The organism is Nostoc sp. (assembly GCF_036919675.1).
Classification (GTDB): domain Bacteria; phylum Cyanobacteriota; class Cyanobacteriia; order Cyanobacteriales; family Nostocaceae; genus Nostoc.
In genome coordinates, this window is record NZ_JBALCP010000096.1 from 1 (window position 1) to 115,343 (window position 115,343).

91 protein-coding genes, 1 tRNA gene, 6 pseudogenes and 1 riboswitch (1 of these 99 running past the window's edge) are annotated in these 115,343 nt (G+C 41.8%); of the genes and pseudogenes, 55 read left to right on the forward strand and 43 right to left on the reverse strand.

What is annotated here, in order from left to right; translation table 11 throughout:
• The first annotated feature begins 127 nt into the window (after positions 1 to 127).
• The 4 genes from V7K49_RS19920 to V7K49_RS34745 all read left to right on the forward strand — a co-directional run bounded on the left by V7K49_RS19920 (position 128) and on the right by V7K49_RS34745 (position 3,976).
• The gene (locus V7K49_RS19920; RefSeq protein WP_335207036.1) at positions 128 to 358 is read left to right on the forward strand and encodes a hypothetical protein; all 231 of its coding nucleotides are present in this window, start codon (positions 128 to 130) and stop codon (positions 356 to 358) included.
• Between the two features lie 28 nt (positions 359 to 386).
• Entirely contained in the window at positions 387 to 638 is a 252-nt protein-coding gene (locus V7K49_RS19925; protein WP_334872000.1) for a hypothetical protein, read from the forward strand.
• A 12-nt stretch (positions 639 to 650) separates the two neighbouring features.
• Positions 651 to 2,096 carry an ABC transporter substrate-binding protein gene (locus V7K49_RS19930; protein ID WP_335207037.1) on the forward strand — a complete coding sequence of 482 codons (1,446 nt, stop codon included), beginning with the start codon at positions 651 to 653 and terminating at the stop codon, positions 2,094 to 2,096.
• Positions 2,097 to 2,539: 443 nt separating this feature from the next.
• Positions 2,540 to 3,976: a histidine kinase dimerization/phospho-acceptor domain-containing protein gene (locus V7K49_RS34745; protein WP_442948681.1), complete on the forward strand. Its 1,437-nt coding sequence runs from the start codon at positions 2,540 to 2,542 to the stop codon at positions 3,974 to 3,976.
• A gap of 65 nt (positions 3,977 to 4,041) precedes the next feature.
• On the opposite strand, the gene V7K49_RS19945 is transcribed toward V7K49_RS34745, so the two are convergent.
• Genes V7K49_RS19945 through V7K49_RS19955 form a run of 3 tightly spaced genes read right to left on the reverse strand, consistent with a single transcriptional unit; the run spans position 4,042 to position 7,084 of the window.
• Positions 4,042 to 5,148 (reverse strand): AAA-like domain-containing protein, encoded by a 1,107-nt coding sequence (locus V7K49_RS19945; RefSeq protein WP_335207038.1) that lies wholly within the window; start codon positions 5,146 to 5,148, stop codon positions 4,042 to 4,044.
• Positions 5,109 to 5,636 carry an AAA-like domain-containing protein gene (locus tag V7K49_RS19950; protein ID WP_335207040.1) on the reverse strand — a complete coding sequence of 176 codons (528 nt, stop codon included), beginning with the start codon at positions 5,634 to 5,636 and terminating at the stop codon, positions 5,109 to 5,111. The genes V7K49_RS19945 and V7K49_RS19950 overlap by 40 nt, the downstream gene beginning before the upstream one ends.
• A 5-nt stretch (positions 5,637 to 5,641) precedes the next feature.
• Positions 5,642 to 7,084 carry an AAA-like domain-containing protein gene (locus tag V7K49_RS19955; RefSeq protein WP_335207042.1) on the reverse strand — a complete coding sequence of 481 codons (1,443 nt, stop codon included), beginning with the start codon at positions 7,082 to 7,084 and terminating at the stop codon, positions 5,642 to 5,644.
• Positions 7,085 to 7,532: 448 nt separating this feature from the next.
• Here V7K49_RS19955 and V7K49_RS19960 point away from each other — a divergent pair, with 448 nt between their 5' ends.
• Complete coding sequence (locus V7K49_RS19960; RefSeq protein WP_335207043.1) at positions 7,533 to 8,366, forward strand: class I SAM-dependent methyltransferase; 834 nt, start codon at positions 7,533 to 7,535, stop codon at positions 8,364 to 8,366.
• A gap of 459 nt (positions 8,367 to 8,825) precedes the next feature.
• Here V7K49_RS19960 and V7K49_RS19965 read toward each other — a convergent pair whose 3' ends face one another.
• The 5 genes from V7K49_RS19965 to V7K49_RS19985 form a co-directional block, all read right to left on the reverse strand.
• The gene (locus tag V7K49_RS19965; protein WP_335207044.1) at positions 8,826 to 10,328 is read right to left on the reverse strand and encodes an HlyD family efflux transporter periplasmic adaptor subunit; all 1,503 of its coding nucleotides are present in this window, start codon (positions 10,326 to 10,328) and stop codon (positions 8,826 to 8,828) included.
• 322 nt (positions 10,329 to 10,650) lie between these two features.
• Positions 10,651 to 13,593 carry a peptidase domain-containing ABC transporter gene (locus tag V7K49_RS19970; protein ID WP_442948682.1) on the reverse strand — a complete coding sequence of 981 codons (2,943 nt, stop codon included), beginning with the start codon at positions 13,591 to 13,593 and terminating at the stop codon, positions 10,651 to 10,653.
• Between the two features lie 80 nt (positions 13,594 to 13,673).
• Positions 13,674 to 14,468 (reverse strand): peptidylprolyl isomerase, encoded by a 795-nt coding sequence (locus tag V7K49_RS19975; protein WP_335207045.1) that lies wholly within the window; start codon positions 14,466 to 14,468, stop codon positions 13,674 to 13,676.
• 434 nt (positions 14,469 to 14,902) lie between these two features.
• Complete coding sequence (locus V7K49_RS19980) at positions 14,903 to 15,658, reverse strand: PPC domain-containing protein (protein WP_335207046.1); 756 nt, start codon at positions 15,656 to 15,658, stop codon at positions 14,903 to 14,905.
• Between the two features lie 391 nt (positions 15,659 to 16,049).
• Entirely contained in the window at positions 16,050 to 16,244 is a 195-nt protein-coding gene (locus V7K49_RS19985) for a hypothetical protein (protein WP_335207048.1), read from the reverse strand.
• Positions 16,245 to 16,808: 564 nt separating this feature from the next.
• Here V7K49_RS19985 and V7K49_RS19990 point away from each other — a divergent pair.
• Positions 16,809 to 16,967, forward strand: a complete 159-nt coding sequence (locus tag V7K49_RS19990) for a hypothetical protein (RefSeq protein WP_335207050.1) — start codon at positions 16,809 to 16,811, stop codon at positions 16,965 to 16,967.
• Here V7K49_RS19990 and V7K49_RS19995 read toward each other — a convergent pair.
• Positions 16,964 to 17,713 carry a cobalt-precorrin-6A reductase gene (locus tag V7K49_RS19995; protein WP_335207052.1) on the reverse strand — a complete coding sequence of 250 codons (750 nt, stop codon included), beginning with the start codon at positions 17,711 to 17,713 and terminating at the stop codon, positions 16,964 to 16,966. The genes V7K49_RS19990 and V7K49_RS19995 overlap by 4 nt on opposite strands.
• Positions 17,710 to 18,129: a DUF1636 family protein gene (locus tag V7K49_RS20000; protein WP_335207054.1), complete on the reverse strand. Its 420-nt coding sequence runs from the start codon at positions 18,127 to 18,129 to the stop codon at positions 17,710 to 17,712. Before V7K49_RS20000 ends, V7K49_RS19995 begins: the two co-directional genes overlap by 4 nt.
• A 22-nt stretch (positions 18,130 to 18,151) precedes the next feature.
• A riboswitch (cobalamin riboswitch) is annotated at positions 18,152 to 18,316 on the reverse strand.
• A gap of 155 nt (positions 18,317 to 18,471) precedes the next feature.
• Here V7K49_RS20000 and V7K49_RS20005 point away from each other — a divergent pair.
• The 5 genes from V7K49_RS20005 (at position 18,472) to V7K49_RS20025 (ending at position 22,576) form a co-directional block, all read left to right on the forward strand.
• Positions 18,472 to 18,545, forward strand: a tRNA-Val gene (locus tag V7K49_RS20005).
• A gap of 50 nt (positions 18,546 to 18,595) precedes the next feature.
• The gene (locus V7K49_RS20010) at positions 18,596 to 18,736 is read left to right on the forward strand and encodes a hypothetical protein (protein WP_335207056.1); all 141 of its coding nucleotides are present in this window, start codon (positions 18,596 to 18,598) and stop codon (positions 18,734 to 18,736) included.
• A gap of 133 nt (positions 18,737 to 18,869) precedes the next feature.
• Positions 18,870 to 19,268: an AlbA family DNA-binding domain-containing protein gene (locus tag V7K49_RS20015; protein ID WP_335207058.1), complete on the forward strand. Its 399-nt coding sequence runs from the start codon at positions 18,870 to 18,872 to the stop codon at positions 19,266 to 19,268.
• The gene (locus V7K49_RS20020) at positions 19,159 to 20,946 is read left to right on the forward strand and encodes an ATP-binding protein (protein WP_335207060.1); all 1,788 of its coding nucleotides are present in this window, start codon (positions 19,159 to 19,161) and stop codon (positions 20,944 to 20,946) included. Before V7K49_RS20015 ends, V7K49_RS20020 begins: the two co-directional genes overlap by 110 nt.
• 430 nt (positions 20,947 to 21,376) lie before the next feature.
• Entirely contained in the window at positions 21,377 to 22,576 is a 1,200-nt protein-coding gene (locus V7K49_RS20025; protein WP_335207061.1) for an acyl-CoA dehydrogenase family protein, read from the forward strand.
• Positions 22,577 to 22,681: 105 nt separating this feature from the next.
• On the opposite strand, the gene V7K49_RS20030 is transcribed toward V7K49_RS20025, so the two are convergent.
• From V7K49_RS20030 to ssuD, 5 genes are all read right to left on the reverse strand, one after another.
• Positions 22,682 to 23,713 carry an ABC transporter substrate-binding protein gene (locus V7K49_RS20030; RefSeq protein ID WP_335207063.1) on the reverse strand — a complete coding sequence of 344 codons (1,032 nt, stop codon included), beginning with the start codon at positions 23,711 to 23,713 and terminating at the stop codon, positions 22,682 to 22,684.
• Between the two features lie 223 nt (positions 23,714 to 23,936).
• Complete coding sequence (locus V7K49_RS20035; protein WP_335207064.1) at positions 23,937 to 24,884, reverse strand: D-2-hydroxyacid dehydrogenase; 948 nt, start codon at positions 24,882 to 24,884, stop codon at positions 23,937 to 23,939.
• Positions 24,885 to 25,260: 376 nt separating this feature from the next.
• Positions 25,261 to 26,031, reverse strand: a complete 771-nt coding sequence (locus V7K49_RS20040) for an ATP-binding cassette domain-containing protein (RefSeq protein ID WP_335207065.1) — start codon at positions 26,029 to 26,031, stop codon at positions 25,261 to 25,263.
• Between the two features lie 141 nt (positions 26,032 to 26,172).
• Entirely contained in the window at positions 26,173 to 27,000 is an 828-nt protein-coding gene (gene ssuC, locus V7K49_RS20045; protein WP_335207066.1) for an aliphatic sulfonate ABC transporter permease SsuC, read from the reverse strand.
• Between the two features lie 202 nt (positions 27,001 to 27,202).
• Positions 27,203 to 28,351: an FMNH2-dependent alkanesulfonate monooxygenase gene (gene ssuD, locus V7K49_RS20050; protein WP_335207155.1), complete on the reverse strand. Its 1,149-nt coding sequence runs from the start codon at positions 28,349 to 28,351 to the stop codon at positions 27,203 to 27,205.
• A 1,065-nt stretch (positions 28,352 to 29,416) separates the two neighbouring features.
• Here ssuD and V7K49_RS20055 point away from each other — a divergent pair.
• From V7K49_RS20055 to V7K49_RS20065, 3 genes are all read left to right on the forward strand, one after another.
• Positions 29,417 to 30,982, forward strand: coding sequence for a hypothetical protein (locus tag V7K49_RS20055; protein ID WP_335207067.1), 1,566 nt, complete (start codon positions 29,417 to 29,419; stop codon positions 30,980 to 30,982).
• Between the two features lie 215 nt (positions 30,983 to 31,197).
• A complete protein-coding gene (locus tag V7K49_RS20060) occupies positions 31,198 to 31,908 on the forward strand; it encodes a TVP38/TMEM64 family protein (protein WP_335066909.1) in 711 nt (236 codons plus the stop codon).
• Between the two features lie 107 nt (positions 31,909 to 32,015).
• Positions 32,016 to 33,032: a glycosyltransferase family 2 protein gene (locus V7K49_RS20065; protein ID WP_335066911.1), complete on the forward strand. Its 1,017-nt coding sequence runs from the start codon at positions 32,016 to 32,018 to the stop codon at positions 33,030 to 33,032.
• A gap of 33 nt (positions 33,033 to 33,065) precedes the next feature.
• Here the strand turns inward: V7K49_RS20065 and V7K49_RS20070 are convergent, their stop codons facing one another.
• On the reverse strand, positions 33,066 to 34,814 hold the full coding sequence (locus V7K49_RS20070; RefSeq protein WP_335207068.1) for an iron uptake porin: 1,749 nt from the start codon (positions 34,812 to 34,814) through the stop codon (positions 33,066 to 33,068).
• Positions 34,815 to 35,885: 1,071 nt separating this feature from the next.
• On the opposite strand from V7K49_RS20070, the gene V7K49_RS20075 reads away from it, so the two are divergent.
• The 3 genes from V7K49_RS20075 to V7K49_RS20085 are packed head-to-tail and all read left to right on the forward strand — an operon-like array spanning position 35,886 to position 39,032.
• Entirely contained in the window at positions 35,886 to 37,511 is a 1,626-nt protein-coding gene (locus V7K49_RS20075) for an FAD-binding protein (RefSeq protein WP_335207070.1), read from the forward strand.
• Positions 37,508 to 37,837: a ferredoxin family protein gene (locus V7K49_RS20080; protein ID WP_335075487.1), complete on the forward strand. Its 330-nt coding sequence runs from the start codon at positions 37,508 to 37,510 to the stop codon at positions 37,835 to 37,837. Before V7K49_RS20075 ends, V7K49_RS20080 begins: the two co-directional genes overlap by 4 nt.
• Positions 37,838 to 37,856: 19 nt before the next feature.
• The gene (locus V7K49_RS20085; RefSeq protein ID WP_335207072.1) at positions 37,857 to 39,032 is read left to right on the forward strand and encodes an ABC transporter substrate-binding protein; all 1,176 of its coding nucleotides are present in this window, start codon (positions 37,857 to 37,859) and stop codon (positions 39,030 to 39,032) included.
• Here V7K49_RS20085 and V7K49_RS20090 read toward each other — a convergent pair.
• Positions 38,992 to 39,363 carry a hypothetical protein gene (locus tag V7K49_RS20090; RefSeq protein WP_335207073.1) on the reverse strand — a complete coding sequence of 124 codons (372 nt, stop codon included), beginning with the start codon at positions 39,361 to 39,363 and terminating at the stop codon, positions 38,992 to 38,994. The genes V7K49_RS20085 and V7K49_RS20090 overlap by 41 nt on opposite strands.
• Positions 39,364 to 39,569: 206 nt before the next feature.
• Here V7K49_RS20090 and V7K49_RS20095 point away from each other — a divergent pair, with 206 nt between their 5' ends.
• The 7 genes and pseudogenes from V7K49_RS20095 to V7K49_RS20125 all read left to right on the forward strand — a co-directional run bounded on the left by V7K49_RS20095 (position 39,570) and on the right by V7K49_RS20125 (position 48,739).
• Positions 39,570 to 41,102: an amidohydrolase family protein gene (locus tag V7K49_RS20095; RefSeq protein ID WP_335207075.1), complete on the forward strand. Its 1,533-nt coding sequence runs from the start codon at positions 39,570 to 39,572 to the stop codon at positions 41,100 to 41,102.
• Between the two features lie 117 nt (positions 41,103 to 41,219).
• Positions 41,220 to 42,701 carry an amidohydrolase family protein gene (locus V7K49_RS20100; protein ID WP_335207077.1) on the forward strand — a complete coding sequence of 494 codons (1,482 nt, stop codon included), beginning with the start codon at positions 41,220 to 41,222 and terminating at the stop codon, positions 42,699 to 42,701.
• A gap of 194 nt (positions 42,702 to 42,895) precedes the next feature.
• Entirely contained in the window at positions 42,896 to 44,077 is a 1,182-nt protein-coding gene (locus tag V7K49_RS20105) for an acyl-CoA dehydrogenase family protein (RefSeq protein ID WP_335207078.1), read from the forward strand.
• A 154-nt stretch (positions 44,078 to 44,231) separates the two neighbouring features.
• Entirely contained in the window at positions 44,232 to 45,053 is an 822-nt protein-coding gene (locus V7K49_RS20110) for a class I SAM-dependent methyltransferase (protein WP_334867001.1), read from the forward strand.
• A 520-nt stretch (positions 45,054 to 45,573) separates the two neighbouring features.
• A pseudogene (locus V7K49_RS20115) lies at positions 45,574 to 46,673 on the forward strand (aliphatic sulfonate ABC transporter substrate-binding protein).
• Between the two features lie 1,023 nt (positions 46,674 to 47,696).
• Entirely contained in the window at positions 47,697 to 48,368 is a 672-nt protein-coding gene (locus tag V7K49_RS20120) for an ABC transporter substrate-binding protein (protein ID WP_335207080.1), read from the forward strand.
• The gene (locus V7K49_RS20125; protein ID WP_335207082.1) at positions 48,338 to 48,739 is read left to right on the forward strand and encodes a hypothetical protein; all 402 of its coding nucleotides are present in this window, start codon (positions 48,338 to 48,340) and stop codon (positions 48,737 to 48,739) included. The genes V7K49_RS20120 and V7K49_RS20125 overlap by 31 nt, the downstream gene beginning before the upstream one ends.
• Before the next feature lie 22 nt (positions 48,740 to 48,761).
• Here V7K49_RS20125 and V7K49_RS20130 read toward each other — a convergent pair.
• Positions 48,762 to 49,158: pseudogene (locus tag V7K49_RS20130) on the reverse strand (response regulator); the annotation flags it as partial.
• Between the two features lie 77 nt (positions 49,159 to 49,235).
• Here V7K49_RS20130 and V7K49_RS20135 point away from each other — a divergent pair.
• Positions 49,236 to 49,538 (forward strand): annotated as a pseudogene (locus V7K49_RS20135) (hypothetical protein); the annotation flags it as partial.
• Between the two features lie 733 nt (positions 49,539 to 50,271).
• Entirely contained in the window at positions 50,272 to 51,900 is a 1,629-nt protein-coding gene (locus tag V7K49_RS20140) for a Na/Pi cotransporter family protein (protein WP_335207086.1), read from the forward strand.
• A gap of 373 nt (positions 51,901 to 52,273) precedes the next feature.
• Here the strand turns inward: V7K49_RS20140 and V7K49_RS20145 are convergent, their stop codons facing one another.
• Positions 52,274 to 54,691, reverse strand: a complete 2,418-nt coding sequence (locus V7K49_RS20145) for an AAA family ATPase (RefSeq protein ID WP_335207088.1) — start codon at positions 54,689 to 54,691, stop codon at positions 52,274 to 52,276.
• Between the two features lie 354 nt (positions 54,692 to 55,045).
• Between V7K49_RS20145 and V7K49_RS20150 the strand changes: the two genes are divergently transcribed.
• Both V7K49_RS20150 and V7K49_RS20155 read left to right on the forward strand, forming a co-directional pair.
• Entirely contained in the window at positions 55,046 to 55,291 is a 246-nt protein-coding gene (locus tag V7K49_RS20150) for a hypothetical protein (protein WP_334867014.1), read from the forward strand.
• Positions 55,227 to 55,556, forward strand: coding sequence for a Uma2 family endonuclease (locus tag V7K49_RS20155; RefSeq protein ID WP_334867016.1), 330 nt, complete (start codon positions 55,227 to 55,229; stop codon positions 55,554 to 55,556). Before V7K49_RS20150 ends, V7K49_RS20155 begins: the two co-directional genes overlap by 65 nt.
• 34 nt (positions 55,557 to 55,590) lie before the next feature.
• Here V7K49_RS20155 and V7K49_RS20160 read toward each other — a convergent pair whose 3' ends face one another.
• From V7K49_RS20160 to V7K49_RS20195, 8 genes are all read right to left on the reverse strand, one after another.
• Entirely contained in the window at positions 55,591 to 56,628 is a 1,038-nt protein-coding gene (locus V7K49_RS20160; protein WP_334867017.1) for a PDDEXK nuclease domain-containing protein, read from the reverse strand.
• A gap of 244 nt (positions 56,629 to 56,872) precedes the next feature.
• A complete protein-coding gene (locus V7K49_RS20165) occupies positions 56,873 to 57,619 on the reverse strand; it encodes a creatininase family protein (protein WP_334867019.1) in 747 nt (248 codons plus the stop codon).
• A gap of 458 nt (positions 57,620 to 58,077) precedes the next feature.
• Entirely contained in the window at positions 58,078 to 58,350 is a 273-nt protein-coding gene (locus V7K49_RS20170) for a cupin domain-containing protein (RefSeq protein ID WP_335027363.1), read from the reverse strand.
• 22 nt (positions 58,351 to 58,372) lie between these two features.
• A complete protein-coding gene (locus V7K49_RS20175) occupies positions 58,373 to 58,732 on the reverse strand; it encodes a Mo-dependent nitrogenase C-terminal domain-containing protein (RefSeq protein ID WP_335207089.1) in 360 nt (119 codons plus the stop codon).
• Between the two features lie 640 nt (positions 58,733 to 59,372).
• Positions 59,373 to 60,836 (reverse strand): protein kinase domain-containing protein, encoded by a 1,464-nt coding sequence (locus tag V7K49_RS20180; protein WP_335207091.1) that lies wholly within the window; start codon positions 60,834 to 60,836, stop codon positions 59,373 to 59,375.
• A gap of 47 nt (positions 60,837 to 60,883) precedes the next feature.
• Positions 60,884 to 61,432 carry a GIY-YIG nuclease family protein gene (locus tag V7K49_RS20185; protein WP_335072323.1) on the reverse strand — a complete coding sequence of 183 codons (549 nt, stop codon included), beginning with the start codon at positions 61,430 to 61,432 and terminating at the stop codon, positions 60,884 to 60,886.
• 72 nt (positions 61,433 to 61,504) lie between these two features.
• Positions 61,505 to 61,834 (reverse strand): hypothetical protein, encoded by a 330-nt coding sequence (locus V7K49_RS20190; protein ID WP_334725905.1) that lies wholly within the window; start codon positions 61,832 to 61,834, stop codon positions 61,505 to 61,507.
• An 886-nt stretch (positions 61,835 to 62,720) separates the two neighbouring features.
• Positions 62,721 to 62,915, reverse strand: a complete 195-nt coding sequence (locus V7K49_RS20195) for a hypothetical protein (protein ID WP_335207092.1) — start codon at positions 62,913 to 62,915, stop codon at positions 62,721 to 62,723.
• A gap of 321 nt (positions 62,916 to 63,236) precedes the next feature.
• On the opposite strand from V7K49_RS20195, the gene V7K49_RS20200 reads away from it, so the two are divergent.
• A complete protein-coding gene (locus tag V7K49_RS20200) occupies positions 63,237 to 63,764 on the forward strand; it encodes a GNAT family N-acetyltransferase (RefSeq protein ID WP_335207094.1) in 528 nt (175 codons plus the stop codon).
• A 159-nt stretch (positions 63,765 to 63,923) separates the two neighbouring features.
• On the opposite strand, the gene V7K49_RS20205 is transcribed toward V7K49_RS20200, so the two are convergent.
• Positions 63,924 to 64,544, reverse strand: coding sequence for a class I SAM-dependent methyltransferase (locus V7K49_RS20205; RefSeq protein ID WP_335207157.1), 621 nt, complete (start codon positions 64,542 to 64,544; stop codon positions 63,924 to 63,926).
• Between the two features lie 164 nt (positions 64,545 to 64,708).
• Here V7K49_RS20205 and V7K49_RS20210 point away from each other — a divergent pair, with 164 nt between their 5' ends.
• From V7K49_RS20210 to V7K49_RS20250, 9 genes and pseudogenes are all read left to right on the forward strand, one after another.
• Positions 64,709 to 64,882, forward strand: a complete 174-nt coding sequence (locus tag V7K49_RS20210; protein WP_335207095.1) for a hypothetical protein — start codon at positions 64,709 to 64,711, stop codon at positions 64,880 to 64,882.
• A gap of 412 nt (positions 64,883 to 65,294) precedes the next feature.
• Positions 65,295 to 65,582 carry a Mo-dependent nitrogenase C-terminal domain-containing protein gene (locus tag V7K49_RS20215; RefSeq protein ID WP_334867034.1) on the forward strand — a complete coding sequence of 96 codons (288 nt, stop codon included), beginning with the start codon at positions 65,295 to 65,297 and terminating at the stop codon, positions 65,580 to 65,582.
• On the forward strand, positions 65,563 to 65,772 hold the full coding sequence (locus V7K49_RS20220; protein ID WP_335207097.1) for a hypothetical protein: 210 nt from the start codon (positions 65,563 to 65,565) through the stop codon (positions 65,770 to 65,772). The genes V7K49_RS20215 and V7K49_RS20220 overlap by 20 nt, the downstream gene beginning before the upstream one ends.
• A 2-nt stretch (positions 65,773 to 65,774) precedes the next feature.
• Entirely contained in the window at positions 65,775 to 66,449 is a 675-nt protein-coding gene (locus V7K49_RS20225) for a response regulator transcription factor (protein WP_335207099.1), read from the forward strand.
• A gap of 134 nt (positions 66,450 to 66,583) precedes the next feature.
• Positions 66,584 to 67,543, forward strand: a complete 960-nt coding sequence (locus tag V7K49_RS20230; RefSeq protein WP_335207101.1) for an inorganic phosphate transporter — start codon at positions 66,584 to 66,586, stop codon at positions 67,541 to 67,543.
• A 28-nt stretch (positions 67,544 to 67,571) separates the two neighbouring features.
• Positions 67,572 to 68,233, forward strand: a pseudogene (locus V7K49_RS20235) (DUF3641 domain-containing protein); the annotation flags it as partial.
• Positions 68,234 to 68,733: 500 nt separating this feature from the next.
• Entirely contained in the window at positions 68,734 to 72,210 is a 3,477-nt protein-coding gene (locus tag V7K49_RS20240; protein WP_335207102.1) for a helicase-related protein, read from the forward strand.
• A 276-nt stretch (positions 72,211 to 72,486) separates the two neighbouring features.
• The gene (locus V7K49_RS20245) at positions 72,487 to 73,494 is read left to right on the forward strand and encodes a zinc-dependent alcohol dehydrogenase family protein (RefSeq protein ID WP_335207103.1); all 1,008 of its coding nucleotides are present in this window, start codon (positions 72,487 to 72,489) and stop codon (positions 73,492 to 73,494) included.
• Between the two features lie 145 nt (positions 73,495 to 73,639).
• Positions 73,640 to 74,233 (forward strand): annotated as a pseudogene (locus V7K49_RS20250) (pentapeptide repeat-containing protein); the annotation flags it as partial.
• 167 nt (positions 74,234 to 74,400) lie between these two features.
• Here V7K49_RS20250 and V7K49_RS20255 read toward each other — a convergent pair.
• The 3 genes from V7K49_RS20255 to ilvN form a co-directional block, all read right to left on the reverse strand.
• Positions 74,401 to 75,246 (reverse strand): macro domain-containing protein, encoded by an 846-nt coding sequence (locus V7K49_RS20255; RefSeq protein WP_335207104.1) that lies wholly within the window; start codon positions 75,244 to 75,246, stop codon positions 74,401 to 74,403.
• A gap of 133 nt (positions 75,247 to 75,379) precedes the next feature.
• A complete protein-coding gene (locus V7K49_RS20260) occupies positions 75,380 to 76,795 on the reverse strand; it encodes a hypothetical protein (protein WP_335207105.1) in 1,416 nt (471 codons plus the stop codon).
• A 644-nt stretch (positions 76,796 to 77,439) separates the two neighbouring features.
• On the reverse strand, positions 77,440 to 77,958 hold the full coding sequence (gene ilvN, locus V7K49_RS20265) for an acetolactate synthase small subunit (RefSeq protein WP_298906950.1): 519 nt from the start codon (positions 77,956 to 77,958) through the stop codon (positions 77,440 to 77,442).
• A 344-nt stretch (positions 77,959 to 78,302) separates the two neighbouring features.
• On the opposite strand from ilvN, the gene V7K49_RS20270 reads away from it, so the two are divergent.
• Complete coding sequence (locus tag V7K49_RS20270) at positions 78,303 to 78,671, forward strand: BON domain-containing protein (RefSeq protein WP_334867055.1); 369 nt, start codon at positions 78,303 to 78,305, stop codon at positions 78,669 to 78,671.
• A 283-nt stretch (positions 78,672 to 78,954) separates the two neighbouring features.
• On the opposite strand, the gene V7K49_RS20275 is transcribed toward V7K49_RS20270, so the two are convergent.
• The 3 genes from V7K49_RS20275 to V7K49_RS20285 all read right to left on the reverse strand — a co-directional run bounded on the left by V7K49_RS20275 (position 78,955) and on the right by V7K49_RS20285 (position 82,825).
• Positions 78,955 to 79,887, reverse strand: coding sequence for an alpha/beta fold hydrolase (locus V7K49_RS20275; RefSeq protein WP_335207106.1), 933 nt, complete (start codon positions 79,885 to 79,887; stop codon positions 78,955 to 78,957).
• 163 nt (positions 79,888 to 80,050) lie between these two features.
• The gene (locus V7K49_RS20280) at positions 80,051 to 82,249 is read right to left on the reverse strand and encodes a CHASE2 domain-containing protein (protein ID WP_335207107.1); all 2,199 of its coding nucleotides are present in this window, start codon (positions 82,247 to 82,249) and stop codon (positions 80,051 to 80,053) included.
• Positions 82,250 to 82,540: 291 nt separating this feature from the next.
• Positions 82,541 to 82,825 (reverse strand): hypothetical protein, encoded by a 285-nt coding sequence (locus tag V7K49_RS20285; protein WP_334867062.1) that lies wholly within the window; start codon positions 82,823 to 82,825, stop codon positions 82,541 to 82,543.
• A gap of 684 nt (positions 82,826 to 83,509) precedes the next feature.
• On the opposite strand from V7K49_RS20285, the gene V7K49_RS20290 reads away from it, so the two are divergent.
• Positions 83,510 to 88,282, forward strand: a complete 4,773-nt coding sequence (locus V7K49_RS20290) for a PAS domain S-box protein (protein WP_335207108.1) — start codon at positions 83,510 to 83,512, stop codon at positions 88,280 to 88,282.
• 454 nt (positions 88,283 to 88,736) lie between these two features.
• Here V7K49_RS20290 and V7K49_RS20295 read toward each other — a convergent pair whose 3' ends face one another.
• Both V7K49_RS20295 and V7K49_RS20300 read right to left on the reverse strand, forming a co-directional pair.
• A complete protein-coding gene (locus tag V7K49_RS20295; protein ID WP_335072352.1) occupies positions 88,737 to 89,375 on the reverse strand; it encodes a histidine phosphatase family protein in 639 nt (212 codons plus the stop codon).
• Between the two features lie 148 nt (positions 89,376 to 89,523).
• Positions 89,524 to 89,700: a hypothetical protein gene (locus V7K49_RS20300; protein ID WP_335207109.1), complete on the reverse strand. Its 177-nt coding sequence runs from the start codon at positions 89,698 to 89,700 to the stop codon at positions 89,524 to 89,526.
• A 288-nt stretch (positions 89,701 to 89,988) separates the two neighbouring features.
• Between V7K49_RS20300 and V7K49_RS20305 the strand changes: the two genes are divergently transcribed.
• From V7K49_RS20305 to V7K49_RS20325, 5 genes are all read left to right on the forward strand, one after another.
• Positions 89,989 to 91,881, forward strand: coding sequence for a lipoxygenase family protein (locus tag V7K49_RS20305; protein ID WP_335207110.1), 1,893 nt, complete (start codon positions 89,989 to 89,991; stop codon positions 91,879 to 91,881).
• A gap of 71 nt (positions 91,882 to 91,952) precedes the next feature.
• Entirely contained in the window at positions 91,953 to 93,302 is a 1,350-nt protein-coding gene (locus V7K49_RS20310; RefSeq protein WP_335207111.1) for a cytochrome P450, read from the forward strand.
• A 194-nt stretch (positions 93,303 to 93,496) separates the two neighbouring features.
• The gene (locus tag V7K49_RS20315; RefSeq protein WP_334867076.1) at positions 93,497 to 94,081 is read left to right on the forward strand and encodes a hypothetical protein; all 585 of its coding nucleotides are present in this window, start codon (positions 93,497 to 93,499) and stop codon (positions 94,079 to 94,081) included.
• Between the two features lie 488 nt (positions 94,082 to 94,569).
• Positions 94,570 to 94,785, forward strand: coding sequence for a hypothetical protein (locus V7K49_RS20320; RefSeq protein WP_335207112.1), 216 nt, complete (start codon positions 94,570 to 94,572; stop codon positions 94,783 to 94,785).
• 402 nt (positions 94,786 to 95,187) lie between these two features.
• Positions 95,188 to 96,093, forward strand: coding sequence for an extracellular catalytic domain type 1 short-chain-length polyhydroxyalkanoate depolymerase (locus V7K49_RS20325; RefSeq protein WP_335207113.1), 906 nt, complete (start codon positions 95,188 to 95,190; stop codon positions 96,091 to 96,093).
• Between the two features lie 61 nt (positions 96,094 to 96,154).
• Here V7K49_RS20325 and V7K49_RS20330 read toward each other — a convergent pair.
• The 4 genes and pseudogenes from V7K49_RS20330 to V7K49_RS20345 form a co-directional block, all read right to left on the reverse strand.
• Positions 96,155 to 96,532, reverse strand: a pseudogene (locus tag V7K49_RS20330) (aliphatic sulfonate ABC transporter substrate-binding protein); the annotation flags it as partial.
• A gap of 236 nt (positions 96,533 to 96,768) precedes the next feature.
• A complete protein-coding gene (locus V7K49_RS20335; RefSeq protein ID WP_335207114.1) occupies positions 96,769 to 97,971 on the reverse strand; it encodes an acyl-CoA dehydrogenase family protein in 1,203 nt (400 codons plus the stop codon).
• Between the two features lie 243 nt (positions 97,972 to 98,214).
• On the reverse strand, positions 98,215 to 99,606 hold the full coding sequence (locus V7K49_RS20340; protein WP_335072364.1) for a malic enzyme-like NAD(P)-binding protein: 1,392 nt from the start codon (positions 99,604 to 99,606) through the stop codon (positions 98,215 to 98,217).
• Between the two features lie 260 nt (positions 99,607 to 99,866).
• Positions 99,867 to 100,025, reverse strand: a complete 159-nt coding sequence (locus V7K49_RS20345) for a hypothetical protein (protein ID WP_442942256.1) — start codon at positions 100,023 to 100,025, stop codon at positions 99,867 to 99,869.
• A gap of 382 nt (positions 100,026 to 100,407) precedes the next feature.
• On the opposite strand from V7K49_RS20345, the gene V7K49_RS20350 reads away from it, so the two are divergent.
• From V7K49_RS20350 to V7K49_RS20360, 3 genes are all read left to right on the forward strand, one after another.
• Positions 100,408 to 100,533, forward strand: coding sequence for a hypothetical protein (locus V7K49_RS20350; RefSeq protein ID WP_334867084.1), 126 nt, complete (start codon positions 100,408 to 100,410; stop codon positions 100,531 to 100,533).
• A 168-nt stretch (positions 100,534 to 100,701) separates the two neighbouring features.
• A complete protein-coding gene (locus V7K49_RS20355) occupies positions 100,702 to 101,727 on the forward strand; it encodes a helix-turn-helix transcriptional regulator (protein ID WP_335207115.1) in 1,026 nt (341 codons plus the stop codon).
• Positions 101,728 to 101,822: 95 nt separating this feature from the next.
• On the forward strand, positions 101,823 to 104,396 hold the full coding sequence (locus V7K49_RS20360; RefSeq protein ID WP_335207116.1) for a TonB-dependent siderophore receptor: 2,574 nt from the start codon (positions 101,823 to 101,825) through the stop codon (positions 104,394 to 104,396).
• A 418-nt stretch (positions 104,397 to 104,814) separates the two neighbouring features.
• On the opposite strand, the gene V7K49_RS20365 is transcribed toward V7K49_RS20360, so the two are convergent.
• Positions 104,815 to 105,519, reverse strand: coding sequence for a Uma2 family endonuclease (locus V7K49_RS20365; protein ID WP_335207117.1), 705 nt, complete (start codon positions 105,517 to 105,519; stop codon positions 104,815 to 104,817).
• Between the two features lie 347 nt (positions 105,520 to 105,866).
• Between V7K49_RS20365 and V7K49_RS20370 the strand changes: the two genes are divergently transcribed.
• The 7 genes from V7K49_RS20370 (at position 105,867) to V7K49_RS20400 (ending at position 113,213) form a co-directional block, all read left to right on the forward strand.
• Entirely contained in the window at positions 105,867 to 106,865 is a 999-nt protein-coding gene (locus V7K49_RS20370; protein WP_335207118.1) for a helix-turn-helix transcriptional regulator, read from the forward strand.
• Positions 106,866 to 107,013: 148 nt separating this feature from the next.
• The gene (locus V7K49_RS20375; RefSeq protein WP_335207119.1) at positions 107,014 to 108,861 is read left to right on the forward strand and encodes a TonB-dependent receptor domain-containing protein; all 1,848 of its coding nucleotides are present in this window, start codon (positions 107,014 to 107,016) and stop codon (positions 108,859 to 108,861) included.
• A gap of 56 nt (positions 108,862 to 108,917) precedes the next feature.
• The gene (locus V7K49_RS20380; protein WP_335207122.1) at positions 108,918 to 109,205 is read left to right on the forward strand and encodes a hypothetical protein; all 288 of its coding nucleotides are present in this window, start codon (positions 108,918 to 108,920) and stop codon (positions 109,203 to 109,205) included.
• Positions 109,206 to 109,214: 9 nt separating this feature from the next.
• Positions 109,215 to 109,610 (forward strand): AMIN domain-containing protein, encoded by a 396-nt coding sequence (locus V7K49_RS20385; RefSeq protein ID WP_335207159.1) that lies wholly within the window; start codon positions 109,215 to 109,217, stop codon positions 109,608 to 109,610.
• A gap of 39 nt (positions 109,611 to 109,649) precedes the next feature.
• Positions 109,650 to 111,548 carry a TonB-dependent siderophore receptor gene (locus V7K49_RS20390; protein WP_335207160.1) on the forward strand — a complete coding sequence of 633 codons (1,899 nt, stop codon included), beginning with the start codon at positions 109,650 to 109,652 and terminating at the stop codon, positions 111,546 to 111,548.
• 411 nt (positions 111,549 to 111,959) lie between these two features.
• Positions 111,960 to 112,199 carry a helix-turn-helix transcriptional regulator gene (locus tag V7K49_RS20395; RefSeq protein WP_335207161.1) on the forward strand — a complete coding sequence of 80 codons (240 nt, stop codon included), beginning with the start codon at positions 111,960 to 111,962 and terminating at the stop codon, positions 112,197 to 112,199.
• Between the two features lie 141 nt (positions 112,200 to 112,340).
• Positions 112,341 to 113,213 (forward strand): PepSY-associated TM helix domain-containing protein, encoded by an 873-nt coding sequence (locus V7K49_RS20400; RefSeq protein WP_335207162.1) that lies wholly within the window; start codon positions 112,341 to 112,343, stop codon positions 113,211 to 113,213.
• 175 nt (positions 113,214 to 113,388) lie between these two features.
• Here V7K49_RS20400 and psbA read toward each other — a convergent pair whose 3' ends face one another.
• Together psbA and V7K49_RS20410 are read right to left on the reverse strand one after the other, a co-directional pair.
• The gene (gene psbA, locus V7K49_RS20405; RefSeq protein WP_334873457.1) at positions 113,389 to 114,471 is read right to left on the reverse strand and encodes a photosystem II q(b) protein; all 1,083 of its coding nucleotides are present in this window, start codon (positions 114,469 to 114,471) and stop codon (positions 113,389 to 113,391) included.
• A gap of 343 nt (positions 114,472 to 114,814) precedes the next feature.
• A protein-coding gene (locus V7K49_RS20410) for an MBOAT family O-acyltransferase (protein WP_334873459.1) crosses the window boundary here: on the reverse strand, positions 114,815 to 115,343 show its final stretch. It continues 971 nt past the right edge of the window; the window shows 529 of its 1,500 coding nt (coding positions 972-1,500); its start codon lies beyond the right edge, outside the window; it ends in the stop codon at positions 114,815 to 114,817.

Consider the following 115,343-nt stretch of genomic DNA (forward strand, 5'->3'; position numbering starts at 1 on the left):
ATTAGCGAGCCCTATTATTGAGGGTATAAATTACAGAGCCAAGCAAGGTCAGTATCAAGTTGAGCGTTTTATGTTTAATTAGGTTGACTTACTTAATAACCGCAGCTTACTCAACCACGCTGTGGTGATGACACCCAACACCACTCTTTCAATTCCGGCGGCTGTGCGCCAAAATCCTGAGATTTATCGTCATCAGCTTGGCACCATACCGTTTCCCAACAAACCTAATGGCCAGCCAATGCGTTACTTAGTCGCAGTTAATGCCGCAATTTTGCTTGCTGAGTCTGAAAACCAGAAGACAGCCAAGCGAATTTTTCAGGTACTTAATTCAACCATCAACGATAGGAAACTAGATTAAAGCTGCTGGAGGTCGGTATCTACCAGTAATGACGCCAAACTGGAAAGACCCTTTTTGGACAAACCCAGCCGATCCACACATTTCAACTGCTGCTAAAACATTAATCGAAGGTTCAACGCGCCCATTTTATATTGTCCAAAACCCAGCCTATAGCCTAGTTTTGAAAGATAATGTCTGGGGTAAGGCTCTGAATCGAATTGTTGTAGAGCAAATTTCCCCAGAGCAAGCAGCCGATCAGGCGATCGCACGGATTAAGCAAATTTTTGACCAATGGCAGTGAGCTTTTACAAACATGACATTTAAAACAAAAGCCAATCAAATTGCTAAAAGCTTTCACAATCAGCCACAATATCGCCATTATCGCAAATATGTGTTGATCGTATTGACACTCAGCTTGATAATTATTGCTTGTACTAACATCTCTAAATTAAAACTATCTTCAGTGACCCATTCTCCTACTGACAACACAGGTTTAAAAATTTGGTGGGATAAAGGATTTACTGTCGATGAGGATGAAGCAATCGAGCAGTTGGTGAGCAACTGGGAAAAACAAACTGGTAATAAAGTCAAGCTTTCCTTCTATATCGGCGATGAGTTACCGCAGAAAGCGCGTAGGTTCATTCAGGTAGGTAATCCACCCGATATCATGATGAGTTCCGGCGCAGAGAGAGTGTTGAATCCGCATTTGGCTTGGGAAGGAAAACTGGCGGATGTAACGAATGTAATTGAGCCAGTCAAGAATCTTTATCCTGAGTATGCCCTACAAGCTGTTAATTATTATAATAATGCTGCAAAAAAGCGAAGCTACTATGCAGTTCCAATTAATCAGTCAACGGTTCACATTTTTTATTGGCGGGACTTGCTAGAGCAAATAGGTCGCAGTGAAAGAGATATCCCCAAAGATTGGGATGGTTTTTGGGAGTTTTGGAAACAAGTGCAGAATAATCTCCGGGCGAAACAGCAAAAACAGGATATTTATGGGTTAGGTTTTCCTTTCTCTACTGGAGCTTCTGATACCTATATCTTTTTTGAGCATATTTTAGAAGCATACGATGTGCAAATTCTCGACTCCAAGGGTAAACTCCTGATCGATGACCAAAAGGTCAGACAAAAAATTGTCAAGGCCTTAGACTGGTATGCCAAATTTTACCAACAAGGTTATGTGCCACCAGATGCACTCAATTGGTTAAATCCAGATAATAATCGCAGCTTGCTCAATCGTCTGGTAGTAATGACTCCTAACAACACACTCTCAATTCCTTGCTCTGTCCGCCAAGATCCCAACACCTATCGTCATAAGCTTGGCATCTTAAAATTTCCCAACAAACCGAACGGCAAGCCAATGCGTTATATACTCACACTTAGGCAAGCAGTTTTGTTTGCTGATTCCCAGCAACAGAAAAAAGCTTTGGATTTTCTTGCATATCTTATTCAATCAGAGGTGATAGATAAGTATCTTAAAGCTGCTGGAGGCTGTAATTTACCAATCATAAAGACACTTTGGCAAGACCCATTTTGGAAAGACCCAACTGACCCACACGTTTCAACTGCGGTTAAGACTGTGACAGAGGGCTCAACGCGGCTGTTTTCTTATCTGCAAAACCCAGCATACAGCGTAGTTTTAGAGGAGAATATCTGGGGAAAAGCTCTTAATCGAATAATTGAAGATAAAATTTCTCCAGAACAAGCAACTAATGAGGCAATTAAGCAGATAAAACAAATTTTTGCTCAATGGTAGTTAATAATTATTTATATTAACTAAAGAAGTAACCTGTCTGCATCAATAGGAAAAATATAAATATCTTTAAGCCAATTCGCAATGGTGCTCAAGGTCTCGCTAAGGCTGCATTCGCAAAGCAGACGCACCAGAAGAGAGCAATTAGGTTTTGTAACGGGGATTTTAATTAGGCATTCAATTCGTGCTGCTACAACAAGCAGCGTGAAGGTCAATATGAAATTTCAGCTAACGTCACCTATATTGAACAAATTCAGGCAGGAGATTCCTTTGCCCCCATTTTCTATGTCTCACCTATTACTCGCAAGCCATCAGTTACTTTTGCAACACCTCTACGTGATGCAGCTAAGGTACGCCAAGGTGTTCTCTTAGCTGATTTAAATTTAGACCGAATAGATCAGATTGTCCGAGAACGTACAGGCTTAGGTAATAGTGGCGAAACTTATTTGGTTGGTTCTTTAGTAACCAAAAATGCTTTTATTTCTAAAGAGAAAGATAAAACACCGGACTTTTCTAAAGAAGTTAGCAGCCAAAGTATTGATGCAGCAATGAGTGGAATTAGTGACCAAGGACTTTATCCAAACTATGCCGGAGTGCTAGTAATTGGGGTATATCACTGGCTCAATGACCAAGACCTTGCCTTAATAGTAGAAATGAACCAGGAAGAAGCCTTTGCCTCGGCTCGCCGATTGGCAGGGACGATTATGTTAGTGGGGTTCTTATCAATGGGATTTCTATTGATTGGAGTATCTTGGCTAACGCGGCAGTTAAAAATCTCTGGTGAACAGTTAGAGAATTATAGCCATAGATTGGAGATAAAAGCTAAAGAAGCCGAAACTGCCAACCGTGCCAAAAGCGAATTTCTTGCAAACATGAGTCACGAACTCCGTACTCCTCTTAATAGCATCCTTGGTTTTACTCAGTTAATGACCCGCGATTATTCTCTGAATTCTTCTCAGTTGGAACATTTAGAAATTATTAGTAGCAGTGGAGAGCATTTACTGACCTTGATTAATGATGTGTTCTCAATGTCTAAAATTGAGGCGGGTTTAACAACACTGAACAACAACAGCTTTGATTTGTACACTCTACTCGATTCACTTGAAGAGATGTTTCAAATAAAAGCGGAATCAAAAGGTTTACAGTTGATGTTTGAGCAAAGACCTGAAGTTCCTAAATATGTGTATACAGATGAAAGTAAATTGCGTCAAGTCTTAATTAACCTCCTTAGTAATGCTATTAAATTTACTCAAGAAGGCGGCGCTAGTTTGCGAGTTAGGATAAAGGAGGAAAGTAAACTACAGCAGCAAGAAGGGGCACAAGCAAGAAAAAATTCCCAGCCCTCATTCTTCTGGCTTCATAAAGCTTTTGCAGTCGGGGGGGTAGATTATATTACCAAACCTTTTAGTGAAGAAGAGGTTTTTGCCCGTGTAGAAAATAACTTGACTATCCGAAAGCTACAAAAGCAACTTACTGAGCAAAATGTACTCTTGCAACAGGAAATTAGCGATCGCCAAAAAGCAGAATCAGCACTGCGGTTAAGCCAATTTTATTTAGACAGATTTAAAGCTCCGATTTTTTTTGTGAATTTGAATGCCCAGCTTGTTTATGTAAATGAAGCAGCTTGCCATATTTTGGGTTATTCTCGCGAACAATTGCTGACTATGACTGTTCACGATATTGATCCAAATTTTCCCGCAGAAACTTGGCACTCACAATGGCAAGAACTTAGAGAAAAAGATTCTTCTAGCTTTGAATCTATTCATCGAACTCAAGATAGTCGAAATCTACATGTAAAAATAACTTTTAGTCATCTAGAGTTCAAAGATCAGCAATATTTATGTACTAGTGCCTACTATAGCAATCCAATACGCTTGGGTTAAAGCCAAAAACCAAAACCAGTGTAGGTTGAGAAGCTAATAAATGATTCAAGATTGCTATATCTTAACTATTTACTAATATTGCGTTTAGTCCATAGTTGATCTAGTAATTGCTTTGAGATCGCTGGGCAGTGCTTTTTATACTCGAAAGTCACCATCCCCAATCCTAAAACAACTATCAATGCCCAACCGAATGCGCCGATGAAAAATAATCTTTGAAATCTGGCTGCTTTTTGCTCTTGAAGCAGTCTAGCTTTAACTTCTTTAGTTCGTTCTGCTTCTAGCCATGTCTCAACTTGTCGCCGATCAAATTCTTGGCTAGCTGCTAAAAACTGATAATCCAAATCACTCAAGCTTTTGCCTTGTGACCAAGCTAGAGCTTCAAGTAAGGCTCTCCCGCGCAATAGTCGTGAATTATCACGGTGTTCTGAGGCTACCCAAGCACTCAATACTTGGGAGTAGGGTCGCAATTTTGCTAATTGTTTTTCTACCCAAGTTTGGTTGAAAACCTTTTCATAAATGCGGTTCTTTACTACTAGTTGTCCTTGCTGTTTGGTCACCAACCCCGACAACAGTAGTTCTATTTGCTCCTCTCCATCATCACACGCTATCTGAATCCCTTGTAAAACTTGCTGGTACAGTCCCAGCAAACCCCCAGCACGTTGCTCATTTCTTAGCAGGCGATCGCGGATTGTTTTTAAATGCTCTGGATCATCTTTCGCTTCCCATTTCTCTATAATATGCGTTTGCACTAGTTTTTCTAAAATTAACAATGGAAATTGGTAATAAAAATTTATAAGATGTTGATTAATAATTGGTAAATGGTTATCCAATTTATAACGCTCATCAACTTCTAGACATCTCTGCTCTTGAATATCCTTGCTTCCAGAGTTTCTTTCTTGTACCACTATCTGACAGAGCTTTTGAGTGAGAAATGGCTGACCATTTGTCCAAGCCAAAATTTCTTTGATAACTGCCATCGGATTAGTTACTTTATTTTTTAACCCTGCTGCTAATGGCTGAACTTCCGATAAGTTAAAGCCGTGCAGTTCAATAGATTTACCTATATTAAATGGGGTACAGTTGCGATCAGTAATCAAATCGGAAGGTGTTGCTACTCCGAATAGTGCCCAAGTTAAGCGGTTATATTCTGGATTTTCCGTTGATTGTAACATGAGCGAATTAGGGTAAAAAAATCAACTACAGGGAAATTTAGACCTAAAACACTATCAATTTCATCAATAAAAATAAATATTTTTTCAGTTTTGAGTTTAACTAACAAAATGTCTTCAACAAATTGGCTTAATCGCTGTAATGCAGATAAATCTTCTCGCTCAGACCACCAGACTTTTAAATTAACTTTGCTAAAGAGATTGAAGCTCCTTAATAAGTCAACCACTATGCCCTTATACCACTGAGCAGGCGTAATGTTGCCGTTGCCAATCCGAGTCATATCGATAGAAGCACAACTGTAGCCTGCTTGTTCTAATCGGTGCCTTGTTTGTAACCGCAAGCTAGACTTACCCATCTGTCGGGAACTAAATACATAACAAAATTCACCTTTAATTAGAGCATTATAAAGTTCAAAGTCAGCCTGCCGTTCTACATAGCTAGGAGCATCGACTTTGAGACTGCCGCCAATTTGATATTCGTACTTATTCATAACGTTTAGGTTAATTGCTCTCGGAAATAGAGCTGATATAACTCACAGCTAGACACTGCCTGATTTCCTTCAAGTTTTACTAAACCCATACTTTCTAATTTATAGGCAGCGATCGCTTCTAATTGCACACTTGTTGGAGAGGTAACTACCCGTTTGAGTGCTGTCGCTAGTTCCGGATGTTCTTGGAGATTTGCGAGATGATGCCGTAAATAGTTGCTGTAGATGCCGGCAATTGTGGGAGCCTCTTTTAGTAGCTGCTCTAGGGTTACTGCTTGATGTCCCAGGTTATAAAGAGCCAGACGAGCTAGATAGGGATGACCACCAATCATCGCTAGTAAAGGAGCCAGCTTTTGCAATCCTTTCTCACCTTTGGCCCAATCTAATCCATGACGCACTGCCAATTCCTGCATCTGCTCTAAACTAAACTCTGGTAACTTAATCGGTAGTCCTACATTGAAAGGGGATTGATTAATATCTAAGGGGATATAAGCTTCAGTGGCATGAACTACTACTATTCGGAGTTTTTGCCAGATTTCTAATTCGGAAGCATCTTCATACCAGGAGCGCAGTAGCGGGAGAAAGTCGCTGGAGATTTGTGGATACTCGAAAATCCGATTCACTTCATCCAAAGCTAAGACTACCGGAGCGTCGATTTTCTCTAGCAAATACTCCTGTAAATACAATGTGCAGCTAACTTTGCTGCCAATATCTTCATCCCAATAATCATCCAGTCTGATCTCTAGGTTCAACTGCCGACTGACGTTAGCACAAAACCATCGTAAGAATTTTTCCAAGCTAGTGAAAACTTGACTATCTGCTCTCTGTAAACCGATCTGTACGGTGTGTACCCCAGTCTGTTTAGCATGAGTAAGAATTCTGTGCATTAGGGATGTTTTTCCCATTTTGCTAGGGGCTTTGATTCTGATTAGGCTTCCAGGTTTATTGATTTCGGCATAGGTGCGTTCTTCAATTGGCGGACGCTTTATGTAAAAAAAGGAATTGAGCGGTACTGAGCCACCAGGATTTTCTAAGAAATCGGGATTAAAAACTGGGGTTTTTCTCTCGTCTTGCTTTTCTATCACTAAAGAAGACGCTGATATCCCATCTTTCGCTGTGATTGTTTGCTGAGACTGTTTCAAGACTACTGGCACACTTTGTAGTTTTTCTGACAAAACGCTACTTTGCGTAGGCAAAGTCCGCTGGAGGCATCGCCGTCTCAATACTGAGCGAAAATTACTTTTTGTTACCTCCTCCCCGAAAGCCTGTGAAAGTAACTTCCATAACTTAGAACCAACATCTTTTATATAATTTGCATCATAACCACAGCTTTCGGCGATATCTGGATAAGTTTTTCCTTCCCAAGCTTTACGAAATACTATTTCCTGAACATCACTTAAACCATGTTCCAGAAATGTGTCTAAAGTTACTAATGCTTCTTCTATATTCATTTGTAAAAAGCATAAAGTTTGTTTTAAATAAGACTTTAGCGGAATTTTTCATCCTTTTTTCCTTATTTACTTAAATTTAAACAGTTAACTTCATTTCCATCTGCCATTCTCAATGTCAAAAAATCAGCACTTAGAGGTTGTATATAAAATAAGTCTTAAGTAGGGTATATTACGGTCATTGACTGCGACCTGTTTTCAAACACCTGCTTTCTATTCCTACAACAGAAGAAAGCGATCGCAGAGTAACTTGAAATTTTGACATTTCCATCTGAACAAAATAACAGGTAACTTATACGTGGCATCATCTTCACGATTAACAGTCTACCAAGCAGCCTATGGATCTCATCCAAGTTGAGGCTAGACTATATTAGTATTTGCAGTTTATTTCTCGTTCCCAGGTTGGAGTCGAGAAACGCTAGCAACGAGTGTAAATAGGAGATGTTCATTTATGCCGAGATGGACTGCACAGGAAAAACAAGCGTATCGAACCGAGGTGATTCAACGCATTACCGCCGCGATGCCCTCAGTAATGCAGGAATATACCTCAATTAATTGGGCGGAGGAACTCAAAGGCTACCGTACCGACCATGAATATTACCCTGACTACATCCACGCTCCCATTCATGGGCTAACCGATGCCTACACCAACCCTCAATCGTGCTTAAGTTGGGATGCTGCTATGGATGCGATTATTCCCCTCAGCCACAATATTAGTTGCCAGCAGTTGCGCGAGAAAATGGCTGAATTAATTCCTGAAGACACTCAAATTGAGACGGTGCTAGAGCTTGGTGCAGGTACGGCTGATGGAGCGCTGGCCCTGGCACGGCGGTTTCCCCAGGCCACTTTTCACGTTACTGATGTTTCACCTTACATGCTCGTGATCAGTCAACACAAGTTTAATAAGGTTGGATTTAGTGAGCGGGCTTCGTTCGAGCAGGTGGACGCTCGTCACACTGGCTACCCTGACAACTCCTTTGATCTTGTCACGTCATCACTACTCTTCCACGAGACGCCTAAAGAGTGGACGCCTAAGATTCTTAAGGAGATGTACCGGATCACCAAACCCGGAGGTTGGGTACTATACGCTGACACCTATCGTGGTGAATACGGCTTGAGCGCTTCTTTTCCAGAACCGTGGTTGGATGACTTTATCCATTTCAACTTCGAGTACGAGTTTGCCAAAGCAGGTTTTACAGAACTCAAATACATTCCCTATGCCGTGGGTTTGTGGTATATGGTTGGCCGGAAGCTAGTAGTCTGTCAAGAAATAATTGACGAATAGATTTTCTGTAGAGACGGCGATTTATCGCGTCTCTCTAACCATCAAAATAGGTTTGACAGACCACTAGGGGACTGACAAAAAATTAATTATCTAAAATTATTTGTACATTTTTAGGGGCGCAAGGCCTTGCGCCCCTACGATGGATGTTTTTTTAACTGGAAGTCCCCAGAAACGTAAAAAATCAGCAATACCCCTCAGCGTGGGAGGAGCGTTGAAAACTGCTATAGACCTCTTGCATAAATCAAAAATAAGAACCCCACCCCGCCAAAGCTACGCTTTGTCTCCCCTCTTTGCTTGCTCTTATACCAATTCACTAAAATTATGAAACAGATGTAAACCCTGAAAGGCAAGTATCTCTAAGTTTTTTAATTGCGAATTGCGAATTGCGAATTGTGAATTGGTATTAGGGGGTGGGGTATTAGGGACTTTTGCAAGAGGTCTAATGAAATACGATTTTGTTCACCGGAGGGATTTTAAGCTTTCAGTCTTTTGCACTAAGAAATCAGTGAAGATACTCATAATGGTGCGGTGACGTAATTTCACATTAGCATTAATGGACATCCCTGATTGCAATGGAACTTGGCGCTGATTAATCAGTAACTTCTGCCCATGTAGGCGGACTTTTGCGGAAAAATGCCAGAAATTATAAACTTGGTCTGGAGGTAAAGCATCAGAGCCAATCTCAACTAGTTCGCCTTTGATATCGCCATACTCTTGGAAGGGAAAGGAATCAATTCTCACATCCACTTGTTGCCCTTCTTTAACAAAGCCGATGTCGCGGTTGGTGATGTATACCTTAGCAACCAAGTTATCACCAGGAACGAGTTTTAAAATTGGTTCACTGGAATTAACTACAAATCCTGCTGTTTTGGCTTTGAGTTCAAAGACAGTTCCATCTCCGGGTGCAGTAATTTTCTGATATTTCAGGGTTTGTTGGGCTTGAATTAACTTACTATCAATTTCACCAATCTGACCATTAATTTCATAGATGCGTTTCTGATTATCTACAATTACCTTGGTTAATTGGCTATCAATTTCGGCAATGTTTTTGTCATTATCTGTAATTTTGGCTAGTAAGTCTTCTTGAGACAGTGCCGCAGTATTGCGGAATTTTTCATTTGATTGGGCGATCGCTAATTGTAATCGCTGCTGTTCACTATTCAATCGGATCACTTCAGATTGTTTGGTGCTGACATCCTGTTGCTGTTTCAAGTATTGTACTTGGGAGATTGCCCCCTGCTGCGCTAGAGGTTCAAACTTGTGGAGAATTTGTTGATTTATTGTCAGCAACTCTTTTGCACTAGCTAACTGCGCTTGAGTCTGGAAAAATTGCTGTTGCGTCTGTCCCGTTTCTAAATTAGCTGTGGCTAAACGTGATTTTAATTCTATTTGGCGATTTTGCAAGCGTAATTGTTGCTCACTTGTGAGAGGATTTCCAGCAGTCGCACCATTTAACTGTGTTCGGTACAACTGGTTTTCGGCAATAATGGCTGCTCGGCTCTTGGTCAACAAGGCTAGTTCTGGTTTAATTTTCAACAGAGCAGTTTGCTGTGCCACTTCTTGTAGTGATATTTTCCCTTGAAGCTGACGGTGGTAAAAATCATTTTCTTGCTCTAGCGCCTGTTTGGCAAACAACTGAGCAGCCCGACTTTGTTTTAATGAAGTTAGCTCCGCCTCAGAAGCAGTTTTTTCTAGGCTAACGAGTGTTTCACCTTTTTTGACTCGCTGACCATCTTTGATTAGAATCTCCTTGACAACACCATTAATTGGAGCTTGAATTTCTTTCACTGCACCCTGTGGTTCTAGCTTGCCCGTAGTATGAATTGATTCTTCAATTTGGAACACCGAGGCCCAAATTACTGTGAAGGTGCTAACTCCAACAATAGTCCAGGCGATCGCTCGTGACCAAGTAGAAGTCTGTTGTAAAAGTACTGGTTGATCAAATTTATATTGAATATTCATAGGTCAAAGTGCTGTGTTCTATGTTCTAAGCCTGAGTTTCCAAGTTATAATCTCGACATTTCGAGTTCTGAGGTTGAGGTTTTGAGTTCAAAGGTCGAAGTTCCGAGTTCAAAGGTCGGAGTTCCGAGTAAAAAGGTCGAAGCACCGAGTTCAAAGGTTGAGGTTTTGAGTTCAAAGGTCGAAGTTCCGAGTTTAAAGGTCGAAGCACTGAGTTCAAAGGTTGAAGTTCCGAGTCAAAAGGTCGAAGTTCCGAGTCAAAAGGTCGAAGTTCCGAGTCAAAAGGTCAAAGCAATAATATTTCCTCCAAACTCCTGCCTCCTGCCTACACTTTTGCTTCTTGTTGCTGATATAAACAGTAGTAATAACCTTTGAGCGCCATCAATTGTTCATGAGTCCCCTGTTCTACCACAGCACCTTGATCCATCATCAGAATGACATCGGCATTGCGAATTGTGCTGAGGCGATGAGTAATGAAAAACACTGTTTTATCTTGGAAAGCTTTCGCTAAGTTACCGCAGACTTGGGCTTCAGCATTGTAGTCCAACGCACTAGTAGCTTCATCAAGGATCAGTAATTGCGGATTTTGCAGAACAGTACGAGCGATCGCCACTCGTTGGCGTTGTCCCCCAGACAGTCCCGAACCTCGTTCGCCTACACGAGTGTTATAGCCGCTGGGTAAAGACATAATAAAGTCGTGGGCAAATGCTACCTTGGCGGCGGTAATAATTTCCTCATCGCTAGCATCAGGATACCCCAAGGAAATATTTTCGCGGACTGTGCCATCGAATAGTAGGGTATCTTGTAACACCATACCAATTTGACGACGTAAGGAATAGAGTTCTACTTTACTGATATCGTAGCCATCAATCAAGATTTTGCCGGACTTGGGTTCGTAAAGTCTGGGTAATAATTTTAGCAGTGTGCTTTTACCGGAACCGCTTTGACCAACAATTCCGATAAAGGAGCCAGTAGGAAAATCTAAATTAATATTGGACAATTGCATCGGCCCATGTTCCGAGAAACTGAAGCTGAGATTTTCAAAGCGGACACTACCTTGAATACTGGGCATCAGGATATTTTGACAGTTGCCGATTTCTGTTTCTTGGGGAGTGTCTAAAATATCAGCAAGGCGTTGCAGAGATAGAGCGGTTTCTTGGAAGTTCTGCCAAAGTTGCATCAAGCGTAACAAGGGACTGGTGACATAACCAGCCAGGATGCGGAAAGCAATGAGTTGTCCCAAGGTGAGTTGCTGATTGAGGACGAGAAAAGCTCCCACCCACAGCACTAACATACTAGAAAACTTGTTGAGAAAACTGCTAACAGAACTGGCGGTAGTTTGGGTAGAGACTGTTTTGAAACCAGCGCTGATGTAACGAGTATAGCGTTCTTGCCATTGCCAACGCGATCGCATTTCTAAATTTTGCGCCTTGACTGTCTGCATTCCCCCCATCACTTCCACTAAATAAGATTGCGTCTCGGCATTGCATTCGGCTTTCTCTTGCAATTGTCGCCGCATCACAGGTGATACCATCAAGTTGAGCAAACCAAACAACGGTACTGTTGCCAAAGCAACTAAGGTCAATACGGGGCTGTAAATCGCCATCACCACAATATAAACTACAGAAAACACTGCATCCATCACCACAGTTAGAGCTGTACCAGTTAGAAAAGAGCGGATGTTTTCCAGTTCGTGAATTCGCGTAGCCAATTCTCCCACAGGACGGCGTTCAAAGTAAGATAATGGCAGACGCAATAGGTGATTAATCACCTCAGAACCAAGGGTAAGGTCAATCCGGTTGGTGGTATCTGTAAATAAATGAGTGCGGACACTGGTGAGTATTGCTTCGATTACCGCCACTACTAGCAAAAAGATGCCGAAAACTTCCAAGGGATCAGGACTGTTACCAACCAGCACTTTGTCAATAATCACCTGCGTGGCAAGAGGATTTACCAACCCAAACAGTTGGATAACAATGGAAGCAATCAGTACTTCAATTAAGACTTTGCGGTAGCGCCGCAGTGAGGGAACAAACCAACTCAAACTAAACCGCGCCTTGGGAGTATTTTTGGTGGTTTGTAGCAGCAGTACTTCTCCTTCAGCCCCCCAGTTTTCCGCAAAATCTCGTAATTTATACCGCAGTAGTCCCATCTCTGGAACGGCAATAAGTAACTCTTGATTGCTATTTTTGTAGATGATGGCAAAACTATCTTGCCAAGCAATCATGACTGGTAGTTGCAAGCGGCCGACTGCGGTGGCGGGAACTTTCACCATCTGTGTTGTCAACCCCATCAACTCGGCGGCGGCGGCGCAAAATTGCAGAGATATACTACCCTTGTGTTCGTGCTGCTTTATCAACACCCGTCGCAGTGTATCTCTGCGCCAGGAAATATTAAAGTATTGGCTTAACATCTGGAAGCAAGCTAGGGAAGCATCCAGCGGCCCTCTACCCCGGATATAAGGATACTTCTTTTGTTTACCCTTAGCTGCTGGTTCTTCTGTGAGAGCAATTTCTGAGGCGTAGGGAATCTCTGCGGGTAAGAATGTTTTTGATGTGGGAGCGAGATTTTCTCCAAGTATTGACTTGGGTAATCCTACCAGACGCATATTTGTATTAAATTTCAGCTTGGGGTTGAGTTCATCTAACTCTAAGCGACTCCCCACAGGGAACTCAGGATCAAAATTACTGCTGACTAACCACAAAAATTCTGAGTCCAACTGCTGGCGGAAGACTTTGCGTGCAGGGATTGTTCGGATGATAGCAACTTCAGTTGCAGTCTGGGCAAGCTTAATTAATTTCTTGCTCCCATCCGCGCGACGGCTGAGTTCTTCGGTGAGCAGTTCATACACTTCTAAAAGAGTAATCTTATTTTGCAACGCTTGGACAAAAGCCTCTTCCTGCTTGAGTAACGTTAAAAAACCAGCAATAGGTAGATTGAGGGTGATAACTTCAGTAGAAGCGATCGCAGTTTCAGATGCAATACCCCGCACATGACTTACCCAACCTAAAACCTCTCCTGGTGAGAGTAACTTCAGTGTCGCCGGATTTTGTGTTTGGGAATTGTAGCTTAATAAACGCGCTTGTCCTTGGTAAATAATGCTAATTTGATCGGGCATAGCTTCCCGTGCTACTATTACCTGACCAATCCGGTAGCGGAAGAATTGCACCTTGTTGAGCAAATTTTCTAAAACATTTGGTGGTAGATAATTAAAAGGAAACAAATCAGCAAGAAATTCTTGAATATCAACCGTTGTATTTGTCATCATCTTGCACCGGATTTTAATTTTTCTTCCTTGTTACTTTCTTCTCTGCGATCCGCTGCGCGATTGCAGTTCGTTCCTTCACCCTATGCAGCTTCTTGAACCTGTGCTGGTTTGGTGTTGATTCCCATCCAGATTTTTTCTTCTGGTGAGAGTTGATTTAATTGCTGTTTAAACCAAGTTTCAAAATTTTCTTGCAGCAATCGTTGACGCATAAAATCGTCCAACTGGGCACTAATAAACTTTTCCACACGGACAATCACCCATGATTCTCCAAAGGTTACGGGTGCTTGAACTATACCCACTTGACTTGTGCAAAGTAACTGAGCAAAATTGGGGGTGATAGTACCAAGTTCTACTGGGCCGATGATGCCATTTGTATCAGCTTCTGGGCCTTGAGAATATTCATGCGCTAGTTCAGCAAAGGATTGTTCTCCTTCTGTAATTCGGAAGAATAGCTCGTTGGCAGTTCCTCTGTTTTCAATCCGAATTAAAGAATAAATGACTTTATCAAAATTTCTTTTGTATTTGAGAAAGTAAGATTCTAGTTGATGTCCCCAAGTTACTTGCTTGAACTTTTCTACTCTGAGCTTTCGGGTTACAAAAAGTTCTAATTGTTCTTGAGTCAGACCGTAACGTAAGCACCAATCTTGGATTTTTTGCTTGGTTGTCAAATCCCATTGCTGATAAAATTGCTCTAGAGCATGAGATGTTTCTGCTTGTGTGCAGGTGATGGGTGCGATCGCAGATTCGATAATGGTCTGAGATAACAATTGCGGAATCAGGTTGTAACTAGCCAAGAAGGAAATAATTTCTGTAGGTAAAGGGGTGCTGCTGCTACGCCCGTCGTAGACATCCCCTATTTGTAAAGCTATCGTCATAATTGAATACTATTTTGTTGAAATATTTGATGAGTGCAGCTATAATTTTTGCAATGAAGCGGTATTCAGGTATCATTCTCTGCCGCTTACATGATTTGCATACCCTTGAAAGCATTGCCGTACAATTCTTTCAAGTACCACTCATCACTGCCGATGCCTAAACTTAAGTTTCAGTGGTGGTGAAGTGGTCAAAAGTGAAAGTGTAATTAGTCCTACTTTTGAATTGCTCGACTTGTAGGAAGTAATCACCAGATAGTTATTTGGTTAAAGCAAGATCAGTTTTAGTTAAGTCTGATGTAATTTTTTATCTAGAGTGGGGAATAAAAGCGGCAAAGTTCAGGTATGATTCTCTGCCGCTTGCATGATTTGCATACCCTTGAAAGCATTGCCGTACAATACTTTCAAGTACTAATCATCACTATCAATGCCTAAACTTAAGCAAAGGGGGTGGCGAAGCGGTCGAAAGTTGCAGTGTAAGCAGTACTGCCAGAGAATTGATTGACCTGCAAGAAGTAGTCACCAGACTGGGTAATGTTTGAAATCAACTCTGAGGTAGTACCAGCCCTAGCAGAGCGTGCAACTTCTTCTCCTGCATCGACGATGCGATTGTTGTTAGAGTCCCGAATCAGTCGGATGTCAGCATCAGCGCTAAGTCCAGTCAAGCTAATGTTGACACCTTCAAAGGTTCCCAAAGAGAAGCTGTAAACATCTGCGGTGTTAGTGTTACTGATGTAACCAAAGCGGGTGACATCAGTTGACAGGTTACCAAGTACAAATTCCTTTGGCAGAAGGTTGCTGTAATTAGATGTCGAAGTGGGTGCAGTCGCAGACAAGTCTAAATCATAAAAAACAGTACCCGAACTACCTGGAGCAAAGCGAGATACTTCCGCAAAATAAGTACCTGCGTTGGCTCTAACGTTAATCGCCTCATCTTGGTTGCTTGCCTTAGTGGAACTGCTAACAGCTCCACTAACTCGGTCAGTAGCGTCTAATATACCGTTACCGTTAACGTCACGAAACAGTCTCAGGTCGGCATCATCGGCAGCACTAATGTTGTTGAGAGATAAGTTGATGTTTTGGGTGCTGCCAATTGAGAACTTAAAGACATCTGTGGGTTCAACTGCATTTACATTGAAGGAATTGAAGGAACGAGGAGTGCTACCTAATGAACCAAGGTCTCGAGTAGTCATTTTTTTCTCCTTAAGATATTGATTGTGTTTTCGTCAAATTCAGGTTAATTGTGGTTTTTAAAGATGTAAATCTTTAATTTGAACTGACATTTACTTAACTGGAATAGCTGATGGTTTTATGCAAACAAGGGAAGAAAATTGTATTGCTTACATTCAAGCCTTAGCTATTTCGTTTTGTGCTTGTCGTGTTCAGAACCTGTTGTTTAACCATGAATCTAAATTAAACTGTTTTTTCAATAAGCACAGCATGAAAAAGACATTAATAGTTAGGTGTTTGAAAGGAAATTAAAAGTGTTTAGTCTGATTTAGTCAGAAGAAGTACTAATTAATACAAATAAAGCTCTGAGTTACCAGAGGTTTATTACGGTTAACTGGATGTTTCTAGTAGTCTTTAAGCGATCGCACAGTTATGAGTTATGAGTTTCCACTCCTCACTTGTTACACCTTTGTTGTTTAGAGACAAGTTGATGTTTCTGGTGCTGCCGATTGAGAACTGAAAGACATCTGTGGGTTCAAATACATTTAGATTGAAGCTATTGAAGGAACTAGCGGTGCTACCTAATGAACCAAGGCTTTGAAGACCCATTTTTTTCTCCTTAAGATATTGATTGTATTTTGGTCAAATTCTGGTTAATTGTGGTTTTTAAAGATGTAAATATTTAATTTGAACTAATACCATTTCTTTGTGAGGCTGCGCCAAATTTTCTTAGCTTCTTCTTTCTTTCTTTATGTCCTACCCTGCGAGAAGCCACTTTGTGTCTATGCGTTCAACTCTTGGAGACGCTGCGCGTAGCTTGCTTCTCCGTAGGAGTATGCGGTTCGTTCCTCATATATGGCGCATCTTCATACAGAATTGGAACTGACATTTACTTAACTGGAATGGCTGATGGTTTTATGCAAACAAGCGAATAAAATTGTATTGTTTGCATTCAAGTCTTAGCTGTTTAGTTTTGTACTTGCCGCGTTCACAACCTTTTGTTTAACCATAAATCTAAATTAAACTGTTTTTTCAAGAAGCGCAGTATGAAAAAGACATTAATAGTTAGGTGTTTGAAAGGAAATTAAAAGTGTTTAGTCTGATTTAGTCAGAAAAAGTCTTATAACTCATCGTTCACGTAATCCAGAATAAATTTAATGAAATAAGGGATGCGTGAACAAGCAGGCGAAAGCTTGCCTCAGGCGATCGCTTGATGCTACTTTGCCCAGAAACCATAGTCCCTTACAATCAGTGGTAGTTCCTGTACTTCCTATTGTCTTGTTGACCACTAAATTTTTGATGCGCGTGTGGGCTGCTGTACAGTATCTTTAATTATGAATTATTCGGTCAAATAGCCATGCCAAAGCACCATCAACATCAGTAACCTGCTCACCTGGCGGTATGGCTGGACGATTTACCATAACAACCTTCACGCCCAGTTCTCGTGCTGCAATAATCTTGGGCTTTGTTGCATCGCCACCGCTATTTTTACTCACTATGGTATCAATCTTGTGATGAATCAGGATTTGCTTTTCATTATTGAGGGTAAAGGGCCCGCGATCGCACAATATCATTCCCGGTGGCACTAAAGCATCATCGGTAGGAGGGTCAATCATCCGCATCAGAAACCAAATTTTCTCGCAGTGAGCAAAGGCGGCGAGTTCTTGCCTCCCGACTGTCAAAAATATGCGCTGTGCTTGGTTTTGCAGAGATGCGGCGGCGGCTTCAATGCTGTCAACTTCAATCCAGCGATCATCACTTCCTTTTTCCCAAGGCGGGCGGATTAACATTAGACGGGGTACTCCGACTTCGGTTGCAGCATCTGCCGCATTCAAGGAAATCTGAGTAGCAAAAGGATGGGTTGCATCAATTAATAAGTCGATTTGCATTACTCGCAGATAGCTAGCCAATCCAGCCACACCACCGAAGCCTCCAACCCGTAAATCACCCAACGGAACTGATGGTTCACGCGTGCGACCGGCTAGAGACGTGATTGCTTCTAACCCTTGGATAGTCGCCACTCTGGCAGCTAGTTCTGCGGCATCTCCCGTCCCACCCAGAATCAAAACGCGGATCATTGAGATAAAGGTGGAATCTTTGCCAAAATCCCCTTTTTCAGCGCTTCTGGACGCTCTGACCAAGGCAGTAAACCATCTGCTTTGACATAGTATTGACTAGCACATTCTAGTACCGCAGATGCACTACCATCGACGGCTAAATCACCAAATAAATATGTTAATTTGCCTTTGGCAGCAAAGGCAACTACACAGGAACGATTACAAGCACTCATGCATTCAACTTCCTGAATTGGGAATTCATCTCGTAAGTCCCAATCTTGTGCAAGCTGCTGAAGTTGGTGTAGAAGCTTTTGACCACCACTTTCACCTAAGCGTTTTCCATCTTGCCAAGCGCTAGCACAAGTTTTGCAAACAAATAAAGTATGGTCAGCAACACCCAAGGGACTAGTTGGAGAAATATTTACAGTAGTAGTCATCTGTACCTCGCAGATATGTGAAACTGATAAATCTATTTCGGCGGGCATCCTGACTCACTCAATTTGGGATTTTCGATTACATCTCAAATTGGTTTTACAGTTGCGGGACAGCGCCGGATTTACACCGAACTTTCCCCGTTACCTCTGGTAGCTGCTCCCCACCAGAACCGAATAACCTTATCGATCATACACTAGGGTCATCTAGGAAAAGGATATTACCAATGCTAGAAACCCGGTTTTTGCCACAGGTGCAAGATGTCAAATTATCCAGTTAGCCTGATTTGGGTCTTTATCTTGCCCTCTCACAGGAGTATATGCTATTATTGATAATTGTGTGGTTAAGGACGTATAGCTCAGTTGGTTAGAGCGCTACGTTGACATCGTAGAGGTCACTGGTTCGAATCCAGTTACGTCCATTTATTGTGTACAGTGACTAATTATTTGTCATCTGCGGCTTCAACCTAATATGCAAAACCAAGTTGTAGCTCGTTTTCGTCGCCGCAGTGATGCAGAAGCTCATTTACAAGTTTTACGCCGACTGATCCCAAATGTGAGTTTTACACTAATTTTCAATGTGGTGCTGGAACAGCAAGACCAAACTGCATAAAATACTACTTACAAAACTTAATACCTTCCTCAATTGTCGAAATGCCCCTTAGTAGCGATCGCCACTGTTAATATTGATTAACAGATTCTTCCAGAATTGGTGTGGGTATATTTTGGCAGTTTGAGGATTCACGATGGCAAGCCTATCGATACTGGACATCGAAGAACTAGCAGAGGGCTGTGACGTTGAGGCCAAACGGGCATCAGGTAGGGATGGACAAGGTGAACTACCTAAAAGTTTCTTTGAGTCTTATTCCGCAATGGCTAACACCTACGGTGGTGTTATTTTTTTAGGTATTGAAGAAAAACCTAAAGGGAAATTTAGTCTCACAGGTATTGCCGTTCCAGATCGCGTCCTCAAAACCCTTTGGGATGGGCTTAATAATCGCCAGCGAATCAGTATTAATTTGCTGACTGATATAAATGGTCGAAGTAATCGCACTACAAGACAAGCAAGTAATTCGCATTGCCGTTCCGCGAGCCAAGCGATCGCAGCGTCCAGTGTATGTAGGGCAAAATCCTTTAACAGGTAGTTATCGAAGGAACTACGAGGGAGATTACCTTTGTGATGAAGAAACTGTTAAACGGATGCTCGCAGAACAAGTGAAGGAAGTGCGGGATGCTCGGTTACTCGAAAACTACGGTTTTGATGATATTGACCCGAATACCCTTAAAGCATACCGAAATCAATTTAAAGCTACTAAACCCGATCATCCTTGGCTCGATCAAGATGATAAGGAATTTTTACAATCCATTGGGGGTTGGCTACGTGATCGCCAAACAGGCAAAGAAGGATTGACTGTAGCAGGTTTGTTGATGTTTGGTAAACTCCCTTCAATCCTTGAGGAAGTGCCTCACTATGTAGTGGATTATCAAGAACGTCCAGAGCCAAGAACAGAGGCTCGATGGGTTGATCGTGTCACTACAGATGGAACATGGTCAGGAAATGTTTATGATTTTTACCGTCGGGTAATCCAAAAACTTTTTTCAGACCTCAAAGTTCCCTTCAAGCTTAAAGGAGCAGAACGGGTGGATGATACACCCGTACATGAAGCCTTACGTGAAGCATTAATTAACACGATAATTCATGCTGACTATACTGGGCGAGTGCCAATACAAATTATTAAGCGCCCAGATATGTTTGTATTTCGGAACCCTGGCATCATGAGACTACCTCTAGAAGATGCGTTACAGGGTGGTACAAGTGATTGCCGCAATCGCAAGTTACAAAAAATGTTTCAGCTTGTGGGTATTGGAGAACAGGCTGGTTCAGGAATTCCTAAAATTTACCGTAACTGGAGTCAGCAACACTGGCGACTACCAGCTTTGCTAGAAGAAATAGAACCGGATCAAACACTACTGGCAATGCTCATGGTTAATCTACTGCCAGAGGAAACCCTTAGAGAACTTGACGAACGATTTGGTGTTGCATTCAGGGAATTATCAGATGATCAACGCCTTGCTCTAGTGACAGTAGCCCTTGAAGGCAAGGTGACTCATGCTCGACTCAAGTGTATGAGTGCTACTCATCCCCATGATTTAACAAAGGCTTTGTCTGCTCTTGTTAGGGATGGCTTCCTAGAATCTGGCGGTATTGCACGGGGAACTTTCTATTTTTTTCCCGGAGAGCCTCCTAACGCAGAATCTGACTTGGTAGCTCAAAACTATAAGTTTGTAGAAAAAATTAGTCCAGAAGATTTATTGTTAGGGATTATACCAAAGGAGATTTTTGATGATTTAGAGTCAAGCTCCGATGATTTAGAGTCAAGCTCCGATGATTTAGAGTCAAGCTCCGATGATTTAGAGTCAAGCTCCGATGATTTGCAGTCAAGCTCCGATGATTTAGAGTCAAGCTCCGATGATTTGCAGTCAAGCTCAAATGATTGGGAATCACTAAAAGTAATTGCAGCAATTGTCAGAAATAAACGCAAGGTATCAATAGATATTATGGAAGCAACAATTCTCAAGCTTTGCCAAGGAAGGTTTTTGAACCATAAACAACTTCAAGAGTTATTAAATCGTTCACATAACACATTACGCCTTGGCTACCTGAGCAAGATGCAAAAGAAAGGTCAACTGGAATTACGATACCCTGAGAAACCTACTCACCCCAATCAGGGATATCGCACCAAAAATATATTTGAGGAGAATGTTAGCCCACTATTATCTGGGGACTTTTGCAATTTGGAAAAGCTGTGGAGCGATCGCTAAATCCTCTGGTTGGCTTGCTCTTAGAAAGCTGTTTGTGTCATACTTACAAAACTTACCAAATACTAAATTCCGAGCGGCTTTAAGTAGTATACTTAAGATTCACCAGAAGGACTGAGTTTGAGGTCAGAAACTGAGGAAGAAAATAAAGCATAATTTAGGCTACAAATAGTTGCGATCGCTTAACTCTGATGGAAGCATCTCAAGTTTGCAAGAACATCAATTTTTCGCAAGATGGAGTCTCACCCGTCTTCAGAACTGGAGTTTACCCTCGGCTGCAAAGTTATATCCTTCAAAGGTGGGGGAAAATCTAGATGCATTCAAAGAGATGAAAAATTAGAGATTAAAATAATTCTTTCCCAGTCCCCAATCCCTTTTTATTGCAAAATATTTCTAATTTAGTAGTAGTAAAGTGAGTTTTGAAGGAGTATTTATGTCACAGTTGGAGCAAGTAGTGCCAGACACCTTTGTAGCCAAAGGCTTAGAAATCCCCAATATTTTCGACCGGGTTGAGGCTCTGGCCAAGGACTTTGCCACCCGTGCAGGAGTACACGACAAAGATGGTTCTTTTCCCTTCGAGAATTTTGCAGCTTTGCATGAGGCAGGATTACTCAGCCTCAGCATCCCCCGGGAATTAGGTGGTCAGGATTTGGGGCTACCAACTATCTGCCGAGTCATTGAAGGGATAGCGCGTGGTGATGCTTCGACCGCGCTAGTACTGACAATGCACTATCTGCAACATGCTCATGCGGGTCGTAGCCGTCGCTGGCATCCAGAAGTATATAAGCGGCTGTGTCGTGAATCGATTGAAGGCATTGCCCTGCTCAATGCGGCCCGTGTCGAACCTGAGTTAGGGACACCAGCTAGAGGCGGATTGCCTGCCACAATTGCCGAACGGACAACGGAGGGTTGGCGTTTAACAGGCCACAAGCAATACACCACGGGTAGTCCCATCCTCAGTTACTTTGTTGTTTGGGCCCGGACAACTGAAGATGAACCACAAGTTGGAAGTTTTCTGGTTCCGCGCGATCTGCCCGGTTTGCAAATTGTCGAAACCTGGGATCACTTGGGGATGAGAGCTACAGGCAGCCACGATCTCATTTTGGAGAATGTATTAATCCCCTCGGAGTATGCCTTGAATATCAGCCCCATATCTGCTGCACCATCGTTGTTTGATCCGCTGATTTCGACTTGGAGCAGTTTGACAGTGAGTGCCTTATATCTCGGTGTTGCTACTAGTGCGCGAGACTGGCTTGCTAAATATCTTTGGGAGCGATCGCCTTCTAATCTCAAAGAGCCACTGGCAACTCTGCCACGCTTCCAAACTGCTGTGGGTGAGATAGAAGCACTGCTGTTTGCTAACAATAGATTGATTTATAGCTTGGCTGAAGATATTGACAAGGACGAGTATCAGCCTAACGTAGGATTACAGGCACAAGCTGTTAAATATCTCACCACAACTAACTCGATTCGGGCTGTAGAGATTGCCTTAGAACTGATAGGTAATCCTGGTCTATCAAAAAGGAATCCTTTAGAGCGTCACTACCGTGACGTTCTATGTAGCCGTATCCATACACCGCAAAATGATGTTATTTGCCAATCATTAGGTAAGTCGGTGCTGAAAGTCAAGTGATTGGGGACTGGGGACGAATGGCACTTTTGTAAAGCCCAAAGGCTTGTGTCACCTCGTTCCCAGTCTTAAGACTGGGAATGTATTCCTGTGGGCTGCTGCCTCTGGTCAAATCCGGCACTTAGCGATCGCATCATTAAAAGTAGTGTCCCACAGAGGTTTCACACTAACCTTAGCTGGAAGGACGCCAGCTTCGGCAAAGGTGTCAGCTATCTCTTGCTGTGAGGCGATCGCTTCATCGGAGGTAGGGAGAACCTGAACATGGCGTTGTTTTTCTTCCTGCTTTGCTTGTTCTAGGACAATGCTTTCATCTATGCCGATGGCTGAAGCATAACTTTTTGCCCAAGTTTCCAAATTCGATTCGCGCCAAGCTTGCGACTTTTTAATCCTACAGAGGAAGTCAGCGATCGCAGCATTTTTGCCTGGATCTGCGATCGCACTGGGAGCGCCTACAATCATGAAGTTACCACTCAAAATATCCTTTGCAGACTTCAGTTCCCTGGCGCCATCCTTTTTAGCTTGGGGGATCGAATAACCGTAGGTAGCCCAGCCATCTAGATCACCTTTCCTGAAGGCAGAAAGTCCGTCGGGGATCGAGAGAGCGATCGCATCAATATCCTTCAAAGTCAGACCAACTTCCTTCAACATCTTGATTAAGAAGTAATGAGCTGTCGTAGCTTTGATGTAAGCAACTTTCTTACCTTTGAGGTCTGCGATCGTTTTAGCTGGAGAATTTTTTGGCACAAGCACAGTTTGTCCGATAGTTGGGCCTTTAGTGGCTGCAATAATCTTCACCGCATCCTGAGTTCCGATCGCAAAAATCGGTGGAGTCTCACTACACGATGCAATATCAATGGCATTGGCATTGATTGCCTGCACCATAAGATTACCTCCAGTAAACTCCGTGAACTGAGTTTTATAGGGAAAATTATCTAGTCCAGCTAACTTCAACTGGAGATCCCAACCACCCTTAAACTTAGCAATGTTGAGAGTCACCCCCGATAAATCAACTGTTGGTTTGGAGGAAGTTTGAGTGGAAGTGTTAGTACAACTAGTAGCTGTTGCAATCAGTGCTGTAGTAGTGCCTGTCATCGCACCAAGCCAGCGGAGTATCTGACGACGTTTATAGTGGGTAGTCACATGAACCTCGCATGACTGAATAGATTATTATAGAGATGTTGTAATTGCTAGTCTCTACTAAAGGATTTGTCCGATTCATTAATTGAATCGGTATTAAGGTAATGTGCAACTTAATATTTTGACCTCTCTCCTTTTTGGAGAGAGGGTTTGATTTTTCCCCCTTCCCTCATAGGGAAGGGGGCTGGGGGGTTAGGTTTGAGTAAAAGTTGCACACGGGCGTGTATTAGTATCCAGCTTGCTTATCTACTACATTCCGCAAGGGCTGACCAGCTTGGTAACGCTTCAGATTGTCGATAAATAGCGCTATTGAACGCTGTTTACTTTTTGGTGAATGAGCAGAAGTATGAGGTGTGATAAAGATGTTAGGAAGTGACCACAAAGGACTTTCTCGTGGTAGCGGTTCTGAGTTAACTGTGTCTAATGCTGCACCGGCAATCCAACCTTCTGTGAGCGCTTTTATTAATGCCGATTCATCGACTACGCCACCACGAGCAATATTAATTAGATAGGCATGTTTTGGGAGCGATCGCAATACCGATTCATCAATAAATGCTTTGGTTTCTGGAGTTAGTGGTGTCGCAATAACTACATAATCAACCCCTGGAAGAAGCGATCGCCATTCATCAGCACCCACTACTTTATCAAAATGTGGTAGCTCTTGGGGATGACGGCGACTGCCAATAATTCTTAAGCCAAAGGGTTTAGCACGGGCGGCGATTTCTTGACCAATACCACCAGCACCAATAATTAGCAAGGTTGCATCTGTCAACTCTTCGATAGCGAAACCTCTTTTCCAGTGACGTTCTGCCTGTAAAGCATATAATTCTGGCAGGTGTTTGGCATGAGCCAGTATATAAGTGATCACAAATTCTGCGATCGGAATCCCATGCACTCCGGCTGCATTTGTGAGGATAATATCTCTTGACAAATAAGTTGGTGTCAGGATGTGATTCACGCCTGCATTTGGTGCATGATGCCAACGCAGTGCAGGTGCTGCTGCTATTATTTTATGCAGCGTCGGACTTCTGGATAAAAACCAACTGAAATAAACTTCAGCATCGCTAGCATCCCCGTCTAAATTTCCTTCAGCATCTACCCTGACAACCTCTGTATCAGGTGGTAGATGAGGCTCAATATCAGCAACGAGTTCGAGCGGTAAAATCAATTTCATGGTAGAATACCTCTTTCCTATTTACAGGACTATTTCTAGAAATTCCTTCTGTTTAATGTAAGTACTTTTTGCTACTAATACAAATTTTGATAATTATTTGGAATTATAGATAAAATCCTTATAAACAAAAATGCTACCATAACATTTAACAGCCCCTTTCAACATTAGAATATAATCAACTATAACAATCATAAATCATTCGTAAAAATCTCTCTTTATTCTCTCTGTGTTCTCTGTGTCTCTATGGTTTGTTATAAAAAAATTATTTTTCACAAATTAGATAAAATTGCAATATTAATAATATTAATTCTCGAAGTAGCCTATTTTACCGTAGCTACCTCAAGCATTATATTAATTAACTAACGAAAGCTAAATCTCAACTACTCAACTGCAACAATTGGTTATTTGGCTGAGTACCTTCATGACTCATTACTCGCTGGAGAATTGCTTCTCTGATATTGACAAACATTTCGCTACTTCTATCTCGCGGGCGTGAAAGTCTCACAGGCAAATCCAGAGAAATTTGTCCTTCTTCAATCACTATCACTCGGTCTGCCAACGCCACAGCCTCTTCCACATCGTGAGTAACCAAAAACGCAGTAAATCTTCGCTCATGCCACAAGTTCTCAATCAAACTCTGCATCTCTTGGCGAGTTAGAGCATCCAATGCTCCCAAAGGTTCATCTAGCAACAACAAACGGGGCTGACTAACTAATGCTCTTGCCAATGACACCCGTTGCCGTTGTCCACCAGATAAGACATATGGCCACTCATCAGCCCTATCCTTGAGTCCGACTTTATCGAGTGCCCACAAAGCTTTTTCCCGCCAATTACCTTCCAAACCCAACCCCACGTTCTGAACAACGTGCTTCCACGGCACCAAGCGGGGGTCTTGAAACATCACTGTTACAAAGCGGCTGAGTCTATGCAGGGGTTCTCCATCTAGTAGTATTCCGCCTGAAGTCGCTTTATCTAATCCTGACACAAGACGCAATAAGGTACTCTTACCGCAACCACTACGTCCGACAATAGCTACAAACTCACCTGCTTTAACTTCTAAATTCAGCGAGTTTAAAACAGTTTTATTACCAAAAGCCTTCGTCAAATCCAAAATACTTAGTTGTGTACCTTGTATATTAGAACTCACTTGCAAAATCTCCTTTTTTATAACAATCGGGATTTAATTATTTGATGAGACGTTGAAGAAAGCAAATCACATTCAAAATGAATATTAAGTCAAAAGTTAAAATCCAGAATTTTCAACTTTTGACTTTGGTAACTTTAGCATTTATGACTTTTGATAATTGGGGTTCCAAGCCAAGAATTTTGTTTCTAATCCTCTAGCGATCGCATCTGCTAATTTACCCAGCAATGCATAGATCACAATACTTAAGACTACAACATCGGTTTGCATAAACTCACGGGCATTCATTGCCATATAACCAAGACCAGAATCTGCCGCGATCGTTTCTGCCACAATTAATGTCAGCCACATAATACCCAAAGAATAACGGACACCAATCAAAATCGAAGACAATGCTCCTGGAAAAATGATTTGCCACAGAAGTTGTGGTGTTTTCAATCCATAGACTTTTCCCATTTCAATCAGTCCTGGATCAACACTGCGGATGCCATGAAATGTATTGAGATATAACGGGAAAAATACCCCTATAGACACTAGAAATAATCTGGCTTGATCGCCAATACCAAACCAGAGAATTACCAGCGGAATTAATGCCAAATTAGGGATAGTCCTGAGCATTTGCAGGGAACTATCTAATAACTTTTCTGCTACACGGGAAAAGCCATTGAGCAATCCCAAACCGAACCCAATGCTGCCACCAACTATAAAACCAGATATCGCCCGCCCAGCACTAATTCCTATATGGTGAAAAAGCTCTCCGGTGGAGGCTAGTTTAATCGCTGTAGCGATTACACCACTAGGGGCTGGTAAAATTCTAGTTGAGAGGAAACCAGTTCTGGAAGCAAGTTCCCAAAGTACTACCACTAGAACGGGCACAATCCAGGGAACTATTTTCTCGATTCGCGGGTTGTCTAACACCTCGCTCAGAGATATATTATTGTTGCTTTTGGTGTGTTTAAAGGTAATAGTCATGGAATTCTGAATTTTAGATTTTAGACTTCGACTTCTCTCCGAGACGCTACGCGAACGCTCAGTCCTTCGACTTCGCTCAGGAACCATCGAACGATTTTAGATTGTCCACAAGGATAAATCTAGAAGCATCAAATTTTAAACTTTAAATTTGGTGTTTTTGCTTAATCCAAAATCCCAAATCCAAAATCTAAAATTGGCATGGTCATGAGGCACTCGTTAGTTGTTTAGCAAATTTTTCATTACCAAGTATTTCGCTAACAGTACTCAAGACTGGTGGTGTTAGCGGTGTAAGTTCGTTCTGCAAAGGTAGACGGGAAAATAATAATTCAGCGGTGCGATATGCTTCTTCTAAATGGGGATATCCAGAGAACACAAAGGTTTCTATGCCCAAATTGCGATATTCCAGCATCCTAGCAATAACGGTGTCGGGATCTCCAACTAGGGCCGTACCAGCACCACCCCGCACCAATCCAATTCCTGTCCACAGGTTGGGGCTAATCTCTAAGGCTTTTCGACTACCACTATGTAGTTGACTCATGCGCTGCTGTCCTTCAGAATCAGAACTAGCCAAGTTTTTCTGAGCTTTTGCGATCGCATCCTCATCCACATACTTAATTAGCTCATTGGCAGCATCCCAAGCCGCAGACTCGGTTTCTCGCACAATTACATGCAAGCGAATCCCAAAACTTACTGTTCTACCTTGTTCAGCCGCCAATCGCCGAACTTCAGCAATCTTTTGGGCCACTTGTTGTGGAGGTTCGCCCCAAGTCAGGTAAACATCTATATGTTTAGCAGCAACCCGCTTCGCCGCAGCAGATGAGCCACCAAACCATAAGGGTGGATAGGGTTTTTGCACTGGTGGGAATAGGAGTTTACCACCTTTGATATCCAGATAGTTTCCTTTAAAATCGACTGTTTCTCCGCTGACGATACCCCGCCAAACTGTGAGAAATTCATCGGTTAAATCATAGCGATCGTCATGACTAAGATGCAAGCCATCCCCAGCCAGTTGCACAGGATCTCCACCTGTAACCACATTAATCAACAATCTTCCTTTAGAAATCCGGTCAAATGTTGCTGCCATCCGTGCAGCAGCACCTGGGGAAGTAATTCCTGGGCGAATTGCCACCAGAAATTTCATCTGCTTGGTGACAGATATAAAAGCGGCAGCAGTTATCCAAGCATCTTCACAAGAACTTCCTGTGGGTAACAATGCGCCCGTGTAGCCTAAATTATCCACAGCTTGGGCAATTTGCTGCAAATAATCAGGTGTGGCAACACGAGAGCCAATATCTGTGCCTAAATAGCGTCCATCATGAGATCCAGTAGGAATAAACCAGAGAATTTGCATGTTTGTCAGGGTATGAGGACTAAAAATACTGTAAATCGACACAATTACCGTAGTTTATAATCAGTATTCTACAGGAAATTATTTAAAAAACCAGTGTAGATTAACGATTCATAAAAAATAACTACCCACCAAATTTACTTTTTTGCGGATAATCCTGGTAATCATTACACTTTTGGAGCAAAGATGGCTGTCGTGGAGAATACAAGTTTTCTCAAAAGCTTATATTGTCGGATGACCTTCATCTTCAAAGTCTACTCCCCAACGTCTGTGCTTGAATAAAGGTTATGGTTACCAAGAAGTCTGTGACATAGCAGCAGAGTTTGGATACACGGCTCATATCCGAACGCGAATGGTTAAAGGAAAAATCTGGTGATATGTATTGATGGATACAACATCAAGACAAGGCATCACCTAAAGAAATAGGTTAGGACTTATGCTTTGACAGGAAAGACCAAATATGGATGATTTGAAAAATCACATCTGTCGTATGGGCACAGCAATGCTGTGCCCGTAGGGCGCGGGTCTATTTAGCATCAAAGAATGATTAATAAAAGTCTTAAACGACCTATAGATGGTAAATTCATAGCATGATTAATTTGTACAGTGCGTAAGTCCTATAGGTGTTTCATATCGAAAGTTCTCAAACATTTGGCTGGTCAAATTAGCTCTCTTTAATCACTCTAAGAAAATAAAAATAAGAGCCACTTTTTCAACTTTACATAGTGCGAGAATTTGAGCGTTTATTTTCTAACAGAATGGCTGAAATCAGAATTTATGGTAAAAGTCTTATGTTATAAGGGTTATAGATTATTGTCTCGCCAATTTTATAGAAGAGGTTAGGTTGAAAGCTTTTTGTGATCATCCATGCGATCCAGAGAAAGAGTAGCCAAAGCACAACTAACTCAAAAAAAGCCCCATATTTATCAAATTTTAGCTGATAAAAAAGATGTAAATCAGACACCTTCAAAAAGCTGGTTACTTGATAGAACTCAATTTTTACTTAAAAATATTTTTGAATTTAACTCTCTATGGTAGAGTTACAAGGAAGCCTGCTACTGAACAGTTATGAAACAAACTAATACGCGTGTATTAATTATAGCTTTACTAGGGCTAGCTAGTATATTTTACTTAACGATTGTATACAAAAATACTTTTGGTGAGAGAGATACTTTCCGCATGGCAATGGGTGTTATTGACTCGATCACATCTAATAAACCATTAGGAAGCAGTATGCTTTATGGTCGTGATATCTCTTTTGCATACTTTGTATTATTAGATTTTTTTAGACCAATTTTTAAAACAAATTTGGCTCTGATAGTTCCTTTTATGAACTATATAAATGCCTTGAGTGCTATTTTGATGATTATACCTTTGTTCTTTTTAGCTAGGAGATATTGGGGAACAACTATAGCCTTATTAGCAAACATATTACTAATATCGATCCCAGCTTGGAGGGCAACCAGCCAATATGGACATCCCATGACTGAAGCTGTATTATTCATGTTCATAGGATTAGCCTTGATTGGTTATCGGTCGTTCTTAAGATCATTGAGATTAAGATGGAATAAATTAATTTTATTAGATGTACTAATTATTGCTGCTTTTGCTTTATGTTTAATGTTCAGGCTTGATGCAATCCTAATGTTTCCTCTAATTCCAGCCTGTCTTCTTCTCGAAAATTATCCTTTTAAAAAGATTGTTTCTACTTCCATTTTATATAGTATTTTTCCAATAATTCTTTTTAAAGTAATGCAATCTCAACTTCCAGTGATTGTTGGTCAAGAAAGTAATGGACTACTTGATCAACTTTTATTATGGAATAATCCTGTTAGATACGTTGATAATTTTTTGCGTGGTAACCTACTTTTTATTTGGGGCTTAAATCCTTTAATCTGTTTGATATTTGTGATCTCCTGCATTTATTTGGTGTATAAACAACGTAATTATTCAAATCTATTTTTTATCTTACCAACAGTCTTATTAAATTACATATTTTGGCTACCCAATGCTGCTCCACCCCGTCATTTTATCTATTTAGCTCCTGTTGCAGCAATTAGTATGGCAATTTTCTTAGCAGATATTTTCCCAACAGTAAAATCCTTTGTAAAAAATAATATAATTATAGGAGTAGCACTCGCAGCAATTTTAACATTTTCTGTTTTGATCAGCTATAAATATTCCTATTCTGTATCAATGTCGAAGAAATACTCTTACACAGTAGAACAACTAGGTAACCAATTACAACAATTAGAGCCAAAAAATAAGCCAATTTTTGTAATTGGGGATACGATTCCGGCAGTGGTTCAAATGCAACTTCTGTCAAAAGATACAAAGGTAAAGTATGAAAAAACAAATATTCTTACAGACGATGCTATTGAAGCTCAAGAAAAATCTGCTTTTAAACCTAAACCTGAATATATAAATGTCATAGTTGTAGAGAATAAAAAGAATAAATTTATATGTTATTTCCAAGGTTGGAAAACAAAAATAAATGAAATCAAGAGATTTTTTTTGGCAACAGACAAATATACCCAAGGTTATCTTGTAGTAGATATGTTAGATAAAAATGGTAATAAGATTGATATTGAACCATCTAGCTTGACTAATAAGTTAGAGGTTTTAAAATTATAATTATAATTTTAAAACCTGAGAAAAGAGATAAAAGAGGCGTTTTGGCGATTATTCTGAAGGCTGTATTATTTATCTGACTAAAAGTAGCGAAGAACTTCACTTATTTTTTAATTCATTAATTTATTCTGCTTTCCAGAAGCAAGATTTTCAAAAATTAATGAAAGGGCAAATTGAGAGAAATTAAGTTGTGTTAGAAAAAAAGTAGGAGTATTCTAGTGTGGAATTTAAAAACTGGTATTTTATTACTCACATTGAGTTGCATTATTGCAACTGGTATAGCACTATATCTGATTGGCGGTATTGAACCAGCAAAAATTCAAGCATTGCTGAAATCTTCTGGAATCTGGGCACCTATTATTTATGTTGCTTTGTACGTTGTGGCAACTATGTTAGTTTTGCCCTCAACAGTGCTTAATTTGACTGGAGGTGCAATTTTTGGCCCTTGGCTGGGTACTTTCTGGACTAGTGTTGGAGCAGTTATTGCGGCAATAATTGCCTTTATTTTTACTCGGACTATTGGACGCAAAACAGTTGCAAACCGACTAGCAGGACGCTGGCAAGCTATGGATGCTGAGGTGCGTCGTGGAGGGCTTTTTTATATGTTTGCCATCCGACTAGTACCGATCATGCCATATGGTTTGGTCAACTTTGTCGCTGGACTGACTTCGATCAGCTTTAAAGATTATGTTCTAGGTACAACACTTGGTACTGTTCCTAGTGTCTTACCTTTTGTACTACTAGGTAGTTCTGGTCTGAAGGCAGTCAATACAGGCGATTTCTTGCCGTTACTACTCGCCTTAGGCTTATCTGGAATACTGGTAGGAGGGTCTACTTGGTACCGCCATCGTCGGACTTTTCCCAAAAAAGCTGTAGAAAACCTGAAAAAATCAGAATCTTCAGATTACACAAATCCGAAGAATAAATAAATTATGATAATCTGACTTGAGTCTTGCTAGGTATACTGAGAACCAAACCTTTATGATGACAAGCAGTGCGTCAGCTTGTCTGTTCAAAAATTAAACGGGATTTATAGATGATACCAAAGTATTCATTGATTGTTCCAATTTATAATGAAGAAGAAATTATTCCTGAACTTTACCGCAGACTCAGTGCAGTAATGAATCGGATGGATGGCCCTGTAGAATTAATTTTAATCAATGATGGTAGCCGCGATCGCTCGCTACAACTACTACGAGACCTCCATGAAAAAGATTCGCGCATTTGCTATCTGAGCTTTGCTCGTAACTTTGGTCACCAGATTGCAGTTACTGCTGGTCTTAATTTTGTCCGGGGTCAAGTTATTGTCATCCTTGATGCTGACTTACAAGATCCACCAGAACTAATCCCAGATATGATTGAAAAATGGCGACAGGGCTATCAAGTCGTCTATGCTCAACGCACTCAACGCCTCAAAGAAGGATGGTTTAAGCGTTTTACTGCCTACTTCTTTTATCGCCTTCTCAAGAAGCTTGCAGATGTAGAGATTCCTACTGATACTGGTGATTTTTGTTTAATGGATCGGCAGATCGTAGATATTCTCAATTCTATGCCAGAACGCAACCGCTACATTCGTGGTCTGCGTTCTTGGGTTGGCTTTCAGCAAACAGCAATTCGGTTCGAGCGCAACCCCCGCTTTGCTGGGGAAGTTAAATACACTTTCAGCAAATCCTTGGCGCTTGCCATTAATGGTCTAGTATCCTTTTCAATAGTGCCACTGCGGTTATCAACCTACTTGGGGTTAGTAGCAGCGGTGGCAGCTATCTTCATGGCTTTATTAGTCTTGTATTGGCGTCTTTTTCTGCCCCATTCGCCTTTAACTGGGTTTACAATTATTTTGATGGCAATTTTCTTTCTCGGATCTGTGCAGTTAGTCAGTGTTGGCATCTTAGGCGAATATATAGGGCGGATCTACGAAGAAGTTAAAGCTAGGCCCCTCTATACTTTGGCTGAGGTAGGTGGTTTACATTACAAATCCTCCAACTCAAGGAACAATTCTGACAAATTAGATAATTTAGAAGATGCAACGCCTCAAAATGGAGACAAGTATTGACCTTGAGGTAGGGGGAGAGAAAAAAGTCTATAGTTAGAAATTAAATGTAGTACGTATAGCACCTACCCAAATTGGATCATTGGCAGAATTTCCTTCGGGGTTGAGAATTACATACACAGTTGGAGTAACACTAATGTTGTCATTCACCCTATAGGTATAAAAACCTTCTAGATGAAAGGAGGTATCTTTGTTTGTACGAGTTGTTATGTCATTGCTAGTGACTATAGGCGGTACACCAAAGACCAACCCACCTAGACTCGCTTTTTTAAATAGGTCTGGAAAAGCTAAGGTAAGCGCACCATTAATTATGGTTGCATCGTTATTGGTACCTTCTTGATGGGCAAGGGTATAACCAAACCAACCACCTATATTAACTACACTACTGGCTTTCCAATTGAATTGCAGTCCGAAGTTATTGGATGAGGTGGGAGCGGCAGCAAAAGGACGAATAGCGACAGTAGTACCTGTACCACCAGTGATGTTATAACCAGATCCAAAAGCAGCAGTTGGGCCAGTACCAACGGCGATAGGGGCAGGGAAGTATTTGCGGGCGTAGGCGAAACTAATATCTAGATTGCGATTGGGTGTAAAGGTTAGCTGACCAAGCGCCTCATAGGAGTTACCAAAGAGTCCTCCTCTATTGGTTGCGTTGCCTGCGGGGTTATTAGCTAGACCGTCATCTACTATGTAACCTGCGTTGAGTTGGAGTTGATTATTAAACTTATAAGCAAAAGCTGCACCAGCACCGTCAAAGCCGGGTCGGTAAATTACAGGGTTGAAAAGTCCAAACCGCGAGAGAGTACCAGTTTGGGCGTTACCAACCAAGGGATTTAGCGTCGGAGCAAAAGTAACCGGTTGGAGTGCTCTGGCGCCTATCCACACATTGGTTTTAGCTCCAAGTGGGAAACGATAGAACAATCTGTCAAGATAAACAGAACTGTCCGTGTAAAAAGTATTCCTTTCAGTATTAAACCGGGTCTTTGGAGTTCCTGTAAAAACTCCTGTCAAACTAGGAACATTAGCTGCTGTTAAACTAGTGGTCAACTGGTCTTTACCAGTAAAACTACTTTGTAGGGCAAGTGTAGCACGGTAGCTAAAAAAGACGTTGGTGTTATCCCTGTTACTACTGGCACCATTGCCAAAAGTATCACCTATAAAGAATTGGGCAATGCCTAGCAGTTTGGTAGTTGTAGAAAATTGATTAGCTTCCACCTTAGCTTGACGCGTTTCTAAGGCATCTACCTTTTTGCGTAAGGCGGTGAGTTCAGATGCAAATTGTTCTTGCAGCTTTTGCAGAGTAGCCAAGTCTTCCTTTGGTATCAACTCTCCAGTGCTAGTAGCAATCAATTCGTTGAGGCGATCGAGGGCTGCATTCAAGCCTGCGGCAAATTCATAACGAGTCAGCGCCCGATTACCTTTAAATGTGCCATCTGGATATCCCGTAATCACACCATAACGCTCAACCAAAGACTGTAATGCTTGAAAGGCCCAATCTCTAGGATTAACATCAGATAGTTGGGAAACAGATGTAACTTGCTCCATGCGATCGCTAGAGACTCCTAAAACTGGAACTTTTGATGTGCTAAGAGAAGGTTCAAAAGATGATTCAGGTGAAGTACTTTGAGGAATGGCAGTTGGGGTAATCTTTTCAATTGGTATTACTTGCTGTGTCGGCTGTGCTGTCTTTTCCACTTCAGCAGCGAGTGTAGCTGAAGACAGGACTACGAGTCCACCGAACAAAGTAGGAATTACTAGCAAATAATTCCACAAAACTTTAGACATGGGTTGTTTGTTCCTCACACAATATCAACTAAATTCCGCTGCTCAATCTTTTTCGGTAGCGACAAGACCTTGTGCAATAGCGAACATCTGTATATATAATTCTTGGAATTTCTTCAGTTTCCAAGTAGGGGTATACATCTGTACGCTCTTAGAGCCAATTCATTTATTGCAAAGATTTAGCGCTGTTTCACCGCTACACATTTACTTTCAAAAAAGTAATTTTCACAAAAGACTTCTGGCAAAAACTTTTGACATATCATCCAATTCAGCTATGGGACTAGTACCGCAAGGCGGAAGTCAAAAGTCAAAAGTCAAAAGGATTACAGAATAAGCTCTTTAGGGTTTTTAAATGGTTGCTCTATTTACGCCGTGTTGTTACTAGTAGCTAAATAACTAAAAATCCAGTCGGCTGTAACCAACTGTAAGTGTTAGTTCTGGGCATTTTTTAACTTTCAGTCTTTTACAAACTTTTGCCAAATGGTTATTCCCAGAAACCAGATATTTCCGATTCCCTCTTTGCCAATGCACCTCACCAATTTTTTACCCTCGCCAAGGAAGGCTAGGGTTTTGGAATTTATAATTAGACACTAAACAGCTTATTAGCTATTTTCACTCTTGCTCGGACTCTGAAAAACATTAGTAAATGTCTTGAGCCGGAATAGGATTCCTTGCTCTTGTTTGGAAAAATTTATCAAACAACGGTAAATCTATCGAATTTAAGTATTTTTGTACTAGTATTGGATAGTTTCACAAAACACTGTAAAAAGCAAGTCTCTTGGGAGAGATAACAAAATTTATTTTACATAACTTTACGTTTGAATTTGTTTGCTAAAAAACTTGCTTTTTGTCGAAAACTGTGAAAAGCTTTGTTATATTATAAACTACGGTTTATCTATCAAGATAAAGTATTTAAATTAATGCCAATCTGGTGGCAACCTGTCTTAAGGAGCCACAATTTAAGGCTACTAGTAAGCCCTAGAGTAGATAGATAAACAGATTCCTGAATATTTTGCAGCATCGATGGGGTGAAGACTTGATGCTTAAGACTTTATCGATGGGGGGAAATTGTAAATGCTGAAGACGTTAACAACCGATTTTGAACTCGACTTAGAAGCAGATGTACTTGTGATTGGAGGTGGGCCAGCTGGAACTTGGGCGGCATGGAGTGCTGCATCAAGTGGAGCTAGAGTTGTCCTCGTAGACAAAGGATATTGTGGTACGACTGGATGCGCCGCTGCATCTGGTAATGGTGTGTGGTATGTGCCACCCGATCCAGAAGCACGGGAAACAGCAAAGGCAAGTCGGGAATCGTTGGGTGGGTTTTTATCCGATCGCAACTGGATGGATCGAGTCCTGAATCAGACCTATATAAACGTCAATCAGTTAGCAGAGTGGGGTTATCCCTTTCCCACCGACGACGAAGGCAAACCCTATCGGCGATCGCTGCAAGGCCCAGAATATATGCGGCTGATGCGGCGACAAATTCAACGGGCAGGAGTAAGAATTTTAGATAACAGCCCCGCCTTAGAACTACTGGTAGATGACGATGGTGCTGTTGGTGGTGCAACGGGTGTAAACCGTCAAACTGGTAGTAAATGGGTAGTGCGATCGCAGTCCACGATCATTGCTACAGGCGGCTGTGCGTTTCTCAGTAAAGCGTTAGGATGCAACGTCCTGACAGGGGATGGTTACTTAATGGCGGCTGAAGCAGGTGCTGAGATGTCGGGTATGGAATTTTCCAATGCTTACGGCATCTCTGCCGCTTTTTCTTCAGTTACCAAAACCCTGTTTTATAATTGGGCAACCTTCACCTACGAAGACGGCACTGTGATTCCGGGGGCAAGTTCTCATAGACGTTCAGTAATTGCCCAGACATTGCTGCAACAGCCAGTTTACGCGATCATAGACAAAGCGGCTGAATCGATGCGCTCATCTATGCGTTTAGCACAGCCCAACTTCTTTTTACCCTTTGACCGTGCAGGCATTGATCCATTTAGCCAACGTTTCCCTGTGACTCTGCGTTTAGAGGGAACTGTGCGCGGTACAGGAGGAATTCGGATTGTAAATGATAGTTGTGCCAGTTCTGTACGGGGACTCTATGCGGCTGGAGATGCCGCCACACGCGAACTGATTTGTGGCGGATTCACTGGCGGTGGTAGTCACAACGCTGCTTGGGCAATATCTTCTGGCTATTGGTCTGGGAAATCTGCTGCTGAATATACCCGCAGTTTGGGAGAACAGAAAACTCAACGCCGAGTTCAGGGTGTTGGAGAGGTAGTATTACAGAGTGGGAGCGATCGCTCTCAAACCTTGGCAACTAATGAAATTATTCAAGCAGTCCAAGCTGAAGTGTTTCCCTACGAAAAGAACTATTTCCGTACAGAACAAGGCTTAACCGAGTCTTTGGGTAGGCTAAATCATCTTTGGCAAGAACTCCGCAGTAGCCAGGTAACATCAGATAAAGAACTAATCCGGGCGCGAGAAGCTGCGGCGATGGTAGCCACAGCCCGATGGATGTACAGCAGTGCCATTGAACGTAAAGAAACTCGTGGTATGCACAGACATCTAGACTATCCAGAACAAGATCCTAACCAGCAACATTACCTGATTAGTGGCGGATTAGATCAAGTCTGGGTGAAGGTTCAGCCTTTAGAGAGTACAGAAAAGTTGCCATCCAAAATAGGAGCATTAGTGTGATTGAGTTGGTCAGCGAGTCGCGGTGCATAAATTGTAATATCTGCGTAAATATTTGCCCGACCAACGTGTTTGACCGTGTACCTGATGCACCGCCAACCATTGCTAGACAGAGTGACTGCCAAACCTGTTATATGTGCGAATTGTATTGTCCAGTTGATGCTCTTTATGTTGCACCAGAAAGCGACATGCAGACTTCAGTCAACGAGGCAGAATTGGCAGAAGTTGGGCTACTGGGTAGTTACCGTGAAAACGTTGGTTGGGGACATAAACGGACTTCAACAGCAAAAGTCGATCAAACATTCCAAATTTTGAAGCAGATGAAATAGTACAGCGGAGAAAAGAGTCATGCTGTCCTTCAAAGCAGGAACAGGTTCTATCGGTAAAAATATAGCCATTTTCAATTTGGTGAGATACAGGTATGCAGACAGACCTAGCCCCTTTGGGGAAGTCAAAAGTCAAAAGTCAAAAGTCAAAATTGTACTTCACGCAATCGAGAACCGCTATAAACTTTCTTCAAAATTATCAACCTCATTAACTTGTGTCTTACTGCTACTAACTACAGCATGTAGCCAAGGTGAAACTAAATCTGCTCAATCCCTTGAGGCGATTAATACCAATAGTGCTGTAGCTGCATCTAACAACATTTCTACCCTACGAATAGGTTATGTAGGTAGTGTAGAACCTACAGGGCCACTTGGTTGGGCAAAGAAAAAGGGAATATTAGATCGTGAGCTACAAAAATTAGGGTTTAAAAACATTACTTTTGCGCGATTTCCTAACGGGCCGGATCTAAATGAGGCGCTTGTCGCAGGTCAACTAGATGTCGGTTCTTTAGGCGATACACCAGCCATAGTTCTAAGAGCGAGGGGTGTTGAAACCCGACTGCTGCGGATCACCCAATTTAATACAACCGCCTGGTTAGTGGCGAAAAAGAATGGGCCGCGATCGCTTGCTGAACTTAAGGGTCAAAAAATAGCTACCCAAAAAGGCTCTTATATGCATCGATACCTGCTGGGTCTGTTAGCTGAAGCTAAAATTGCCAAAGATGTAAAAGTTGTCCACTTGATGACTACTGAGGCAAAAGCGGCTTTAGAACGTGGTGATGTCGCAGCTTATGCAACCTCAAGTGATCTGGGGCCTTTTCTGAAATCACAAGGGTTTCCAGTGATTGATTCTTCAGCGAATCATCAGGGTCTTTCAGGAACATCATTAGTTGTAGCGACTGAAAGCTTTCTGGCTAAACAGCCTGATTTTTCTCAGAAGTTTAACGCAATTCTCACAGAAGCAACCAAGGATTTAAAAGCCAATTCTGAAGAATATTATCAGTACCACGCCCAGATTACCAAATATCCCATCGATATCATCAAAGTATCGTTCCCACTCCAACAGGTGTCAGAAGAACCATTACCAGCCGAGGGTGTGAAACTTTTAGAAGGCACTAAGAATTTTTTAGTTTCGCAGGGTTTAGCAAAATCGAACTTTAAATTAACAGATTGGGTTGTGAACAAACAACAGCGTTAATTTTATCTGCCATTCTAAATGCCGTAGGGGAAGCAGAGGAGGCAGGAATCAATAACTTTTCTGAGCAAGAAAAATAGATTTTTGTAATTAAGTTTTTCAAAAGTGTAACTTCCAGGCTCAAAGGCTCAACTTCCAGGCTCAAAGGCTCAACTTTCAAGCTCAAAGGCTCAACTTCCAAGCTCAAAGGCTCAACTTCCAAGCTCAAAGGCTCAACCTCCAAGCTCAAAGGCTCAACCTCCAAGCTCAAAGGCTCAACCTCCAAGCTCAAAGGCTCAACCTCCAAGCTCAAAGGCTCAACTTCCAAGCTCAAAGGCTCAACTTCCAGGTTCAAAGCCTTCCTACTTCCAGGTTCAAAGCCTTCCTACTTCCCTCGTGACCAATAATTCCTTGATGTACAGAGCAAGTAGATTTATCTGTCAAATCAATCCAAAATCCAAAATCTAAAATCGTTCGACTGAGCGTTCGCGTAGCGTCTCGGAGAGAAGCCGAAGTCCAAAATTGTTTGACCAATCCATTTAAAAATTCAGGTAAAATGCTATGACTATTGCACTAGACCGTCCACAAAAAACCAAGTCTGCTCAAATTCGGGAAAAACTGGGTTATCCGATTATTGACACCGATGTACATACCCAAGAGTTTCCCCCAGCATTCTTGGACTATTTAGAGCAAGTTGCTGGAACTGCGATGCCTACGGCGGGCTACGCCTACGCACAACGTTTTCAAGAACACTTACCTGGTGCATCTCGCTCTAAATGGTTTAAGCAATCTTGGGATGAACGCCGCGCTAACCGCACTGCCCGCACTCCCTTCTGGACTCGTCCCACCAATGATCCCCTAAATTTAGCTACCGTTAGTTTGCCGAAGTTGTTACACGAACGCTTACAAGAAGCTGGTACAGACTTTGCCGTTGTGTACCCCAACTTGGCAACTATAGCACCGCACATCGGTAATGAAGAAATGCGGCGGGCTGTTTGCCGTGCAGCTAACACTTACCACGCTGATATTTTCCGTCCTTATAGCGATCGCTTAACACCCATTGCTTCCATCCCAATGAATACGCCCGAAGAGGCGATCGAAGAGTTGGAATATGCGGTGAAAGTGCTGGGACTCAAAGCAATTCAAATCCCTGGACATATCCGCCGCCCGATTCCCGCCTTTGAGAAGTATGGCGAAGAAGTAGCCAACGAAGCCATTTGGATTGACACCTTTGGCTTGGATAGCAAATATGATTACGATCCCTTCTGGGCGAAGTGCGTAGAACTGAAAGTTGTACCCACCACCCACTCTTCCGGTATGGGCTGGATAAATCGGCGTTCGACTAGCAATTACCAATACAACCATATTGGTCACTTTGCATCGGCTGCGGAAGCACTATGTAAATCTCTGTTCTTTAGTGGTGTAACTCACCGCTTCCCCACACTCAAGTTTGCCTTTTTAGAAGGAGGTGCAGCTTGGGGTGCTAGTTTGTACACTGATTTGATTTGGCACTGGGATACCCGCAATAAAGATCATTTGCTGGAAAATAACAATCCTGCCAATGTTAACTATGAAGAACTACTAGAATTGTATACCCGCTATGGTGATGAATTAATACACGGTCGTTTAGATCAGCTAGGTAGCGGTCTAGGTTTCCACGCTGACTTAATATCTCCCCTAGAGCCAGGTGATTTGGATGAATTCGCCGTAGCAGGAGTTACAAAGCCAGAGGATATCCGCGATCGCTTCTTGAATCATTTCTACTTCGGTACAGAATCAGATGATACCCGTGTAGCCCAAGCCTTTAACCGCAAAGCTAATCCTTATGGCGATGCCTGCGGCGGGCAAAGCCAACGCGTTAAAGCATTTTTGGGTTCTGATTCTGGTCACTGGGACGTACCTGATATTACTGCGATCGCAGCTAATACTTATTCAATGGTAGAACGCAAGATTATCACTGAAGAAGATTTGCAGTATTTCTTGTCAATTCATCCATTGGAGTTATACACCAGCCTGAATCGTGACTTCTTCAAAGGTACGGCTGTTGAGAAAACAGCAGATGAATTTTTGGCTGGCAAAGGGAGTAGGGGCTAGGCAATACGGTTCGGTTTAAGAGACGCGATAAATCGCCGTCTCTACAAAGGATTGATTCTTCGGCGATTTATGGCGTCTTTGCCAATGCCTATAAACATTTGATGAGGGTAAACTATCATGACGATCGCTCTAGACCGCCCACAAAAAACCAGGTCTGCTCAAATTCGGGAAAAACTTGGTTATCCGATCATTGACACTGATGTACATACCCAGGAATTTGAACCAGCAGTTTTGGATTATTTAGAGCAAGTTGGTGGAACTGCGCTTGTAGAGCGTTTCAAAGAGAATTTACCAGGATCTTCCCGCTTTAAGTGGTATAAACAAACTTGGGAAGAACGTTTTGCTTATCGCAGCAATCGCCCTAACTGGTGGGGTCGTCCCACAAAAAATACTTTGAATTTGGCAACCATTAGCTTGCCCAAGTTGCTGCATGAGCGCTTACAAGAAGCAGGTACAGACTTTGCCGTTGTCTACCCCAACTTGGCAACAATGGCCCCGAATATCGGTAACGAAGAAATGCGGCGGGCTGTTTGTCGGGCAGTTAACCACTACCATGCTGACATTTTCCGCCCTTATAGCGATCGCCTAACACCGATTGCCGCGATTCCACTTCACACTCCCGAAGAAGGGATTGAAGAGTTGGAATATGCAGTGAATGTTCTGGGACTTAAAGCGATTCAAATCCCCGGTTACGTCCGTCGTCCAATTCCTGCCTTTGAAAAATACGGCAAAGAAGTGGCTAACGAAGTGGTTTGGATTGATAACTTTGGTTTAGACAGCCAGTATGATTACGATCCCTTCTGGGCTAAGTGCGTAGAACTGAAGGTTGTACCCACAACTCACGCTTCTAGCCAAGGTTGGACAACTCAGCGATCTGTTACCAACGCCCAGTACAATCACATTAATCACTTTGCCTTTGCAGCAGAAGCATTATGCAAATCGCTGTTCTTTGGTGGAGTTACCCGCCGCTTCCCGCAATTAAAGTTTGCCTTCTTAGAAGGTGGTTCAGCTTGGGGTGCTAGTCTATACGCTGATATTATTTGGCACTGGGAAACCCGCAACAAACAACATTTGTTGTCAAATAACAATCCTGCGATTATCGATAAGGAAGCATTAGTAGAGTTGTACACCCGCTACGGTGGCGAACTTGTAGATGGACGCTTAGATCAAATTGGTGATGGTTTAGGATTCCACCATCAACTATTGGCTCCAGAAAATCCAGGCGAACTTGATGAATTTGAACTAGCAGGAATTGATCAGCCAGAAGATGTGCGCGATCGCTTCTTGAATCATTTCTACTTCGGTACGGAATCAGACGATACCCGTGTATCCCAAGCTTTTAATCGTGCTGCTAATCCCTTTGGCGATCGCGTTAAAGCCTTCTTGGGTTCTGATTCTGGTCACTGGGATGTGCCTGATATCACCGCCGTTACTGCCAACGCCTACTCAATGGCAGAACAGGAAATCATTACCGAAGAAGACCTTCGCTACTTCCTCTCAATCCATCCTTTGGAGTTGTACACCAGTCTCAATCAAGACTTCTTCAAAGGTACAGGTGTTGAGAAAGCCGCAAACGAATATCTAGCGACTAAGGGTTAGGGACTAGGGATTAGGGACTGAATTCTTCCCAATACTTCGACGCCGCTCAGTACAAGTGCCCAATCTTTACAACGTTCCATGTTCCATTTCCTCTGGTCACTTGTAGGGTGGGTCGTTGCCCACTCTACATTTCTCCTAAAATTCTGCATTTGATTGCTGCCTACTGCTAAAACAATACCAAGGATGATTTGATTATGGTGCTAGATATTACAAAACCAAAAGATTACATTGACCTAGCAACTTCTCTATCCAAGGAACTTGCTCAATCCGCAGTTGAACGGGATGCTAAAGCCGGAGTTCTAGAAGAGGAAATTAATAGACTGCGTGAGAGTGGCCTGCTACCACTGATTGTGCCTAAGCAATATGGTGGAATTGGTGCAACTTGGATTGATGCCTTAAAAATTGTCAGAAAACTGTCAAAAGCTGATGGTTCAATTGGTCAGTTGTATGGTAATCATCTGAATTTGACGGCTTTAGGTCACGTTTTGGGCACACCCTCCCAAAAGGAAAAATATTATAGAGAAACTGCTAAAAATAACTTATTTTGGGCAAACGCCATTAATACGCGGGATACTAGGCTAAAAATTAACCCAGAAGGCGATAATTTTCGGGTTAATGGTGTTAAAAGCTTTGGTACGGGTATTTCCGTTGCAGATTTCCGGGTATTCTCCGCTTTGGAAGATGGTGTAGAATTGCCCTTCATATTCATAATTCCCAAAGACAGGGAAGGGTTAGTTTCCAATCAAGATTGGGACAATATTGGGCAACGTCGCACTGATAGCGGTAGTTATACATTTAACAATGTCCTAGTAGAGAAAGATGAGATTTTGGGGCCAGCCAATCCTCCTGATAGTGCCTTCTCAACTTTTCTTGGTATTATTGCCCAGCTAACAAAAACCAACGTTTATCTGGGAGTTACTAAAGGAGCCTTCGCCGCTGCTCATGAGTACACTAAAACTACTACTAAACCGTGGATTACATCAGGGGTAGATAGTGCTACTCAAGACCCATATATACTGCATCATTACGGTGATTTTTGGATTGAAATCCAAGCTGCGATCGCTCTAGCCGACCAAGCAGCCGAAAAGGTGCAAGCAGCATGGGACAAAGATGCAGAACTCACTCATCAAGAGAGGGGAGAAGTAGCCATCGCAGTTTCCGCAGCCAAGGCATTAGCTACCCGTGTAGGTATAGATATTACCAACCGCGTCTTTGAAGTTACCGGAACTCGTGCCACTGCAACCAAATATGGATTTGACCGTTATTGGCGGGATTTACGAACCTTTACTCTCCACGATCCTGTGGACTACAAACTGCGAGCGATCGGCGATTGGGTACTCAACGATCAACTACCCGTAATTACGCAATATTCTTAGGGACAAGGGAAATGAGGAGGCATGAGGGAGATGAGGGGGATAAACAATGCTCAATGCCAAATATTCAAGCTGTCTACTCGCCCTCTTGTAGGGTGGGCGTTCTTTAATCTCCACCTTACTTACCTAAATCCAAAATCTAAAATCCAAAATTGATATGACTCAACTAAAAACACTTCCTACTTACGACCCAAGTTTATTTGAAGGAGCTGCTGAGGGCTACGCTCAATATAGAACTAAATACCCACCTGTTGTATTCGACAAATTAACCGAAATATTTAATCTCAATGGTCAAGGACGACTCCTTGATTTGGGTACTGGGCCAGGATTAATTTCAATTCCTCTGCGAACCAAATTTGAGGAAGTTGTGGCGATCGATCCCGATCCAGAAATGATTGCCGAAGCTAAACGGCAAGCAGCAGCAGTAGGAGCAAATAATATTACTTGGTTAGAACAAGGAGCAGAGTTAATCGACTCTAGTTTAGGAACATTTAAGTTAGCCACTATTGGTAGAGCCTTCCACTGGATGGAACGCGAATTAGTCCTTGAGAGCCTTTATAAATTGCTTACTGATGATGGTGGACTAGCACTGCTTCAGACTGGTGACAACCCTTGGGAAAGCAATCTACCTTGGAAACAAGCTGCTGTTGGAGTAGTGAAGAAATGGTTAGGTGAAGAGCGACGGACTGGACAACGAGGACAAGGCATTCGTAAGCCAGTCGATCCTCCCCATGAAGTCGTAATTGCCAATTCGGCTTTTGTTCGTCAAGAAGTCTATGAAGTGCCATTTGAAAAATCTTGGACTCTCGATAGCTATCTCGGCTACTTATACACTACAGCATTCTCTCTCAAAATTTTCTATGGCGATAATGCCCCAGCATTTGAAACGGATCTTAGAGAAGCGCTACTAGCAGTTGAGCCGTCTGGACATTTTACAGAAGAACTCAAAGCTACAATCCTAGTCGCTTGGAAGCACTAGCAAAATTGAACACGAACAAGACAGAGTTTCACTCACAAATTTCAATCTTCCACTAGCACAACATTGGAGTGGGCCTTTCTCACTCCACTTCCTAAATTTTTCCCTCCTAACTGTTAATTTTTCAATTCCTCAAGTCATTGCAGGGTGGGTTATACCCACTCTATTTACTTACTTCAGATATTACAAAAAATTATTTTTATTTATTAAAAAGTTGTCTCCGATGACGCATATGCATTATCCAAGTGAGTTTAACCAATTAAAAAAACTATTCTAGCTATTTACAATCATTTAGAGTTTGTTTGATTTACTTCTAATAGATTTGCATAAATCAATAGCAACAATATTAATAGATGTATATTAATTAAGACTGCTATTTTTTGATAGATGTTTTTTCTAAAAGAAAAATACTTAATTAATCTGATTTTCAATTAAATTAATAAACAATAGTTTTTTTGGTTATTTAACTTGCAATTAATCATAATTGTTCTGACCACTTAGAATGGAATAAATAAAATAAATCATGCCATCTTTAAAAGCAAAGTTTGAATTCAGAAAAAGCCAGAGAACAACACGTCGTTCCTTCTTGTTTACTCTGGGCTATTGCTTAATGCTATCGACGGTTCTATCGAGTTGTAGTGAAGCAAAAAATAACACTCAGCAGCTTCCCCTGAGTCAGTAGCTTCATCTAGCACTACACAGAAGTCAACTGAGAAGCAAGTAGTACGGATTGTCCGTTCAAAACAACTTACCGCTCTAGCAGTTTTAGAAAAGCAGGGTTCCTTGGAAAAGCGATTAGAGCCTCTGGGTTTTAAAGTACAGTGGCCGGAGTTTGCAGCTGGCCCACAACAGCTAGAAGCCCTGAATGCAAATGGACTGGATATCGCATCTACAGCCGAATCGCCTCCTGTATTTTCACAAGCAGCAGGAGCGCCTCTTGTTTATCTAGCTAATACACATCCTAGTGGGAAATCTATCTCACTTTTAGTTCCTGTAAACTCTCCGATTAAAAGTGTTGCCGACTTGAAAGGCAAAAAAGTGGCTTTCCAGAAAGCCTCCATTGGCCACTACCTATTAGTTAAGGCATTAGAAAATGTGGGATTGAAACTGAGCGATGTCCAATCAGTTTTTTTAGCACCGGCAGACGCAAATGCGGCATTCAGTCAGAACAAGGTGGATGCTTGGTATATTTGGGAGCCATTCGCTACCAGAAATCAACAAAATAAAATAGCTCGTGTTTTAGCAGATGGTAGTAAGTTGCGAGATACTGGCAACTTTTACTCAACCTCACGCCAATTTTATCAGGCTCATCCTGACGTTATAAAAGTGTTTCTAGAGGAGCTAGAAAAGGCAGAAATCTGGACTAAGGATCATCCCAAAGAAGTAGCACAACTGCTCGCTCCTGTAACTCAGCTAGATCCACCGACTCTAGAAATAATGCATCATAAATATGACTATGGGCTAGTACCAATTACCGAGAAAACCATTATTAAGCAACAGGAAGTTGCAGAAAAGTGGTACAGCTTAGGACTTATCCCCAAGAAGGTGAATGTTAGAGACGGGTTTTTGACACCTGAAGAGTATGCCAAAATTACTCCCTCAGAAGTGCTAGCGAATAAGTAGTTATCCCCAAGAAGAAACTAAAACACAGAGCTACCTTGCATTACCGTCAAGCATTCGAGCCGAATGAGCGACAGGTATTGAAGCGGGTTAGCCTTACAGGTAGTCGTCCCTTTTAGTCTCTATATCTGAAGTAGAGATGCAATAAATTGCGTCTCTACAAAACTAGAATGATAGTTGAAAATTATCCTCGATTATTCATAAATTAGACAGCATAAGAACTCTATTTATTCAGTAAAAATATTTAATTAACTTACACTAAATAATATACTTAGTTTTTTATAAAAATTTTATTATGAAGTAGATAAACTATATTGTTTGTTATGGAAAATAAAGTGTTTGCAAACACTTTGTTTAAATTATAACCTAGTTATAATTTAGACGAAAACTAATAAAAAATGCTCAGGTATTGATGTTCAGCAAGCACTACTCACACCTAAAGAATATGCAGCTATCACTCCACCAACACTTATAAGTGAAAAATAGATACTAATCAGATATGAAGTCTAGGGACTGGGGACTAGGAAAGAGTTTTGCAATACCCAATCTTGAATCCTTTTAAATGCTTCATGCTAAACAAGCCTAATTGACAAAAAACAACTTTTTCTAAACTTCAAAAGTTTATTGTTGAATGAATGTGAATCATTTTATAAATAGCTAAAAACATCGCTATTTTTTTTAAAATAATTAGAATACCAAGTTACTAAACCCAAAAAGAGATTGTTGAAAGTAGTGTCATCTCAAGTTTTAATACTAAATTGGTGTTCTAAAAGTTTGACAGAATAACTTCCAATTATCTTACTTGCCGAAAGAAAGTAAGACCTACAACGTTAAATTTTTTCAAGCCAACTAAAATACCAATTTACTAAACCCAAGAAGATATTTTTGGAAGTAGTGTCATCTCAATTTTTAATACTAAATTGGTGTTCTAGGAGGTTGATAGAATAACTTCCAATTATCTTACTTGCTGTAAAAAAGTAAGACTTACAACTTAAAAGCTAAAACTTACGAGGAAAATCGCAACTCATGAACAAGCTATTTCAACCACAACGCCGCACGGTTTTAAAGCGTATTGTCCAATATTCAGCACTGGGACTGTTTGCTTTATTATCTCCCTCTCTGGGTAGCCTAGTGCAAAGCAGCCAAGCGCAAACAAACGAATTTAATGCCAAAGTAATTAACTTGGCCTATCAAAGTTCTGGTGATATTGTCAAAGCCAGAAAAGTTGTTGAGCCACGTTTCAAAGCATTGGGTGTAACCGTGAATTGGGTTGGGCCATTCGCAGCAGGGCCGCAATTGATAGAAGCGCTGAATGCAGGTAAGGTGGATATCGGTAATGTCGGAGAGACACCTCCAATATTTTCCCAAGCCGCAAGCGCAGCCATCCCAGAAGTTGTCTATATTGCTGGACGCACACCCACCGATGGTACAAACCAAGGTATTGTGGTGAAAGCTAATTCTCCCATTAAGAAAGTAGCGGATCTTAAAGGTAAGAAAATTGCTTTTCAAGTAGGGTCGAATGCACAGTATTTACTAGCAAAAGCTTTGCAAGAGGTAGGGTTAAAAATTAGCGATATTCAAATCGTTGCTTCGACTCCATCTGGAGCGCGCGACGCCTTTATTCAAGACAAGGCTGACGCCTGGGTGGGTGGCGATCCCCTTTTAGTGTGGAAAATACTACCCAGATTCGGATTCTGAGAAATGCAGCAAGAATTAACACTCTAGGCGGATTTTATATTGGCAGGCGTCAATTTGTCACCCAAAATCCGGGATTGGTGCGAGTGTTTTTAGAGGAAGCACAGAAGGTAGGAGAATTTGCTGAAAAAAACCCAACCGTAATTGCCAACGATTTAGCTCCTGAACTGAAATTAAATGTATCAATTGTAGAAAAGGTGGTACGCCGTAGTCGTTATAGATTGAGAAGAATCACACCTGCTATCATTGCCCAACAGCAGAGTGTTGCTGATTTTTATTTTGAACAAAAAGCCATCCCCCGTAAGATAGATATTAAACAAGCGATTCTTCCTACTCTACAATATCAAGCCTTCACACCTGAGAATATCAAGTAACGGTAAACAGGTAGAGACAGGTTTATTCAGCTATTAAGTTGGCGATCGCTTCTACTAACTCGGCTGGCTCTATTGGTTTGGCAAGATGCTTGTCAAATCCGGCTCCTAGTAACTACTTGGCGTTAATTTCTCCAGCATAGGCAGTAAGTGCGATCGCCCGAAATTTGCCCTCCCTGCTCTGGTGACAGTGTTCTCAACTCTCGCATAAACATACATCCATCGACTTCTGGCATCCCAATGTCGCTTAAAAGTATATCTGGCAAGGATTGGGTTAAAGCGGCTAGGGCTTCATTTGCTGATGCCACTGCTGTCACATTTGCTCCATACTGCTCTAGCAAGAAGGCAATAAATTCTCGCGTATCTACATCATCATCCACTACTAAAATTTTCACCCCATTCAAATTTGCGGATGGCTCTGAGTCGCTACATTTATAATTCAGCCATACTAATTTATAATTCTTACTTCGTAAGTAATACACACAAAAAATAAAAATGATTACAGGCTTCTAAGCAGAACCCGGAGTTTTTACCGCGATCGTTTGACTTGGAAGAGATGCGGAAAGATGTGCAGTTATTTGAAGCCTTGTATCCATTATTTCTGTCGTTGACACAATTGCCAGATTTGCTAGATGATACCGCCTTGGCAGTGGGCAGCGAAGCGTATGCAGCTGCATTGCAAGTATATAACTATGCTAAAGTCAGTGGTCAGGGGACAGGTTTAGATACGATGGTTGAAGAAATGGGGCAACGGTTTACCCGTAAAAATTGGAAAGTCAAGTCTCAACAGGTAGTGCCGTAGAAAATAGCTCACCAATTGCACTGTTGAAGTGCAAGTTTAAAGCTCAAAGTTTGAACGTTCGAGCAAAAAGGTCCCAGTTCCGAGTTCAGAAGCTCAACGTTCGAGTAATACCAATTTAAAAAAAGAATGCGACAAATAGACCATTTGTAGAGACGCGATTCATCGCGTCTTCACCCAAGGATATGTTGCAATCATTAATTGAATTGGTATAAAAAGGTCAAAGTTCCGAGTTCAAAGGTTAAAAATTTGAATTTTGAGAGCGATGTCTACGACGGGCTACGCCTACGCAAAAGTATTTATCCCGAAAAATCATCTCTGAAGGGGCATCATTAAGGGTTATAGGACTAGCCCTTTCAAGGTGACTCGTAAAATCTCTTGTTTTTTCTCAGCGCTCACCCAGGTTCAGATGCCTGCGGCGGGCTGCGCCAACAGCAGAAGCCGCCGCTCCGAGTTCTCTCTGTGCCTCTGCGGTTTAAAAGTAATTTATCTAACCACTCCAGACGCAGAGAACACAGAGGTAAGAAGTTAAAAAGGGATTGATTGACCAATATTTTTACCCATCTTGAAAAGACTTATCCTATTTCATTAGAATTCTATATTTTGGGTATTTATTAAATACACCGTACCATGTTTATTTAACCTGATTTTAACTTGATTCCTAAATTACTATTAAAATACGCTAAGTCTATTGATTCTAAGTATTTTTTAAAACCTTAGTAAGGTAAGTGTGCTGATGCTCAAGACTCACGACCCTACACAAATCCTGATATTGTTAATTGGGGGTTCCACGCTGCTTCTCTATGGTGTAAAACAAGTTACCGATGCAATGGAGCGAGCATTGGATTCACGTCTGCGGTTTGCCATGATCACGCTGGCGAAGCGTCCAATGGCAGCTTTTGTGTCAGGTATGATCGTAACCCTGCTAACCCAAAGCTCCACAGCAACTGCCTCAGTGATGGTGGGACTAGTCAGCGCCCAATTGGTGCCATTAGCAACCGCAGTGATCATGCTACAGGGAGCTGCGGTTGGCTCTACATTGGTAGTACAATTACTGGCTTTCCACATCACTGACTATGCACAAGAGTTCCTGGGTTTAGCGGCGGCATTTGCTTTATTGACCCGACGCAAGGCTCTGCGGGATCTTGGGCGTGGCGTATTCAGTTTTGGATTGGTGTTGCAGGGTTTGGCGATGATTGACGCCAGTTGTGTCCCCATTGCCGATAGTTCGATTACGAATGACATTATGCAGGTACTCTCCCAGTCTCCCCTGGTGTTGATCCTACTGGGGGTGCTGCTGGCAGCAGTGTTTGTCTCCAGCATCGCGGCGATTGGAATCGTAATGGTGCTGGCTGGGGCACATGCCTTCCCACTGGATGCGGCTCTGGCAGTAACACTGGGTGCCAATATCGGCACAACACTCATGCCGTTACTCACTGCATTGAACCGAGGCAGCGTCGTTGCCCGCCGACTAGGATTCATTTATGTTGGCACGAGGCTGGCTGGGGGAGCATTGGCGTTGGCATTGCTGAATCCCTTGGCGGTGTTATTGACTCGTCTGTTGCCCAATCCATCAACACAAGTAGCATTGGCACACCTGGGATTCAACTTGATCCTGGCGATCGTTTTTGTACCACTAGCAAATTCACTTGCAGACTTCGCTACCAGACTGCTACCAGAACCTGAAGCAGAAAAGAAACTGAGTGCCCGCTATCTTGATCCCAATGCATTGACATTACCTGCCGTCGCACTCGGTCAAGCAATGCGCGAAATTCTGCGGATGGCGGATTTGGCAACAGAGATGCTACAGCTTAGTATTCAGGCGTTTGAAGATGGGGTGAAAGATTTGCCTAAACAGATTGGGGCACTTGATAACCAGCTTGACGATCTGGAAACTGCTATCAAGCATTACCTAATTCAACTCGATAATGAATTACTGACGGAGGAACAGTCGCAACGGGAGTTGACATTGCTTCATATCAGTACAGAATTAGAGGCAATTGGCGACATCATCGACCGACAACTCATGCGATTAGCTCGACGCAAACGACGCAAACAAATTGCTTTTTCTCAGCAAGAGTGGAACGACATTGTTGCTTACCACGGTGATGTGCTGGCACTGCTGCAAAAAACACTGACAGGGCTGGCTGCACAAGATCCAACGATCGCAGGTGAAGTTTTGACGCAGCGGCAGTCGCTCAACCAAATTAAGCGGGAAATTTATCTAAGGCATCACCAGCATCTCAGTTCAGGAGATTCTGTGAGTCTTAATGCCAGCTCCATTCATTTGGAGATGATTAATGCGATGAGTCGTATTCTCTCCCACACCTGTAGCATTGCCCGTGTTATTCAGGGAGAGTTGTAATATTGTTGACAGGTTTGAGCAGAAGAAGCGATCGCCTTCTAACCCCCATCATCCAACCTCAAACCCTCAAGTTTCAACTTCAGAAGCTCAACATTCGAGCAAAAAGGTCGGAGTTCCGAGTTCAAAGGCTCAATCTTCGAGCAAAAAGGTCGAAGTTTCGAGTTCAGAGGCTCAACCTTCGAGCAAAAAGGTCGGAGTTGCGAGTTCAAAGGCTCAACCTTCGAGTTCTAAGCTTCATTTTTTGAGTTCAGAACTCGAATGTTGAAGTGTTGAGGACAAAGTTTTTAGTTTTGAATTTCAACAATCAAGTTCAAAACTTAATTATTGGTGTTTTGAAGACCTAATGTTAAGATTTGATAGAGTAAATTTAATTTTATAACCAAGTATTACGAAGAGTTTCCCTTAGAATTTTTTGACTTTGGTAAGAATTAGATTGTGGAAGAGAGATATATATTTTATCTTGTTCAAGGCAATATTCAACAAACCATTTTGTAATGGCACGCCAATCCTGGAAGGTTAATTTTCCAGTATTTATAATAAGATTTCTGATTTCTTCGATATACTGTTGACTACTAACAGGAGTCATCAAAGCCATTTCACTCATATAAACCCCTTCCTTATCATCAATCACAAATTCATAGTGAATACGTCCACAATGAGTTATCTTTACTCGCTGTGACTCATAAATATGAATGTCAGTTGGATCATAGGGTTCAATGAGACGGTAGTCGAGAAGAGCTTTAAGATGATCCTTAACTATAGTACGACTTACAGTAGTAGGTTCAAAATAATTCAAAATATCTTCAGCCGGAAGATATTTTTTCTCTGAATCTGAATGTTCAGAATATACATCCATGAGGAGGCGAAGTATTGATAGCCTAATAAGTGGACTTGTAATATTATTAGGGTTAACCTCAAAAAGATTTAGGATAAAACTACTATCTTGTTGATTGAAGTGATTATAATCTCCAAACAACAGCGCTTTTTTAATATTTATACGTTGTGGACGAAATCTCTGTTCAATAGCATAAGCTTTAACCAATTCGCCAATATCTATGATAGGAGAGGTAATCACTCTCTGAACTATTTGGAGACTCCTTCTAATATCAAAGTTAGAAAGCCATCCAACTATACGACTGATATAATCCTCATTTATAAATATATCCTCTACAGAAAAAGCAAACGCCGTTATGTTAGGAATTGACAACCTAATTCCCTTGTCTGTAAAATAATTTCCATTAAGTTCTGCATTTCCTTTAGCTTTTTCTTTAATGAAATTAACACGTTTAGCAATAACTTCTTTAGTTGAGGGTACTGGAAGATAGAAGCCTCGATGCTCATAAGATTGTAATGGACCAGACTTAGAAAGCTGCCAAATTGTTCGATCAGTTATTGGACATATAATAAATGAAAAACATTCTCTATAAATAGATTGTGCATACTGAAAGACAGACTCTTGAAAAGTTTGTGGGAAATGATCGGTATTGTCAAATACTATACATGGCATTAGCCTTCTTGCATGAGCAGCATTTTCGATTAGTCTCCTCACATATTTTTGAGGTTGATTCAATGCGATGTCAGCCATCCACTCTCCAAATTTCTGCTTGAATGTAATTTTATCTTTTTCATATAAATACTTATACTCTCCATTACTCCATCGTCTATATTCTTGAAAGAAAACTCCCTGAAGTTCATCGTATGTAGGATATCCATCCTTAAATAAATTTTTCTCTAGCTCAATTTTTAGTTTGTCGGTTAACCAATTGGCAATGGTAACTTGATTACCATCTGAATTAGCAAGATCAACACGAAGAGTTAAACAATTTTCACGTAACTGCTTGTCTAAAACTAAGCGAAAGAAACGATCAATAAAAGTAGATTTTCCTGCACCTTTGTTACCTATTATTAAAATAAAATCGCCCCTTTGGGACTCTACAGATACGCGAATCTGATCCTCTAGCTCAGTTCCTCTGTCCGAATTAACGATGTCAATTTGGTTGAGCAAATTCCGTGTTATCTTTTCAAGACTCTCATCTGCTGCACGGCTTTCTTTTGATTCCACAAAGCATTTTGCTAGCATGTCAGGATCATCTTCACCTGACATGCTACTGAAGAAACTTCGGTAGATATTCTCTAAATCCCTTAAAAGTCCAGATTTTGAGAGTAAACGTCTTTCAGAAATTTCAATAACTGACTCCAAAACTTCACTATGATTAATCTGTAAGCCTTCTGACTGATGTACATGCACTTGATATAAGTTAGTTAACACTCCTTCTTGTGAGAAGAGATCGTAGAAGACTGCAAAGTTTTTCTGAATAGCCTCAAGACTGGGAAATACTGCTGCTTTACCTTCTTTAGGTGGCACTCCATCAGTTCGGACAGCCCAGAAACCAATCCACTGCAAACCAGTTGTTAATGCAGAAAACAGAACAGCAGTATCTGTGCAATAGCGTTTTGCTTGTTCCAAACCATCAGTTGCAGACTGAAGTGCTGGACCATTGACTTTATACCAAGCCATGCGCGGTTGATGAGTGTCAATTAATAACCTGGAAGTTCGTTTTGCTTCTACAACAAGTCTGTTGCGATTCCCAGCAGTCAGCAGATAGTCAACATAGCCAGAATCTGTATGAGGTTCTGTTCTAATGCCTGATCTATCCCATCCCAGAACCTCTACAAGTATACGATCAATGACTTGGAAACGTGCATCTTGCTCAGTGTCAAGTGGCACGTTTTCATCCATTAACTCTACGTAAATTTGATCAAATTTTTCTTTTGCTTGATCGATATTCATGAGTAGGCAATTTCTGACAGAAGTTAAAGAAATAAGTACTTATGAACTATAAATATATCTGTAAGTATAGTTCATCACACGGTATCTCAACCTTGCAAAAAAGTCTACTTTTGAAACGAAACTTTGTAAAACAAATCGTTCAAATTTCTACACAAATTGTATTTAGGTTGAGCGATCGCCTGACAATCCCCATCATCTAACTTCAGACCCTCAAGTTTTCCTTAGCCCACGTTCGCGTAGCGTTCCGCAGGAAAGGTGGGCTTTGTTTGTATAGCCGCGAATTCCATTCGCCCTGGCTAGAAGTTTAGAATTTGAGTTACAAGGGATATAGCTTACTGGCAGAAGGGTTAGGCAATGAATGAAACTCAGACCCAGTTACCGACAGATACATGGATTTGTGCTTCTTGGCAGGAGTATGAGCAAGCGATCGCTAACTTGCTCAACGAGAAGGCAAAGAGTTACTACTATAAGGGGCACATGAGGCTGGAGATGGCACCAGTTAGTTTTGATCATGGTAAAGACCATGTTGTAATTATTGGCATATTACCTCAGAGAACGCGCCCAAGATATCCCAGCAGGTACAGGAATTGTCAACCTTGATTGTTATCCTGCACCGGATTTGGTGATTGAGATTGCTAAAACATCTCTACTGGATGATTTAGGTACAAAGCGATCGCTCTATGAAGAGTTGGGTGTTACTGAATACTGGGTAGTCGATGTGCAAAATGTCCAAATCATCGCCTATGCGATCGCAGAGCAGGGTAGTAAACGTATTCAGGAATCACAGGTATTTCCTGGGATCGCTATTTTAGAGGAGGCTTTACGCCGTAGCCGTGAAATCAATCAATCTCAAGTTGGAGCTTAGTTATTGAGCCAGTTTCAACAAAAGGAGGCTTGAGCTACATTTTTTCTTCTATAGACTTCCTAGCTTCTTCTATCTGTGCAGCCAGCTTTTCTTCATCAGGTAATTTTAGTTGATATTCTCTGGCTAAAATATTGGGTAAGTTGTCTAATGCATAGTGTGCAACAGCTTCATCTTTTTCACTGCACAATATCAAACCAACAGGAGGATTTTCTCCAGGGAATGTCCAATGTTCTCTAGCATAATTCACATAAAAGTTCATTTGTCCAGTATCGGCAGGTGTAAGTTTACCCAGCTTCAAATCAATTACTATCAGACATTTCAACACCCGATGAAAAAATAATAAATCAATCCTGTACCATTCATCGCCAACGCGCAAACGTTTCTGACGACCTACAAAAGCAAATTCACTGCCCAATTCTAATAGAAAGTATTCTAGCTTATCGATTAATGCTTGTTCTAAATCACTTTCTGAATATTCATCTTTCAATCCTAAAAATTCTAATACGAATGAATCTTTAAGTTCTTGTTCTGGGGTCAGGATATCTTCTGCCTGCTTTTCTTCACCTTTCTTCAGCAACGCAGTTTTATTTTGTGACAGGGCTACTCGTTCATAAAATTTACTTTCTATCTGTCTTTTTAGTTGTCTTTCGCTCCAACCACCCCGTAGTGCTTCCGTTTCATAAAATTCTCTAGATTTTAAGTCGTGAACTGAAAGAAGACGAACATAATGCGACCAAGGCAAAGGAAATTCTTGAGCTAAAGTAGATAAATTCAATTGCCCAGACAGTGTCTGGGCAATTTGCCATTCTAGATAAAAACGCCGCATCTGTTCTAGATTAGTTTTTGAAAAACCTTTACCAAATCTGGCTGTTAAATCTTCTGAAAGCTTTGTTATGACTGCTGCTCCATATTCGGCTCGTTTCTCTCCACCCTGCTCAAGTTCTACAATCTGTCGTCCAATTTCCCAGTAAGTAGCTGTCATGATTGCATTGACTGAACGGGCCGCTGCACGACGAGATGATTCGAGAAGTTTGATTAAATCAGTTAAAGTATTTTCGTAGCCGTTAATCACGATGTTTTTCTCAGTTGCAGTTTTCAGTCTTAATAATTAATCTATTGCCTCATCTTACGACTTCTCAAATAACTATTCTCAAGATATTTAGCAATCTTATTTCAATTGTTCATCATTCCAAATTGCTGATCCCCGACTTTTTTGAAAAAGTCGGGGATCATGTCTATGCACATTTGATTCAGGATTGCTATTTTATGCAGAGACGCAATTTTACTCGCATCTCTACAATGTCTTTCCATGAGTTTTATTCTGCGTTCACAAATTCCAAATATCCATTGCTAAGTTCTTTCACCGCCAAGTCATAAAGTTGTTTACCGTGTTCTGGCGTTGCTAAAGCCGGATTTGATCCCATGCGTCCATCTGGATAACGCACTCGAAAGTCAGCTGCGCTATAAATCCTGTGTCCGCTTGCAACTTGTGGTGAAAGGGGCGCTTGCTTAATCGCCTCTGGATAAACGTATTGGGTAAGGGCTACTTCACTTGGCGTTGCATGAGAACCTTCTTGATCCCCATATAGTTCTTTAGCTAGCTTATATACAGAACCGCACATAAACCAGTTAGCCACTTGACATTGCACCTGTTGAGCATTGTTAATCTGTAAATCTTCTAAATGGGCATAAGTTTCGGAGAAAGCCGCTTTCAGGGTGGCGATGTTACCACCATGTCCGTTGATAAAGTAGAACTTGGTAAAACCAGCTTTGGCTAAACAAGTTACATAATCTCGCACTACTAGAATTAAAGTGCTGGGGCGCAGGCTGATTGTGCCAGGAAAGGAAGTATGGTGTAGTGCCATCCCCACATTGATTGTAGGGCCGACGATCGCGCCAGTTGCATCACCTACACCCGCTGCGATCGCTTCTGCACAAATAGCATCAGTACCAATTAACCCCGTTGGCCCATGTTGTTCTGTGGAACCAATAGGGAAAATTATCCCCTTTGACTGCTGTAAATAAGCTTCGATTTCTTGCCAAGTACTTAAATGCAGTAACATTTTTGATTATTTCCCTCAATAAAATTGCGGTGGAGCGAAACCTTTTTTTGCTACACAGCATTTTCTGTAATTAAACTCCCACTAACACGATTATGAACTGCCAAGATTAAGAGTGGTGGCGATCGCTATCACCAGATCCCAGATCCCCGACTTCGTAAAAGAAGTCGGGGATCAATGGCTTTCACATTTTTAGTTATCAACCACCAACGTGGCAAGAACTTTCTGCCAAATTTGGAGGAAATGAGACTATTTATTTCTAGGAATATTGTTTAGGGGATGGAGTCGCAACGAGTTTCGAGCGATATGGATATAAGTAATTTACAGATTCTACCACTTTATCCTACGACACTCGCCGCGAACCTCCATATAGTAGAAATCTAAATTAAGTTATGAGATGTTCTGAAGTGTTGGTCTTTGGGATCATCAAGTATATAAAGGGGATCACTCTTGTCTATTGACTAATCAAAGTAATAATGTTTTTTCACGTTGCTTGTAATTTCCCATATGCAGGACATGCCAGGAGGAAAAATCACCAAATCGCCTTTACCCATTTGCACTGGTTGTCCACCATTAGGAGTAACAACTACATCACCTTCCAAAAAGTAGCAAGTTTCTTGAGAATCATAAGTCCAAGGGAATTTGGAAACTTCCTTTTTCCAAATTTCCCATTTAGAGACACCCAATTCATTGAGGCGTTCTTGTGTAGGTTGATGCTCAATTTTAATTTCCATATTGTGTTTTCTCTAGTTATATTCAGCAGTAGGATTGAATATCCTCTCCACACTGATCTACTAGATAACACAAAGCCCGAAAACGCAAGTAGACAAGTTCGTTATAAAGCGGATTGAGTTTGCACATTGGCGGAATGTGGGCTATTGTGCGACCAAAAAGCATGATATCACGCTCGAATGGACACTGGGCGGGAATCAGTTTAGCAATAAATTTGGCTAATTTCCGATTCTGAATCTCAAATTTGTCCAGCCATTGACGTAATGGTTGCAGTAAATCTAATTTAGGTAAAGCAAATTGCTTTTTACTACCTGTTTTATTCTTTTCTTCTAAAGGGTTAATAAAAGCAGGCAGAAAAATACGTCGATTTTTTGTTTTAAGCATAGTCGTAGACAAAGTTTTCCTGGAGTAGATGAGCTATTTGCCGATTGGGAATATTACCATGTAATCTGTGTGGTCAATTTGCATTCTGCTTGTAAATTGGAAAGTAAAGTAAGCACAATGCAAAGATTTTACATGCATCTTTGGGGGGAAATCATTTAACTAATTGTTATTTAAACCCACCAAATCAGGAAGAACTGTCCCGTTAAATACAAAATAACAAAGAAAATATAAACATGGCATTTTTTTAACTTATGGATTGCTTATCTTGGATATAGCAATTTTATATATTAAATAGAAATGCCTGGTTCTGAAACTGCCTAGTATCTAAAGATGGACTTTGGGGGAGAAGAACAGAGTTTATCTCTGACTCCATAAAGACTTCACTAGGACTAGCCTCTGATATTTAGCGATTTTAGGCTATTAAATATTTAGTAATCTGTCCAATATGTTACACTCGCTAACCTATATATTATTTAATAAGTAGCAAAGAAATCCTTTAATCAGTCCAAGCAAATATACTTAGAAAGTATAGCATTTCTCAAAATATTTGCAAAAAATGCATCGGTTCTAAGGGCGTAAAGCAGTATGCCCCTAGTGATATATATCAGGTCTTTCGTGAAATGGTATAATTATAAAAATCTTATTTATCAAAATATCTCAAGCCGTAACGAGCTTGATATTTGCTGATATATTCTACATTCTGTTGCTCTAATTTTGACAGCAATTTAGGTGGAAATGCCTTTGGTAAATATATAGGACGATACCAGGGTTGGTTATTAAAGTAATCTTGTAATTCAGAAAGATCAAAACGGCGTCCGTGACTGGCAAAAATAGAATTTCGCATAATATCTAGTTCAAAACCGTCTTTACCATCCAAATCTGCATCAGTTACAAGTCTTTGGGAAAGCCAGACATAAGTGTTGACAGCCCTGGTATCAACTGGGGGTATTGATATAGTTGGGGTAGGTGTAGATTGAGTAGGAACAGATGGGGTCGTTGGGATCAATTTGGGAGCTTCTATGACGGGGCTTGTGACAGTTGACGGTGTTTGTGAAGGTAACACCGTTTTGTCTGCTGTAGATTGAGAAGATTTTGTTAATACCTGGCTAATAATCACAGATGCACCAATTAACCCACCTGCGATTAAACTGCCGATAAGGATATTATTCTGACTATTACCTTGAGGGTTAGGCTGTGGTTTGACAGGCACTGTCTGAGGTGGCGGTGCAGAGACTATGGTTGGTTGAGTCAAGAGGGGTTGCGTCGGTGGAATAGGATTTGCTATGCTCTGCAAAGTATCCAGCATAGCTCTGGCTGTAGGGTAGCGATCGCGCGGATGATAAGCGATCGCCTTATCGATCACTCCTGCGATGATTGGGCTAAGATGACTGGCATACTGTCGCCAGACAATTTCACCCGTCTGGGAATCCGTTTCTAGTTGTTGGGCTTGTCTACCAGTCAACAAATAAATTACCGTCATTCCTAAACTGTATAAATCACTAGAAAAAACTGGTCTACCTGCGGCTTGTTCACTCGGCATATAGCCAGGTGTACCAATCACAATCGAACTGGTAGGATTGCCTTGAGAATTCACCACTGTTCCCATTGATTCGCGTACAGCACCAAAATCAATCAGCACCGATTTACCATCCCGATGACGCACAATGATGTTATCCGGTTTAATATCGCGGTGAACGATATGCTTAGAGTGAACGTAATCCAGGACGGGTAATAAATTCATGAATAATTCCTGGACAGCGCCTTCACTAAATAGCCCCTGCTTCTGGACTTTTCCAGTTAGAGTATCGCCTTCAATCCACTCTTGAACTAAGTAAAATTGTCCGCCTGAGGAGAAGTAGGCATACAATGCCGGAATTTGGTCATTTGCGCCACCGAGTTCTTCTAAAATAGCTGCTTCTCGTTGAAACCTCTCTTGCACTATCTGGTAAATTTGGGGATTGTTGTGAATCGGTCTTAGTTGTTTAACCACACAACGCCGCTTTGAAGGCATATAGCTATCTTCTGCTAGATAGGTTTCACCAAACCCACCAGCACCCAGTGTACGGATGACTTGATAGCGATCGTTCAGCAGCTGTATTGTCATGAAAGATTACAAGCGAGATTTATAAGATAGTTTTCCCCAAAACTACATCATTTCAAATCTAGTAAACCTTCTTCTTTCAATTTAGGATTGAAGCGAATTTGCATTTGCAAACCACGCACTTCTAGCAATTGCGTTGAAATTTCTGCTTCTACTCTCCGTGCCACATTTTTAATAATTTTTATTTGTGCTAATTCATCATTAGCTGGATTTTGATATTTTGCCTGTTCTTCAGGTGTCATTATCACTTTTACATCAATGGGATGAGTCCATTTTTCCTTGTGATCCCCATTTCCCCAAGGCACACTGCCATTTTCAGCAATCCAAGCATTTTCAGTATTTTCTAAAATTGTGCGACTAGGGCGTTCAATAGTTTGAACTTTTACCCAATAGCATTGCTGTGGCTGACGGACTAAATGCTGCTTGAGGCTAAGATAAACATCACGGGAGTATCCTACAAATTGGAGTACTTTTTCTTGGTCAAAAATAGCATATACCCCGATTTTACTCTGAAATTGTTCAGGTAATTGACCGCGAGCGTCAATGTAAGGAATGTATTCCAGGGTTGCCAAAGAAGAAAGATTTGTTTCAAGAGCCATACATCAAATATCAAACTTACTATTTGCCTTCAGAATTGAGAATTGCTAATTAGGTAAAAATTATCTTGATAATTACCCATTACCCAATTTTTGGTAAATTGCACAAAGGCGACTGGGTTTAAAAATCTTAGCACTAAACATGAAATTTGGTGGTACATTGATGATGGCATACTCATCAGATTCATGATAGTTTTCAAATTCTGCTGGCATTCCTTTAGTGGTAGTTAAGCTGTAAGGAACTGGTTGGAAAAGTAATTCTGTAAATTTAACTTGTTCACACTGCAACTGTTGACGAATTTGGTTTAAGAAAGCAACGCTTGTCAATAAATTGAATAGAGTTTCTTGAGCTTGTGCTTCAAGAGTGAAACTGCCATCAAAGTTCTGGACGATTTTAAGGGGCATTTTCTGTATAGGTAGTTATTAACGACTAAGTGATGATAGAGGATAGGCAACATGTTACACATGGTTATCCAAAAGTGCTGGACAATGAAGCCTATCTTTTTGTGCAGATGAGCTTTCTGAAAAATCATCACTTTAAGATCAGCCTATTGGATTGTGGGACTTCTGTCAGCTACAGGAGGAAGCTGGTATGATTAAGAATCGTGAAGTTTAGCAGGTTTTTAGGGATAGGTGATTTCTCTTTAAATGGGACTTAGACAAAAACACCCAGAAAAAAGCATTAAATCAATATACAGAGAGACTTTGACATCGTTTTGCTTAGTTTTTTGATATATCTGGGTTTTGCTCATTTTTGAGCATTTGGTGTATTTACCTTACCCTACACGGGTTTGAGGCTTGTTTCTCCCTCAAAAATGTTTAAGTCCCGTTAACACTGTCCTAACAAACTTCAGATATTATACTTAGAAATATTAATATCAAATCCATAACTAGGTGCAAGAAAAATCATTTCTTCAGTATGGAGTAAAATAAAAAAATGATCGTATAATCTAGCACTATAAAACGGCATAAGAAGAAAGCGATACCTACAGCAGGCTGCGCCTACGCACTTACTACACTAGTACAACACGGCGTAAATAGAGCAACCATTTAAAAACCCTAAAAAGCCCATTCCGTAATACTTTTGACTTTTGACTTTTGACTTTTGACTTTTGACTTTTGACTTCCGCCTTGCGGTACTAGCCTCCACCCTCCTTAAAAACAATTCTCACATAACAAAATAAGTGGATAATCGTGATATAAATCACAACTATCCACTCAAAGTTTACTAAATCTGGGTTACTAGAAAAAACTCAATTAGATTATTGAAACTAGGCAAAGTTCAAACCAATTAACGTGACTCAGTTCCCTGATTGGGGCTACCTGCTACAGAATCGTTTGCTGGTGCTTCTGGTGTAGCAGTGGGTTTAGCATCACTCTTTTCAGCATCGCCAGTTTTGCGGGTACTTTCGTCAGCGGTGGTTTGGTAACCACCAGAAGCAGTAGGCGTAGTTTCTGGATTATTAGATTTTTGTTCTTCAGCCATGATTACATTCCTAATGATTTATTCTTGGGATTATTTTAAGAAAATTCGGGGTTTGAGTGCATCTATCTAGAATCTAGTTATGGCTGATTTCACCTCTATCGGAAGTATTGTTTAGTACTACTCACGTCTGCTGACAAAAATCCATAAATATAGAATTTGTTAACCTTAGAACGCTTGCTGTCATTAAGGGAGAACTTGGAACGGGTTTGATTTCCAAGATGCTTTTGAAATTGCTTTATTGATAGTTGGCAGGAAATGGCAAATGATCTGAGTGGATAATATGGTGTGATGATTGTGATACAAACTATCAAAGTGTAATTAATGAACCAGAGCAATCTATCGTTACCATCTGGATGTGTCCTTCGCAAGGCAACCTCTGGGGATCAGTGGTCGATTCGATTGCTGGTATTCTCAGCGAAACTCGACCCAACCCAATTAAATTGGCAGCAATTTTGGGTAATTGAATGCGATGCCTACGGCGGGCAAAGCTTACGCAATCTGGTAGCTTGTGGACAGCTTCGTAATTTCTCAGGGGCACAAGAACTTGGTAGTTTGGTCGTTGCATCAGCTTGGAGAGGTCGCGGTTTGGGTACTTTGCTAACGCAGCATTTGATTAATACAGCAACACAACCACTTTATCTTGAATGTTTAGGTGAACGATTGGCGCAGTTTTACAGTCGCTTTGACTTTGTACCAATATCTTTTGAAGACTTGCCACAATTTCCCAGGACAAGAGGCTTGTCTACGCTCAAGGGTAAATATAGATTTTCGCAATTAGCTAAAAAGCTGCTCAAAGTTTCTGTGGTGTTTATGGAATATCGAGATCAGTTAAGGCTTTCTCCTCCCTAACCCTCCTTAAAAACGAGGGAATTAGAGGAAGCCTTTTTAACGGGAGAAAGTTATACGATTTTGGATTTTGGATTTTGGATTTTGGATTTTGAAAGAGTTGCTGGTAATCGTTTTGAGCGCTCTATCTGTCACAATCATTGTTCAAATTGGTGTTATCCATCAATCCAACGGAGGTTTAGTAAAAATCGTTAGTAAGACAGGCCCTAGTAAATAGTGGTGATTCAAACACAATAACCCAGCAGAGGAACCAAGAAGTTGACGTTGATTAGGGCTGTAGAGTCTAATTCCACGGGGAGAGACTGGCAATAATTGAGGTTCTGACTCTTTTTTGGAGGTAATGTCAACCAAGTAGAAGCGTCCACCGGGAGAAAGTACCCGTGCTATCTCACTAACCACCTGTTTAGGTTCCAAATAGTGCAAGAAGCTGATAGTGCTGAAAACAGCATCAAATTGACCATCAGCAAAGGGAAGAGACTCTGCTTTCCCCTCGATATAAATTAAACGTGGACGGTGGCAGTTGCTCTGTCTTGCTACCCGCAACATATTAGCAGATAAATCCAATCCGGTGGCTTGCAGGTCGGGAAACTGAGTAGCAAGGCGCTCAAGTAAGCGTCCAGTACCACAGCCGATATCAAGTACATTTGCTGACTCTGGTAAATCGACATACTCCAGTAACCGTTTGTGAACGGCTCGATAAAACACTGAAGGAAAGAGCCAGTCGTAACTTGATGCCCATAAGTCAAAAAGTAGCTTTTTGTTACTAAAAAAGTCATCAGTCATTAGTTTTCGCAGCTTCCCTGAAGCTTGATGCTTTTTTAGGGTAAGTTTCGCTGCGCCTCCAAGAAGTTGGTTATAGCTTTGCAGTTCGGCAATATCTAGCCTAGCCTTTGGCACATTACCATTTCACGAAATTCTGTTAAAAATACGTTGCCAGGGGCGTACAGATGTCAGCCCCAACTCTTGGAGACGCTACGCGAACGGGGAAGTCAAAAGTCATGGGTGTTAACTTAACGTCAAAGCCTTTCTACAACAAGCTTTTAGAGATTGTCTCGTTAAGAGTGGGAATAATGCCTAATGGGGGGCTGCCGCCTCAAGACTTGCGGCAGAGCCGCAATTGAAGAGCATTTCCAGCCTCTGGCTGGAAACGAGGTTTTAAAAGGGTTTGCGCTTAGGGACTTCCAGTTAAAAAAACATCCCATCGTAGGGGCGCAAGGCCAAGATCCCCTACAAATGTACAAATAATTTTGGATAATTTATTTTTTGTCAGTCCCTTAAGTTGACATTAATGTACAGATGTAAGTCCCTACAGCTGATTCATTTGTTGCAAAAATTTTTGGGGACGGTATAAATCATCCGGAATTTTGCAATTGAATGTGTAGTTAACAGTGTGCCTAGAGACTCATTCTATCTCTGTAGAGAACCAAAGAACGAGCAATCACTGCATAAAACTATAGAACCTAACCGTATGTATTTATAGAGGTTCAAATACAACAAACTCAATCTAATTTGAAATTATCAAGGTGAACAATTATGACAAGCTTTATTCAAGTCCGGTTACACAATGATTTACTGCACCCAGTCCGCCAGTGGTTGGAAACAATAAAAATTCATAACTCCAAATTGGCTCATTTCCTGTGCAAAGCTATTCCTGCTCAGTGTCCCTTTGAGCGAGACATCACGCTGTTTGGTCGGAAGCTGTTTCACATTCCTCCGATGTGTAAATTAAATCCCCTATACGAGGAAGTGGTTGGTTTACGTTTTAAAGCGCTCTGTTATCTCGCCGATGAATGCGGTGAAGATGTCACAGCCTATTGCTAATAGCCAGTTGGATCGTTCTTTGATCAAGCAGCCATCGGGAATTGCAGACTTACGGTTGTTACTTACTCAGATTTATACTAAGCTAAGTACACCTAATTTAGATGTTTGGCTATTAAGTAGCCGGCACCTCACTAAAGTGTTTCCAGACCGGATTATTGCTTACCGTACCCTGCTGAAATCATTAACATGATCATGACGCACATCTTACTGGTTGAAGATGAAGTCAAACTGGCACGATTTGTCGAATTGGAGCTAAGTTATGAAGGTTATCAAGTTAGCGTCGCCTACGATGGATTAACTGCACTCACCGCAGCGCGTGAGTTACATCTAGATTTAGTAATTTTAGACTGGATGTTGCCGGGTTTGTCAGGGTTGGAAATTTGCCGCCGCCTACGAAATATTGGTAATAAAGTGCCGATAATCTTATTAACCGTCAAAGATGAAGTGAGCGATCGCATTGCAGGCTTAGACGCTGGTGCTGATGATTACCTGGTTAAACCCTTCGGTGTTGATGAATTATTAGCCAGAGTCGGCGCTCACCTGCAAAGAAGCCACCAAGCAGACAAAGCAGATGTTTTAGAATTTGAAGACCTAAGTTTAAATCGTCGCACGCGCCAAGTGTACCGAGATCAGCGGTTAATTGAGTTAACTGCTAAGGAATTTGATTTACTAGAATATTTACTGGCCCATCCGCGACAGGTAATTACCTGCGATCGCATTTTAGAGGAAGTCTGGGGTTATGACTTCATGGGCGATGCTAACATCATCGAACTTCAGATGCGCTACCTGCGTCTGAAACTTGAGGCCAATAATGAAAAGTGCCTTATTCAAACTGTCAGTGGTGTCGGCTACACATTGCGTGATTGAATTTGGGACTGGGGATTGCGAAAAGACAAGCGAAAGACTTCTTCAATAATTCTTCCTTATCCCCCTTGTCCTGTGTTTATCAGGCGCACTGATACTATAGCAGTGGTGGTTGCTGTTAATTTATAAACTCCAAAATGTTGTTAATTAGTTTATTTATTGCCACGCTCTTTTTAGCATATTCTAATGGTGCTAATGACAACTTTAAAGGTGTAGCAACGCTATTTGGTAGCCGAACTAGCAGCTATCAAACAGCAATTTTGTGGGCAACTTTTACAACCTTGGCTGGTGCTGGAACTGCGACTTTGTTGGGAAGTACACTAATTAAAAACTTCTCTGGAAAAGGACTAGTGCCTGATGCGATCGCTAACGCCCCAGAGTTTCATATAGCAGTAGCGATCGCTGCTGGTTTAACTGTGCTCATCGCCACCCTCATGGGGTTTCCCATTTCCACAACTCACAGTTTAACAGGTGCCCTTGTTGGCGCTGGATTAGTTGCGATTGGACTCAAAGTTAATTTTGCAGCTTTGGGAACTTCCTTTATTTTGCCTCTATTACTCAGTCCAATCATTGCTATTCCTTTAGGAGCAGGAATTTACAGCTTATCTGGCTATATCAATTCTAAATGGAACCTACCAGTTAACCAGAAAATGGTTGATACTTGCCATTTTATCAGTGCTGGAGTTGTCAGCTTTGCTAGAGGATTAAATGATACTCCCAAGATTTTCTCACTCATTCTAATTATTGAGTATTTTTCGATTCAGGGAGGAATGATCACGATAGCGATCGCAATGGCACTTGGCGGTTTACTTAACTCCCAAAAAGTTGCAGTAACCATGAGTGAAAAAATTACCTCAATGAATCATTCTCAAGGCTTATCAGCAAATATAGTAACTGGAGTTCTGGTTATTGCAGCTAGTCGGTTTGGGCTTCCAGTTTCCACTACTTATGTTTCAGTTGCTTCTATTTTTGGTGTGGGGTTGATTGGCAAAAAAAACAATATGCGTGTTTTTTATCAGATACTACTATCGTGGATTTTAACTTTACCAACTGCTGCAATTATTAGTGCAATAACCTACAGATTATTGCAAGGTTAGAAAAAACTAATATATTTCTGCCATGTTTAATTTGACCATTTATTTTGAAGATAGATTTGCTGATTTACCAGAATACTTTGCTAAATACCAGATAATACTTCCCTGCTTTGCTACTTAGCAGATAATGTTGATAAAATACACGATACTGGTGTTTTTGATAGTTCAGTCAAAGCTTTGTAGTGGCTTAACCAACTTGGCTATGGTAAAGACCAAAATTAAATTTTGAACTTAGTATTTAATCCCTAGTTACCTACGGGTGAAAAATTTACCTTAGCTCTGGAACAGACTAACCTAAAACGAGATTACAAAATGTTCTTATAAGAACATTTTAATATTGTATTTAACAACCTCCTCACCATTACCAACCTACCAGTTGGTAGAACCAAAATGCATTTATAATGCAGAAAAGTGTACACCAGTTATTTGCAGTTTTTAGAGTCACATTTTAATCCCAGCACAATTGAACATTTAATATGTTGCGATGAACTTTCAATTGACTATCTGGGCAATGTATATGATTGTGACTTTAACCAAATGATGAATTTGCCTGCGAAAAACCGCAATGGTGAAACCTTGACAGTTGGCAAACTGTTAGAAGTTGGCAGTTTATACCTAATTAGTGAGATGCAAACTGCTGCTTATTACTATGGTTGTACTGCTGGATGTGGTTCTAGTTGTAATGGTGCTTTGTCTAAGGTTGCTAAAAAAAAGTCTGTTACCAAAATTGTTACGACTGCGTTGTTGTTGGGCAGCTAATTTATCATGATATATAGTTAAACTCCTCACACCACATTGAAAACCGTCAAACACCAAGTTTCGCGGTTTTTTCCTTTTTAGGAATGATACAACCGAGGCAATTGTAGTGTGAGATGAGGTGCGATGCGATTGCACTCTTTATGTAACTCCAACATACAACCAATATTCTATTTTCAATATTTGCAGACGCTTAAGTAGGTAGACACAATAAAACCTAACCATGTAAAGAAAGATGAAATAGATCAAAACTCTCTTCCCTCCAGCCTCCAGCCTTATCCTAACGATAAATTTTTCCACTCACCTACTTATAAGTTAAGCCAGTACATCAAAAATTCTACATATATGCTTTTACGTATTAACAACGAGGTGAACGACTGCTTAAAAGAGCTTTGATTGACAATAGCAATATTACGCAAAAGGGAAGCATCTCAATCATGACTCAACTTGAGGATTTGAAGCGCAGTGTTAAGGTCAAGGGTATCTTGCCAAACAGTATTGTCACATTAGTAAATGCCGAACAACACGGATCAGATGCTGTGAGCGTCATTTATAAAGATGACAGTGGTGGCACAGGAAGTCGCGTGCTATTTCGTTGGGATGAGCCAACTCTGGAAATTATAAGCCAAAAATCTCTTTGGAGATTCGATGCAGATGGTGCATTATTTCGCCTGGTGTCGGAAGCCTACCGTATCCGACTGGCTCATCTATTCGATCCATTTCTCGCCATTCACACTTCACTGGTAGAGCCTTACCCTCACCAGATTACAGCTGTGTACGCAGAAATGCTGCCCCGCCAGCCTTTACGCTTTTTGTTAGCTGATGACCCAGGCGCAGGCAAAACTATCATGGCAGGATTGCTTATTAAAGAACTAATTATCCGAGGCGATTTGCAACGCTGCCTAATTGTCGTCCCAGGTAATTTAGTAGATCAGTGGCAACAAGAATTGAGGGAAAAGTTTGAGCTAGATTTTGAAGTTTTGACAAACAGTGATATCAATGCAGCTAATACTGGCAATGTTTTTAACAAAATGCCCTTACTGATCGCTAGGGTGGACAAGTTAAAAAGGTACAAATCACCCCATGACAAAAAACTCCAAGAAGATTTAAAGCAAATTGATTGGGACTTAATCATCTGTGATGAAGCTCACAAAATGTCCGCCTCATTCTCTGGGGGTGAAGTGAAGCCAAATCAACGCTATAACCTTGGAAGGCTGTTGTCTGATCATACCCGACATTTTTTACTGATGACTGCCACACCTCATAATGGTAAAGAAGCAGATTTTCAATTGTTCATGTCTTTAATCGACCCCGATCGCTTTGAAGGAAAGTTTCGCAATGGCGTTCATCCTACCGATGTTTCCGATATGATGCGGCGGGCGGTCAAAGAAGACTTGGTAAACTTAGACGGTACAAAGCTACTTCCAGAACGCAAAGCCTACTCTCCCAACTATACTCTTTCAAACTTAGAAAACCATCTTTATCAACAAGTTACAGAGTATGTACGGGAAGAATTCAACCGTGCAGATGCACTGGAGTCTAGACGCAGAAGGACTATAGGTTTTGCCCTCACAATTTTGCAGCGAAGGTTGGCATCTTCCCCAAAAGCAATTTACCGGTCTTTGCAACGGCGGCGGCAGCGGTTAGAAGAAAAATTGTGTGACAAGCAAATTGAGAACGAGGCAACACTTGACACTGATCAGGATGATATAGAGGAGTTAACAAGTAAAGAGCTAGAAGAGTTGGAAAATAAGTTTGTAGATCAAGCTACGACAGCGCAAACTATTGCAGAACTACAGGCAGAAATTGAGCGACTGCGGCAATTAGAAACGCTAGCGCAACAGGTAAACTCAGGTGAACCAGACCGTAAATGGGAAGAACTCTCACGACTATTTGAAAGTGACCCAGAGATGTTTGATGCTCAGGGAAATCGGCGCAAACTTATTATCTTTACAGAACACCGCGATACTCTAGATTATCTGGTAGAGCGGTTGAGCAAATTGATAAGTTGTCAAGCTGTAGTGACAATTCACGGTAGTATGCAACTAGATGAGCGTCAGCGAACACAGGCGGCGTTTAATCATGACCCTAATGTGCTAGTTTTAGTGGCTACCGATGCTGCTGGTGAAGGTATTAACCTTCAGGAATCATGTCATCTGATGGTAAACTATGATTTGCCTTGGAATCCCAATCGCTTAGAACAGCGCTTTGGTCGCATTCACCGGATTGGACAAACAGAAGTCTGTCATCTATGGAACTTAGTAGCTGAGGATACACGAGAGGGAGAGGTTTACAAAACGCTGCTGAAAAAACTAGAAACTGCACGAGAAGCTCTGGGCGGTAAGGTATTTGATGTCTTAGGAGAGGCTATCAATGGTGAGGCATTACGGCAACTGTTAATTGATGCGATCCGCTATGGCAATCGACAAGATGTGCAAGAGCGATTATCCCAAGCTGAGGCTGGTCTTGAAATAGAGCGCCTTCGGAAATTATTAGATGAGCGGTCACTAAACTATGAATCTATGGATCTTTCCAAAATACGTCAAATTCGTGAGGACATAGAGCGGATTGAAACCCGTAAACTACAACCATACTTTATAGCTGAATTCTTCTTACAAGCGTTTGGGCAATTGGGCGGCAGAATAAAAGAAAAACAATCGGGGCGTTACGAAGTCACTTTCACTCCAGTTGATATCCGCAATAGATTATCTAAAATCTACAGCGACATTTGTTTTAAGAAAGAGCTGATCCACCTACGGAACAAACCTCCTGCCGAGTTCATCTGTCCAGGTCATCCGCTGTTAGATGCCATACGTGACTTGTTGTTGCAACGTCACCGCACCTTGTTAAAACAAGGAAGCATTCTTGTAAATGAGAACGACTTTGGTGAGCAAGCCCGCATTCTAATCTACTTGGAACACGCAATTCAAGATGCCCGTACTAACAAAGCTGGCGATTACCGCGATGTGTCCAAGCAGATGCAATATGTAGAGATTGACTCAGAAGGGCAAGTCCACAATGCCGGTTACGCTCCCTATCTCGATTACCGACCATTGAATGAATCAGAGCAATCCCTAATAGCCCAGATATTAGTCGAGCAATCTTCAATTTTACAGAGAGGTATTGACGAACAAGCACAGGAGTATGCAATTAAACATTTAGTTCCCCAACATTATCGGGAAGTCCAGCAGCGCCGGACAGAGCGAATTACTAAGACAATAAAGGCTGTAGAAGAACGACTTACTAAAGAAATCAACTACTGGGAGTCTGAAGCAGAAAAGTGGCAACAAAAAGAACGAGCCGGAAGACAGAATGCCCGACTCAACTATGATAATGCTCATCGGAAGGCAGAGGAAATTACGGCACGGCGGCAAAAGCGGCTAGAAGAGTTAGAAAAGGAGCGTCAATTATTACCGCAGCCGCCGCTGGTTGTTGGTGGTGCATTGATTGTGCCGATTGGTCTGATTCATCGTTTGAAAGGCGATAAACCAGTTGTTCCAAGCACTTTTGCCACAGAAAAGGAGCAAATAGAAAAACTGGCTATGGAAGCGGTAATAGCAGCTGAAAAAGCATTAGGATTTGAGCCGCAAGATGTGAGTGCAGAAAAGTGTGGCTACGATATTGAATCACATATTTTAAGCACGGGTCAGCTAAGGTTTATTGAAGTAAAGGGACGTATTTCAGGTGCAGACACAGTGACTGTTACGAAAAACGAAATTTTCACAGCGCTGAACAAGCCAGATGCCTTTATCTTGGCATTGGTGGAAGTACCTCAAAATGGAAATTGGTCTGAGCAAAACTGCGGTATCCGTTATGTAGTTAATCCTTTTAATCAACCACCAGATTTTGCAGTAACGAGTGTGAATTACAACTGGCAGAAACTTTGGAATCAAGGAGAACAACCACATAAATAATATCCGAAATTATTGAGCGCGTTCGCTCATTTATCTAAAAATAGTTTTCACAAGAGCGTAGAAGTACGTAGGCATCTCGCGCCTTGTCGCTAGGAGTCCATGTGCGGGGCGTACCTTCAGAATAAACCAAAGCTAGAGTTAGAGTGAGTATTTTTGCTTGAGTAAAAACAGCTTTGTTAGGAGAGATCGCAGTTTTCCCTCAAACATAGCTCTGTATCCACCCTCTTGAGGTAAAGTTGCAAATGAACGTGCATTTAAAGCCAGGAGGAAAGAGTTGTGAAAGCAGTCTTGATGACAGCAGCTGGCAGTCCGGAAGTTCTGCAAGTACAGGAAGTGCCAAACCCTGCTGTTCCTGTAAGTAATACTGAACTTTTAGTGCGTTTGGTGGCGGCTGGCATTAACCCCATTGACACTAAACTTCGTAGTCGAGGCACTTTCTACCCCGATAGCCTACCGACAATTTTAGGATGTGATGGTGCAGGTGTAGTCGAAGCAGTTGGTGCTGACGTTCAGCGTTTTCGCCCAGGTGATGAGGTATATTTTTGCTACGGTGGCTTGGGCGCACACCAAGGCAATTATGCTGAATATACTGTTGTGGATGAGCGGTTTGTAGCTCACAAACCCGCGTCTATCTCCTTTGCCGAAGCAGCAGCAGCGCCTTTGGTGTTAATTACCGCTTGGGAAGCTTTATACGAACGGGGACGATTGGAACCTGGAGAACGGGTTTTGATTCATGCAGGTGCTGGTGGTGTCGGTCATGTAGCAATTCAATTGGCGAAACTCAAAGGTGTTACTGTTTCCACCACAGTCAGTTCTGAGGAAAAGGCTAATTTCGTCAAACAACTCGGTGCTGATCATGTAATCTTCTATAAACAAACTGACTTTGTGCAAGCGGTATTAGATTGGACTGGCGGCGAGGGCGTAGACTTGGCTTTTGATACCGTAGGCGGTGAAACCTTTGAGAAAACTTTCCCCGCAGTGCGAGTATATGGTGATATTGTGACGATTCTCGAACCAGATGCCAATACTGTTTGGAAAACTGCTAGAACTCGCAACCTCCGCATTGGTTTAGAATTCATGTTGGCACCAGCGTTGCTAGGATTGGAGGAGAGTCTCCAGCATCATGCAGAAATTCTCGAACAATGTGCCACCTGGATCGATGAAGGCAAGTTAAAAATCCACGTTAGTCACAAGTTTCCTTTGAAAGAAGCGGCTAAAGTCCACCAATTACTTGAAAGCGGTTCTGTAACGGGTAAAATTGTTCTACTAATTAGCGACGAATGATCGAGCAACTTGGATAAATTATTTTTTAAACGCATAGGCACGCAGAGGTTAAACGCAGAGGTATACAGAGGAGTTTCTCTGCGCTCCTTTGCGCTTTCCTTTGCCTTCCTTTGCGTTTTATTAATTCTTCTCTTTTTCCCTCTGAGGAGTTGCGATCGCTTATTTCGGCTTACTATTTTGGTTATTGGATCGCTATCGTCGGCTGCATCCCGTACCAATTATTCCCACATCTTACGAAACCATTTCGATATTAGTGAGTTTTAGCGTTTTAGAATTCTTGAGCTTACTAGCTATCTTTCGCAATGCTGAACAACCTTGGCTGACATTGGGGTGTCTTTTAATTATTATTGTCCCCAGTGGCTTTATTGATCCGATACCAACAAGGTCGTTATCACGATTAATGCACGTTTCTTACTTCACAGAAGACGGGACATTTCGCCAATTACGATTGTTGATTGGACGTTTGCCAGTGATACCAAGGAATCAGACATTTCGTGAACGATATATGCCCCTCCAAAGCGATCGCCGTTGGAATTGCTTCAACTATTATGATTTTAGCCTCAACAACCTAATTAAATTAGGATTTAACGACGTTCGCCTGCGAGACGAACACTTACCAGGTATCATCTCTGCGCTTGTTTGGTATCAATGGAGTTTGGGTGGAATTAACATCACGCTAGTTTTGTGGACACTTTCCTGCACGATTTCAGGATTGAACTTGCTGATTTATTTAAAGTAATTCTCCCTAGTACCTTGCACTAACGCTAGGGCTAGACGACGGCAAGTAACCTCTTCCTAGCGATCGCTGAATTACCATGCGTTACAGTACAATGTTAGACTGCTCTAAATTTAAAGGAATACTATGCAGTCTGAACCGCTATATGTCTAATCAAAGATAATTTTATCTCAAAAGCACGTTGAGTCCAAGAAATCTTCTAGTGTATACAAATCCACAGAATTGAAGTCTTTGGGATAGATGACTACTGTTAACTTCTTCGTCACAAAGTCTTTCTTCGACGCAGCAATGAACGAAATAACAATGAGCATCGTTAAAGTCATGCGGGCAAGATTCGTCCGAGCAAGATCTGAGCCGATTATCGGGATAGCAACCTCTAATCCATGACCTTTTAGCCGCACCTGTTCCCAGAGGGAACTTAACGAATGCCAGATATCATCAGCAGTTGACTTGACTCTCAGATTATTATCCATGCAACCATAGGCATTTAAGAAGAACCGTCTATCCGGCGATCCCAATACAAGAGTTGTGCCAATTGGATATCGCCACAATTTCCCCTTTTTCTTATTCTGTTCCTTCTTTTTGTCAGCCTTTAAAGGCTCTAAAGCAATATCAATCTCAGCATCCAAGCGTCTTTGGTCGCCATTATACACTCGTGAGAGGAATTGCCCTTGCACACTTGAGGGTTTGATTACCTCCCCTAATTCCGTATCGAAAACATCGTTAGCCCCAATCACTAAGTGCCCAGGTTCATCAAAGAGGTCACCAATCTTAATCTCTATCGTGGTATTGGGTGAAGACAATGATCTAGAAACCGAAAAGCGAGGAAGGTTCAGTGCGATCGCAATCACTAAGGAAAGGGAAATCAATCCACCATAACCCCACCATCCCCATTTGAACCATTCAGGTAGGAAAAGTCCTGCTGGTTCCAGAAATAGCCAGATCACACCGAAGATACCAGCAAATGTAGCTCCTAATTTTTTGAGTTTGATCGAGGCTAGAAGCTTGAAGAACATTGCAATTTTCGTAGAATGATTACCGTTCATTTATGCACTGAGAGTACAGCTTCCTAAGACTTCAATAATGCGGGGTTCCTGATTGGGATATACCCGCCTTTTTCCTCGAAATCGAACAGGCATCACCTTCTTCTTAGGTGATTTCTGACAAAGAATATACCCAGGTTGACGAGTTTCGACACAACGACCGACTCAGTGCATCGCTTCGCTCAACTCTCGATTTCCTAGTTGGTTGAGCGAAGTCGAAACCAACGGCGGCGGTAAATTTATTAACGGAAATTGCCTTAATTGAACTAAGCTCTAAATCTAAGACATCTTCAACAAGTTGACTCATCTTCAGATAATACACTGCCCATAGCCATGCTTTTGGCAAAAATAATCTCGGTTGTGTTTGAAGCTTTGCCCACAGTTCTGGAAAAATTCCTTTTGTAACTTCTACTGTATGGTTGTATGGTTGAATAATTTGAGTAATAGGAAAGAACCGTCCGATATCTTTAGGAGGTGCTTCTCCTAGCAATATCTGACGAATACGGAATTCAGCAATTTCGTCAGCACTGTAGTTGTTGGAATTTACCTCCATTACAAAGCTATTATTCTGTGATCGCTGAATCGGTTTAAGCGTAATCTTAAAGCTGGCTTTTCCAGCCATCGACTCAGATAGTACAGACGACACTTCCATAATGCCAGCATCGTGCTGATCAGCATAAGTAATCTGCTTTTTATTGTGGAACTCTCCTGGATGAAGAGACTTCAACTCAGCAACCTGTTCCATATTTTTAGGTGACAGTTGAATAATAATGCTTCGATCTGATTGAGTAACACTCGACTTAATTTGGAAAAATTTATCATTCAGCATGACCCAATCTCCTGAGTTTTTCACAGCCCCAATACTTCGGGAAGTGCCGCTTTTTGAGGCAGGACTTTTTCGAGGTGTTGCAGATGACGTGTTTGATGTAGTTGTTTTTACCTCCTGTATTTTCTCGCTTTGCTTCTTAGGCACAGTACGAGCTTGGGACGCTCCACCTGTATGCTGGTTCAGCCAGAGAGTTAAGTGTTGTCGGAATTGATCACGAAAGTTAGTAGGAGTTTCATATTCGCGAAATAACCCTTGGCCTCGAAACTTAGCCTTAAACTCCAGTACCTCTTCCCGTTGTCTCAAATCCTCCTTTGTAGTCAAGTGAGCCGGTGCTTCACGGAAATAGAACCAAACCTGTGGTTTTCCTTTGCGTATTAAGGCTTTAACTGCTCGTCCAAACTCCTCTGCCGTTCCAGATTTTGCACGTGGGGTTGGTGTTCCAATTCGATTCCACATAATGCCAATAAATAGCTCATACTCTTGCATCTTGCCAATTTGCTCATTGAGTATGGCTTGACCATCCTTGCCGTAGCCGGGAAAAGCGTTCTTTGAACTAACAACTTCAAGCACAATTCCCTTATCTGCCGCGACAGTTAGGTTTATCTCCTCTTTTACTTTTTCCACATGACGACGCTCTATAGCAACATCACTTGGGGAGGCGAGAAAAATTTTTAGCTTTTCTACTTGCGGCATTGTAATTTGATTAACACAGACTATTTGAGAAAGTAAGCAAAATTTTGACTGTTACTATTGTGACAAACAGCCAGAACTCAAATCTCGCTTTACTAACTTATAACTCATACTTTTGTACTAGTAAGCAGTTAAACCTAAGAAAAAGTCAGACTGTAAGCATCTCACCGCCTAAAAGCTATGCTGTCTGTGCCAAGCGATTCTCATGGAGACGGTTTGCGATGTCTACGACGGGCTACGCCTACGCACTACAAAGTTAAGTTAATGCGTCGGCTTGCATTGTGAATGCGTTAGCTTACATTATGAATGCGTTAGCTTGCATTGTGAATGCGTCGGCTTACATTGTGAATGCGTTAGCTTACATTGTGAATGCGTCGGCTTGCATTGTGAATGCGTCGGCTTGCATTGTGAATGCGTCGTCCGCCTTATTAATGCATCGGCTTGCATAAGCTAACCTACTCTTTCTCTAACTTTGTTTTAAACTGTCGCGTTTACAATTTGCATCTTTTTTAATTTGGGGAAAAGCTTCAAATCCTCTTTCCCATCCCGCTATCTATTCAAGGGGTAAAATGATGAAACACAGGTTGGGGGCGCACATCTGCGCCCCCACAAGTTAATTATTTACAAGCCTTTATTTAAGTTCCTAACTAAACTTTTGCTTCTAAAGACTTGAGTAACTCGGTATTCACACCCGACTCACGAGTCAGAGCAATTTTGCCAGTGCGGGCGATTTCTCTCAAACCAAATTTTTGCAACACCTGCACGATCGCTACCATCTTACCTGGATCTCCCACAACTTCTAAGGTGAGAGAATCTTCCGCCACATCCACGACTCGCGCCCGGAAAATCTGAGACAGTTCGATCACTTCTGAGCGATTGCTGCTACTAGCATTCACCTTTAAGAGCATCAATTCCCGCTCGACGCAAGGAGTTTCGGTAATGTCCTGTACTTTGAGGACATTGACTAACTTGTACAGTTGCTTGGTGAGTTGCTCGATAATGCGATCGTCACCAGGTATAACCATCGTAATTCGGGAGACTCCTCCTTGTTCAGCAGGGCCAACAGCAAGGCTTTCAATATTAAAGCCGCGACGGGCGAATAAACTAGAAATGCGGGAAAGAACACCCGCCTCATCTTCTACGAGAACTGAAAGAGTATGTTTCATCTTCGCCAACAGAGGCTAGAACAGGATTTGAGTAACGTAACACTAGTACCGTTTGGCAGAATTCACTCATTCAAAATTCAAAATTCCTTGAGTTCTAAACTCTTGACTTTTTGTAAAATGTATGTTGATTTCTCCGGTGACGTACTACTGCACTAATTGTCAGTGTGACCTTTTATTGTAAACTCAATAGCTGCACTCATTGCATTCTCTAGAGATTAATTGGGCAGAAATCATCCTGCAAGGAGGAATTTGATTCAATGCATCTCTTTTGATTGGTAGATGCGGTATTTTTGTAAAGCTTTTATACTCAGGTTTAATAAGCCTCTAATAGGAGAAAAGTTTTTATGGGTTGGTTACAAAGATTATTTGGAATGGAAAAACCTCAAAATGCCGAAGTAAATCCTACTCCGCAGTCAATAGCGGCAGATCCAAGTACTAGTGTTGCTTCTACTGATACGCAATCAATCCCCCCAGAACGTTTAGGATTAAGCGGCGAATACGACCAAAGTGGCTTGGCAAAGCGGGTAGCGTTGGCATTTGATCAAGACCCTCAACTTGATGATGTTGATACCCTTTGGGTTGCTCAAACGGGTAGCACTGTAGTATTGAAAGGTAAAGTTCCCAGTCAAGAAATTCTCAACAAGATGGTTTCTGTAGCTAATTCTGTGAATGGCGCTACAGATGTTGACACTAACCAAGCCACGATTGGCTAGGTGTTAAGCAATTCAAAATTCAATAGTGGCCAAGGTAAGTAGATGGACAAAAATATTTACCGTCATTGCGAGCGTTGGCGCAGCCTCTCGTAGAGAAGAGAAGCAATCCCAACCACAAGCGAATTGCTTAATTTCGCTTGTCTACGAGACGCTTTGCGTAGCTTGCTTCTCCGTTCGCAAAGCGTCTCGAAGAGAAGGAGTACGCTACATTCGCAATGACATTGTATAATTAATTCTGTTCGACTACTTACTGGCTGGTGTGATCGCTCCCATTGCATAATATTTAGGGAGTAACCAACGGTTGGCGATCGCCAACCCATCTCTTAATCCAATCTAAAATAGCTTGGTTAACTTGTTCTGGACATTCATCATGGGGACAATGACCCACGTCTGGTAAATTCAGCACTTCCAATTTTTCGTTGTACTGCGCGAATTGGCTAGCTAGGGCTGGGGGAACAAACCGATCCTTCTGTCCCCAAATTAACAGCATCGGAATTGTTAAGGTTGGTAACACTGCCTTGACACTGGGACTAAAGTTAATTCCAATGGCAGCTTTGAATAAAGCACTAAAAGCCCTCGCTGAACCTTTGTCTTGGGGAGGCCCTGCTAAAATTTCTATGAGTTCATCGGTAATCGCCTCTGGTTTAGCGTAGGCAAGACCTGCCCAGCGACGCAGCACCCCTGGACGGCGCACGAAGTTAAACACAGGTTTTAGAATCAACGGCGAAGCGACAATATTTTTAATTGCTCTGACCACTGGTTGCAGCACAGGCGGGATTGCTTCTTGCTCTAGCGAAGGGTCGGGTAAACTCATCATCACCATACCCAACACCATATCGGGGTGGGTGGCGGCGGCGGCCATGGAAATTAGTGAACCGTTGGAATTGCCCACCAAAATCGCTGGTTGACGGATAAATGTTTTCCAAAAGTCGTAAACCTGCTCTACCCAGAGTTCGATGCTGTAATTAGCTGCGGCTTTTTCAGAAGCGCCAAAACCCAGCAGATCAATGGCGTAAACTGTGTGCTGCTCACCCAACACCTCTAAATTATGTCGCCAATGACCAATGGAAGCGCCAAAGCCATGTAACAGAATCAGAGGTGTTGTCTTGTGGTTATTTTGGGCAGGGCGAATGTAAGTATAGCGAGTTTGCCAGCCCCGCCAAACCCAATCCCTTTGATTACCAACCCGCTCTTGCCAGTGTAGTGTAGTGGTCACAGTCTCCTCTAATTCATCAGCGTGAAAATACCATTATAAAACTTTGATTTTTCACCTTGTTTATCTTTACTTTTGCGAAAAGTTGTGTATTGTTGATTCCATTTTTTCACCCAGCCTTCAAAATCGCGTAAAAAAATCCCCCCGAATCCTCAGTTCAAATAATTTAAAAACGTTTTAAATCTTGTAAAACTGCGGCGGCTGATTGATAGCGATCGCTAAAATGATAACAAACCATCTTATCTAAAATTGCCGCTAATTCTTCGCTGACTGGCGCTGTTTGCCGCCACATCACATTCCCCGTTTCTAAATCTGGGTGGAGTTCTTGCGGTGGTATCCCAGTTATGGCTTGAATGCCAATCATTCCTAAAGCGTAAATGTCACTGCATAAGCGGGGATGACCGGCAAATTGTTCTGGAGGTGCATAACCCCGCGTCCCAATGGCTACTGTCGCTAATTCGGTTTGCTCACTATTTAGCGGTTGCATCAATTTGACAGCACCAAAGTCAATCAACACCAGCCGATTATCTTGAACGCATCTAATAATATTAGTCGGTTTGAGATCACGATGAATCACTCGATGCTGGTGAATAAATTCTAGAACTTCTAAAACTTGTTTGAGCATCTCCATCACAAATAATTCATTCTGCACATTCTGCACAGGTGGTAATTCTTCACTTAGGGTATGTCCCTCGATATATTCTTGAATTAAATAGAATTCGTGGTCATCTTCAAAATAAGCAAGTAGTTCGGGAATCTGATGATGTTTACCCAAAGATTCTAATATTTCAGCTTCACTATTAAACAACCTGCGAGCAATTTGCAAAAATCGTGGATCTTGACGGGCTGGCATTAACTTTTTCACTACACAAGTAGGATTACCCGGTCGTTGAGTATCCTGTGCTAAATAAGTGCGACCAAATCCACCTGCACCAAGAACTTGAGAGATTTTGTAGCGTCCACTCAAAAGTAAATCACCAGATTTTATTTTTGGTGAATCAATTGGGGGAGCAAAGTCAAGATCGGAGTCGGGAAATGCTGTTTTATCTTCTAAGAGTACATTTAATTGGGCGATCGCTTCTTGTTGTTTTTCAACTTGCAGAATAATCACCTGAGTTTGCCGCTGGTTTTGATAGCTAGTATAAGTAATCACACAGATACTACTAATTATTAAGGCAAGAGCAGAAGGGATTAATGGCACCCATCCAGCTTGAAAAAACAAAGCAACGCAGATGACTATTAAGCCAAGTAGAGTTGTCCCGTCTACCACTAGCAACAGCAACGGATTTTGCCACCGCCATGCGATAATTCCACCTAAGAGTGACCAGCCCCACACCCAAATAAGTTCTGCCCAGTCTGGCCAATACCAAATTAGAGGTCGCCCATCCAACACTGTATCGATGAGTTGACTTGCTATTTGTGCATGAATAAACAGAGCAGGCATTCTGGCTGGTTGATCTGGCAAAGCGCTGTAGGGTGTATAAAAGCTACCTGAAGAAAGATTAGTTGCTGTGATGCCAATAATTACAAGACGGTCTTTGACTAAATTGGGGTTGACTTGGCCACTGAGGACTTGTGTAAGGGTTACTTGGTTAGCGAGGCTGTTGGGGTGATGGTAATTTAATAATATTTGATAGCCATTTGCATCCAGATGTTGGTAGCTACCAGAATTAGCTTGTAAACGCGGGAAGAGGGTTTTACCTAATTTAAATTCTCCTTTATTTGTAAATTGGTATTCAATGCCTTGTTTTTCCAGATAATTAATTGCTATTTGCGCCCCAAATGCAAATGATGTTGTACATTTCTTGTCTGTAGAGTTAGCAAATAACAAACTGCGGCGGAGAATTTGGTCGTTTTCATTGTCAGCAACTACATCACTAAACCCAACATTATCTATAGGAAAATTGGGTGGCGGTGGTATTTCATCTCTACCCAAGCTGCTGAACAAACAGGTGCTGATGATATTATCTTGATTTTGCTCCTTAGCTGCCAAATTGTTGTCTTCTGGTTGGAAAAGATATAAACCAACAATTCGCGGTTGATAAGACTCAATTTTATCTAAGAGTTGATTTATGGTACGATCTGATAGAGTCCGTTTCTGTAGTTTGAGATCCTCGTCAGTGATTTTTATCAGCAAAATCCGCCGATCATCTGCTTCTATCGGACGCGATCGCAACATTTGGTCATAAACTATTAACTCCCAAGACTGCAACCATTTCAGTTCCCGAACTCCCCATATAAAGGCGGTAACTCCTACACTGGTAACCAAAATAATTTGCAACCAGCTTTTGTTCTTGGAAGTTTTACGGGAATCCTGAAGTTTGACAAAGGGGACACGAAGTTTTTCTAATAGTCCACTAATCACGGCGTTGCGACGATAGCCTGAATTGGGTAGATGTTGCAGGCGCAGAAGTTAATTTTCTGACTCTAGGTTAAAAGCTAATTAATCTCAGCTTCTCTATTAATGTAGCAATTTCCTTGCTACTTAGAAACCTTGGTATATTCCTACTCTTAGCTACGTGCAGCATCACCCACAGAATCAGATAAGCGATGTCTAAGGGCGGGCTATGACGTTCGTGAGGCTCGTTGCGCTAAAGTGTCTCCCTTTGGGAGATGACTCGCTCTTGCGTTCGTTATCGGCGTCGTGCTATTGCGGCTAATCATCTGTAAGCGAGGTTTGAGCATCTTCAACAGGACTGGCAATTGGGAAAGAAATAGGATTAGTAGATGGGGTTAGTGAATCTAACTGGGGTTGTTCGAGTGATGCTTCGATGCTTGAATCATCCAAATAGGAGCCAAATATTTTATCATAGTTAGAAGCAACAGCTAAAAAAGCGCCACCCAAAATATAGATAGGTAATGGCAGATTAAATTCTTGCAACCAGTCAAACAGTTCTGCCAAGGCAAACAGCACCAAAAAGCAGGCAAGCCAAACTTTCATATTTTCATTCTCTGGATTGAAACAACTCTATTACTACTAGCTTAAATAGTTTGCATAAGGGACTGACAAAAAATAAATTATCCAAAATTATTTGTACATTTTTAGGGGCGCAAGGTCTTCATTGGTGTCAACTTAAGATAAAAGCCTGCCTAGAACAAGCTTTCAGAGATTGTCTCATTGTCTCGTTCCCAGTCTCCGACTGGGAATGCCTAATGTGAGGCTCCGCCTCAAGACTAGCGGCAGAGCCGCAATGAAAGAGCATTTCCAGCCTCTGGCTGGAAACGAGGTTTTAAGGGAGTTTTTGCTTAAGTTGACACGTATGGCAAGGCCTTGCGCCCCTACTTACAACCTCTATAACTGTAGATAGATGCAGTCAGAGTAATCGCAGATGCTATATTCCAGTATCTGGTAGAAAAATAAAAATATATTCACCTTATGCCTGCAATCGAACAGTCAAAGATTGCACAGTTGTTTGAAAGACTCGGCAGTGTCTCAAAGTTTCACAGGTAAAACTGGCAACGATGTTAGGGGTTTCGTTCGACACTATAAACTGATGGGAAAACGGACGGACACGACCTTCACCACTGGCTATGAAAGAAATTGAAAAGCTACTTACTATACCAGATGGAAGAACCCGGTGAGGCGCTTTTAACCAAATACTTTCAAAAATGAGGAGCAGAGACTGTGACTGCTGAAGTTCCAGCAACTATCATCCAAGACGTTAAACAGGTCTTAGCTAGGATCAGCGATGCTTTTATCAGATTGGATCGTGAATGGTGCTACACCTACGTTAATGACAAGCTAGCTGAACTAGCTGGGATCAATCAGGAAGACTTCTTAGGCAAGAGTATTTGGGAGTTTCCTGACAAAGTTAATAGCCTACTCTACACTGAACTGCACCGCGCTGTTGCCGAACAAGTTTCAGTAAATTTGGAGTATTTCTGTCCAAAATGGGATCGCTGGTTGGAAAACCGCGTCTATCCCTCAGAAACTGGCGTATCAATCTTAATTACAGATATTACTGAGCGCAAACGCAGCCAACAGCTTCTAACTGTACAGTATGCGATCGCTCACATCCTCTCTGAAGCTACCACGCCCGTGAATGCGGTTCCAGCTATTCTCCAATCCTTGTGTGAATGTTTAGGATGGCAAGCTGGAATAATTTGGAGTGGAGACGATGAAACTAATGTTCTGCACCGGATGAGTAGTTGGTATTCATCTGACTTGGAGAAAGAACCATTCAACCAGCGGACAATTGCTTTGAGTGAAGGTTTACCCGCTCAAGTTTGGGCAAGTGGTCAACCTGTTTGGATTTCAGAAGCCCAAAATGAGAATTTTTTTGCCGCCGCCATCGGATTTCCGATTCGGCTGGGTAATAAAATCTTAGGTGTGATTGAATTTTTCAGCGACCAAATTTCAGAGCCTGACACCAATTTACTCCAGATGATCAGTGCGATCGCCACTCAAATTGGTCAGTTGATTGAGCAGAAGCAAACCGAGTCGTTACTGCAAGAAAGTGAGGAAAAATATCGCCGAATTTTTGAAACCCCAGGTGTCTCGATTGGCGAGGAAGACTTTACCATTGTTAATGATTTAATTGATCACCTGAAAGCTGAAGAGGTTACAGATTTGCGGCAAGATTTGAGCGAACAGCAAGCTGCGCTGCGCGATAGTGAAGCGCGCTACCGTTCACTGGCAGAAGCAAGCGCATCGATAGTCTGGAGGGCGGCACCTTGGGGCAACGTTGTTGATGAGATTCCTACCTGGGAGGCGTTCACAGGGCAAAGTCCCGAAGAATACAAAGGATGGGGTTGGGTTGAGGTGCTGCACCCAGAAGATCGTTCCTCGATGGTGGCAATTTGGAAACAGGCATTTCCTACACGCAGCGTTGCAGTTGCTGAGTATCGTGTTCTGCGACATGACGGTGAATACCGTTACATGAATATACGCGGTGTGCCTATACTTGACGAAACAGGCGAAATCCGCGAATGGGTAGGAATGTGCCTGGATATTACCGAACGCAAGCAGGCTGAGGCAGACTGTAAGCAACTATTGGTGCTACTCAAAACAGAGCAGACTCGCTTGATTGAAGCTAACGTTCTGCTTGATACCCTCTTCAATAACGCACCTATAGGTATTGGCTTATGGGATGAGAAATTAAGATACGTTCGATTGAATGACGCTTTAGCTGAGATTAATGGTTTACCCCAAGAGGTGCATATCGGTAAGACCATCGCCCAACTGCTACCTGAGTTAGATCCTGCGGTGATGGAAGCTTTCCGCCATGTGATCGAGACGGGAGAATCTATTGCCCAAGAGACTAGTGGGGAGACACCCGCCGCGCCTGGAAAGCAGCGCTATTGGTCGGGAAATTATTATCCGATTAAACTACCCGATGAAATTACTTGGGTGGGCGCAATCTGCCAAGAAATCACCGATCGCAAGCTTGCCGAAGCAGAGTGCGAACAGCTATTTGAGCGGGAGCAAGCGGCTCGTGTTGAGGCTGAGGAGGCCAAAGAGCAAGTTACCGAAATTTTGGAGAGGATCACTGACGGCTTTCTGGCCTTTGACAGTGAGTGGTGCTTCACCTACCTCAATCATGAAGCAAGCAGAAATCTGGGGCGTTTCGGCGAGGATCTGCTCGGAAAAAATTTGTGGGAAGAGTTCCCAGAACTTGCTGCTACTAGCTTTGGTCAGCTTTATCAAAAGGCAGTTGCTCTAGGAATACCGCTTGAGCTTGAAGATTATTACCCACCCTTTGATACATGGTTTGCGGTTCGCGCCTATCCTTCACCCACAGGATTATCACTTTATTTCCGTAATATTAATGTCCGCAAACTCTCAGAGGCAAAACTGGGCGAGAGTGAGGCATGTTTTCGGCTGCTGGCTGAGAATTCAACTGATATTATTTCACGCCATACAGTAAATGGAACTCTTCTGTACATTTCACCAGCTTGCTACACAGTACTGGGGTATCAACCAGAGGAATTAGTCGGTCGTCTCAGCTATCAGTTAGTTCATCCTGACGATCTGGCAGAGATTGCTAAGAATTACCCAGTCAATGCCAATTTACCAGATACTTATACTATTACTCACCAGGGTCGTCACAAAGATGGACATTATATCTGGTTGGAAACAACTCTTCGAGCTATTCGCGATCGCCAAACTAAAGAAATTTTAGAGATGCAGACGTCTTCACGAGATATTACTGAGCGCAAGCAGGTGGAGGAACAGCAGCGTTTTCTCGCTGAGGCTAGTGGGATTTTGGCTGCATCATTGGATTACGAGACAACCTTAGCCAGTTTGGCGCGTTTAGCAGTGCCTGAAATAGCTGATTGGTGCTTAGTTGATATTATTTGTGACAATCAATCAGTCCTCCGGGTAGCAGCAGTTCATGCCAATCGAGGTAAACAAGAATTGGTAGAACAGTTACAAAATTATCCGCCTGATTTGACACAAACAAAAGGTGTTGCTGAGGTAATACGCACAGGCAAGTCACAAATTACTCATTTTCGTGACGAACAAATGCAAGTGCCAACCCACAGCGCCGCTCACCGAAAAATCTTGCAAGAACTAAATCCGACATCTGGTATGAGTGTACCGCTGATAGTTCGGGGACGAGTGCTGGGAGCTATGACTTTGGTATCTTCTTCAGGTCGTCGCTATGACACCAAAAGCCTGATGTTAGCTGAGGAGTTAGCTTGTCGGGCGGCGATCGCTGTTGATAATGCCCGACTCTACAAAGAAGCACAGCAATCCCAACAGGCAGCTTTACGGGCAGCATCTCGCACTGCCCGTCTGCAAGCTCTTACCGCTGCACTTTCTGAATCTCTAACTCCCACACAGGTTGCTGAAGTAATTGTAGAGCAAGGTATGGCAGCTTTAGGAGCTAGTTCTGCTTTAGTAGCACTAGTGACTAAAAGCGGCACTGAACTAGAAATTATCCGGGCAGTAGGTTATCAACAGGAAACGCTAGATTCATGGCGTCGATTCTCTATTAATGCATCCGCGCCACTGGCAGAAGCAGTCAGAACCAAAAAGCCGATCTGGCAAGAGCCAACAGCAACAAGGGTGGCTCGTTACTCACATCTGGCTCAGGAGTATGCTCGGTACAACTACGGAGCTTGGATTTCGATTCCATTAATCATCGAGGGACGAGCCATAGGTGGAATATCTCTAGCTTTTGCCGAAATTCAGAAGTTTAACCAGGATGACCATACCTTTATCCTGGCACTAGCACAGCAGTGCGCTCAAGCGATGGAACGTGCCCGTCTATACGAGGCAGAGCAAACCGCACGAGAAGCAGCAGAAAACGCCAACCGGATAAAAGACGAGTTTCTGGCAGTCCTTTCTCATGAGTTGCGATCGCCACTCAACCCAATTTTAGGATGGTCAAAGCTACTCCAAACCAAAAAACTTGATGAAAAGACAATCCCTCAAGCGTTGAAGACTATTGAGCGAAATGCTAAGTTACAGGCGCAACTGATTGAAGACTTGTTAGATATTTCCCGGATTTTACAAGGTAAACTTAGCTTAAATATCTACCCAGTTGACCTGACATCTGTGATTTCGGCAGCAATGGAGACAGTGCGGCTATCGGCAGAAGCTAAGTCAATTCAAATGCATATCAGCCTAGAACCAAATTTGGGACAAGTTTTAGGTGACTCCAACCGATTGCAGCAAATCGTCTGGAACTTGCTCTCAAATGCGGTTAAGTTTACACCTGAGGGGGGACGGGTGGATATTCGACTATCATCATGTCCTAGTTCCAATTCAGCACTTAGCACTCTTAACTCAGCACTAATTCAAGTCAGCGACACAGGGAAAGGCATCGATCCTGATTTCCTACCTTACGTGTTTGAATATTTTCGCCAAGAGAACAGTAGCACCACTAGAAAATTTGGTGGATTGGGATTAGGGTTAGCGATCGTCCGTCACTTAGTTGAACTGCATGGCGGGACAGTCCAGGTAGAAAGCAGAGGGGAAGATCAGGGGGCAGCTTTTACCGTCAGACTCCCACTGATCCAAAATCAATCAGAGATTAAACAGGACAGTAGCGACTCAGAGCCATCCGCAAATTTGAATGGGGTGAAAATTTTAGTAGTGGATGATGATGTAGATACGCGAGAATTTATTGCCTTCTTGCTAGAGCAGTATGGAGCAAATGTGACAGCAGTGGCATCAGCAAATGAAGCCCTAGCCGCTTTAACCCAATCCTTACCAGATATACTTTTAAGCGACATTGGGATGCCAGAAGTGGATGGATGTATGTTTATGCGACAGTTGAGAACACTGCCACCAGAGCAGGGAGGGCAAATTCGGGCGATCGCACTTACTGCCTATGCTGGAGAAATTAATGCCAAGCAGGTACTAGAAGCCGGATTTCACAAGCATCTTGCCAAACCAATAGAGCCAGCCGAGTTAGTAGAAGCGATCGCCAACTTAATAGCTGAATAAACCTACCTCTACCTTCATCTGCAAAAAGTAAAGGCTCAGAAACTCCAGTTAAAAAAATATCCCATCGTCGGGACGTAAGGCCAAGATCCCCTATAGATTGTCAGGGGACGAAATTGCAGCTATCTTGGCTCAACCAGAAGCTAAGATGGGGTAACTTCAGATTAATTACTTTTATCTTGCCCAAAGATTTCTTGCCTAAGTCCGGTGAATCAAATCCTTTTGTGTTGGTCTTCGGTTTTTGTTTAGAGGATTTGGTGCTTGACACAGGAAGCTGGAAAGTTAGATTTTGTTGCCGCGAACGCAGATATCATGTCAATAGTTTCTTGACAAACTACTAGTACCGCAAGGCGGAAGTCAAAAGTCAAAAGTCAAAAGTCAAAAGTATTATGGAATAAGCTCTTTAGGGCTTTTCAATGGTCTGCTTATTTACGCCGTGCTGTACTAGTAGGGACTATTATGTTCCCGGACGAAAGCGAATACGATCGGGTATATGATGGCGATCGCCCAATATTTCTAACAAAGGACCATTAACGTCAAATTTAACCATACTTACCGACGCGACCAAAATATTCACCCGATAGCGATAGCGTCCCAAATCAATTCCCAGTAAACTGCAAAGCATAATCCGAGTCGTGGCTTTATGGGAAACTACTAAAACATTACCTTGGGGATGTTTTTCTTGAATTTCAGCAATTACAGGCATAGAACGGTTAGCAATATCTACCGCAGTTTCTCCACCTTTGGGTGCATTCCAAGCGGGTTCGGTCAACCATTTTACATAGTTTTCTGCGTAATTCTCTTGGGCAAACGATTTACTCTTAGTTTCCCATTCGCCGTAACTACCTTCTCTAAGTCCGTCACGCAACTGCATATCCATACCGATAGCATCACAAAATGGCTTGGCAGTTGCAATTGTGCGCTTCATCGGGCTAACATAAACCGCTGACCACTTCAATTTTTGATAAACATCGGCAAAACTCTCTGCCATCTGCATCCCTTCAGAAGTCAACTCCGCATCAGTTTCACCGCAGAAGTTACCACTTTGACTAAAAGTAGTTTCTCCATGTCGCAGTAAATATAAATTGAGTGTCATAGCTTGTATCGCGATTGGGATAAAGGAGTTTGTGCAAAAATAAAATACCATCAATCTCTCAATCGAGTATGTGACACCAGGACAAAGTAATCAACCAAAAAAGTCAATCAACCACAAACTTTTGATTTCGTTGACAAAAGTAGCGGTTTCATCTGGTACTAAGTATTGAGCCGGGATACGGATACCGTTGGCGAATTCCCCAAACAGCTAAACTGAACCGATTGAGAGCTTTCTGAGCAATTTTATCCCCAGATGCAAGATTCCCCAACTTCAGTTCATTCCGATGCTTCACTAATGGCCAAAATTTTTCCGTTACTAAAATCAAGCCTGCTTTATCTCCCGAATCGCAGGCATTCTCTGCGAGTTAAAATGTTCATCGACTTTTTGATTATTAGTTGAGATTCCTTTAATGAAAGCTAGAAATCTCTGGTTACTCCTGAATCTGAGGATTTTGTTGATTATGAATGAGTTAGGAGTGAGCGAGAAATTATATAAAATTTCTTTGAGAAAAATCAAAAATTTCAATTTGATTGCGATAATACATTTAGCTAACTCAAACTTGTGCATCCTCAACTGTTAAAGTTATCTAAACCACTACATGTGAATAGGGGCAATGACTGCTTCATCATCAGATAATTCGATAACTTACCCAAGTACTCATAGTCTATACATCACTAGGCAAGAGTATGAATATAACTATACCTATATTCCATCTATTGCTATGGTGGATCAGGTTTCTTTTGCGGAAGAGTTCACCACTAATTGGTATCTTTTATTAGCCCAGCAGTTACGAGTTCTTTTTGTGAATACCTTGATTGTCAACAGAGGAAATCAGGGTTCTGAATCGATTCGTGATGATGTCGAAAGGTTTATTTTAGAAGCCTTAATCAAGGGAGCAATACCAGCCCAAATCAGCATTCTGGTGAGAATCCTCCAAATTATCCCCCAGTTTTTGCTTAAACAGATATCTCAGGATGTTAGAGAACTCGACGATCTTTTCTTTTCTATTCTTAAAGAAAACGGACTTGTGATCCTCAGAGATGCTCTAAATCAAGTAATTACCCTTCTATATGAAGGACAACCCACAGTACATGCAACCAGTCTCAAGGACTACGAAAATTTGTTTGTGGTGATTGGTGTACCAGCGATCGCCAAAACTTACCAGGAAGATGAAGTATTTGCCTACATGCGGGTAGCTGGCTACAATCCCGTCATGATCGAGCGAGTAACCAGTCCAGGCGATCGCTTCCCAGTCACAGACGAACATTACCAAGCAGTGATGGGAACTGACGATTCATTAGCAGCAGCAGGACTTGAAGGAAGGCTCTACTTAGCTGATTATAAAGTTTTATCCGGTGCGATCAACGGTACATTCCCAGATGAGCAAAAATATGTCTATGCTCCCATAGCACTGTTTGCCTTACCCAAAGGTTCAGACCCCACCCGTCTATTGCGTCCGATAGCCATTCAATGCGGTCAAACCCCAGGATCAGATTATCCAATCATTACCCCTAATTCCGGTAAATACGCTTGGCTTTTTGCCAAAACAGTTGTCCAAATAGCAGATGCCAACTTCCACGAACCGATTACTCACTTAGCAAGAACTCACCTGTTAGTTGGTGTTTTTGCGATCGCAACCTATCGACAACTGCCACTTACGCATCCCCTAAGAATTCTGCTGCGCCCGCATTTTGACAGTACCTTAGCAATTAACGATGCTGCCCAACGGATTCTGATTGCTCCTAGCGGTGGTGTCGATAGATTACTCTCAGCATCAATCGATAACTCCCGCGTTTTAACAGTGCTGGGGTTGCAAAGCTATGGGTTCAATAGTGCCATCTTGCCCAAGCAATTCCAACAGCGCGGTGTGGATGATCCCAATCTATTGCCTGTTTATCCTTATCGGGATGATGCACTATTAGTTTGGGATGCCATTCATCAATGGGTTTGGGACTATCTGAATTTATATTACCTCACCGATGAAGATATTCAGAAAGACACAGCCCTGCAAGCATGGGCAGCTGAAATATCAGCTTATGATGGTGGTCGTATCCCCGATTTTGGCGAGAATGGGGGCATCAAAACGCTCAATTACCTGAATGATGCCATTACGCTGATTATTTTCACCGCTAGCGCTCAACATGCTGCGGTTAACTTTCCGCAAAAAGATTTGATGGGCTACGCCGCAGCCATCCCAATGGCAGGTTATTTACCAGCCTCAACTCTCAAAAGAGAAGTTACTGAGCAAGACTACCTGAATTTGCTCCCCCCCTTAGATCAGGCGCAACGGCAATACAATTTACTCAGCTTATTGGGATCTGTATACTATAACAAGCTGGGCGAGTATCAGCAAGGATACTTTACAGACCAGAAAGTAAAACCATTTTTACAGGCATTCCAGAGGAATCTTCAGCAGGTAGAAGATACGATTAAGCAACGTAATTTGCACCGTCCAATTTATGAGTATCTGCTTCCTTCTAAAATTCCTCAAAGCATCAATATCTGAATTAGGGACTGGGAACAACCAATGCTCAATGTTTTATGAACAATGACCATTAAAACTCCAAAGTAAATATTATGACACTTAAAGATAAAGTCTTACAAGGTCACGATCGCCAGATCTGGCTTGCACCTATACTAGCGAAAGTAGGTTATGACACTGCGATCGGCAAGTTTGTGCGCTTAGTTTTTTATTACATGGATGCCTCAATCATGCTCAACGCATGGCGAGACTTTCTCTACATCCGAAAGGACAATATTGGAGACAAGTATTTTGCCGTGGATCAAGCAATTATGCATTCCTCTCATTCCCAAGTGAAGGAACTAATGCAAACCCAACCACAGCTGCGGGGAAATGATTTAGGTATCATCAGAATATTAGCTCCTAGCTACCTGCTGGATAATCCTCTGAGCTTAGGAACCAACGGTAAAGAACACACAGGACTGCGTACTGTGTTCTTACAAGCCTTACCGGAACCGTCTGAACAGATAGACTTTTTAGGGTATCTAGTTGAGCAAAGCCTGTTAGAGGCTGCTAGACAGAGCAAATTACACATCGGCAACGATTTGCCAAAGATTATGCTGTCGATTTTGCACCAACTGGTTTTTCAGATATCTTTATCTGAGGAAGAAATCACAGCATCGAGTAGTTACATTAAAGGTTTTGCTCTGGCATCCTTGCCAAATTTTATTAGCAACTATCTGCTGGCAATATTAACAGCGCCAAATATTCGGCATCGCAAGCATTTAACCAAGCGATATAAACAATCTGCCAAATGGGCATCTTACTTTGAAACAGGCGCTCAGTATCAGTTGAACGAACACCAAATCGCTAATAGCCTTTTCGATATGATTCATCTTGCCGGTACTGCCGGTACGAGTGCGCTTTTGGGATCTGTTATTGGTGTTCTATGCCTGGATAATGCCCTCAGAAATGATGTATTGTCAGAAGTCAATGCAGTTTGGAATGGTAAGAAAAGTTTAGACCCAGACGCTCTAGAACAGTCAACACTTCTCAATCAAGTGATTTTGGAAACAGGTCGTCTCTATCCACCTGTGCGATTTGTTAGCCAACTCACTACTGAAGCAGGTGAAGTTGAGATTGGAGAACAAAAATGTCCATTCCAAAAAGGTACTCGCTTGCTTGGCTCTATTTTGACGGCTAATCGGGATGCCAATAGATACCAAAATCCAGATGATTTTGACCTAACACGGAATTTTTCAGATATCTTATCTTGGAACGGCGAAGGGCATGAGCGAGCCTGTCCTGGTAGATCCTTATCAATTGGCTTTATCAATATTTTCTGTTTACATCTGTTCAAGAACTATCAATGGGACTCAATTACAGAAGTCAAGTGGGATTTTGAAAAAGTGACTGCCGTTACTCCTAATAATTTAGTGCTACAAGGTTTTGCTCCACGGCTGTGAGTGAAGATGTCAGGTTTAGAGTTAGAGAATTGTCTTGGAAGCCTACACTGTACTCAAAGAGTCAGTGTAGGAGTATGTCACGGTAATATTCATCTGTTTGGTGGATCGCCAAATTTTTAGACATTCTCTTATAAGCCTGTAATCATTTTTATTTTTTGTGTGTATTACTTACGAAGTAGGAATTACAAATTAGTATGGCTGAATTAATCGAGAAAAAGCAACTCAATAATATTGCAACTTGGATGATTCCAATCAAACAAACAAACTTACCATCTGTCCTTAAGGGTGTATTTTTTCTGGATGGTAATCCACTGCCAGATACTTGCATCACTATGTACAATTTAGAATGGAATACACAGAAAAAAACCTTGGATTTACCAGTCTTTGCACCGTTGCAGTGGACTTTTCATAACTCGATTGGTGGCTGGATATTACTACATTTTATTCAATGGTTTAAAGTAACTTACAAAATTCAGTTTACAGATGAAACTTTGCAGCAAGCTCAAATCATCCCTTTTTTGCTAGGAATAGAAATTTCAACATCGATTGTAAGTCTTACAATGTCTCAAGACAAAAGTTCTCCCAATGGAGATATCTGGCACAGAAAGAACGTTTGGTTGGGCGGATTTTCTAGGGCTGGGGAGTATACTCTCCGCAAGGTTGTTGGTGAAGATGGTCGTTATACTCCAGCTTTTAACAATATGCTTACTAGGGTTCCAAATGAGTGTTTAGTGATTGCAAGAAACTCAAAAGACAACGCATATAGCAATCCTATTTGAGTTATGAAAACTATCGAACCGCCAAGAGCGCCAAGAGTTGTTATTTTTCGGAATTTTTTAGCTGAGAAACAGATTATTGCGAAAATCGCAACACATTTGTAAAATTTTTCAGAAATTGCACATCATGTAAGTATGACTTTAGTCATGCCTAAATTATGACTTTCTTACCATATGTATTTCTATTTAGTGTTTTAAACTCAAAGTAATACATCAATCTTATTTAGTCGTGAGATAAACAAGACTTCCTATAGTCTCACGGGCACTTTCCTTTATGGAAAAATTCCTTATAGCAGTTCCTGCGTGAAGTACACTAAAACCCTTAATTGACAAGCTTCCTAGTCTCATACATGTACCTCATCCGACAGAGAAACGCTATATGCCGAAGGTATTTCCGAAGATTATGTGTCTGGGGGAGGGGTAGATATCCATAAATTATTTAGGAATGTTGTAGTCAACTAAACCAAAAGTAACTGATCGGAGATTAAATAATGAAACGTATCTTTGTTGGCGCTTTACTTGCTCTACCACTCGTAATTGGTTCCTTACCCTCACAGGCATCGGCAGCGCAGATAATTGTTAGACCTGGTGTTCATACAAATAATCTCGTTGCCTATGCCCACAAGAAGTGGATTCGTGGACATTGGGTAAGAACAGCAAACGGTCATCGCCACTGGGTTCCTGGTCACTATGTAAAAGTTTATTAATATATCTGTTGCACTTGGCAGTGGTATTGTAATCAACTTCTTGCAAAAATACCCGATAACTAAAGTCGCGGCTCTAAAAATGAAGTCCACCTACGCGGACTTCATGTCTAAAAACCTTCTAAAACAGGCTTCGTCACGGTAGCCCCAGATTTCAGTCTGTTCCCGTAGCGTGCGCCTTAGCGCAGGGCATTTTAAGACTTTTGCAATAAATCTTGCATAGCTGATTGAGCAGAATCAAAACTAATACTCTAGTAAGAGTGTTAGTTTTAATTTAATACAACTTTGGAGGGTAGACAAAATATCTTAATCTGAGTGAAAGCATTTTTATCGATTTAGTAATTTACCATGAATATATATCAGAATTGTCAATATTTTAAGAAAATTATTAGTTTATTACTTGTAATGAGTTTAGTAACGGCCTGCAACTCAATCCAAGCTGATCAAACAAATACATCTAAACAAAAAATATTGAGTGGTGATAATTATGGACAGATAGATAACCAAGGACGATTACGCACCTACTATCTTTACACTCCAAAATCTTATCATCCAAACCAACCAATGCCATTAGTTTTAGTATTTCATGGAGATTCTGGTAGTGGTCGTTCAATTAGTGATGTTACACGCTTTAATAATTTAGCGGATCAAAAAGGGTTTATTGTTGTTTATCCAGATGGAATTAATCAAAAATGGAGTCTTAGAGGTAATTCTCAAGGAAGGGTAGATGATGTTTTATTTGTTAGTGCCTTAATTGATCATCTTAAACAACAAATAAATATTGATAGTAATAAAGTCTATGCCACTGGTTTTTCTAGGGGCGCAATACTTACCCAAGCTTTAGCATGTAAGCTATCTGATAAAATTGCTGCTTTCGCATCAGTAGCTGGCTCTCTTCCAGTTCGACTCAAACCTAATTGCCACCCTCAGACTCCGATCTCGATGATGATCATCAACGGTACAAACGATCAAGATGTACGTTATGAAGGTGATGACCACAGTCAACGAGGAGCGCTTGTTTCTATTTCAGATATAATAAGCTTTTGGCGATCGCACGATCAATGTATCTCACATTCCACATCCCTACCGCTTCCTGGCACTAACTCCAGCAAAAGCTCCAAAGTCAAAGCTGTTCAGTACTCAAGTTGTAGTGGCAACTCAGAGGTCTTACAGCTAGCTGTAGTAGACGGGGGACATTTTTGGCCTGGTGGTGCTTCAACTGATGCGAGCCTAAATAAGTTCAATGCTCAACTTGGTTTGAACGCCACTCAGACAATTTGGGAATTTTTTCAACGCCACAGTTTGTCTTAAACTGATTTTTTACGGGATAAGGAGATAGTAACTATTTCCTGTTCCCTGGTTTTCACATTGGCTACTTATTAGCTTGCACTTCTGAGGGAGTAATTTTGGCGTACTCTTCAGGTGTCAAAAACCCGTCTCTAACATTCACCTTCTTGGGGATAAGTCCTAAGCTGTACCACTTTTCTGCAACTTCCTGTTGCTTGATAATGGTTTTCTCGGTAATTGGTACCAGACCATAGTCATATTTATCATGCATTATTTCTAGAGTCGGTGGATCTAGCTGAGTCACAGGAGCAAGCAGGTGTGTTACTTCTTTGGGATGATCCTTAGTCCAGATTTCTGCCTTTTCTAGCTCCTCTAGAAACACTTTTATAACGTCAGGATGAGCCTGATAAAACTGGCGTGAGGTTGAGTAAAAGTTGCCAGTATCCCGCAACTTACCGCCATCTGCTTAGATTAAATATTTCGGTTAATTTGTCGAATACAACAGGTGGGTATTTAGTTCTATATTGAGCGTACCCCTCAGCGGCTCCTTCAAATAAACTTGGATCATAGGTAGGAAGTGTTTTTAGTTGAGTCATATCAATTTTGAATTAGGGATTATGTAGAGACGCGATTAATCGCGTCTGTGTGGATGAGGGAGTAGGGAAGGCTCTTAAAGTGGAGAGAGAAATAACCAATGCCCTAAGAATATTGCGTGATTACGGGTAGTTGATCGTTGAGTACCCAATCGCCGATCGCTCGCAATTTGTAGTCCACAGGATCGTGGAGAGTAAAGGTTCGTAAATCCCGCCAGTAACGGTCAAATCCATATTTGGTTGCAGTGGCGCGAGTTCCGGTAACTTCAAAGATGCGATTGGTAATATCTATACCTACACGGCTAGCTAATCCTCTAGCTGTGAAAACTGCGTTAGCGAAGCTCGCCGCAGGCATCGCAACTTCTCCTCTCTCTTGATAAGTGAGTTCTGCATCTTTTTCCCATGCTGCTTGCAGCTTCTCGGCTGCTTGGTCGGCTAGAGCGATCGCAGCTTGGATTTCAATCCAAAAGTCACCGTAATGATGCAGAATATATGGGTCTTGAGTAGCACTATCTACACCTGATGTAATCCACGGTTTAGTAGTAGTTTTAGTATACTCACGAGCAGCGGCGAAGGCTCCTTTAGTAATTCCCAGAAAAACGTTGGTTTTTGTTAGCTGGGCAATAATAGCAAGAAAAGTTGAGAAGGCACTATCAGGGGAATTGGGTGGCCCCAAAATCTCATCTTTCTCTACTAGGACATTGTTAAATGTATAACTACCACTATCAGTTCGACGTTGCCCGATGTTGTCCCAATCTTGATTAGAAACTACCCCTTCCCTGTCTTTGGGAATTATGAATAGGAAGGGTAATTCTACGCCATCTTCCAAAGCGGAGAATGCCCGGAAATCTGCAACGGAAATTCCTGTGCCAAAGCTTTTAACACCATTAACCCGAAAATTCTCGCCTTCTGGGTTAATTTTCAGCCTAGTGTCCCGCGGATTCATGGCGTTTGCCCAAAATAAGTTATTCTTAGCAGTTTCTCTATAATATTTTTCTTTTTGGGCTGGTGTGCCCAAAACGTGACCCAAAGTCGTCAAATTCAGATGGTTACCATATAACTGACCAATTGAACCATCAGCTTTTGCCAGTTTTCTGACAATTTTTAAGGCATCAATCCAAGTTGCGGCAATCCCACCATATTGCTTGGGGACAATCAGCGCTAACAAACCACTTTCACGCAGTTTATTAATTTCTTCTTCTGGAACTCCAGCTTGGGCATCCCTTTCAACTGCGGATTGAGCAAGTTCTTTAGACAAAGAAGATGCTAGGTCAATGTAATCCTTTGGTTTTGTAATATCTAGCACCATAATCAAATCATCCTAAACTCTTGAAATAATCAGGATAAACTATCATGACATGTTATTGTTTCAACAATTAGGTAGCAAGACGAACAAGTTGTTAGGCAAGTTGCACAACCGAAATCATAAAATGATCGGGAGTAACTAAAATGGTTTGCTGGTTTTGGCAATTCCCTATAGGAGATTGCATGGTCAGAATGTGCTGTGGGACGGGCGAGACGCTTATCCCACAAAAGTCATTCTTTTAGTTAATTAATTCCGAGCAATACCTTCTTCACGCGCTGCACGTTGCACAGCAGCAGCAACAGCAGTGACGACGCGCTCATCAAAGACTGAAGGAATAATATGTTCCCGATCCAAGTCTGAAGGCTTGACTAAGGAGGCGATCGCACTTGCGGCTTCCAGATACATTGTGGTGGTAATTGCCTGGGCCCGACAATCTAAAGCACCACGGAATACCCCAGGAAAAGCGAGGACGTTATTAATTTGATTTGGGTAATCACTGCGACCTGTAGCGATCACAGCAACATATTCACTAATTAATTCTGGCTGAATTTCTGGAATCGGATTTGCCATTGCAAACACGATTGCATCTTTCGCCATCGAATGCACCATTTCTGGTGTCAAAACTCCCGGTGCGCTGACACCAATAAAGACATCTGCTCCTTGCATTGCACCCGCTAACGTCCCCTGAGCTTTCACGGCAAATTCAAGTTTTTCTTCTGTCAAATCGGTGCGACTAGTAGAGATAATCCCTTTAGAGTCGCACATCCAGATTTTTTCTGCCCCAGCTTTAGTCAGTAACCGAGCGATCGCCACTCCAGCCGCTCCAGCACCGTTAATCACGATCCTGATTTGGGCCATTGACTTATTTACCAGCTTTAGGGCATTAAACAACGCAGCCAAGGTAACAATTGCTGTACCGTGCTGGTCATCATGAAAAACGGGGATATCTAACTCCTGGCGCAATCTCTTTTCAATTTCAAAGCAGCGAGGTGCAGCGATATCCTCTAAATTCACGCCCCCAAACACTGGAGCGATATTCTTAACTGTCTGGATAATCTCTTCTGTATCTTGGGTGGCGAGACAAATGGGAAAAGCATCTAGCCCCGCAAATTCCTTGAACAGCATTGCTTTGCCTTCCATGACTGGGAGAGATGCTGCTGGGCCAAGATTTCCCAAACCTAAAACGGCACTACCATCGGTAACAATCGCAACAGTGTTTTGTTTGATGGTTAATTTGTAAACCTCCTCTGGATCTTGAGCGATCGCTGTACAAATTCGACCCACTCCGGGCGTGTAAGCCATTGCTAGATCGGACACACTTCTTAAGGGAATTCTGCTAGTAATGCTGATTTTGCCCCCGCGATGCAAATTAAAGGTGCGATCGTAGACACTGAGTAACTTGATATCTGGCAATGCTTTGACTGCTTGCACAATGGTTTCAGCGTGCTCAGTACTAGCAGCATCCACAGTCAGATCGCGGGTGGACTCTTTGCGGGTTTGCTCGATTAAATCGATTTGACCAAGATTACCACCACTGGTAGCGATCGCCTGGGTTATCGACGCCAACATCCCCACACGATTGGGAATCTGCAAGCGCAGCGTCAAACTGAAACTAGAATTAGGAGTTAGGTTTGCCATGTTGATTTTGGATTTTAAGTTTTAGATTTTATATTGAATTGAGACAAAAACTAAAATCTGAGATTTGTAGTCAGTGGAAACACAAAGAATGTAAACTCCAGGGGGAACCCTCAGTAGTTAGTTTACTCACTTTACATTTTTGATAATTATTTTTATTTATACCAATGCATTTACTAATATAAATGAGTAACAATTTAGTAATTGTACCCAAATACACCAGATATTTTTTTAATATTTTATCTATGTAAATATTTGTATAACTATAGCTTCATCAAAAAACCGCCCTCTAGACAGAGAGCGTGAATTACAGGCGCGATCGTTGCCACAGGTACTGCCTCACCAGCAACCAAATCCAGGGAAAAGTTGTAAGCATTGCGCTCGTGCATTACTTCTATACCGAAATTGCCGCGGTTAGACATGAACAGACTACATGACGATGATTAGACTAGTACAACACGGCGTAAATAAGCAGACTATTGAAAAGCCCTAAAGAGCTTATTCCATCATACTTTTGACTTTTACTTCGGCTACGCTCAGTACAAGTGACTTTTGACTTTTGACTTTTGACTTGCCCTCGGCTCCAAACCTCTGCTTGAGTGGAAGTAGTAGTGCAGACATTCCTCTAGAGTCTTATATTACAGCTATTTTCAGGTAAATAGACCACGCGGTTGGGGCGCAAGGCCTTCCGCCCCTACGACAGATGTGGTTCAAATACTTGAATTCTGCTGTAAAGACCTTGAAAGAGACTTGAAAAATCAAAGGGCCAGCTATTTTGCTTACCTGATGAAGGGAAACAAATTTGTGCCGGTCTTTTTTCAGAAGTTGGAGTCAGGCGATCGCCTAGAATTATCATGCGCGATCGCTCCTGATTTCTCTAGTTACATCTGTGAATATTCAGGCGATCGCCAGTTTTATTCTCAAGCTTGAGAATACGCGAATGGGAAAATGATTACCCTCAATTTCTCAAAAAAAGTAATACTTTTAGTTCCAATCACTACACTCAGATTCGTATTTGTCAGACACAGTTTATAATTTATTTATTAAGAATATTTATTAGCTTTTCTCACAAGTCAAATTTATTGATTAAATATCTTGATGGAAATTCTGACATTAGAAGAATATAACAATCAATTTCAAGAACATCTAGAAAAATCGGAGAAGGAACTTTATAAATGCAATGGTTTTGACTATGCTGTAAAATCCAAAGATAGATTCTCTACTGGTTTATTTTATTATGTTGAGCTACGTCCAGGACTTTGGCTTAATATTATAGACGAATATTTTGAGCGTGATTTAAGCTTGTGGAATCATCATATAGAGCAACCTTGTCCTTTAACGTCTCATTTTCATCTTTCAGGTAATTTGCGAACAATTACTCCAGGAATTAAAGAAATTCCAGATGATTATATAGAGCATGTTGGCAGAAATTATTTATTTTATCTACCAAAATTAGATGAGATTGAGCAGCGTTTTACTGGTGAGTATTGTTTAGAGATATTGATAAACATTTCTCCTGAGTGGCTGAGAAGTTTCAGCAAAAACTTTGAATTTCTACCTACCTCGTTGCAATCTTTTTTAAAAGATGAATATCCGCTGAGATTTTATCACACTGTTGGAGAAATCACTTCGGTAATGTTTGCTGTTTTACGACAAATGTTAGATGCTCCTTATCAGGGAATGATGAAGAGGATGTATTTAGAAAGTAAAGTCATTGAACTACTGGCGCTTCAATTTAATCAACTTTTGTATAAAGAACAGACGATTCACCTATTAGTTAACCTGAAACCAGCAGACATTGAGAAAATTTATCATGCTAGAGATATCTTAATCTATCGAGTAGATAATCCTCCCTCATTGCTTAATTTAGCAGAGATGGTTCATTTAGGAGAACGGAAGTTGCAACAAGGTTTTAAAGAAATTTTTGGGACTAGTGTTTTTGGCTATTTGCATGACTATCGTATGGAACAAGCAAAAATTATGCTAAGTGGGACAAAAATGCAAGTAGCAGAAGTATCAAATGCTGTAGGCTATGCACATTTAGGTTATTTTGCTCAAGCTTTTAAGAAAAAATTTGGGGTTACACCAAAAGAATGTCAACTTGGGAAAAAGCCGCTGAAGTGACAAAAAATTGCAGCTTTACAGATAGACACAGTTATTGAAACTCCGTAAGGTGACTTCAAGAGGTACTTACGAATATCTGTCTATTGGTACTAGTTATGAGAAGATTACAGAGGATACTTGCGGGTTGTAGGTATTTTAGTTGGCAATTGTGGGCGATCGCTCTAGTTTTACCAATGATCCAACCTGCATGGGGAAATGAATTTCAGGGTATCAAGCAAACTCAAAGAGGTTTTTCTACGAGTGCAGTTGATTTGTTAGCGCAGCAACAAGGTAATGTTGCAGTTATAGAAGTTACCGGCGTTAAAGTTAATTCAACTTCCACGGGGATTGAGGTAATTTTACAAACATCTAAAGCTGAAGCGTTGCAAGTTGTCAATAAGAGTGATGCAAACAGCTTTATTGTCGAGATTCCTAATGCACAATTACGTTTACCGCAGGGGAACTCCTTTCAGCAAGAAAAACCATTTGCGGGAATTGCTGAGTTAATAGTAACAAATATTGATGCAAACAGTATTCGGATAACAGTGAAAGGGGAAGGCAGTATCCCAAAAGTAGAGTTATTTAACAGTGACGAAGGTTTGATTTTTGGGCTGACACCAACTACAACGACTTCACAACAACCGCATACACAACCAGAAACGCCGACAAATCAAACCCAGCCAGAGACACCAACACCGCAAGCTGATCAGCCGATTGAGTTGGTGGTGACAGGTGAGCAGGATGGATACTGTGTACCAAATGCCTCTACTGCCACCAAAACCGATACACCCCTGCGTGACATTCCTGCCTCAATTCAAATAGTGCCCCGACAGGTGTTACAAGACCAAAAAGCAGTGCGGCTACAGGATGCACTACAAAACGTAAGTGGCGTGACACAAGCAGGCAACTACGGGGGTACAGGAGCTGCTCGCTATATCATTCGTGGTTTCTCGCAGGATGGAAATTTTAGAAATGGATTCCGCGATGCCAATTTCTTCACATTATCGGAAATAGCAAACGTGGAACAGGTAGAGGTACTCAAGGGACCTGCCTCAGTGCTTTTTGGTCAGGCTGAACCGGGTGGGATTATCAACCTTGTTACAAAGCAACCGCTGAGTGAACCTTATTACGCTGCTTACTTCACCGTAGGAAGCTACAGTTTTTATCGACCAACTTTAGATATCTCTGGTCCACTGAATGCGGACAAAACTCTGTTATATCGCTTGAATGTTGCTTACCAAAACTCCGGGAGTTTTCGTGACTTTGTTGACACCGAACGTATCTTCATCGCACCATCTCTAACCTGGAAAATCGGCACCAACACAAAATTAAACCTTGATTTTGAGTATTTAAACAATAATACCCAATTTGATCGAGGCATCATCGCTATTGGTAACAGACCTGCCCCAATTCCGATTAGTCGCTTCTTAGGGGTTCCAGGAGAAAATGATTCTAAAACCACAGCTTACAGAGCTGGCTATAGATTAGAACATCAGTTTAGTAAAAATTGGCAGCTTCGCAATGCCCTTTCCATTACTATAAACAAGGTAAATGATTTCCGGGCAGAGCCAGATAGTTTAATCGATGATCGGTTCTTTAATAGGACTTTTACAAATGCTAAATTTGAAACTGACAACTACAGTCTCCAAACAGAGGTCATAGGAAAGTTTGCAACTGGGTCAATTATCCACCAACCGCTTTTGGGAATAGAGCTAAACCGAAGCGAAGGTCCGCTGATTTTTAGAAGAGGTATTTTGTCACCTATCGATATTTTTAGTCCGGTCAATAACAGTGTTCTCTCTACCGCTCCTCTACAAACTACTACAAAGATTCAAACTCGTACAGATAGATTAGGGATTTATCTTCAAGATCAGATTACCCTACTGGATAATTTGAAGCTGCTAGTCGGAGGGCGTTTCGATTTTACCGAGCAGAAAAATGACAATTTACTTGCCTCAACTAGCATCAGTCAATCTGACCAAGCCTTTAGCCCTCGGGTTGGTCTTGTCTACCAGCCGATACCAGCAATTTCTCTTTACGCTAGCTATAGCAGTTCTTTCGTTCCTAACATTGGTACTTCAGTCAATGGTTCTACATTTGATCCTGCCCAAGGTACACAATACGAGGTGGGTGTCAAAGCCGATTTGAGTAACCGACTGTCTGCAACCTTGGCTGCTTACCAGATCACAAAAGCTAACGTCTTGACCACCGATCCCAACAATCCTGATTTTTCCACTCTGACCGGGGAGCAACGTAGTCGGGGCGTTGAGCTAGATATCGCTGGCGAAATCCTGACCGGATGGAAAATTATTGCTGCTTACGCTTATACCGATGCCCAAATCACCAAAGACAATCAATATCCAGTTGGGAATTTGTTGGACAGCGTTGCTAAGAATACTGTTAGTCTGTGGACAACCTATGAAATACAACGTGGGAGTTTACAAGGTTTGGGATTTGGATTGGGATTGTATTATGTGGGCGATAGACAGGGCGATTTGGATAACAGTTTAGTGTTGCCCAGCTACTTCCGTACAGATGCAGCACTTTATTACAAACGCAATAATTGGAAGGCTGCAATCAATATCAAGAATCTTTTTGATGAAAAATATTACGAAACCAGCCAGGGAAGAGATATCATCTATCCCGGTGCGCCGTTAACGGTGTTGGGCACAATTTCGTGGGAGTTTTAGTGCCTGCGGTAGGGAGTTATGGGAGTAAGAATTCAATCTAGTAATTTTAAGAGTTGGGCTTGAGCTTGGGGTTATTTTACATCGGCGATCGCCAGTGAGACTTAAACAACTTGTTTACTGTGCCAAGTTATTTACGCACCGATGCTGCTATCTTCTATAAACAGGGAGGTTTTTGAGCCGCAGTCAATGTTAGGAATCTGTTTGACGTTGACTATTTTGAGACTTCCCACAGGCTACGTGTTTTCCCAGGTGATCCGTTGACGGTGGTGGAGTCGATTTCCTGGGAGTTATAAAGAAATTTTAGTAGTCAACAGGCGATCGCTAGAAACAAGATCCCCGACATCTTTGAGATATTGGGGATCTGTCTGTCGCTTTCAATTCTCACAAATAAAATAGAATTGCTATATTTATTAATAATTCAAATCTTAGACTGTTGTGATAAATGCTGCACAAACTCAACGTGTTCTTTTGAACTCAACCCTTGTTGCAGGACTGCTAAAACTTGCGTCATGTCTTCTGTAACTAGTGAGATGACAGCTAACCACAAACCTGGAAATACCCTACTTTTAATCACACCATCTGCATCTGCTACGAGTGGCAAATATTCACCATTTTGCAAACAGAACCAGTCGAGTTTATTTTCCAAAGTTTGCCAGACGATGTATTCCTGCACTCCGTTGCGACGGTAGGCGCGTTTTTTGTCGTACAAATCAATAGATGCACTACTGGCTGCTACTTCTGCTACTAATTCCGGTGCGCCTTCTACGTAATCATCTTCACTTATTTGTGCCTGTCCCCTGGCTGGTTTATCTATCAACAGCAAAACATCAGGTTGTGGTTCATTGTCTAAATCCAAGCGCACGGTAGCATTGTCGCCTAGCTCTACGCCTGGAGTGGAAACTTTGTAATTTCCTAACCAGATAATTAAGTTTCCATGAGGTAAACCATGACTTCTAAAACGCAGTGATGATGCTACGTAGACAACTCCTTCAATTAATTCTGCTTTTTTATCGGGCATTGCTGTATAACGACGCTCGAATTCGTGGCGGGTTAAGCGATCGCCACTTTCTAAAGGAGGGATGGAAGCGCTATTATTTAAGCCATGTTCCACAGAAGCCGCCATTACCTGATTCCTCATCCGCAGGAGTGTAGCTTGAATCTAACATAGTGGAGCGCGATGTCTTCCACAAGCCGCCCAGAGGGCATTTACGTAAAAGCATCATTTATTCTTGCCTCCAAATTCAGTACAAGGATTAATTTACTACTCATAATCTCAGCAAATTTCCAGCATGATTACTAATTGACAAAAGTGATTTTACATTTAACCTCTCCCGAATGGCGTCAACCAGACGCTGTTCGCGTTTGCTTAGAGCGACGCAGGAGCGTCACCCGTAGGGCTTGCTGTAGACATTACTATCCCTACTAATGGATACTATTTCTCAATAAGTAGTTGAGAATGAGAGTATTACCATGACCATTCGTCTAACTGGGACAGAAGACTTTGGGGAATTTTGCCAGGATGTGCAGTTGTTTAATGACTATGAAGGAAAAGAACAATTGTCTACTTGGTTTGGTAAATACAGCTTTCACTGGACTGAGCTTCGCCATAATCTTGGGCTAGGAATTCATAACAATGAGTATTCTCAACCAGTAATTTTTGAGCAAAAACACGATGACTCGCCTTTGCTGACATCTAAATTTTTTCTGTCTAGTGGTGTCAGAACTGTTACACCAAATGTGCCCGGAGTCAGTGACGATTATGAAGAAGTTGCAGGTTATAACTACTTATTTTGCTTGCCTGATGTTCGGGAGTTTGAACATTTTAATGCAAACAAACGCACTGAGTGTATCAGTATTTATTGGTATCCTGATTTACTTGACAGTTTCCAGGGAAGCTTTGAACAGTTGCCTACTTTGCTTGAGCAGTTGAGAGAAAATCCAATAAAAGAGCGCTTCCATCAGCCGTTAGAAGCAACCACACCTGCAATGTGGTTAGTACTCAAACAAATATTGCAGTGTCCGTTTCGAGAAAAACTTAGACAAATGTATTTAGAAGCAAAAGTGCTAGAACTACTGACACTTCAGATTGCACAATGGGGGGAAAATCATCACCTATTGCAGCGATCGCTTTATTTCCGTGCCGATGAAATTGAACGTTTGCATCACGCCAAAGCTATTTTAAATCAAAGGCTGCCACATCCACCTTCTCTACTAAATTTAGCCAAAGAAATCGGACTCAATGACTTTAAGCTCAAACGCGGATTTCGAGAAGTGTTTGGGACTACCGTATTGGGATATGTGCAATCCCTGCGGCTAGAGCAGGCAAAACAGCTACTCCGAGGCACTAATTTGCTGATCGCACAAATTGCTTATCAAGTGGGATACGAAAGTACGAGTCATTTTAGCTATCTGTTTAAGCGGCAATTTGGCATGACTCCTAGAGAATATCGTCAGCCAAAAGGCTTGTAGTAAAAGGGACATCCCGATTCCGATAAAAAAAAATCCGGTTTCAGATATTTACGCTTACCTGAATTTCGTATTCTCATAAACAGAGTTACATAAAATAATTCTCAAGTATCGACTCTGTTTTGAGAAATCCGGTTGAGTGTGTAAAGTTATGAAACCGTTGCGATCACTGTTTATTTCCTGGTTTTTTATTGCTGTGGTTATACAACCAACTCAGGCAAAGCAAGTAACTGAAATTCAAAGTGTACAAGAACTAGACCGTTCTGCAAGAACAGTCAAAGAATGGTTTGCTCAAATAGAGCAGCAGAACCCACCAGCCCAAAGTCAGTCAGCTGAAATTATACAAGTGACTTCAGTCAAGGCAAACCCCACATCCAAGGGTGTGGAGGTGATTTTACAGACTTCCATTGGGCAACAATTACAAGTAGTGAATAGTTCTTCTGGCAATAACTTTATTGCTGACATTCCCAATGCCCAACTGCGTTTACCCAACGGTGATGCATTCACATTCCGCTCAACTTCGCCAATTGCAGGTATTAGTGAGATCACGGTAACAAACTTTGATGCTCAGACTATCCGCGTGAGTGTGACGGGGGAAACAGGTGTACCAACTGTTGAGTTATTTAATAGTCCGGATGAGGGTATTATCTTCTCTGTGGCGAGTGCTGTACCCTCCACACAGCCGCAGCAACAATCTCAAACGCAACCAAATCAGTCAGAAACTCAGCCACAGCCTAGTCAACCCTTAGCAGAGAGTGATGAGCCGATTGAACTTGTAGTGACGGGCGAACAAGATGGATACACTGTACCAGAAGCATCAACTGCAACTAGGACTGATACACCTTTACGTGATATTCCCCAGTCGATTCAGGTGATTCCCCAGCAGGTAATCAAGGATCAGGGAATCACGAGGATTGTGGATGCAACTCGCAATGTGTCTGGTGTAGCAGCCGTATCGGGCTATGGCAATAGTTTCGGTGATGTCAATATTCGTGGTTTTTCCGGTGGTACCTTGGTAGATGGATTTAATGGTTTACTTCCTGCTAATGGTGCCAACATTGAACAGGTGGAGGTTCTGAAAGGCCCCGCTTCCGTGCTGTATGGACAGTTGGAGCCGGGTGGTATTGTAAATTATGTGACAAAAAAACCTCTGAGTACCCCCTATTACTCTGCTAGTTTCACGGCTGGTAGCTTCGATTACTACAATCCTGCAATCGACCTGTCTGGGCCGCTGATCACCGATAAAAGGTTATTGTATCGTTTGAATGTTTCCTATGAAAATTCTGGCAGCTATCGGGATTACATTGGAAACGAAATTTTCTATATTTCTCCGGTTTTTACTTATAAGATTAGTGATGCGACAACCCTTGATTTCGCCTATGAATATCTTGATTCTCAACAAGGGTTCGACCGGGGCTTTCGACCAGAAGCAATCTTTTTAACATTGCCTAGAAATCGCAATTTGTTTCAACCTGATGATTATCAAAATTCTTACAGCAATCGTTTCGAGCTAACACTGAATCACCAGTTTAGTGAAAATTGGCGGCTCAGGAATAGATTTTCGTGGCAATTTGATGAGGGAAGTAGCAAAGTTACTAATAACGATATTGGACTTTTAGAGGATGGTCGAACACTGACTCGAACGCAGTATGGTGATGATCCGACTTTTACACAAACCTTAGCTCTGCAAACCAACTTGATTGGTAAATTCAACACGGGTGCGATCGCTCATCAACTGCTGTTAGGTGTGGACTGGAACCGGAATACTCAAGATAGCAAAGGCTTTACTAGTGATTTCCCTTCGATAGATATTTTTGAGCCAAACTATAATGTTCCACTGCCTGAGCGCATTTATAGCCAGTCTAATAACACAACCAACACCAAAGGAATTTATCTACAAGACCAGGTAACATTGCTGCCCAATCTGAAGTTGCTTGTAGGCGGTGGTATCGCAAACGCAAGCACAAAGATGATTATTCTCCTAAGCAGAGTTATATAAATTAATTCTCAAATAATCAGCTTTGTTTTAAGAAATACTATTAGGTGTGTGGAGTTATGAAACTGTTGCGTAGGCGTAGCCCGTCGTGGACATCGCTGTTTATTTCCTGCTTTTTTATTACTGTAGTCATACAACCAAATCAGGCGAAGCAAGTAACTGAAATTCAAAGTGTACAAGAACTAAAGCGTTCTGCAAGAATAGTAAAAGAATGGTTCGCTCAGATAGAACAGCAGAACCCGCCAGCCCAAAATCAGGAGGGTGAAGTTATACAAGTGACTTCAGTCAAGGCAAATCCCACCTCTTCGGGTGTGGAGGTGATTTTACAGACTAATAAAGGGCAATAATTGCAAGTAGTGAATCGCTCTTCTGGCAATAACTTTATTGCTGATATTCCCAATGCCCAACTGCGTTTACCTAATGGCGAGGCATTCACATACCGCTCCCAAAAACCAATTACAGGGGTTAGTGAAATAACAGTAACAAACTTTGATGCCAATACTATCCGGGTGAGTGTCACGGGGGAAGCAGGTGTACCAATTGTTGAGTTGTTTGATAGTCCAGATGAAGGTATCATCTTCTCTGTTGCGACTGCTGCATCCAGATCCAGAGCGCAGCAACCTCAAACGCAACCAACTCAGCCACCAAATCAGCCAGAAACTCAGACACAGCCAAGTCAACCATCAACACAGGGTGATGAGCCGATTGAACTTGTAGTAACGGGCGAACAAGATGGATACACTGTGCCATAAGCATCAACTGCAACCAGGACTGATACACCTTTACGTGATATTCCCCAATCGATTCAGGTAGTTCCTCAGCAGGTAATCAAAGATCAGGGAATCACGCGGATTAATGATGCTGTTCGTAATGTGTCTGGTACAAGCTTTGGAACAGGCTATGGCAATTCCGAAAACGGTGTCAACATTCGTGGTTTTTCTGGCAACGCTTTAAAAGATGGATTTACCACTGGGTCTATCTTCACCAATGCCACCAATATTGAGCAGGTAGAGGTACTCAAAGGTCCGGCTTCAGTGCTATATGGAGAGGTGGAACCGGGTGGAGTGATCAATTATGTCACGAAAAAACCTTTGAGCAACCCCTATTATGCTGCTAATTTCACTGCTGGAAGCTACAACTATTACAATGGGGCGATTGATTTGTCTGGGCCGCTGACAACGGATAAAAAGTTGTTGTATCGGTTGAATGTTTCTTACGAGGATTCCGATAGCTTTCGGGATTTCGTTTTCAACAAGGTTTTCTTTATCTCTCCTGCGTTTACTTACAAAATCAGCGATACAACAACCCTGGATTTCGCCTATGAGTATCAAAACTTTAACTCCAACTTTGATCGCGGCTTTGCTAACGACCCTAGATCGTTTAATCTGCCGATCAATCTTTCTTTAAATGATTACAACAATGCCGATCAAGACACTGAAAGCCATCAAATCGATTTAACGCTCAACCATCAGTTTAATGATCATCTCCGGCTCAGGAGTCGGTTTGAGGCAAAGTTTGAACATTATTACAGTACTGTGGTCAATGAATATGCTTTTGCCGAAGATGGTCGAACAATATTGCGAGGCTTCTACGGTGGTGATTCTAATTCCACCAACCTGGCTCTGCAAACTGATTTAATTGCTAAATTTAAAACTGGTTCTATTGAGCATCAACTGTTAGCAGGATTGGAATGGAAACCAAGTTTTGGTGATGATATAGGCTTTGGTACTGATGAGGGATATCCGTCGATAGACATTTACAATCCCACCTATGGCTTCCCCTTCCCTGCGGTTATTACGTCGCATAGTAACAGTAACACTGATACTGTCGGAATTGCCTTGCAAGACCAAGTGACATTGCTGCCAAATCTCAAGTTGCTTGTAGGTGGCAGATATGACTTTGTTAGCACAAGCAGTGAAAGTATTTCTGATATCACTATCCCTGGCGAACCGCAAAAGTCCAGTTCTGACTCTGGGGCTTTTTCCCCGCGTGTAGGCATTGTTTATCAACCCATCGAACCGATTTCGCTGTACGCCAGCTATAGTCGCTCCTTTACACCCAACTTAGGAACTCAAAAAGCAGACCTGACGCAAATAGAACCTTCTCGTGGAACAGGGTATGAAGTTGGTGTCAAAGCTGAACTTTTTGATGGACGGCTGATAACATCACTAGCAGCCTATGACATTGCCAAAACAAACATCCCCACCACAGACCCTGATAATCCTCAATACTCAATCGCTTTGGGAGAAGTCAAAAGCCGAGGAATTGAATTCGATATTGCCGGAGAAATCTCACCTGGTTGGAAAGTCATTGCTTCTGCGTATCTCAATGATACCTATACTAGCAAAGACAGCAATCCGACAATCATAGGCGGGGCTTTGCCAGCTATTCCTAGTCAGGGTGCAAGTCTGTGGACAACCTACGAGATTCAAAAGGGTAGTTTGAAAGGCTTAAGTTTTGGAGGAGGTATATTTTATGTGGGCGATAGGGTTAATGATTACTTTGACCCGATTATCACCCTTCCTTCTTATGTCAGAACTGATGCTGTCATTTCTTATAAACGTGATAATTGGCGAGCTGCACTTAATTTCAAGAATATCTTTAATGTCAGATATTACGAAACCAATTGGCCTCTTATCTTCCCCCAAGCACCATTTACCTTACAGGGCACAATTTCTGTGGAGTTTTAATTCCATCCTTATGCTGATTCAGACTAATTTCCATATCGACTTTTTCACAAGAACAGTGGCCGGATTGGCGTCGGTTAATTTCCGGCTTCAAAATTAAGTGGAATGCTCATCCCAAGCGGGTTAACTTTGATCTTCACAAAGTTGCTGGCGCGATCGCAGCAGAAACCATCAGTCATCGCACAGATGTAATATAGCAATCCTATCTGATTTCGTTCAAATTTGTGGTGTCCAGATCCCCGACTTCTTAGAGAAGTCGGGGATCTAACTTTTCACGAGTGATTTAGGATTGCTATATATTAAGGGCGATCGCTTTATTTCCGTCCCAATGAAATTCAACGTTTATATCACGCCAAAGCTATTTTAAATCAAACGCTCCACAATCCACCCTCTCTATTAAATCTAGCCAAAGAAATCGGACTCAATGACTTTAAGCTCAAGCGGGGATTTAGAGAAGTTTTTGGGACTACAGTGTTGGGATATGTGCAATCTTTGCGGCTAGAGCAAGCACAACGGCTACTGCGAGACACTAATTTCACAGTTGCAGAAATTGCTTCTCAAGTAGGGTACGAGAGTATAGGTCATTTTAAGTATCTATTTAAGCGGCAATTTGTTATCACTCCTAAAGAATATCGTCAGCAAAAATATTTATAGCAAAAAATACATCCCGATTCCGTCTTAAAAAATCCGGTTTCAGTATCTATGCGCTCGCTCAAATTTCGGTATTCTCTTAAACAGAGTTATTTAAAAATAATTCTCAAATAATCGACTCTGTTGTGAAAAATCTGGTTGGGTGTGTGGAGTGATGAAACTGGTGCGATCGCTTCTCAAGGGGAACAACTACCCATCGAAACTGTTGTTAACACTGTCAAAAAAGCCTATGCCAACCAACCAGATGCAACTATTCAACGGTATTACCCGCCCACAAAACCAGATCAGTCAATAAAGGTTATCCTCAAAACCAAAGAAAGTGATTGGCTGCCAATCTACGTCAACCCCTATACAGGGGTAATCCTCAACCCCAACTCCCAGCCAAGCTTGCTCCAAAAGATATTTTTGGACATTATCTATCCACTCCATTACACGCTTTTAAGTGGTGATATTGGCACCAAGTTTGTGGGCATTGTTGGATTGCTGTTCACAATCTTGAGCATTACAGGCATTATCCTATGGCCTGGTTGGCGCAAGTTGATTGCTGGCTTCAAAATTAAGTGGAACGCCCACCCCAAGCGAGTGAACTTTGATGTTCACAAAGTGGCTGGTGTAATTACAGGTGTATTTTTAGTCTTTACCTTTTTCACGGGGTTTTGCTGGAATTTCTCTGAATTTGTCAACCCGATGATCTACGCTATCACCTTCAGCAACCCTCAGCAGAATCCAGCAGTATCTATGCCCATTGCAGCTAAGTTGCCGCAAGGACTAAAAGACCAGTTAAAAATCGCTCAAGCTGCCTTACCCAATGCATCACTTGGGTTGATCTCCTTTCCAGATAAACCAGAAGACAGTTTTGGGTTTAGCTTTGATCTTGGGGATGTTTCTTTTGACCAGCATAGTGGTAAGGTTCAGGTGTCTACGATGGCGACTGCTTCATTAGGCGATCGCATATTGAATTCCTTTAACGATTTGCACTATGGCACTTTCTGGGGACTTCCATCCCGTATTTTCTAGATGTTTGTCGGATTTGCACCGTTGATTTTATTTATTACTGGTTTTCTGATGTGGAAGCATCGTTATCGGACAAAATCTCCTACAGAATTTATTAAACAGTCCCTTTTAAGGTAATTACAACTAAAAAGCGCCCCCCATTTCTGGAGGGCGCTTCTTATTTAGCTAATCTTTAGAATTAACCGTTGATAGCAGGAGCCGTCATTGCTACAGGAGTAACTTCACCAGTAGCTAAGTCTAGGGGGAAGTTGTGAGCATTGCGCTCGTGCATTACTTCCATACCCAAGTTAGCGCGGTTGATTACGTCTGCCCAGGTGCTGATGACGCGACCTTGAGAGTCAATGATTGACTGGTTGAAGTTGAAACCGTTCAAGTTGAACGCCATTGTGCTGATACCCAAAGCGGTAAACCAGATACCAATGACAGGCCAAGCTGCGAGCAAGAAGTGCAATTGACGGCTGTTTTGGAATGATGCGTATTGGAAAATTAAACGACCGAAGTAGCCGTGGGCTGCAACGATGTTGTAGGTTTCTTCTTCTTGACCGAACTTGTAACCGTAGTTTAATGATTCGGTTTCGGTGGTTTCACGCACCAAGGAAGAAGTTACTAGAGAACCGTGCATTGCAGAGAACAAGGAACCGCCGAATACACCAGCCACACCTAACATGTGGAAGGGGTGCATCAAGATGTTATGTTCTGCTTGGAACACAATCATGAAGTTGAAGGTTCCAGAGATACCCAAAGGCATACCATCAGAGAAAGAACCTTGACCGATGGGGTAGATCAAGAATACTGCGGTAGCGGAAGCCAAAGGTGCGCTGTAAGCTACGCAGATCCAAGGACGCATACCTAAACGGTAAGAAAGTTCCCACTGACGACCCAGGTAGGTAGCGCAACCGATCAAGAAGTGGAAAACTACCAATTGGTAAGGACCACCGTTGTACAACCACTCATCTAAGGAAGCAGCTTCCCAGATTGGGTAGAAGTGCAGGCCGATGGCGTTTGAAGAAGGAACAACTGCACCAGAAATGATGTTGTTTCCGTAGATCAAAGAGCCTGCAACTGGTTCGCGGATACCATCAATGTCTACAGGAGGAGCAGCGATGAAGGCAATTACGAAGCAGGTGGTAGCAGCTAGCAGGGTTGGAATCATCAATACACCGAACCAACCGACATAAATACGGTTGTCAGTGCTGGTGATCCACTCGCAAAAGCGATCCCATACGTTAGCGTCAGAGCGCCGTTGTAAGGTTGTGGTCATGGTTTTATAAGTGCTATGGGTTGTTAAATATGGAACAAGCGAACTCATTTTCGCCTATTAAATTTCAGTCTAGATGAATTTACTTTGATCCGATCTGTGGCTTAATATTCTTTAACAATCTCATCGAATTTCCTAATATAAATAATAGTGATAAAAGTAATGGATTGAGGCTTTGTAAGCGATTTCAACACTAACCTAGCTATAACTTTCAATGATGTGATCGCCTAGTTAATTGTCTTTACATTCCTTTACAAATAATCTGTTGAAAAAATTTTAAGTTTTGTTGATTTGTCACGAAATAATAAGTTGTAGATTGTCTTATGTTTCTATTGATTGTAGAAACTTAAAAATCAAAGTAGATGTAGGGCAAACTGCCTTCAGGAGCTAATAACCAAACAGCGTAGAAACATAGGGGGACGAAGACAAGTTTAAGGGGCCAATTAAACTCTAACTTCAGCATCCGGTTGAAGGCATAGACTACAGCCATAAGGGCAGCTAAAGCTAGAAGTACCCAAGTGAGTTGGTATTGGCTCATATTTAAGGCTTCTACATAGACCTTTTCAGCAAACTGGGCGTCAGCTGGATAACCCCAAAGATGTCGAATTACCAAAGAAGAGTCTTGGAGATTAGGTAAGCGGAACCAGATCCAAGAGGTAAAAACCATCAGTTGGGTTAATAACCAAGCGACAAAGATACCCAGAGGATTTTGCCAAAATTGTTCTAGATTTTCAAAGCGATGGCTCATCGTATCTGTAAGTCGATGAACCACCAAGGCTAACCCGTGGAATATACCCCAAACTACATAACCCAAGGCAGCACCGTGCCAGATACCAGCGATTAGCATCACAATAAATAAATTCCAGCAGGTACGG

Excerpts from the sequence above, each read along its gene's own strand:
- V7K49_RS19920 (WP_335207036.1), top strand. The coding sequence starts at position 128 with ATGACACCCAACACCACTCTTTCAATTCCGGCGGCTGTGCGCCAAAAT.
- V7K49_RS19925 (WP_334872000.1), top strand. The coding sequence starts at position 387 with ATGACGCCAAACTGGAAAGACCCTTTTTGGACAAACCCAGCCGATCCA.
- V7K49_RS19930 (WP_335207037.1), top strand. The coding sequence starts at position 651 with ATGACATTTAAAACAAAAGCCAATCAAATTGCTAAAAGCTTTCACAAT.
- V7K49_RS19945 (WP_335207038.1), bottom strand. The coding sequence starts at position 5,148 with ATGTTACAATCAACGGAAAATCCAGAATATAACCGCTTAACTTGGGCA.
- V7K49_RS19950 (WP_335207040.1), bottom strand. The coding sequence starts at position 5,636 with ATGAATAAGTACGAATATCAAATTGGCGGCAGTCTCAAAGTCGATGCT.
- V7K49_RS19955 (WP_335207042.1), bottom strand. The coding sequence starts at position 7,084 with ATGAATATAGAAGAAGCATTAGTAACTTTAGACACATTTCTGGAACAT.
- V7K49_RS19960 (WP_335207043.1), top strand. The coding sequence starts at position 7,533 with ATGCCGAGATGGACTGCACAGGAAAAACAAGCGTATCGAACCGAGGTG.
- V7K49_RS19965 (WP_335207044.1), bottom strand. The coding sequence starts at position 10,328 with ATGAATATTCAATATAAATTTGATCAACCAGTACTTTTACAACAGACT.
- V7K49_RS19970 (WP_442948682.1), bottom strand. The coding sequence starts at position 13,593 with ATGATGACAAATACAACGGTTGATATTCAAGAATTTCTTGCTGATTTG.
- V7K49_RS19975 (WP_335207045.1), bottom strand. The coding sequence starts at position 14,468 with ATGACGATAGCTTTACAAATAGGGGATGTCTACGACGGGCGTAGCAGC.
- V7K49_RS19980 (WP_335207046.1), bottom strand. The coding sequence starts at position 15,658 with ATGACTACTCGAGACCTTGGTTCATTAGGTAGCACTCCTCGTTCCTTC.
- V7K49_RS19985 (WP_335207048.1), bottom strand. The coding sequence starts at position 16,244 with ATGGGTCTTCAAAGCCTTGGTTCATTAGGTAGCACCGCTAGTTCCTTC.
- V7K49_RS19995 (WP_335207052.1), bottom strand. The coding sequence starts at position 17,713 with ATGATCCGCGTTTTGATTCTGGGTGGGACGGGAGATGCCGCAGAACTA.
- V7K49_RS20000 (WP_335207054.1), bottom strand. The coding sequence starts at position 18,129 with ATGACTACTACTGTAAATATTTCTCCAACTAGTCCCTTGGGTGTTGCT.
- V7K49_RS20010 (WP_335207056.1), top strand. The coding sequence starts at position 18,596 with ATGCAAAACCAAGTTGTAGCTCGTTTTCGTCGCCGCAGTGATGCAGAA.
- V7K49_RS20015 (WP_335207058.1), top strand. The coding sequence starts at position 18,870 with ATGGCAAGCCTATCGATACTGGACATCGAAGAACTAGCAGAGGGCTGT.
- V7K49_RS20020 (WP_335207060.1), top strand. The coding sequence starts at position 19,159 with ATGGTCGAAGTAATCGCACTACAAGACAAGCAAGTAATTCGCATTGCC.
- V7K49_RS20025 (WP_335207061.1), top strand. The coding sequence starts at position 21,377 with ATGTCACAGTTGGAGCAAGTAGTGCCAGACACCTTTGTAGCCAAAGGC.
- V7K49_RS20035 (WP_335207064.1), bottom strand. The coding sequence starts at position 24,884 with ATGAAATTGATTTTACCGCTCGAACTCGTTGCTGATATTGAGCCTCAT.
- ssuC (WP_335207066.1), bottom strand. The coding sequence starts at position 27,000 with ATGACTATTACCTTTAAACACACCAAAAGCAACAATAATATATCTCTG.
- ssuD (WP_335207155.1), bottom strand. The coding sequence starts at position 28,351 with ATGCAAATTCTCTGGTTTATTCCTACTGGATCTCATGATGGACGCTAT.
- V7K49_RS20055 (WP_335207067.1), top strand. The coding sequence starts at position 29,417 with ATGAAACAAACTAATACGCGTGTATTAATTATAGCTTTACTAGGGCTA.
- V7K49_RS20065 (WP_335066911.1), top strand. The coding sequence starts at position 32,016 with ATGATACCAAAGTATTCATTGATTGTTCCAATTTATAATGAAGAAGAA.
- V7K49_RS20070 (WP_335207068.1), bottom strand. The coding sequence starts at position 34,814 with ATGTCTAAAGTTTTGTGGAATTATTTGCTAGTAATTCCTACTTTGTTC.
- V7K49_RS20075 (WP_335207070.1), top strand. The coding sequence starts at position 35,886 with ATGCTGAAGACGTTAACAACCGATTTTGAACTCGACTTAGAAGCAGAT.
- V7K49_RS20085 (WP_335207072.1), top strand. The coding sequence starts at position 37,857 with ATGCTGTCCTTCAAAGCAGGAACAGGTTCTATCGGTAAAAATATAGCC.
- V7K49_RS20095 (WP_335207075.1), top strand. The coding sequence starts at position 39,570 with ATGACTATTGCACTAGACCGTCCACAAAAAACCAAGTCTGCTCAAATT.
- V7K49_RS20100 (WP_335207077.1), top strand. The coding sequence starts at position 41,220 with ATGACGATCGCTCTAGACCGCCCACAAAAAACCAGGTCTGCTCAAATT.
- V7K49_RS20105 (WP_335207078.1), top strand. The coding sequence starts at position 42,896 with ATGGTGCTAGATATTACAAAACCAAAAGATTACATTGACCTAGCAACT.
- V7K49_RS20110 (WP_334867001.1), top strand. The coding sequence starts at position 44,232 with ATGACTCAACTAAAAACACTTCCTACTTACGACCCAAGTTTATTTGAA.
- V7K49_RS20120 (WP_335207080.1), top strand. The coding sequence starts at position 47,697 with ATGAACAAGCTATTTCAACCACAACGCCGCACGGTTTTAAAGCGTATT.
- V7K49_RS20140 (WP_335207086.1), top strand. The coding sequence starts at position 50,272 with ATGCTCAAGACTCACGACCCTACACAAATCCTGATATTGTTAATTGGG.
- V7K49_RS20145 (WP_335207088.1), bottom strand. The coding sequence starts at position 54,691 with ATGAATATCGATCAAGCAAAAGAAAAATTTGATCAAATTTACGTAGAG.
- V7K49_RS20150 (WP_334867014.1), top strand. The coding sequence starts at position 55,046 with ATGAATGAAACTCAGACCCAGTTACCGACAGATACATGGATTTGTGCT.
- V7K49_RS20165 (WP_334867019.1), bottom strand. The coding sequence starts at position 57,619 with ATGTTACTGCATTTAAGTACTTGGCAAGAAATCGAAGCTTATTTACAG.
- V7K49_RS20170 (WP_335027363.1), bottom strand. The coding sequence starts at position 58,350 with ATGGAAATTAAAATTGAGCATCAACCTACACAAGAACGCCTCAATGAA.
- V7K49_RS20175 (WP_335207089.1), bottom strand. The coding sequence starts at position 58,732 with ATGCTTAAAACAAAAAATCGACGTATTTTTCTGCCTGCTTTTATTAAC.
- V7K49_RS20180 (WP_335207091.1), bottom strand. The coding sequence starts at position 60,836 with ATGACAATACAGCTGCTGAACGATCGCTATCAAGTCATCCGTACACTG.
- V7K49_RS20185 (WP_335072323.1), bottom strand. The coding sequence starts at position 61,432 with ATGGCTCTTGAAACAAATCTTTCTTCTTTGGCAACCCTGGAATACATT.
- V7K49_RS20190 (WP_334725905.1), bottom strand. The coding sequence starts at position 61,834 with ATGCCCCTTAAAATCGTCCAGAACTTTGATGGCAGTTTCACTCTTGAA.
- V7K49_RS20195 (WP_335207092.1), bottom strand. The coding sequence starts at position 62,915 with ATGGCTGAAGAACAAAAATCTAATAATCCAGAAACTACGCCTACTGCT.
- V7K49_RS20200 (WP_335207094.1), top strand. The coding sequence starts at position 63,237 with ATGAACCAGAGCAATCTATCGTTACCATCTGGATGTGTCCTTCGCAAG.
- V7K49_RS20205 (WP_335207157.1), bottom strand. The coding sequence starts at position 64,544 with ATGACTGATGACTTTTTTAGTAACAAAAAGCTACTTTTTGACTTATGG.
- V7K49_RS20210 (WP_335207095.1), top strand. The coding sequence starts at position 64,709 with ATGTCAGCCCCAACTCTTGGAGACGCTACGCGAACGGGGAAGTCAAAA.
- V7K49_RS20215 (WP_334867034.1), top strand. The coding sequence starts at position 65,295 with ATGACAAGCTTTATTCAAGTCCGGTTACACAATGATTTACTGCACCCA.
- V7K49_RS20220 (WP_335207097.1), top strand. The coding sequence starts at position 65,563 with ATGTCACAGCCTATTGCTAATAGCCAGTTGGATCGTTCTTTGATCAAG.
- V7K49_RS20225 (WP_335207099.1), top strand. The coding sequence starts at position 65,775 with ATGACGCACATCTTACTGGTTGAAGATGAAGTCAAACTGGCACGATTT.
- V7K49_RS20230 (WP_335207101.1), top strand. The coding sequence starts at position 66,584 with ATGTTGTTAATTAGTTTATTTATTGCCACGCTCTTTTTAGCATATTCT.
- V7K49_RS20240 (WP_335207102.1), top strand. The coding sequence starts at position 68,734 with ATGACTCAACTTGAGGATTTGAAGCGCAGTGTTAAGGTCAAGGGTATC.
- V7K49_RS20255 (WP_335207104.1), bottom strand. The coding sequence starts at position 75,246 with ATGTTCTTCAAGCTTCTAGCCTCGATCAAACTCAAAAAATTAGGAGCT.
- V7K49_RS20260 (WP_335207105.1), bottom strand. The coding sequence starts at position 76,795 with ATGCCGCAAGTAGAAAAGCTAAAAATTTTTCTCGCCTCCCCAAGTGAT.
- ilvN (WP_298906950.1), bottom strand. The coding sequence starts at position 77,958 with ATGAAACATACTCTTTCAGTTCTCGTAGAAGATGAGGCGGGTGTTCTT.
- V7K49_RS20270 (WP_334867055.1), top strand. The coding sequence starts at position 78,303 with ATGGGTTGGTTACAAAGATTATTTGGAATGGAAAAACCTCAAAATGCC.
- V7K49_RS20285 (WP_334867062.1), bottom strand. The coding sequence starts at position 82,825 with ATGAAAGTTTGGCTTGCCTGCTTTTTGGTGCTGTTTGCCTTGGCAGAA.
- V7K49_RS20295 (WP_335072352.1), bottom strand. The coding sequence starts at position 89,375 with ATGACACTCAATTTATATTTACTGCGACATGGAGAAACTACTTTTAGT.
- V7K49_RS20305 (WP_335207110.1), top strand. The coding sequence starts at position 89,989 with ATGACTGCTTCATCATCAGATAATTCGATAACTTACCCAAGTACTCAT.
- V7K49_RS20310 (WP_335207111.1), top strand. The coding sequence starts at position 91,953 with ATGACACTTAAAGATAAAGTCTTACAAGGTCACGATCGCCAGATCTGG.
- V7K49_RS20315 (WP_334867076.1), top strand. The coding sequence starts at position 93,497 with ATGGCTGAATTAATCGAGAAAAAGCAACTCAATAATATTGCAACTTGG.
- V7K49_RS20320 (WP_335207112.1), top strand. The coding sequence starts at position 94,570 with ATGAAACGTATCTTTGTTGGCGCTTTACTTGCTCTACCACTCGTAATT.
- V7K49_RS20325 (WP_335207113.1), top strand. The coding sequence starts at position 95,188 with ATGAGTTTAGTAACGGCCTGCAACTCAATCCAAGCTGATCAAACAAAT.
- V7K49_RS20335 (WP_335207114.1), bottom strand. The coding sequence starts at position 97,971 with ATGGTGCTAGATATTACAAAACCAAAGGATTACATTGACCTAGCATCT.
- V7K49_RS20340 (WP_335072364.1), bottom strand. The coding sequence starts at position 99,606 with ATGGCAAACCTAACTCCTAATTCTAGTTTCAGTTTGACGCTGCGCTTG.
- V7K49_RS20345 (WP_442942256.1), bottom strand. The coding sequence starts at position 100,025 with ATGTCTAACCGCGGCAATTTCGGTATAGAAGTAATGCACGAGCGCAAT.
- V7K49_RS20355 (WP_335207115.1), top strand. The coding sequence starts at position 100,702 with ATGGAAATTCTGACATTAGAAGAATATAACAATCAATTTCAAGAACAT.
- V7K49_RS20360 (WP_335207116.1), top strand. The coding sequence starts at position 101,823 with ATGAGAAGATTACAGAGGATACTTGCGGGTTGTAGGTATTTTAGTTGG.
- V7K49_RS20365 (WP_335207117.1), bottom strand. The coding sequence starts at position 105,519 with ATGGCGGCTTCTGTGGAACATGGCTTAAATAATAGCGCTTCCATCCCT.
- V7K49_RS20370 (WP_335207118.1), top strand. The coding sequence starts at position 105,867 with ATGACCATTCGTCTAACTGGGACAGAAGACTTTGGGGAATTTTGCCAG.
- V7K49_RS20375 (WP_335207119.1), top strand. The coding sequence starts at position 107,014 with ATGAAACCGTTGCGATCACTGTTTATTTCCTGGTTTTTTATTGCTGTG.
- V7K49_RS20380 (WP_335207122.1), top strand. The coding sequence starts at position 108,918 with ATGAAACTGTTGCGTAGGCGTAGCCCGTCGTGGACATCGCTGTTTATT.
- psbA (WP_334873457.1), bottom strand. The coding sequence starts at position 114,471 with ATGACCACAACCTTACAACGGCGCTCTGACGCTAACGTATGGGATCGC.